The sequence below is a fragment of the Roseateles paludis genome (assembly GCF_039872745.1).
GTDB lineage: Bacteria > Pseudomonadota > Gammaproteobacteria > Burkholderiales > Burkholderiaceae_C > Pelomonas > Pelomonas paludis.
This window is the reverse complement of record NZ_JBDPZD010000002.1, coordinates 701,780-812,819: the sequence shown is the minus strand read 5'-3', so window position 1 is coordinate 812,819 and position 111,040 is coordinate 701,780. Positions and strand designations below refer to the sequence as shown.

Sequence of the window (111,040 nt, the reverse complement as noted above, 5' to 3'; positions counted from 1 at the left end):
CGGCCCGGATCGACAGATGCCTGCCGGCGTGCACCTTCTGCATGACGCGAACCAACCCCTCGGCGACCGGCTGCAAGGGCGTGCGCAGACCGCCCGAGCCCTGGGCCGCTGCGGCGCGCGCACGTGCCAGGTGCCAGTCGATATGCCGGCGTGCCACCTGCACCTGGTCCAGCACCAGGGCGGGCAGCTCGGCGCGCGCCGTGTCAGAGGCACTCGCCTGCGTGGCGCCCTGGCCAAGGATGGTGAGCGGTGTCTTCAGCGCATGCGCGAGATTGCCCGCCTGAGCCCGGGCGCGCTCCAGCGTCGAGGCCTGGCGATCGAGCAGGGCGTTGAGGTCGTCCACCAGCGGCTGGACCTCGCTCGGGTAGCGACCTTCGAGGCGCTGCGTCTGCCCGTCCCGCAGCGCCGCCAGCGCCAAGCGCAGCCGGCCCAGCGGCGCCAGCCCCAGCGTGACCTGCAGCGCCGCCCCGGTGCACAGCAACAGCAGCAGGATCAGCAGCGCACCGGCCAGCGCCTTGTCAAACCGTTCGGCGGCGCGCGCCAGCGGGTCGGTGCTGGCGGCCACCATCACACGCCAGGGGCCGGCGGCGCCATCGGCCTGCAAGCTGCGCTCGATGAGCAGCAGCGGCTCGCCGCGCTGGCTCACCACCTGATGGACATGCAGCTCCCCTTGGCCCGGCATGTCCTGCGGCGCGGCCAGGTCTTCATCCCAGAGCGACCGTGAGCGCAGCAGGCCGGGCTTGCCATCGGCGCCGGCACCGTCGACCTGCCAGTACAGGCCCGAGTGCGGCCGCGTCCAGCGCGGGTCGGAGAGCTTTGCAGCGTCGACGCTGGGCAGCCCCTGCGGGTCCACCTCCAGCCGGGCCAGCACCTGGTCCAGGTCGGCCGTCAGCCGCTCGATGAACTGCTGCCGCACATGCTCGCGGAACAAGGCCGACAGCAGCAGGCCTGAGGCCACCAGCGTCAGGCCCGCCGTCAGCAGCGTCACCACCAGCAAACGGCGGCGCAGCGAGCGGAGCTTGAGAGCGGCCATGTCAGCGCAAAGCGATGGCGATCACGCGGCCGGCACCAGCCGGTAGCCCATGCCGCGCACGGTCTCGATCAGGTCGGCCCCAAGCTTGCGCCGCAGCCGGGCCACAAACACCTCCACGGTGTTGGAGTCGCGGTCAAAGTCCTGCGCGTACAGGTGCTCAACCAGCTCGCTGCGCGAGACCACCTCGCCCGCGCGATGCATCAGGTAGGCCAGCAGCCGGTACTCGTGGGCCGTGAGGTTGACGGTGACGCCCTTGAGCGTGACCGTGCCGGTGCGCGTGTCCAGCGTGATGTCGCCCTGCTGGAGCAGCGGCGACGCCAGGCCGTGCGAGCGGCGCACCAGGGCACGCAGGCGGGCGAGCAGCTCCTCGGTGTGGAACGGCTTGGCCAGGTAGTCGTCGGCGCCTGCGTCGATGCCGGCCACCTTCTCGTGCCAGCTGTCGCGCGCGGTCAGGATCAACACCGGCATGCCCAGCCCCTGGGCCCGCCAGCGCTGCAGCACCGACAGGCCGTCCAGCAAGGGCAGGCCCAGGTCCAGCACCACGGCGTCGTAGGGCTCGGTGGCGCCGAGGTGCAGGGCCGAGGGGCCGTCTGCCGCCTCGTCGATGGCGTAGCCCGACTGCTCCAGCAACTGCCGCAGCTGCGACCGCAGCACGGCCTCGTCCTCGACCAGCAACACCCTCATGGCCGCGGCTCCGGACTGGCGGCCGACGCCGCCTTGCCTTCAAGCGTGGGCGCGTGCCGAGCCCGGCTTCTGAGCACGGCGGCCGTCTTGGCGTCCACGTCCAGGCGCAGCAGCCGGCCACCGCTCTGCAGCAGCTTGAGCTCATAGACCCAGCGGCCAGCCTCGCGTTCCAGCTCCACCTCCAGGACCTCGCCCGGGTGGCTGCGCTGCACCTTGTCCAGCACCTCCTGCAGGGGCAGCACCTCGCCGGCCTTGAGTGCCGCACGTGCCCGGTCGTGATCGCGGTCGTGGTCGCGCCGGTCGTCCGCCTGGGCGTGCAGGGCCACGCCGGCGCCCACGCAAAGTGCAGCAACGTAGGGCAGGGCGCAGGACCAGCAGGGTGCCTTCATGGTGCAAGTGTCGGGCGGCCAAGCTGAACGGCGGATGAACGAGGGGTTCAGCAAAGGTTCAAGCACGGCTTTCGATGATGGCACCGTCAACCCCAAGGAAGACCATGCCCATCAAGCTCACCCTCACCCTTTTGCTCACCGCAGCCGCGCTGGCGGCACCGGCGCACGCCCAGAGCACCACGCCGGCCCAGCTGCTGGCGGGCTACGAAGCAGCGGCCGGCGCCCCGGCCCGGGCCGAGCGCGGGCAGGCCTTCTTCACCAGCCGCCAGGGGGGCGAGTGGTCCTGCGCGTCCTGCCACGGCCAGCGCCCCACCAGCGCGGGGCGGCATGCCGTGACGGCGAAGTCCATCGACGCCCTGGCCCCCGCCTTCAACCCCAAGGCCTTCACCGACGAGCGCCGCGTGGAGAAATGGTTTCGCCGCAATTGCAAAGACGTGGCCCAGCGCGAATGCACGCCCGGCGAGAAGGCCGACGTGCTGGCCTGGCTGCAGACCCTGCGTTGAACGAAGGAGATGCTCATGAAACTCACCACCCCTTTCTCCCGGACAGCACTAGCCCTGTTGGCGCTCTCGTTGAGCCTGGCCTGCCAGGCCGATGACCACGAGGGCCGGTCCCGCGTCGTCTGGCCCAAGGCCTATGTCCAGGAGTGCGCGGCCTGCCACGTGGCCTATGCGCCGCGGCTGCTGCCGGCGGCGTCCTGGGCGCGGCTGATGGGCGGGCTCGATCGGCACTACGGCACCGACGCCTCGCTGGACCCGCAGGACCTCCAGCAACTGAGCCGCTGGCTGCAGGACAACGCCGACCGGCGGCAGTCAGCAGCGCCGCCCGAAGACCGCATCACCCGCAGCGCCAGGTTCGAGCGCAAGCACCGCCAGATCGAGCCGGCAACCTGGCGTCTGCCCAGCGTCCGCTCGGCCGCCAACTGCATGGCTTGCCACACCCGGGCCGACCAGGGCCAGTACAGCGAACACGCGCTGCGCATGCCCGATGGCCTCAGTGCCCGCCAGCGCGCGGCCTGGGGCGACTGAAGCCGATTCAAGGAGCACCTCATGACGACCACTACCCCTTCCATCTCTGCCACGCCGGACGGTGCTGGCACGGCCCGGCCCACCCAGCCGGTGCGTCCCGCGCGCTTGATGATCGACGCGCCCATGCGGGCCTTCCATTGGCTCTTTGCGCTGAGCTTTGCGGGCGCCTGGCTCACGGCCGAGTCCGAGCGCTGGCGCGACGTGCACGTGACCCTGGGCTGTGCCTTCGGCGGCCTGCTGCTGTTCCGCCTGGTCTATGGCCTCATCGGCCCGCGTCAGGCGCGCCTGTCCCTGCTGTGGCACCGTGTGGCGGGGCTGGGCGACTGGCTGCGCAACGCCCGCGCCGGGCGTGTGGACCTGCCCCGCGCTGCCACGCTGGGCATGGGCGCGGCGATGCTGCTCTTGCTGGTGGTGGCGGCACCGCTGGTGCTGTCAGGCTATGCCGGCTATGTCGAATGGCTGGGGCTGGAAGACGCCATGGAAGAGGTCCACGAGCTCTTTGCCAACTCGGCGCTGGCCCTGGTGATGGCCCACCTCGGGCTCATCCTGCTGCTGTCGATCCGGCACCGCCGCAACCTAGCCACGCCGATGCTGACCGGCCGCTTGCCTGGCCCGGGCCCCGACCTGGTCAAGGCCAACCGCCGCTGGCTGGCCATGCTGGTGCTGGCGACCTACTTGGGCTTCATCGGCTGGCAGACCATGCAGGGTGATGCGGGCGGCGCCATCGCAACGCAGGGCGAGCGGCGCGGCCACCACCATGATGACGACGACTGAGCTTCAGCGCCGTTGCCGCAGCAGCCTGACCGTGGCGGTGCACCAGGCCCAGCTCGCCACGGCGAGCGCGGCGATCAGCGCCAGCAGCGCTGCCGACGCCGCGCTGAACTTGAACAGCGCGGCGACCTGCCCAACCCCGAGCGCCAGCGCGAGCAGCACGCCCGTGCCCAGCACGATCCACCGGAAGGCGGCATTCACGGCGCGCGGCGCAGCGCCGCGGGCTGCCCAGGACCGGTTGGCCTGGATCAGGCCCAGATTGCCCAGCACCAGCACGGCAAAGGCCACCGTGCGCCCCGCATCGTCACTGCCACCCTGCTGCACGCCGAGCAGGTAGCCGGCCAGCACGGTCGCCAGCAGGCCGACGCCTTGTGCCAGCCCGAGCTGCACCAGGGCCGCGTCGAACAGCCGGGCCTGCGGCGGGCGCGGTGGCTGGTGCATGGCGCCGGGCTCCAGGGCCTCGGCCTCGAAGACGATGGAGCAGGCGGGGTCGATGACGAGCTGCAGGAACAGGATGTGCGCGGGCATCAGGATCAGCGGCCAGCCCATCAGCAGCGGTGCCAGGGCCAGGCCGATGATGGGCAGGTGCGCGGCCAGCACAAAGGTGATGGCCTTGCGCAGGTTGGCAAAGACGCGGCGGCCGTAGCGGATGGTGGTCACCAGCGAGCCGAAGTCGTCGTTCAGCAGCACCAGGTCGGCCGCCTCGCGTGCCACGTCGGTGCCGCGCCCGCCCATGGCCACACCGATGTGCGCCGCCTTGAGCGCCGGGGCGTCGTTCACGCCATCGCCCGTCATCGCCACCACGTCACCCCGCGCCCGGAACGCCTGCACCAGGCGCAGCTTCTGCTCGGGCCGCACGCGACAGAACACCTGGGTGTCGCGCAGGCGCTCCGCGAGGGCTGCATCGTCCAGCGTGTCCAGCTCCGTCCCGCTGAGGGGGCCGCCCTGCACCTGCAGCCCGGCCTGCCGGGCGATGGCCAGTGCGGTGGCGGGATGGTCGCCGGTGATCATGGCAACGCGGATGCCGGCGGCGCGGCATTCGGCGATGGCGGCAGGTACGTCGGCCCGCACCGGGTCTTCCAGCGCGACCAGGCCGACGAACTCGAAGTCGAAGTCGTGCTGGATGGGGGGCAGGGCCTTGGCCGCGAACACGGCGCGCGCCACGCCCAGCACGCGCAGGCCATCGGCCGCCAGGGCGGCCACCTGCTCCGCGATGTGCTGCCGCTGTGACGCGGGCAGGTGGCAGAGGTCGACGATGGCCTCCGGCGCGCCCTTGGCGGCCACCAGCAGCTCGCGCTGGTCGGGCGAGCGCCAGACCCGCGACATCGCCAGCAGCTCGCGCGACAGCGGGTAGTCGGACACCAGGGTCCAGTCGGCATGCAGGTGCTCAGAGCCCTGCAGCCAGCGCTGGCCGGCAGCGCCGATGGCCGCCTCCATCGGGTCAAAGGCACGCCGGTGGCTGGACAGCACCGCGTACTCCAGCACCGGATGGAAGGCATGCGCCATCGCGTCAACGGCCTGGTCCGCCAGCTCAAAGCTGGCACCGTCCACCCACAGGCGGCGCACCTCCATCTGGTTGCGCGTCAGCGTGCCGGTCTTGTCCACGCAGAGCACGGTGGTTGCGCCCAGCAGCTCGACGGCCGGGATGCGGCGCGTCAGCACCTGTTCACGCGCCAGGCGCCAGGCACCCAGGCCGAGGAAGATGGTCAGCACCACCGGCAGCTCCTCGGGCAGGATGGCCATGGCCAGCGTGAGGCCGGCCAGCAGGCCGGTCAGCCAGTCACCACGGCTGAGCGCCCAGCCCAGGGCCAGCACGAGGGCGATCGAGGCGCCGGCCAGCGCCAGGCGCTGGACGATGCGCCCGGTCTCGCGCTGGATGGGCGTCTCGTCCATGGCGATGCTGCCCAGCGATGCGCCGATGCGGCCCAGCGCGCTGCGCGGGCCGGTTGCCACCACGCAGCCTTGCGCGGTGCCCTGCGTCACCAGCGAGCCTGAATAGCAGCGCTGGTCCGCAGTTGCAGCCTCGGTGTCGTTGGCCGCGCGGGCCTGCTTCAACACCGGCTGGGACTCGCCCGTCAGCAGCGACTCATCCACCGTCAGGTAGCTGGCCTCCAGCAGCTCGATGTCGGCCGGCACGCGGTCGCCCTCGGCCAGCAAGACGAGGTCGCCCGCCACCAGGGTCTTGCCCGGCACGCGCACCGGCTTGCCATCGCGCATCACCAGCGCGCGCGGGCTGGAGAGGTCGCGCAGCGCCTCCAGCGCCGCCTGGCTGCGGCGCTTCTGCACAAAGGTCATCACGATGACCACCAGCACAAAGCCGAGCAGCATCAAGGCTTCATTGCGGTCGCCCAGCGCCAGGTAGATGGCGCCGCAGGCCACGAGCAGCAGGAACATCGGCTCGCGCAAGACTTCCCACAGCAGCAGCGCGGCGCCCGATTGGGCGGCGGCCGGCAGCTCGTTCGGGCCATCGCGGCGCAGCCGGGCCTCGGCCTCAGGCGTGCTCAGCCCGCTGCGCTTGTCCATCGTGGCTCAGCCCTGCGCTGCGGACGGGACCTTCTCATGGTCGCCGTCGGGGCGGCGCCAGGGGTCCACATGGGTCATCAGGTTCAGCACCCGGTGGCGTTGCATCACGCGGCGGCGGGCTTCGACCGCGATGTCATGCCCGGCTTCGACGCTGAGCGTGGCGTCCACCTCGATGTGCGCATCCACCACCACCATGTCGCCCATCTTGCGCGTGCGCAGGTCGTGCACGCCCTGGATGCCGGGCGTCTCTGCCAAGGTCTGGCGGATGGCGGCCACTTCGTCATCGTCCACCGCGCGGTCCATCAGGTCGTGCAGGGCATCCCAGCCAAACCCCCAGCCCATGCGCGTCACCATGAAGCCCACGATGGCCGCTGCGATGGGGTCGAGGATGGGGTAGCCAGCGAGGTTGCCGATGATGCCCAGCCCCACCACCAGCGACGACGCGGCATCCGAGCGCGCGTGCCAGGCATTGGCCACCAGCATGCTGGACTTGACCCGCTTGGCCACCGCCAGCATGTAGCGGAACAGCAGCTCCTTGGCCGTCAGGGCGCCCAGCGCCACCCACAGCGCGGCCATGTGCACCTGCGGGATTGCCTCCGGCTGCTCCAGCTTGACCACCGCCGACCACAGCATGCCCAGGCCCACGCCGAGCAGCAGCAGCCCGAGCACCAGCGAGGCCGCCGTCTCGTAGCGGCGATGCCCGTAGGGGTGGTCCTCGTCGGCGTCCTTCTGGCTATGGTGGTTGGCCAGCAGCACCACGAAGTCGGCAACCAGGTCCGACAGCGAATGCACACCATCCGCGATCAGGCCCTGCGACTTGGTCAGCACACCGGCCAGGATCTGCACGCTGGTCAGCACCAGGTTCACCAGCACGCTGACCCAGGTGCTGCGCGAGGCCGCCGCCGCACGCTCCGCAGGCGTGTGATCGCTGTCTTCTGAATCTTCGGGGTACTGCATCTGGTCGATGGCCATGCTTGCTCCGTGACCAGGCGGCACGGCTCGCACAAAAGCCACAGGATAGTGCGGCCAACATCCACTTGGGCGCAGCCTTTTGGGCGCCTTGGGGTGCGCACGCTAGCAGGGTTAGCGCCAATGCTTTCGGCCCAACATCGGGACCATTTCCCTTTGCATGGCGCGTCATACTCGCTCCAAGCCAGCGCACATCCTGAGGGCTCGGTTCAAAGTGCAACGACCAAGACAACCTGCCACACGAGAACGTCCAATCGAAGGGCTGCCGAGGATCGCGCGGCAACTCCGGTATGTCGTTGGCCGACGTCGCTTTCTGGCTTGCGATGTTCGTTGCCTCCGGCAAGTTCTGTAGTTGATGAGCGTCCTTGTTTGCGCGTCTAGGCATTCGGAAAATGTTGTGCGGATCGTTAATGATCCTTCTACAACACGTTAGACGTCGCACCACTCGCCAAATGGCGCCCAACTCATTCTGAGAATAGGAGCATTCAAGGTGACAGAAGTAACGCAACCAGCGGCGATCCCCACGCAGCGGCCGCGCATTCCAATCATTGCATTGGTCGTCCTGATTCTGTTGTGGATGGCTCCTCCTGTCGTCGCCCGGGTATTGCTAGGCTCTTGGGACGAAGCGGGAAAGCTGGGCGATTCATTCGGGCCGGCAACCTCCCTCTTTTCAGGTATCGCTCTTATCGGCGTGGCATACACAGCGTGGAAGCAGCACACAGACGCGACGCTCACCGAAATGAGAAACACGCAACAGCAAGCGCTGGCGACAAGTCAAATTTATCAGCTAGCTCTTGCTACTCATCTCCAAAGCACAAGAGCAATTATCGCTGAACATCGGCTTGCAATCACCCAACTAAATCCCGCTATTACAGAGGTTCCAGTAGCAGAAACTCAACTACACGCACTGATTGATAGCATCAGAGTGACAGCAGCATCTAACCCTGCGCTGCGAAAGAACCAAGATGAGCTGATCGAACGGCTCTCGGAACTCATTACCCTTCAGCAGGAACTAAAAGAAATACGAAACAAACTTCGGAGCAACAACGGGGAGGCAAAGGCTTCATGAGTGCCATGGCAACGAATATTCGTGCGGCCCTGATAAAGGCCGAGCTTGACACGATGGTTGTTGGTCAAATAGAAGCCAAGGAGCGGCTCAGTCTTTTGCTATCGATGCACTTGTCTTGGAATGCTAGCAAATATCCGTTGCTTGCGCCCCCAAACGGTCTAATCGTCGGCCCAACTGGATCGGGTAAGACATTCTCAATACAAGTGGCTAGCAATTTTCTAAACATTCCATTCCTGGTTGTTGACTCAACCACACTTGTGCCGTCTGGCGCGCGCAACGGCAATACAGTGGAATGGGTCAACGAGCGCCTCGACGAGTTAATATCTGAGAGTCGTTACGCCGCGACACAGGAATATGCTGATTCGACATCGCCTAGCCCTTCCAACCTGCCAAAAAAGGCGATTGTTTTCTTCGATGAGTTTGACAAACTTGCCATCCGTCCGGATGATCCGAATCGCCAATGGAAGAGCGATGTCCAGAGAATGCTACTCAAGTTTGTTGAAGGTCAGTACGGATCTCAGCCAGGAGCAGTCACTAGGGGTCTCTTGGTACTTGTCGGAGGAGCATTTGTAGGCATTGACGGTCCGGAAAACATACGCAAGCGGCGTCCCGAGGTTGCTAGCCTTCTTCGTTCTGCCCCTAAGAAGACACTCGTCGCAGACGACGTTGTAAACTTTGGTTTTATGCCAGAGATGGTCGCCAGATTGCCGGCAATCATCCAGTATGAATTGCTTGCTGAAGATGCGCTTCTCAGGATTCTCCAGCACGAACAGACCTCCCCTTTGCTCGTATGGAAGGCGCATTTTGAACAACTCGGAAAGCAACTGGTATTTTCAGATGGTTTCATGCAAGCTGTTGCTCGACGAGCAGCCGCAGTTCAAATGGGTGCTCGAGCACTTCAGCAAATTGTCTTTCCTGCACTTTCTAGAAAGGCCTATGCGTTTGAAGACGCGTGCGAAGCAATCATAGAAGTCACGGAAGCCGTTCTCGACTACAAGGACTAATTCTATGCCAACAAATCTCAACATTCCCTCTTGGGACGCCCAAGATAAGCAAGGCGCATTCCCATACCAGGTTCGAAATATAAACAGCTTCTCGCTAACAGCATACTTTCCACCGATTGCTGACTGGGAGAATCAGAAACTCAGAACACTGCTGCATGATCGTTTGCATGACGACGCCAGTCGCCTGTTGAGATCGGCCGAGTTCTTTTCAGAGGACCGTCTTGAGCAGAGAACTGGAACAGACTATTTTTCGGTTCAATACGATGATGACATTTATGATTTTCACGTTCAGTGCTACAACAATCGTATTGTTCTTGAGAAACGCGGCGTGTTGCTGAAGACTTTTCATCATTGGTATCACGCAGCCGTTCCGGGTGCAAAGAATCTCTTTGAGTCGATGCTCTCGCTAATGAGTACAGAACTCCGTCGAAATCAATCTGTGACGAATGTCGCCTACAATTTTGGCTTTGTGTGTCACGACTTCTCCGATGGCGGTCGTTCTCTAAAGAACTTTCAAGTTCTAAACCGGCTAATCACGCTAGTTCCGGGGCCGGGAGGCGAAATTGCGGCAATGAGTGATGACCCGAAGGAGATAAGTAGACTGGACTACAAGGCAAACTGTTGGGATGTTGATGGAGACTCTCGGCGGCGCCTTACCTATGCTGCAAAGGCCCCCGCCAATCGAAACTATTCTGGACTTTGGTTCGACTTCGGCTACGGCCACGACACATATACGGATCCCGAGACTGGATTCAGGCAGGCAGGTGAGCCCGTCTTACTCTTGGACGAACATGAGCGCGTCTATTCGTTCATGTGGCATCGAGCCGTCGGCGGCTTCATGCGGTCCGTGCTAAATAGAATCACCTTTGACACCACGGCTTCATACATTCCATAACCGTGCTACTGTCTTGGTTCGTATAAGAGGCGACGACTACCCGTCTCTCAAGCTGACCCGCTACGGCAGGCTTACAGCGCCTACCTCTGCGTGCAGCTTGGCTCGAGCCTTGATCGAGGGCTTTCCGGCTGCGAAATCGACCTCGCGAAGGGCCGCAGCAGGGCCTATAGATGCCAGCTGCGATGCCTTGCGCGAACGGCAGCGATCAGCTCAATTGCTGCACCGCCGGCAGACCGCTTGGGCGCTCCCGGTTGGAGTACAACAGCTGGCCAGGCCATCGGAGCTTGACTCCCTCACCCCACCCGCATCGGAATCGTCACCGGCCCATCATTGACCAGCGTAACCTGCATGTCCGCCCCAAACTCGCCCTGACCCACGACTGGGTGCAGCCGGCGGGCGGAGGCCAGCACGTAGTCGTAAAGCCGCCGCCCTTGCTCGGCGGGCGCGGCGGCGCTGAAGCTGGGGCGGTTGCCGCCGGCCGTGTCGGCCGCCAAGGTGAACTGGCTGACGATGAGCAGGCCGCCGTTGATGTCTTGCACGCTGCGGTTCATCTTGCCGCTACCTCCCACGTCCAGGTCGCTGAAGATGCGGAGCTTGAGCCACTTGGCGAGCATCTTGTCGGCCGTGGCTTCGGTGTCGGTGGGCTCGGCGCAGACGAGCACGAGCAGGCCGGGGCCGATCTCGCCGGTGGTGCGGCCGGCCACTTCGACGCGGGCCATGGATACGCGTTGCAGAACGGCAATCATGAAAAGCCTCGTTGAGTTGGTGTCGCACTGGCTCGACTCAGCGGCACCCGTGGAACCGGCTTTGCCGGGCCACTGGGTGCGCCCCCTTGAGGGGGCTGGCGAAGCCAGTAGGGGTGGACTAAATGCTGTCTTTCGGGTCGTCGAAGTGGGCTTCGACGTCGGTGGGCAGCAGCTGGATGCTGGCGCGCAGACCCGGCACCGCTTGCATCAGGCCCTTCTCGACAGCGGAGCGCAGCTCGGCGGCTTGGCCCAGGCTCCAAGCGGCGGGCAGGTGCATGTGCAGGTCCACAAAGTGGCGCTGGCCGGCCACGCGGCTGACGATGTGATCAAAGCGCACGGGGGTGGATTCGCGGAAGCTGCTGAGCACGCTTTCCACGCGGCCGAGGGTCTCGGGGTCGAGGGCTTCGTCCATCAGGCCGCGGGTGGATTCGCGCATCAGGTGCACGCCCTCGCGGAGGATGTTGAGCGCCACCATGCCGGCGAGCAGAGGGTCCAGCCACAGCCAGCCGGTGCTCATCACGCCGATCAGGCCGGCCACGACGCCGGCCGAGGTCCAGACGTCGGTGAAGAGGTGGCGCGCATCGGCCTCCAGCGCGAGCGAGCGCACCTCACGCGCCTTGCGCAGCATGGCAAAGGCCAAGGCGCCATTGATGGCGGAGCTGACCACGGCCAGCGCCACGCCCAGGCCTATAGATTCGAGCGGCTGCGGGTGGCGCCAGCGGTCCAGCGCGCCCCAGAAGATGCCCAGCGCAGCGGCAATGATGAGGATGCCCTCGAAGCCGCTGGAGAAGTACTCGGCCTTGTGGTGGCCGTAGGGGTGCTCGGCGTCGGGCGGCTGCTGGGCCCAGGTGACCATGGCCAGCGCAAACAGCGCCCCGGCCAGGTTGACCAGCGACTCCAGCGCATCGGCCGCGAGGCTGACCGAATCGGTGAACCACCAGGCTGCCGACTTGAGCGCAATCGTCACCAGCGCGGTGGCGACCGAGAGCTTGAGATAGCTGCTGGCTTGCATGCCGCCATTTTCACAGCGTGATCACGAAGCTGGCGCCGCCCTCCAACGGGCGCAGGTGGCGCAGCCGCCCGCCCATGCCATGCACCAGCTGCCGCGCCACCGTGAGCCCGATGCCGCGCCCGCCCTCGCTGGCGCTGAAGAAGGGCAGGAAGATCTGCTGCTCCATGCCCGCCGGCACGCCGGGGCCGTTGTCCTGCACGCTGATGCGCAGCCGGCTGCTGCGCGTCAGCCGCGCCTCCACGCGCAGCTCGGGCGCGGCCAGGCCTTGCGTGGCGCGCTCGGCATTGCTGATGAGGTTGAGCAGGGCTTGCTCCAGCTGGGCGGGGTCGGCCCGCACCAACAGGGTGGGCGGCTGCACGGCAAAGCGGGCCTGGCCGCCGCGTGCTACCCAGGCGGGCGCCACGGCCAGCTGCAGGCGCGCCCACACGGCCTGCAGCTCCACCACCTCCAGCTGCGGCGGCGGGGCCTCGCTGAGGCGGCGGAAGTCGGTCACAAAGCGGCGCAGCCCAGCGGCACGGCGGGTGATGGTGTCGAGCGCGAGCTGGCGCTCCTCGCGGTCGTCCAGCTCGCTGGCGGACTGGGCGAGGCTGGCGATGGGGGTGAGCGAATTCATGATCTCGTGCGTCAGCACCTGCACGAGCTGGCGCCAGGCCTCCAGGCGCTCGGCCTCCAGTGCGGATTCGAGCGGCAGCAGCACGAGCAGGGTCAGGGCCTGGCCGTCGAACTGCAGGGTCTGCAGCGCCAGGCTCCAGCGCTCGGGGCCGCGCTCGGTGTCGATGACCAACTGCCCAGCCTGTTGGCCTTGCGCACGGGCCAGCAGCTGCTGGCGCAGGGCCTCGGGCGAGTTGGCAGCGCCGGGGGCCAGCAGGCGGCGTGCGCGCTGCGACAGCGGTGTGAGCTGGTCCGGCCCGCTCAGCAGCCAGGCGGCGGCGGGCAGGTGGTCGAGCAGGGTTTGCAGGCGCAGCAGCTCGGTCGCGTCGGGCGGTGGGGCGGGGGGTTCGGCCTGCTGTCTGGGCAGCCGCAGCTGCCGCAGCTTGGGTAGCCACAGCAGCAGGCCAGCCGTGGCGGCGATGACGGCGGCGCTGAGGGCGCGGGTACCGCCTTGCGCGGCCAGCCAGCCGGCGGCCATCAACAGCGCGGCGCCGATGAGGGCGGGCCAGAGCGAGGGCTTGCGGGGGTCAGAGCCCATGCTTTTCCAGCCGGCGGTAGAGCGCGGCGCGCGACAGGCCCAGCTGGCGCGCGGCCTCGCTGAGGTTGCCCTCGGCGGCGTGCACGGCGCTGATGAGGGCGGCGCGCTCCTGCGCGGCCAGTGAGCGTGTGGCGGGGGTTTGGGCGGTGACGGGAGTCGCAAGCGGTTCCGAAGCGGGCACACCGCGCAGCGCCTCCTGGCAGGTGGCCACCAGGCGCGCGTTGTCCCAGGGCTTGGTGACGAAGTCGAAGGCCCCGAGCTTGATGGCCTGCACGGCCAGGGGCAGGTCGGCATAGGCCGTCATGGCCAGCACCACGGGCGGCTGGGGCAGGGCCAGCACCTCGCGCAGCAGGCGCAGGCCTTGCTGGCCGTCGGTGTGGCCGGGGCCAAAGTTCAGGTCCAGCAGCAGCAGGGCGGGCTGCCATTGCTGCAGGGTGGGCAGCAGCTCGGCCGGGCGGCTCAGGCAGCGCACCGGCCCCACGCGGCGCTGCAGCAGCAACTGCGCGCTGAGGCCGATGTCGGCATCGTCGTCCAGCACGAGCAAGCGGGGGGGCGCCATCTCCATGGGTCGCATCTTCGCCGCTGCCTGCCTGACCCGCAGCCCGGGTGTTCGGAAGCGGACAGGGCCCTGGCGCGCCGCGTGCCGGGCGGCGAAGCTGGCGGCCATGTTGTCCTCTGCCACTGCATCTCTTTCTGGCGCCGCCATGGACCGCCCCTTGCCGGCGCGCGGCCGCTGGGCGGGGTGGTCGCGGCGGTGGCTGGGGCTGCTGCTGGCAAGCCTGCTGCTGCTGGGCGGCGCCTGGGCGCTGCGCCAGGCCTGGCCGGCGCTGCCGGTGGTGCAGCAGCCGCAGCTGGCCACGGTGCGGCAGGGTGAGTTCCGCGACGAGCTGGTGCTGCGCGCGCGCGCCGAGCCGCTGCGCCTGGTGCAGATCGACGCGCAAGAGGCGGGCCGCGTCGAGGCCGTGCTGGTGCAGGACGGCGCCTTGGTGCAAGCCGGCCAGCCGCTCTACCGGCTGCACAGCCGCGAGCAAGAGACCCTGCTGATGCAACGCGCCGCCGAGGTGGCGCAGCAGCAAGCCAATGCCGCCTTGCAGCGCAGCGCCTGGGCCAGCAGCCAGGCGCAGAACCGGCGCGAGCTGGCCCAGCTGCGCGCGCAGGCCGAAGAGGCCAATGCCCAATGGCGGCGCCAGCGCGAGCTGGCGGCGGCGGGCTTTGTGTCGGCCGCCGGGCTGGAGCAGGCCGAGCGCCAAGCCACGCTGGCCGCCCAGCTGCTGGCCCAGGCGCGCGAGGACCAGCAGCTGGAGCAGCGCACGCGCAGCCAGTCCCTGGCCGAGATGGACCGGGCCGTGGCCGGCCTGCAGCAAGGCCTGCGCCTCTTGCAGGCCTCGCGCGACCAATGGACGGCCCGCGCGCCCATGGCCGGCCGGCTCAGCGGCTTTGCGCTGCAGCCGGGCCAGAGCCTGCGCCCGGGCGAGCACGTGGCCCGCATCCATGACCCTGCCGCTGGTTTGCAGCTGGCGGCCGAGGTCGATGAGTTCTACCTGCCGCGCCTCACGGGCCAGCTGCCGGCTTTCAGCGAGGCGGGCAGATGGACGCTGACGCAGACCCTGCCGCAGGTGCAGGGCGGCAAGGCGCGCGCGATCTTCCAGGCCGAGGGCACTGCCCCTGTGCTGCGGCCGGGCCAGACCGTGGAGCTGCGCCTGCAACTGGGCGAGGCCCGCCCCGCGCTGCTGCTGCCCGAAGGCCCCGGCGTGCAAGACCCCGTCTACGTGCTGCAGGGCCAGGAGCTGCAGCGCCGGCCCGTGCAACTGGGCCGCCGCGCCGCCGGCCTGGTTGAAGTGGTCGCCGGCCTGCAAGCCGGTGACCAGGTCTTGATCTCTGCCACCCCCCATACCGAAGCGAAGCTGAGGCTCCCATGATCGAACTCCAATCCGTCACCAAGCGCCACGTGGTGGGCGACGTCGAGACCCTGGCGCTCAACGACGTCAGCCTGCACATCGAGGCGGGCGAGTACGTGGCCATCACCGGCCCCTCGGGCTGCGGCAAGACGACGCTGCTCAGCCTGCTGGGCCTGCTGGACCGGCCCAGCACCGGCCGCGTGCTGCTGCAGGGCGAGGACATGGCCACGCGCAGCCAGGCCCAACTGGCGGCGCTGCGGGCGGGGCGCATCGGCTTTGTGTTCCAGAGCTTCAACCTGGTGGACGAGCTGAGCGTGGCCGACAACGTGGCCCTGGCGCTGCGCTACGGGCCGCTCGGCGCCGCCGCGCAACGCGAGCGCGTGGCCGAGGTGCTGGAGCAGCTGGGCATGGCCCACCGCGCCAAGCATCACCCTCGCCAGCTCAGCGGCGGGCAGCAGCAGCGCGTGGCCATTGCGCGCGCCATCGCGGCACGCCCCGCGCTGCTGCTGGCCGACGAACCCACCGGCAATCTCGACAGCGCCCACGGCGCCGAGGTGATGCGCCTGCTGGGCGAGCTCAACAACAGTGGCACCACGCTCGTGATGGTGACGCACAGCGCCGAGCAAGCGGCGCGCGCCGGCCGCACCTTGCGCTTGCTGGATGGGCGTGTGCTCGTGGATGCGATGGTGGATGCATGAACACGGCACTGCTGCTCGACGCCGCCCGCGCGCTGCGCCGCCCCTGGGGCCAATGGATCGCGCCGGCCGTGCTGGCCCTGGCTTTGGCTGCTGCCTTGCTGGTGGCTTGGCTGGCGCAGACACTGGCCAGCCCCGACCCCAGCATCCCCGAGCCCGAGCGCATCGTGCTGCTCGACTTCAAGGGCAACCCGCCGGGCCAGCCCACGCCGTGGTTCACCGCCTCGCCGGTGTTCTTTGGGCCGGCGCTCAAGCGCATGCAGGTGCCGCTACAGAACATCGCGCGGGTCAGCGAAGAGAGCTTCCTGCTGCGCAACCGCGCAGGCCTGCCGCAGCGCGCCACGCTCTTGGTGGCCGACCCAGCGCTGGTGCCGCTTTTCGGCATGAAGGCCCTGCACGGCGACGTGGCCGCCACCTTGCAACGGCGTGATGCCGTCGCCATCACCGAGCGTCTCGCGCAGCAGCTCTGGGGTGACCTGCCGCCCGCGCAAGCTCTGGGCCGCAGCCTGCCCCTGCTGGATGGCCGCGCCTTTGTGGTGGGCGCCGTGCTGCCCACGCCCGACCCGCGCAGCCCGCTGCCGATGCTGGAGCTGCTGGCTGGCTATGACAGCCAGGCCAACAGCCGCACGCCCGAGCAGCAGGAGTGGCCGTTCATGATCAATGGGCGGGTGTTTGCGCGCCTGGCGCCGGGCGCCACGGCCGATCAGGTGGGCCCCTGGATGCGCGCCGCCGCGCTGGCCAACCCCGCCATCTCGCAGCTGCCGCCCGAATGGACCCGGGGCCGCGAGGCGGCTTTCTTCCGGGGCTTGCCTTTGCTGCAACTGCCCTTTGCGGGCGAGGCCGGCGAGCTGCGTTGGCAGCGTGTGCAGGCCCTGGGCGCCGCAGCGGCCTTGCTCTTGCTGCTGGCCGCCATCAACGGCGCCAACCTGCGCGCGGCCGAGCTGCTGCGCCGCCAGGCCGAGACGGCGCTGCGCCGCAGCGTGGGCGCACGGCGGCGCGACCTGGTGCTGCTGTGGCTGGCCGAGGCGCTGGGCCCAGCCCTGCTGGCCGCTGGCGCGGCCGTGCTGCTGAGCTGGTGGCTGGCCCCGTGGCTGGCGCAGTGGTTGGGCGTGTGGCTGCCGGATCTGCCGCCCTGGCCGCTGCTGGCCGCCACCGTGGGCGTGAGCGTGCTGCTGAGCGTGCTGCAGATGCTGCTGCCCGCCCCGCTGGCGCTGCGCCAGACGCCGGCGCGCGCGCTGCAAGCCCGCACGGCTGGCGAGGGGCCTTGGGGCCGCCGCCTGCGCCAGGGTTTGCTGAGCCTGCAACTGCTGGGTGCGCTGCTGTTGGTGGCCTTGAGTGGCGTGCTGATGCAGCAGCACACGCACTTGCTGCGGGCCGACCGCGGCTATGAGCCCGAGCACCGTCTGGTGCTGGACGGCTTGGCCGATGGCGAGCCGCCGACCGCGCTGATCGAGGCCCTGACCCACCTGCCCCAGGTGCGCGACTGGGCCTGGGGTGACTCGCTGCCCACGGGCGTGGGGCCCAAGGACTACCTGTCGGGCTTCGTCGGCCCCTCAGGCCAGCAGCACACGCTGCGCAGCAATGCCGTGGCGCCGCGCTTCTTCCGCGTCTGGGGCATGCGCGTGCTGGCGGGCGACCCGCTCACCGGCGCGCAGGGCGATGCCCGCGTGGTGCTCGATGCCCAGGCCGCGCGCCTGCTGGGCTTTGCCTCGCCGGCCGCCGCCGTGGGCCAGTGGGTGCGTGGGGGAGGTGCCTTCATGCAGGCAGGCACTGATGCCTACCGCGTGGCGGCCGTGGTGGACGACCTGCGCTTCGAGGCCGGGCAACTGCCCGCGCAGCCCAAGCTCTTTGTGCTGCGCGACGAGGCCTTTGGGCTCTTGACCCTGCACGCCAGCGACGATGCCGCACTGGAGGCAGCGGTGCTGCAAACCTGGCAGCGCCTCAGCCCCGACCGCCTGCTGCAGGTGGACCTGGCCAGCCGCCAGCGCGCTGCGGCTTGCGCCGAGGAGCAGCGGCTCACCGGCCTGCTGCTGGTGGTGGCGGCGCTGGCCTTGGCCGTGGCTGCGATGGGCACGCAGGCCTTGATGACCGACACCCTGCGCCGCCGCCGCCGCGAGATCGTGCTGCTGCGTTTGCACGGCGCACCGAGTGGCGCCATCGCGCACGCGTTGCTGCGCGAGTTCCTGCCGCCGCTGGGCGTGGCGGCCGTGCTGGCGCTGCCGTTGGCGGCCTGGCTGGGCTGGCACTACCTGGCCGGCTATGCCGACCGGGTCGCGCTGCTGCCGGGCTTGGGCGTGCCGCTGTTGGCCGCGCTGGCGGTGATCCTGCCGGTGCTGTTGCTCACGCTGGCGCAGCAGCTGCGCACGGCGCTGAGCATCCAGCCGGTGGAGGCGCTCGAGTGATCAGGCCTCGGGCGGCAGGAAGCGCGCCGCCAGCCCTGCGCGGCCCGGGTAGTAGCGGAAGAAGGGCCGCGCCTCGTCGAGGGCAGCAGCCACGGCCGGGTGGGCCAGCAGGCGCTCGAAGTAGGCGGCCAGATGTTGGTGCTGCGCGGGCAGCGGCACGTAGGTGAAGGCGTAGAAGAGCGCGGGCGCGGCGGCGCAGTCAGCGAGGCTGAAGCCCGCATCGGTCAGCCATTCGCGGCCCGCAAGGCGCTCGTCGATCAGGCCGTAGGCGAGGGTCAGCGCGTCGGTGGCGCGCGCGAGGCCGAGCGGGTCCTTCTGGCCCTCGGGGCGCAGCAGGTCATCGGTGCATTTCTGCATCGGCGTCATCACGTATTGGTCCAGCAGGCGGTCCCACAGGCGCACGTCGAGCGCGGCGGCGGCGTCGTCAGGGATCAGGCGGCGCCCGGGCGCGGCGTGGTGCAGCTGCAGGTGCTCAATGATGATGCTGGACTCCACCACCGTGCGCCCCGCGTCCTCCAGCACCGGCATCTTGCCCACCGGCCACAGCGCCAGAAAGGCCGCGCGCTCGGCTGAGTCGCCCAGGTTGAGCAGGCGCTTGTCGAGCGTGACGCCCAGCGCGTCGGCGGCGATGCCCACCTTCTGGCAGTAGGAGGACAGCGGGTGGTAGTGCAGGATGGGCATGGCGGGCCTCCGAAGCGGGCGAGGCAGTATCGGGGCTAAAAAAAGCCGGGCCAGGTGTTGCCTGGCCCGGCTTTACTCGCGAGCGATCAGTAGCGGGGTGACTTGCCGGTGAAGCTCGGGTCGTACTTCTTCATCTCGGCCGTGTCGTTGCGGGTGCGGATGCCGCAGGACTTGTACTGCTCATTCAGCGTGCGCAGGGCCTCGCGGTCGAGCGTGACGCCGAGGCCGGGCGTGCGCGGCACGGTGACGCTGCCGTTCACGAACTTGACGCGACCCTCGGCGGCGACTTCCTCTTCCTGCCAGGGGTAGTGGGTGTCGCAGGCGTAGCTGAGGTTGGGCACCGCAGCGGCCAGGTGGGTCATCGCGATCAGGCTGGGGGCGAGATGCGAGTTGGAGTGCATGGACACGCCCAGGCCGAAGGTGTCGCAGATGCGCGCGAGCGTTTGCGTGGCGCGCAGGCCGCCCCAGTAGTGGTGGTCAGACAGCACCACTTGCACGGGGCCACGGCCGGGGTAGCGGACAGACTGCTTCAGCTCTTCGAACGAGGTGACGACCATGTTGGTGGCCAGCGGCAGCGTGGTGTGCTTGGCCAGCTCGTTCATGCCGTCGAGCGTGGGCGTCGGGTCCTCGTAGTACTCGAGCAGGCTGTTCAGCGCGGGGGCGTGCTTGATGGAGGTCTCGAGCGTCCAGTTGGCATTGGGGTCGAGGCGCAGCGGCACGCCGGGGAAGGCTTTGGCCAGCGCGGCCATGCAGGCCACTTCGTGCGCGGGGTCGAACACGCCGCCCTTGAGCTTGATGGAGCCAAAGCCGTAGAGCTCGCGCATGCGGCGGGCCTGGGCCACGATCTGCTCGGGGCTGATGCCTTCGCCCCAAGCGTCGGGCGCATAGGGCTTCTCGATGTGCTCGGCGTACTTGAAGAACAAGTAGGCGCTGTAGGGCACGCTGTCGCGCACTGCACCGCCCAGCACGTCGCACACCGGGGCGCCGAGGCGCTGGCCGATGAGGTCGAGCATCGCGCCTTCAAATGCCGCCATCACCTTGGCAGCGTTCTTGGCGCCGTGGGAGCCGGGGGCGAGGTTCATCTCGAAGCCGGCGCTCTTGGTGGCCTTGACGCCGTGCTTGACGCGCTCGTCCATGCCATTGAGGTCGAACGGCGAGAAGCCTTCGATCAGCTCGCGGGCCGTCTCCAGCGCCTTGAGCATGCCTTCGTCGCCATAGGTCTCGGCGATGCCGACGAGGCCGTCATTGGTCTCCAGCTCCACGATGGAACGCAGTGCGTAGGGCTCGTGGATGCCGACGGCGTTGAGCAGCGGCGGGTCGCGGAAGGCGATGGGGGTGACGCGCATCTGCGTGATGCGCCATTCGTTCAGAGCTTTCATGCGGGCGTCGAGAAGCGGTAGAGGATGTGATGAGCCTGGACTTCACCAGGCCGCACCACGGCGGAGGGCCAACCGGGGTGGTTGGGGCTGTCGGGCCAGTACTGCGGCTCGATGGCAAAACCAGCGAAGGCGGGGAAGGCGCGGCCTGTGCGGCCGCGGCTGCCGGTGAGGTGACGGCCGGTGTAGTACTGCAGGCCCGGCAGGCTGGTGCCGATGTCGAGCTGGACGCGGCCATCGCCCGAGCGCATCTGCGCGCCGGAGCCGATGAAGCAGTGGTCGAAGCCTGCACCGTCGGCGCCCAGCGCCGGCGTCCATTCGCGCAGGTCGAAGCGCGTGCCGTTGACGGCGGTGGGCTCACCGCTCGGCAGGCCGGCCCAGTCCACGGGCAGCACGCGCAGCGCTTCCAGGCGCACGCGGTGGGCGTCGATGCGCTCCTCGGTGCCGTCGAGGTTGAAGTAGCTGTGGTTGGTGAGGTTGACGGGGCAGGGCTTGGAGCAGCGTGCGGTCCAGCTCAAGCGCACTTCGCCGGGGCCGGTGATGCGGTAGCTGAGTTCCACGTCCAGCGCGCCGGGGAAGCCTTGGTCGCCATCGGGCGAGTGCAGCTTGAGGCGCAGCTCGCGGCTGTCGGCATAGAGCAGCGTCCAGTCGCGCAGGTGGTAGCCCGGGCTGCCACCGTGCAGCAGGTTGGGGCCCTCGTTGGACGGCAGCTTGACCTCCTGGCCATCCAGCACATAGCGGCTGCCGGCGATGCGGTTGGCGTAGCGGCCCACCATGCAGCCGAGGAAGCTTTTCTCGGTGGCGTAGGCCGCCACGTCGGCATGCCCCAGCATCAGCTCGCGGCCGTTGAACTTGGCGCTGAGCCAGGTGGCACCGAAAGGGGTGAAGCTGGCGGTCAGACCACAGTCGTCTGACAAGGTGTAGGTCGAAGACATCGGCAGAAGAACGGCAGAAGAACAGCAGCGGTAGGCGCGCGTTCAGGCGCGTGGCCGTGAAGAACGCATGAACCGCCGGTCGGTGACGTTAGGGCAACGCCGAAATAGCCGTGCCCTAGGGTTGCGCCCATTGACCGCAGCGCTGAATCGGGAAATGATAGCGCTACCTTTTCGATCTGTCATGTGCGTTGATCCGGATAGAGGTATCACCGGATTGGGCACGTCCACGGAAAGCCGGTAGCAGCCCTCAGTGGTGCGTCCCTGCCTCGCAAGATGGCTGCCGTCGGCGCTGTGGCCCGCCGTTCACCCTTGTTCAAAGCCGCCTCGGGCGGCCCTTTTGCCGTGATTCAAAACCCCATCCTCCCCGGCTTCAATCCTGACCCGTCCATCTGCCGTGTGGGCGACGACGTCTACATCGCCACGTCCACCTTCGAGTGGTACCCGGGCGTGCAGATCCACCACTCGCGCGACCTCGTCAACTGGACGCTGATCGCGCACCCGCTGGATCGTGCCTCGCAGCTCGACATGCGCGGCGAGGGTGACTCCTGCGGCATCTGGGCGCCTTGCTTGTCGTATGCCGATGGGCTTTTCTGGCTGGTCTACACCGACGTGAAGCGCTTTGATGGCGCCTTCAAGGACGCGCACAACTACATCGTCACCGCGCCCAGCATCGAGGGCCCCTGGAGCGACCCGGCCTACGTCAACAGCTCGGGCTTCGACCCCAGCCTCTTCCACGACACCGACGGCCGCAAGTGGTTCGTCAACATGCAGTGGAACCACCGCACCGAGAGCGTGGGCGGCAACCCCAAGAGCCCGGCCTTCGATGGCATCCTGCTGCAGGAGTGGGACGCCAAGACCAAGAAGCTCGTCGGCCCCATCAAGAACATCTACCCCGGCACTGACCTCGGCCTCGTCGAGGGCCCGCACCTCTTCAAGCGCGGCGAGTACTACTACCTGACCACCGCCGAAGGCGGCACCGGCTACAACCACGCCGTGACCATGGCGCGCAGCAAGGCCGTGGACGGGCCGTATGAGACCCATCCCAACAAGCACCTGATCACCAGCCGCTTCAGCCCCGACGCGCCGCTGCAGCGTGCCGGCCACGGCCAGATGGTCGAGATGCCCGACGGCTCGGTCTATCACACCCATTTGTGCGGCCGCCCGCTCAAGACCTCCAAGGGCCCGCGCTGCCCGCTGGGCCGCGAGACCGCGCTGCAGCGCTGCGTCTGGAAGGACGACGGCTGGCTCTACCTGGCCCAGGGTGGCCAGACCCCAGCCGTCGAGGTGGAGGCTGCCGCCACGCGCCTGCCGTGCGGCCCGGTGCGCCGCAACTTCAAGGGCGAGACCCAGCTGCCCATCGAGTTCCAGTGGCTGCGCACCCCCTACCCCGAGCGCCTCTTCAAGCTCACGGGCTCGGCCCTGCAGCTGACGGGCCGCGAGTCGCTCGGCAGCTGGTACGAGCAGAGCCTGGTCGCGCGACGCCAGGAGGACTTCAACTTCCGCGCCGAGACGCGCGTGCGCTTCGACCCCGACACCTACCAGCAGGCGGCCGGCCTCACGCACTACTACAACCGCCACAAGCTGCACTACCTGGCCGTCACGCTCGACGAGAAGCTCGGCCGCGTGCTGACCATCATGAGCTGCAACGGCGACTACCCCGACAGCCGCCTGACCTGGCCCGTCAAGGTGCCGGTGCAGGTGCCCGAGGAAGTGGGCCTGGCGGCCGAGGTCAAGGGCGAGTACCTGCAGTTCTATTACGACGTCGGCCAGGGCTGGACGGCCATCGGCCCGGTGCTCGACGCCAGCGTGATCTCCGACGAAGGCGGCCGTGGCGAGCATGGCTCCTTCACCGGCGCCTTCATCGGTATGCTGGCCTTTGACACGTCCGGCCGTGCACGCACGGCCGATTTCAGCCACTTCGACTACATCCCGGGTTGATGCCATGCGCCTGTCTCGCCCCCGACGCCAGCTGCTCGCGCTGGCCGCTCTGTGCATGAGCGGCCTGGCGTCGGCGGCGGACAAGTTCGTTGCCCTGACCTTTGACGACGGGCCCGACACGGTGCAAACCGCGCGCGTGCTCGACCGGCTCAAGGCGCACGGCGCTGCAGCCACCTTCTTTGTGCTGGGCGAGCGTCTGACGCCTGCCCACCGCAGCGTGGTGGAGCGCATCAAGGCCGAGGGCCACGAGATCGGTGTGCACGGCTTTGATCACAAGGCCCTGGACAAGCTCTCGGCCCCCGAGGCCAAGGCCGAGACGGCCCGCGCCTACGCTGCCGTGGCCCAGGGCACAGGGACGAAGCCAGCCTGGTACCGCGCCACCTTCCTGTCGGTCAGCCCCACGCTGATGGCGGCCATCGATCTGCCCTTTGCCGGCGGCATTGCCGCCTTCGACTGGCCGGGCACCGATGCCGTCACCGCGCAGCAGCGCGCGCAGAAGGTGCTGCAAAGCCCCGACCTGCGCAACGGCGCCATCATCCTGCTGCACGACGTGCAACCGGAGCCGCATCCGTCGGCCGAGCTGCTGGACATCCTGATCCCGGCACTCAAGGCCCAGGGCTATGGCTTCCTGACCGTGACCGAGCTGTTCAAGCGGCGCGGTGTGCAGCCGGCGCTGCGCAAGCAGTGGCTGGTGGCCGAGTAGCAGCCGACGATCTCAGAAACCTGGAATGAAAACGGGGCGCCTCAGGCGCCCCGTTTCGCTTGGCTGATATGAGCGCTTACTGGTAGCGACTACCGGTGGTGACCAGGGGCCGCGCATCGGTGCGGAAGGGCCGGGCCGGCAGGCCGCTGCCATCGTAGAGATTGCTCTCAGACGGGTTGTTGACCCAGCCGAAGCGCACGGCGTCAGGGGCCGTCAGCTCGGGGTGCGAGACGATGACGCGGCCGTTCTCCAGGCGGGCCTGTGCAGGCTTGAAGGGGCCGTCGCCCTGGGCCAGCGCAAAGCCGTTGAGGCTGGCGCCATGCACCTGCAGGTCGCGGCGGTCGAAGTCCAGCACCATCTCCTTGCCCTTGGGCGTGGCCTTGACCAAGCGCGGGCCGCTGGCGTTGGCCGGGTCGGTCAGCCAGCGGGCCAGGCGCTCACCCACAGCGCGCTTGTTGCGTGGGTGGATGTCGTTGGCGTTGCCGACGTCTGTGGCGATGGCCATGCCGGTGTGCGGCAGGCTGAGCGTGGCGGTCTGCGCGTCACGCAACTCGGCCCAGGGGGCGTTGTTGACGTTGTTGTCAGCCATCGGCAGGAAGGCCGCGAGTTGCACCCACAGGAAGGGCATCTCGGGCTGCGCGAAGTGCGCGCGCCAGTCACGGATCATGGTCGGGAAGTCGTCGCGGTAGCGCTCGGCGCGGCCGACATTGCTCTCGCCCTGGTACCAGATCACGCCAGCCACCGGCAGGCCGCGCAGCGGCTCGACCATGGCATTGAAGGCGAGGGTGGGCGCGTCATTGGCCGAGGGCTGGGTGGCGACCTTGGCCTGCACCACGCGGGCCGCCCAGGTGCCGGCCAGCGCCACGTTGCCCGCTGCCGTTTCGAGCCGCATGAGGGCCGGGTCTCCGTAGAAGCCGCCGCCACCGCCGTAGTCCGTCACCCGGACGGCGATGACGTTGCGGCCTTCCTTCAGCAGGCCGGCGGGCACCGCATGCAGGCGGGCGCGGTCGTGCTGGCAGAAGCCGCCGACACGCTGGCCGTTCACGTAGCTGTCGTCGCAGTCGTCGATGTTGCCCAGGCTGAGCGTGGCGGCGCCTTGGGCTTGCGCGGCGGTGAGGGTGATCTCGCGGCGGTACCAGACGATGCCGTCCAGGTCGGCCAAGCCCTGCTTCTCCCAGACGTCGGGTGCCCTGAGCGTGGGCCAGCGGCTGTGGTCGTAGCCGGGCTCAGCCATCTTGGGGTCGTCGCCGGACTTGTAGTCCAGGCCCGGCTGCCAGGCGCCGACGCGCTTTTCAATCACGGCGTTCTTGTCGCCGGCATAGCTGGCATTGCTGGCGGGCAGGGAGCGCACAAAGCCGGCCAGGTCCTCGCGGGCCAGGGCGGTGGGCCGGCTCATCCAGGTTTCGATGTGACTGCCGCCCCAGGAGATGTCGAGCAGGCCGATGGGCACGACCGGCTGCTTGTGGCTGGCCTGGTGGGCCTGCAGGGTGCGGGCGAAGTACCAGCCGATGGCCGAGAAGTTGCCCGTCTGCCCAGCGCGGCCAACGACCCAGGGCGCAGCCGGCAACACCGACTGCGGCGCGACATTGGCCGTCAGCGGCACGCGCATGTGGCGGATGGACGGGGCATCGACGTTGCGAATTTCTTCGTCAGCACCGTCCGAGTACTTGAGCGGCCACTCCATGTTGGACTGGCCGGCGCACAGCCAGACATCGCCTACCCAGACGTCTGACAACTTGAGCTTGGACTTGCCGGCCTGGACCTCCAGCGCGTGCGGCCCGCCAGCGCCACGGCTGGGCAGGGTGGCCGACCAGCGGCCCGAGGCGTCGGCCTTGACCGTCAGCTTCTTGCCGGCCCACTGGATGGTGACGGCTTGGGCGGCATCGGCCTCGCCTTGCAGGACGGCAGGGCGGTCGCGCTGCAGCACCATGTGCTCGCCATAGGGCGGTAGCAGGGCGAGGTCTTTGGCGGCGGCGGCCTGGGCGAGCAGCAAGCCCAGCAACAGGGCCGGGACGGGGCGGAGGGAGGACAGCGGCGAGGACATCAGGGGTTGACTCTCAAGGGCGGGCGGATACGGGGCGGGGCGTCGGACTGACGGCGGATCAGCTCGAAGCCGACCTGTGAATGGGCATAGGTCTCGGGCTGGCCGTTGCGGCGTGCGCGCACCTGGCGCACCAGGGCTTCGACGGCGGCGCGCGCCATCTCGGCCACGGGCTGGTGGATGGTGCTGAGCTCGGGCCAGATGGTGGTGGCGATGGCGGTGTCGTCAAAGCCCACCACGGTGAGGTCGCCGGGGACGTCGAGCCCCTGGCGGTGCGCCACCGCCACGGCGGCAGCGGCCATGTCGTCATTGGCGGCAAAGATGGCGGTGGGGCGGGGGTCGAGTGCGAGCAGGCTCTCGGTGGCATCGAGCCCCGAGCGGTAGCTGAAGAGGCCGGTGGCCACGAGGGCGTTGTCCTGCGGCAGATCGGCAGCGGCGATGGCGGCGCGGTAACCGATCAGGCGCGGCGCGCTGACCGACTGGGCCGGGTTGCCGTTGATGAAGCCGATGCGCCGGTGCCCCAGCGCGATCAGGTGGCGTGTCATCTCGAAGGCGGCGCGGTAGTCGTCCACGCCGATGGTGTGGAACTCGCCGTCGGCACGCGCGCTGGCGATCAGCGCGGTGGGGATGTCCATCTCGCGCAGCAGATCCAGCAGGTCCGGTGAGTCGCACAGCGGTGGCGGCAGGATCATGCCGTCGATACCGCTGCTGACCAGCGTGCGCACGTCCGCCAGGTCGGCGTCACTCAGCTCGCACTTCTCGACCACCAGTTGCACGTGGCTGCGGCTGGCTTGGTCCAGCAGGCCGACAAAGACCTCGGACATGAACACCGCGCTGGCCTGTCGGCACAGCACGCCCAGCCGCACCTGCTCGGAGCCCGCCAAGCGCTGCGCAGCCGCATTGGGCCGGTAGTTGAGCGCGGCGATGGCTTCATTCACGCGCGCGCGGGTGGATTCACGGACACCGTCGGCGCCATTGATCACCCGGGAGACCGTCATGGGCGATACGCCGGCATGGCGGGCGACGACTTCGATGGTCGGTGCGGAACTCTTCTGCGCCATGAAAAGGGGAACTCAGGAGGCGGTGGCAGGAAAACGCCGGGGCGACGTGACAGCGTCGAATTGTGAGCGTTAACTTTTTTGCCGCCGCGCTAGGGTGAACCCGGTGGTCTGGGCCTGGCGTCGCCTGTGTCCAGGGGACAACAAAGCTTCGTATAAACACGGGGCAACCCGCTTGACGTCGTCTGATGACTGACCTTAGATTGCGAATGTTCGCGCTAACATTTTGAATGTTAATGAACAACATCACCTGTCGTCAGTTGACATCGGCGACGGGTCCTGAGGCGACTAGGAGACATCAAACATGAGCAGCACCCCCCAAGGGCGGACGCAGGCCGCCCGCCATCTCGCGCGCAACGCCCTGCGCGTGACCCTGCTGGCCACCCTCGTGAGCCAGGCCTATGCACAGCAAGCCGCCGCGCCCGCGCAGCAACTCGACACCGTCGTGGTCACGGGTATCCGGGCCTCGCTGTTGAGCTCGGCCACTGACAAGAAAAACGCCATCGAGTTCGTCGACACGATCAATGCCGAGGACATGGGCAAGTTCCCGGACCAGAACATTGCCGAGGCCATCAGCCGCATCCCCGGCCTGACCGTTTCGCGTGAAATTTCCGGTGAAGGCCTGCAGGTTCAGATTCGCGGTCTGGGCACCAGCTTCACCCGCATCCTGATGAACGGGTCACCGATTGCCTCCGCCTCCACGGGCCGCACCGATGCCCAGAGCGCCAACCGTGAAGTCGACATGGACTTCCTGCCGGGCGAGCTCTTCAACAAGGTCACCGTGTCCAAGAGCCCGACGGCGTCGATGCTAGAAGGCGGTGCTGCCGGCATCGTGGACATGCGCAGCGTGCGGCCGTTCGACAAGCGCGGCTTCCGCAGTGCCTTCCAGATGGTGGGTACCAAGAACGCGCCCGCCAAGAGCTGGGGCTCGCGTGGCTCGGCCATCGTGAGCAACACCTGGGACAACCAGTTCGGCGCCCTGGTCGGCCTCTCCTGGGCCAACAACAAGGTCAACACCTCGGGCTTCGAGACCATCGGCTGGACCAATGCCGGCCTGTCGGCCACCCAAAGCTCCAGCGCCACGCGCAACAGCACGGGCGGCGGCAACTGGACCATTCCGGGCAATGTGCCCGCCAACGCCGGCAGCGGCCTGGTGACCAACGACGTCATCAACGAAGCCTTCCTGCTGGCCAAGAACCCTGGCGCCAGCATCACCCAGATCGACAACGGCTTGATCCCCCGCCTGGGCCGCCGCATGGCGTCCGAGGGCACGCGGGACCGCCTCAATGCCGTGGTCAGCCTGGAAGCCCGCCCCAATGACGACCTCGAGCTCTACCTCGACGTCATGGCTGGCAAGAAGAAGAACAAGATCGAGCGCTCGGACATGAACTGGGTGGGCCGCTTCGGTGCCATGGTGCCGTTGAACCTCCAGTTCGACCGCAGCGACTGCGGCAACGGCTGCGTGGTCACCAAGGGCACGTTCACCAACGCCCAGTGGTTCCTGGAATATCGCCCGTACACCGAGACGACGATCTTCCAGAGCTTCAACCCCGGCCTCGTCTACCAGATCAGCGACAACCTCAAGGTTGACGCCCAGATCAACTCGACACGCAGCGACTTCCATCGCGAGTCGCCCACCGTGCTGCTCATCACCCCCGGCAGCTCGGGCGTCACGGTCGAGTACGACAACACCACTGGCACCCCGGTCATCAACACCAACATCAGCCTGAACGACCCCACCAAGTTCCAGTGGAACGGTGGCCGTCTGAACATGCAGGACGAAAAGCGCTGGGTGCGCACCGAAGGTGGCCGCTTCAACTTCACCTACGGCGACAAGAACTTCATGGTCAAGGCCGGCGCGGCCTACGACGACGTCCTGCGCCGCATCACCAGCCTGAACGGCGATGCCTACTGGGAGAACCTGGCCTGCCGCCGCAACCTGAACGTCTTCTTGCCGGCACCCAACACCACCAACGGCGCTGGCTCGGGCTGCAATGGCACCGGCACGGCGGGCGCGGCTGCTGCGTCCTACCCCGGCTACGGCACGGGCCTGACGGCCGGCGCCAGCCCGGCGTCCCTGCAGTTCCAGGGCCCGCTGATCCCGAACGGCTCGCTGCAGAACTACCTGCATGCCGACCCGCGCGGCTTCATTGGTCTCAACTGGGACAAGTTCCGCGCCGACAGCGGCTATGACCAGGCCTACGCCAACACCCAGGTCTCGACCGGTAGCACCAATACCGGCACCAACCCCGGCTTCATCCAGGAGAAGGTCACGTCCTTCTACGTGGAGACCGCCGGCCGCACCAGCCTGCTTGGCAACCGCTTTGCCTACAACCTGGGCCTGCGCCATGCGCGCACTGAGCAGGCCTTCGGCACGCTCATCAGCACCGCCGACCCGCGCAATGCGCAGCTGAACCTGGGCGATGGTGGCCGCTTCCCGAACCTCATCACCGAAGAGCTGACCCCCACCGCCTACAGCAACAACCTGCCCTCGGGCACCCTGGCCTACAACCTGCGTGACGACGTGCTGCTGCGTCTCTCGGGCTCCAAGACCATGACCCGCCCGAACCCGCAGGACCTGCGCCGCACGCAGCTGCAGTTCAGCGACCCGTCGGCCGCCCAGGCCACGCTCACCAACTCCGACCTCAAGCCCTACATCTCCAAGAACTGGGACCTGGGCCTGGAGTGGTACACCGGCCGCGAAGGCTATCTGGCCGCCGCGTTCTTCAAGAAGGACATCACGGCCTTCACCTCGACGCAGAACATCACCTACAAGTTCGGCGACCTGGCGCAGTGGAACTGGACCTACGCACAGCTGACCCAACAGCAGCGTGATGCCATCGCCGTGCGCTCCGGCTTGGCCGCAGGCCTGACCTCGCTGAATGCAGCCCAGACGGCGGCCGTCAACGCGCAGGACGTGCTGGTGTCGCAGCAGGTCAACTCCGACGCCTTGCTCAAGGTGAACGGCATGGAGCTGTCCTGGGTCCAGCCGCTGACCTTCCTGCCGGTGCAGGGCTTTGGCTTCACGGCCAACTACACCAAGGTCAAGCAGCGCGCCACCAACAACAGCGGCTTCATCGCGCTGGGCGTGCCTCCGCACACCTACAACCTGACCGCCTACTACGACGCCAAGGGCATCTCCTTCCGCGTGGCCCAGACCTTCACCAAGGGCTCGCAAGGCTCGACCCCGGGTCAGAACGGCATTGGCGCGGCGGCGATCTTCGGGACCGACTACAAGCAAGTGGACGTGTCCTCCCGCGTTGACCTGAGCCGCTTCCTGGGTTGGAAGACCGATGTGTCGATGAGCTTCGACGTCAACAACGTCACCAAGAGCATCCAGCGCGCCTACTTCCAGTTCGAGAACGCTCCTTTCACGATCTACGACCCGGGTCGCACCTACGCCGTGGGTCTGCGCGTCAAGTACTGATCCTCGACTGCTCTCCCCGGGCCTATCGCTGGATCTATCGCTGGATCTATCGCTGGGCCCTCCTGCTTGGCGCCCCTTCTCACCGAGGGGCGCCCTTTTTTTGGCCCTCGGCTACAGTGCCACGGCCCATTTTTGAAGCGACGCCACGATGCTGCACGGCCCCCAGATTCCCTTCCAGCCCAATGCCCTCATGCCTGACGGACGCGTCACCGTGCTGGACCCGCGCGGCGCTGGCTTGCGCCTCTTCCAGGGCACCGTCGAGCAGCTCTACACAGGCTGCCGCTGGGCCGAGGGGCCGGTGTGGTTTGGCGATGGCCGCTTCCTGCTCTGGAGCGACATCCCCGCCAATCGCATCCTGCGTTGGGACGAGACCAATGGCGTGGTCAGCGAGTACCGCAACCCCTCCAACCACGCCAATGGCCACACCCGTGATCACTTGGGCCGGCTCCTCAGCTGCGAGCACCTGACGCGCCGCATCACCCGCACCGAGTGGGACGGCCGCATCACCGTGCTGGCCGACCGCTACCAGGGCAAGCGCCTCAACTCCCCCAACGACATCGTCTGCCAGCGCGACGGCACGATCTGGTTCACCGACCCGGCGTTCGGCATCAGTGGCTGGTTCGAGGGCGAGCCCGCCCAGCCTGAGCTGCCCGAAAGCTTTTACCGCCTGAGCCCGGACGGCGAGCTGCGCTGCATGGACGACAGCCTGGTCGCACCAAACGGCTTGGCCTTCTCGCCCGACGAGAAGCTGCTCTATGTGATCGACAGCCGCAGCATGCCTCACCGGCAATTGCTGGCCTACGACGTGGACGGCGCCCAGATCAAGAACCGGCGCGTGCTCTACACCGCCGACGATGGCGGCCAGCTCGACGGCTTCCGGCTCGACACCGCCGGCAACCTCTGGTGCGGCTACGGCGGCAGCGAGGCCACCAACGGCGTGCGCGTGCTGGCCCCAGACGGCACGCCACTGCTGCACATCCAACTGCCCGAGCGCTGCGCCAACCTGTGCTTTGGCGGCGCGCGCAAGAATCGCCTCTTCATGGCCAGCAGCCACAGCCTTTACGCGCTGCACGTCAACGCCCAGGGGGCGCTGTGATTGCGCGCCGCAGTGTGCTGGCCGCCGGCGCGCTGCCTTTGTTGGCGGGCCGGGCCCAGGCCGCAGACCTGCTGCCTCAACCAGGCTTGCGCAATCTCTTCGCCGAGGTCCTCGGCAAGACCGACGCAGAACTCGACCAGCGCATCGGCGCGGCCTACCAGCATCTCTTCCAGGGTGGGCCCGAGCAGCGCATCGTCTTCGACGTCGCGCCCGACATGGCCTACTGCGCCGACATCAACAACCAGGACGTGCGCTCCGAAGGCATGTCCTATGCGCTGATGCTGGCCGTGCAGCTCAACCAGCAGGCGGTGTTCAACCGCCTGTGGCGCTGGGCCACGCGCTTCATGCGCCACGCAGAGGGTGAGCGACGCGGCTACTTCGCGTGGTCCTGCGCGTTTGACGGCAAGCACCTCGACCCCGGCAGCGCCAGCGACGGCGAAGCCTGGATCGCCATGGCCTTGCTGATGGCTGAGGCCCGCTGGGGCAATGGCGAGGGCGAGCTGCACTACGGCGACCAAGCCCAGGCCCTGCTGGCCGAGATGCTGCGCAAGCCGCGCACCGCGCGCGTCACGCCCATCTACGACCCACAGGAAAAGCAGATCGTTTTTGCCCCCACGCCCGAGGCTTCGGGCTTCACCGACCCGTCCTACCACCTGCCGGCCTTCACCGAGATTTGGGCGCAGCGCGCTGCCGACGCGGCCGACCGCCGCATCTGGCGCGAGGTCACGGACACCAGCCGGCGTTTCTTCAAGCGGGCCGCGCACCCGCGCACGGGGCTGATGCCCGAGTACGCCTTCTTCGATGGCAGGCCCTACACGCCCACCAACCACGGCCCCGGCAAGGCGGACTTCCGCTACGACGCCTGGCGCATCCTGGCCAATGTGGCCATCGACCACCAATGGTGGCGGGCGGATGCCGAGTGGCAGATGGCGCAAAGCCAGCGGGTGGTCGGGTTCCTGTCGGCCAACCCCAAGGGTAGCCTGTTCACGCTGGAGGGCAAGGCGCTCGACGAGGGGCGTTCACTCGGGCTTGTAGCGATGCTGGCGGTGGCCGGGCAGGGCTGCCCGGATGCGCGCCAGGCCAAGATCTGGCTCAAGCGCCTGTGGGACGCACCAATGCCCACCGGCCGCTACCGCTACTACGACGGGCTGCTGGCCCTCTTGGGCCTGCTGCAGGCCGGCGGGCGCTTCAGGCCCTGGGGCGCTGCGGTTTAACGGCGCCCTGGGGGCTACTCAGCCGTCTTGCAGTTCGGCTTGCACACCACTTCGTTGCGTCCCAGGACGCGCAGCGACTGCAGGCTGGACGGCGGGCGGTGTTTGCCGCACTTGAAGCACGACCGCGTGTGGCCACTGCCCAAAAAGGGCGAGCCCCCCACTTTGGAGGTGTAACGCAGGCCGCCCTCCCGGACTGCGGTAACGGTGTCTTTGCTCATGTTCTGGACCGGAACTGGAACCAGTCCATTGACGCACAAGGCCTGTGACAGCGCTAGCGCGCTTGCCCCGAGCCTGCGTTGCTTCGGCGCCGAAATTCAGGGCTTCCCCTGCCCCAGGCTTGAGGGGCCGGGATCTGGCGGGTAGGCGCTCTCACAATCTCACCCATGGCCAAGCTTTTCTTCCGCTACGCGGCGATGAACGCCGGCAAGTCCACGGCCTTGCTACAGGTGGCGCACAACTACGAGGAACGCGGGCACCGCGTGCTCATTTACACCGCCCGGGTGGATGACCGTTTCGGCGAGGGCTTTGTCACCTCCCGGCTCGGCCCCCAGCGTCAGGCGGCGACCTTTGACGACACGACCGATTTCCGGGCCGAAGCCGCCCGCTCGCCCGGGGTCGCCTGCATCCTGGTGGACGAAGCGCAGTTCATGACGCCGGCCCAAGTGCAGACCCTGCACGAGCTGGCCCATCTGCAGAACATTCCGGCCATCTGCTACGGCTTGCGCACCGACTTCCGGGGCGAGCTCTTCCCAGGCTCGGCCACGCTGCTGGCCCTGGCCGACGAGATGGACGAGATGAAGACCATCTGCGACTGCGGGCGCAAGGCGACCATGAACATGCGCGTGGACGCGCAGAACCGCAAGGTGACTGAGGGCGCCCAGGTCGAGATCGGCGGCAACAGCCGCTACCGCTCGGTCTGTGGCCGCTGCTTCCGCAGCAGCTGAAGCCCCGGGCCCCAAAAAGACCGGCGGGGCCGAGGCCCCGCCGTCCGTGTCCCGTGCCCGTCAGGGCTGGCGTTTTATTTCTTGGCGGCGAGCTGGGCTTCCAGCTCCTTGCAAGAGGGCGCGCAGACGGGCTGTGACTTGCCAAGCAGCTTCTTGGACTTGAGCATGGCCCGGGGGCGGTGCTTGCCACACAGGAAGCACGACATCGTGGCAGCGCCGAAGGAAGAGGTGGCAGCGAAGGGCGAACCCGGAGCTTTGGAGCGGTAACGCAGACCATCCGCTTCGATGGTGGTCTTGGTGGTTTCTTTGGCCACGCTGGTCCTGTCGAAGAGTTGTGGGGAGGGCGGCAGGGGCAGTGCCGCGAGCACGGTATTTTCCCACGATGTGGCAGGTCCCCCGCCCTAGGGCTTTCAGCGACCCTGAAATCCGGGTGTTCGCTGGGCTTTCCAGGCGTCGGCGCCCTCGGCGAGATCCTCGGATTGCAGCGACCGTGCGATGTCTGCGGCCAGTGGCTGGCTGTCGAGTTGGCGCCGGGCCAGGGCGTTGAGGTGCTGCTTCATGGGCAGCAGGGCCAGGGGCGCAAAGCCGGCCAGGCGTTCGCTCAGGGCCTCGCAGTGGGTGGCGGGCGTGTCGCTCAGATCGGTGAGGAAACCGCAGGCCAGCATCTGGGCAGCCGAGAAGGGCTCCGCCGCCAGCAGCAGGCGCTTGGCCGCCTGCAAACCCAGCCGCTGCACGCAGCGCTGCATGGCGCCGCCGTAGTAGTGCAGGCCCAGGCGCACGGCTGGGACGAACATCTCGCAGGCCGGGCTGCCGATGCGGAAGTCGCAGGCCAGGGCCAGGTCGGTGCCGCCACCATAGACACCGCCCTCCAGGCAGCAGAGGGTGATGGTGCGGGTGCGCTCCAGCCGGTCCGCCAGGGCCTCGAACTGGGCACCTGGGTCCACCTGCCCTGACAGCTCCCGCAGGTCGAAGCCGGCGCAGAAGCTGCGCCCAACCGCCTGCAGCACCAGCACGCGGACCTGTGCCGCCTGCTCGACCGTGTCGAGGTGCGCCTGCAGCACGGCCAGGTCAGCCAGGCTGAGCCGGTTGGCGGCCTCCGGGCGGTGCAGGGTGATCCGGGCGATGGCGCCGGTCAGGTCGAGCTGTGGGGGCAGGCTGGGCAGGGCAGGGGGCGGCATCCGTCAGGGGGCTTCAGCGGGGCTTGCGGCGGATGGTGCGGCCAGCGCGCTCATAGGCCTGGTTGATCTGGGCGTAGGCGGCTTCGCGTTCGCTCTGGATCAGGTCCCTCAGGCAGCCGCTGAGGCCCTGGCGCAGGCTGGCGTCCTGGTGCAGCAGGATCTCGGCGACCAGGCCCCAGTCGATGTCCAGGTCAGCCACCCAGAGCGGCGCGTCGGGCGGCACCGTGGCAAGCATGGCGGCCTGGGCCAGCGGGGCGTCGTCGGCCTCGACCAGGCCGACCTGGGCCGGCCAGCGGCCTAGCAAGGGCGACTCCAGACGCTGCGGTGGCCAAATTGCGAACAGCCAGGCCGCAGCGCGGTTTTCAACCAAGGGGCCCTGGGCGGTCTGAACGACCTCGGCCGAGACCTCGGCGATCTTGCGCAGCCGGCCGGTCCAGGCGCGGGGTTGCCAGCGGGCCAGCAGGCGTGGGTCGCTGGCAGGCCTCAGGGCCGGCGGGCGGGCTTGCTCGGCGGCGCGGGTCAGGCTGGCTTGGATCTCGGCCCAGGCGGGCTGAGGCGGCGGCGGGCTGGCCGGCAGCTCCACGTCCTGCACGTCCTGCATGGCGTAGCCCCGATCACGCAGGCGCTGCAGGCGTTCGGCGCTGAGCGATGGTGTCAGGCTGGCCAGGCCGGTGACGAGGGGCGCCTCGTCCGGCGCCTTCACGGGCGCACGCCAGCCGTCGAGAAATCGCGTCGGATCGGCTTGGGGCTCGGAGTCGCGCATTCGTCAATTGTGCGGCGTAAGCTCGCCATTTCTGCTTCAAAGTCGATGCGCCATGGCCCTCTCACGTCGCAACCTTGCCCTCCGCGTTGTCGCTTCACTGGCGGCCGTGCTGGTCTCCGGCTGTTCGCAGCTGGCGCCTGCAGAAGGCCTTGCCCCTGCCAAGCCCAAGCTGATGGTGCTGCTGGTGGTGGACGGCCTGCCCATGCGCCAGATCACCCAGGTCCGCGATCAATTGGCGTCGGACGGCTTTGCGCGCTTCCTGGACCGTGGGCAGTGGTTCTCGGAGGCGCACTATGGCCACGGCCACACCGTCACTGCAGCGGGCCACGCCGTGATGCTGACCGGGGCCTACCCGCAGCGCACCGGCATCATCAGCAACGAGTGGCGAGACCTCAAGACCGGCGAGCAGGTCTACTGCACGCAAGACCCGGCGCACACCTACATCGACAGCCCAACGCCACGGCTGGCCGGCACCAGCCCGCGCAATCTCAAGGTCGAGACCCTGGGCGACGTGCTGCGCCGCCTCGACCCCGAGGCCAAGGTGATTGGCATCTCCGGCAAGGATCGTGGCGCCATCCTGCCCGCCGGCCACAAGGGCACGGCCTATATGTACATGGCCGAAACCGGGCGCTTTGCGTCCAGCACCTATTACATGGCCCAGCACCCGGCCTGGGTCACCGCTTTCAATGCTGGCAAGCCGGCCGATGCCTTCTTCAAGAAGACCTGGGCGCCGCTACTGCCCGAGGCGGCCTACGCGCGTTCGGTGCCTGATGGCCAGACCTGGCAGGTCGCCACGGGCAATGGTAATCGGCTGCCGGCCGTCGTGGGCGACCAGATGGACGCACCGGGCCCGCGCTTCTACGGCAACCTGTTGGCCAGCCCCTTTGGTGATGAGCTGACCCTGGCCTTTGCCCGCGCGGCCATCGAAGCCGAGCGCCTGGGCCAGCGCGGCCACACCGACATCCTGTCGGTCAGCCTCTCCAGCCATGACTACGTCAACCACGCGATGGGCCCCGAGTCGCGCCTCTCGCATGACCACCTGCTGCACCTGGACCGACATCTGCAGCGCTTTTTCGAATACCTCGACCGCACCATCGGCCGCGATGCCTATGTGATGGCGCTGACGGCAGATCATGGCTTTGCGGACACCCCAGAGTGGGCGCAGAGCCAAGGGCGCCAGGCCGGGCGGCTGGCGGCGGGGCCTGCGCTGGCCAGCGTCAATGCGGCGCTCCTGCAGCGCTTTGGCGTGCCCAAGCTGGCACGCGATTTCTCGGCCTCCGGCCTGCTGCTGGACGACGCGAGCATTGCATCGCGTGGCTTGCCGCGTGCCGACGTTGAGCGCCTGGCCAAGGAGGAGTTGCTGAAGCTGCCTGGCGTGCTGGCGGTGTTTGATGAGCAGCAGATGCGCTCCGGCGACGCGGACAAAACGCCGTACCTGGCGGCGATGCGCAAGAGCTGGGACCCTGAGCGGGCGCCAGGCTTGCAGTACGTGATGCAGCCGGGATGGTTCCTCAGCTCTCGCCCTGGCGGCAGCACCCATGGCTCGCCGCATGTCTACGACACCCATGTGCCCCTGCTGTTCTGGGGGCGCGGCATCAGTGCCTTGGGAGCGCGCCCAGAGCGCGTCGAAATCGCGGACCTCGCGCCGACGCTGGCTGGCCTGCTGGCACTGCCGGCGCCCGCTCAGGCCCAGGGGCGCAACCTGCAGCTTCGATAGACCGCGCCGGGCTGGGGGTGGCCGCTCAGGCCGCGCCTTCGTCCGGTGCCGGAGCGGCCGACATGCGCGCCATCCAGGCCTTGCGGACCAGGTGTGGCACCAGCAGATGCAGTGGCATGCGGATCAGGTGTGACCGCAGGTAGAGCGCCCTGCGCGCGCAGCGGGACAGCAGGGTGTCGCAGTCCGGGTGCTGAGGGCGCAGTGCCAGGGCCAAGAGACTCTGCATGACCTGACGGCGCGGCCAGTGCGGCTGGAAGGCTTTCAAGGGCTCGGTCAGGTCAGCGGGCGGCACGATGCCGAGCAGTTGCTGGCGCTGCGTCAGCAGCACGCTCAGGGGTTCGCCCAGGGACAACTCTTCGGCCCGGGCGACGAGCGTTGGCCAGAAGGATGGGTCTCGCCCAAAGTCGAGCAGCAGTTCGTGCAGGTCGAGCAGGTCGCGCATGCCGTGGTCGAACTCGCCTTCCTGGTAGAGGTGGACGGCGCTGTGAAGCACCATGTCCTCGGGGGCGAGCACATGAAAGCCGCTGTCGCCCAAAGGCCGCGCACGGGCCAGCAGCGAACGGCCATCCACCTTGAAGCGGGACGTGGGCGGGCTGATGGTGTGATGCAGGTCCAGCACCGTGCCGCGCTGCACATGCTCCAGCGGCGGGATCTCGTGCATCCATTGCCGGTAGTAGCGCTGGTTGTAGGCGTCGCGCTCCTGGCTGATCCAGCCGCCGCCCAGCAAGGCGCTCTCCGCCTGTTCCAGCGAGCCTTCTGCGACCATTAAGTCGATGTCTGAGAACACCCGCCCGCGGGCCGCCGGCAACTCCGCTGCCAGATAGGCCGCACCCTTGAGCAAGACGATCGGGCCTGGCACGCCCTTCATCGAACGGCGCACCTGGTCCAGCTCGAACAGCACATCCTGCCGATGCCGATGCACGACGCGCAAAGCGCCTTGCAGAAAGTCGCGCTGCGGCGATGGCACGGCATCCAGCCCCCCCGGCATCTCGCTGAGCTTTAGAGCCAAGCGCGCCGTGAGACGGCCCCGGCGTGCCTGGCCCATGGCTGCTTCCCAGGCCCGGTCTTGCCAATCAGGCCGCTGCTCGGGCCGGGCCCAGAACGGGGTCAGGAGATCAGCCACCGGTGATCTCCCCCGCCCGGCCGGCAGCGATGGCATCGAAGACGCCGATGGCGTCGTCCAACTGGCTGTAGCTGAACTCGAAACACTCGCAGCCCTCGACCAGCCGCCCCAGCGCCTCAAAGCCGACCCGGCCGAGCAGGGTGTAGTTGAAGGCATTGGTGGCCAGGGTCATCAGGGTCTGGGCCCGGCCCACCGGTTGCAGGCGAGCCGGTGCCTTGGCCACGTAGCGCGGCACCACCACCCAGCGTGGTTGGGCTGGTTCCAGCATGCGCGCCACGTGTTCGCGTGGGGCTCTGACATGCGTGACCGAGCCCTTGGTGGTGCCATGGGTCGTGGGGGTGAACACGGCACCCGGTGCGAACGCGCGGATGATCTCGATGGAGGCGTTTTTGAGGCTGATCGGCCGCGCAGCAGGCGAGATCCGGCCATCTTGCAACGACACCAAGGCCACCTCGTCGGACAGCAGCCGCCACCCCCGATGCACAAGGGCCGCGCACAGCGTGCTCTTGCCTGACCCTGGCGGTGCGGGCAGCACCACCGCCATCCCGTCGCGCTCGATGACGGCGGAGTGCAGCATCAGGTAGTGGTGGGCGCGCGTGGACACGCACCAATTCATCGCCCACTCCAGCTGCGGGTAGGCGTGCCCCAACGGCAGAGGCTCAAAAGGGTAGAAGCCGTCGGTGCTGAAACGCACCTGGGGGCGCCACCAGCGATGCAGGCCAGCGCCCGGCTCCATCTTCAAGGAGAAGTCGGCAAACGCGTCGGCGGGTGCGAGCGGGTAGTCCGCATACATCAGCCGCAGGCCGTTGGCGATCAGGTCCAGCGGCGACTGGATCCGGTAGCGGAACGCCCCGCAATGGATGACGAGATCACCGGACCGCAGCTGGTGGGCCAGCGCCTGCTGACCAAGGGACGCGACGGTGTTCACGGCGCCGATTCCACCAGACCCAGCGAGTTCAGAAAGCTCAAGGCGTCGTGGATTTGGGGCTGAAGTGTTGGGCGGTGCGGATTCCCGAGATCCTCGAACACTTGCTGTTCGATCTCTTCGCCCGTCTGGCAGCCACTCTCCAGCGCCATCAGGGTGCCGGCAAGCACCGGGTCTGCGATCAAGGTCTGAGACGATCCCTCGTCAAAGACACACCAGGCTCCGTCAAAGTGGAGCCAATGGAGCGATGTTTGCCGGCTGAGGCGCCACTGCATCACGCGAAACAGCCCGGGCGGGCGATCAAGGCGCTCGGCGCAGCCTTAGGCCGTCTGCGTGGAAATGCGCTTGAAGAGCGCCAAGGCACTAGCGCGCTTGTTTGTGTCACCCCAGAACGACTGCACGTCCGTGTGGCTGTACGGAAAGCACTTGCCGGACAACGGCGCGCCGTAGAAGTTCAGACCGTTCAAATAGGCGCAGATGTAGCCGGCTTCATCACTGCCGGATGCGTTCACCAGCACCCAGATCAGGCTCCTGTTGGTGTAGGTCGAGTTGCAATTCGAGAGCAGCGTGCCGCACTTGGTCGTATAGCCACAGTTCCAAGTCTTGACCGGCACCATGGCGTTGTTGGCTGACCAATAGCTGAGCGCCTTGCCGCAGGCAGGAATCTTGGTGACATTGGTCGCGAACGAATGAGCGGCAGATTGCACGCCCGAAACCGTGCAATTCGTCTCCTTGGCGCCGCCCACGCTGCTGGGGCAGGTCAAGACTGTCGTGCCGGACGGAATCGTGGCCAGCGCGCCGATGGGCTGCAAAGCCGCCACGGCGGCGCCCGTTGAGGCAGCGCCCTTCAGCAGCAGACGACGACGGTTCAGGTCCTTCACAGTCGATGCGGCAGGAATGGCCTCGAGGGGCTGACCCGGTGCAGAGCTATCGGAACTGGTTTCTAGATTGTTCATGGATTCCGCCTCGCCTCACTGAGAGGCCAATGCAACTCGCGCCATCAAAGCTAGGCGTCTTTTCTGGGATGCGTGCACAACTCCAGGCGGGACGCGTGCCCAGTCAGTGACAAACACTGCCACAGGCCCACGGGCCTAGGACTGACTTTGATGGCACGCCTATTTGAACTCAACTTTGTGACGAACGTCGTTCCGAGCACCCCCGGCTCAGGGGTGCTCGGCGGCCCTCAGGCGGAGCGTCGGCTGAGCCAGGCGAGCGGGGAGGCGTCGGGCACCGGCCGGGCTGACCGAGATTCCAGCGCATGGGTGGTCGTCGCCGAGCGATATTCCTCGGGGTAGGCCTCCAGGCTCGCCTCCATGCCGAAGCAGGTGCCCAGGTCGGCGGGGTCGGGCTGGGCGCGCGCCGTGCTTTCGCGGCGGAAAAAGCGGAGCTTTGGTGTGAATCGCATGGCCGACCTCGACTTCAGTGGGACCGCATATATCGCATGCGGTGGGCATGGCTGAAGTGTGCAGTGGGACCCCGAAAACCGTCCCTTGAACTGTTAGGAAATATTGCCTCTTGCGCGCAATCTGCACAGGATGAAATGGCCGTTTCCCCTATGAGGAATGGGCGGCGCGAGGTGCGGGCACTCATTCATGGGGCCGTTGTGCGTTTGCAAATCTTTTCTACGCGTCCCTATGGCGTGGGATGAGTAGAGCGGCCTGGATTGTCTAATCTGTCACACCTGTTTTGAACCCGCGCCTGTGTGCGGCGTCCGCATGAATGCAGTCTTTTTGCGATGGTTGGCCAGCGGCACCATCGCCAGTGTTTTCCTGTTCAGTATCTGGCTCGCCTATTCGGCTCAAACCGCACCCTTGGCGTCGAATCTGGTGGCGGCAGCGCCTGCCGCGTCCGCCGTGCGCCGCTAGCGGCCCCTCCCGCGGCTTTTTCGGCCGGGCGCTGGTAAGAACGCGTCAACCCAGCTACAAGCAAGCCTCTCGTCCATTGGAGATGCGGCGTGCGAGTGGTCGTGTTGGGTGCGGGGATTCTTGGGGTGTCGACCGCCTGGTTTCTAGCGCAGGCGGGGCATGCCGTGGTGGTGGTGGATCGCCAGGATGCGCCGGCCCTCGAGACGAGTTTTGCCAACGGGGCGCAGATTTCGGTCAGCTTCTGCGAGCCCTGGGCCAGTCCGACGGCGCCTTGGAAGGTCGCCAAATGGTTGCTGCGGGCCGATGCACCGCTGCTCTTTCGCCCGCAACTGGATTGGCGGCAATGGGAGTGGGGCCTGCGTTTCCTGGGCGAGTGCTCAGCCACGGCCTTTGAGCGCAATGTGCGCCAGTTGGTGGCATTGGGGCGCTATTCGCAGCAGACGCTGCAGCAACTGGTGGCGCAAACCGGCATCGAGTACGACCGCCTGGCGTGCGGGATCCTGCATTTCTGCTCCAGCCAGAAGGAGCTTGATCAAGGCGCACACGCGGCGGCCTTGATGCGCCGGTATGGCGTGGATCGCCAGGTACTGGATCGCCGCCAGGTGCTGGCCATCGAGCCAGCGCTGGCGGGTTTTGCAGGCCTGGCCGGGGGCACGTTCACGCCCAGCGACGAGTCGGGCGATGCCTGTCGCTTCACGCAGGCCTTGGCGCAGCGCTGTGAGGCCCTGGGCGTGCAGTTCCGATTTGGCTGCGAGGTGCTGGGGCTGGAGCGGGACGGCGAGCGCGTCGCCGCTGTTCGGGTGCGGCACCGGGCGGGGCCCGAGGCTACGCGGCTGACGGCGGACGCCTTTGTGGCCGCACTGGGTGCGTACACGCCGGCCCTGCTGCGGCCCTTGGGCGAGCGCTTGCAGATCTACCCGGCGAAAGGCTATTCGGCCACCTTGCGGCTGCTGGCGCCGGAGCGGGCCAGCGTGGTGAGCCTGCTGGATGACAGCCACAAACTCGCCATTTCGCGCTTGGGGGATCGCATCCGCGTGGCGGGCACGGCCGAGCTGAACGGCTACGACACCAGCCTCGACACGCACACGGCGCATGTGCGCTGCCAGGCTCTGCTACGCCGCTATGAGGCCTTGTTTCCTGGCGTCGCCGATTGCAGCGAGCCGAACTTCTGGACGGGTCTGCGGCCGAGCACGCCGTCCAACAGGCCCTACATCGGCCGCAGCCGGGTGGCGCGGAACCTATGGCTCAACAGCGGCCACGGCACGCTGGGTTGGACGCACGGCGCAGGCTCGGGGCGTGCGCTCGCGGAGCTGATGTCGGGTCGCCAGCCGGAGCTGGCGTTCGACTTCTACGGCGGCGTTGTCAGAGGCTCTTGAGCAGCGCGGCCACCTGGGGCTGCATGGGGAACTGGGGGCCCAGCTTGGCCAGGGCCTCAAGTTCCTGCCGGGCGGCGTCCTTCTTGCCAGCGGCGATCAGCACTTGGGCCAAGGTGACCTTGTAGGCCGGTTGGTCTGGCGTGTCGCTGATCAACTGGCGTTGCAGGTTGATGGCCTTGTCGTACTGCTTGTCGGTGGCGAGCACGGTGGCATAGGTGTCGCGCAGCGGCGCATAGGAGGGCTTGAGCTTGAGCCCGCGCTCGGCCAGTTCAGCGGCACCCGCCTTGCCCGTCTTGGCGCGCAGCCAGGCGACGTTGTTGATGAAGGGCAGGCTGTCCGGGTTGCGCTTCAGGAAGTTTTCGTAGCGGCCGAGCGCGCCTTCTAAGTCGCCCTGGGCCAGCAGCACATCGGCCACGCCGCCGGCAAAGGCGTTGTCGGCAGGGTGGGCGTTCAGCCACTGCGTCTCGAAAGCCAGGGCCTCGTCGCGCTTCTTCATGCTGAGCAGCATGGAGAACAGGCGCACCGGGGCGTCTTGCGGGTCGGTGGTGGCCACGGCCTTCTTGAGCAGGCCGAGTGCCAGCTCGGGATGCTGGCGCCGCAGTTCGATGTCGGCTTCGGCGATGTAGGCGAAGCCTTCGTTGGGGCGGTCCTTCTGGCGCTGGCGCATCTGGGCCTGGGCTTGGTCGAGGCGGCCCTGACGGACGGCGATCTGGATGGACAGCCGCTGCGCGATGACGGAGTTGGGTTCGGCGTCCAGCGCCCGCTTGATCTCGCGCTCGGCCCCGGGGATGTCCTGCTCCATGAAGCGGATCTGCGCCAGGCCGAGATAGCCTGACGCCTTGTTCGGGGCCAGCGAAGTGAGCTTGGAATAGGACTTGAGCGCCTGACTCTTGTCATTGCTCGCAAGCTGGGTGCGGGCCAGACGCTCCAGCAGATCGGGGCTGTTGGGCAGCGCCGCAGCGGCTTCCTGCGCAGCTTGCGCGGCGCCGGCGGTGTCGTTGAGCATCAGGCGGTGGTCGATCAAGGCCACGCGCAGCGCCGGCTCGTTGGGCTCCAGCCGGACGCCTTCGGTCAGCACGGTGGTGATGCGTTCGGGTTCAGCCTTGGACCCAAACAGCAATTCGGCCAGCGCCAGGCGCGCCATGGCCGATTGCGACTGCTGACCCACGAAGGCCTCCAGGCGCTTGATGGCGTCCTCGACGCGGCCATCGCGTTGGTCCAGTGCCGCCAGCCCGAGCACGGCCGGCAGGTACTTGGGGTCAGCTTTGCTGGCCGCCTCGAAGGAGGCGCGTGCCTGCTTGAAGTCCTTTTGCGCCAGTTGCACGCGGCCACGCAGGTTGAAGGGCTCGGGGCTGTTGGGCGTCTTGGCCTGGAGCTTGTCGATGGCGGCCATCGCGGCGGGCAGATCACGGCGGCGCAGCTGGGCGTTGACGAGCAGCATGTCGTAGGCGCTGCCGGTATCCTTTGCGGCCAACTCGCGCAACTGGGCCACGGCAGCATCGACCTTGGCCTTGTTCGAGTCGCCGTCACGCACCAGTGTCGACAGCGCCAGCGCCGCCTGCAGGCGCGGGTCTTCCGGGCGCAACTTGGAGGCCTGCGCAAAGGCGTTGTCTGCCACAGCGAAGTTGCCTTGAGCCATCTGGGCCCGGCCATAGATCAGCAGGGTGTCGGCATCGACCTTGCCGGAATCGATGACCGCCTTGAGCGTGTCAAGCGCGCGGGCCGGCTGGCGTGCCTGCAACTGCAGATTGGCGTATTGACGACGCAGGCTCCGGTCCTCCGGCAACTGCTTGAGGGCCTGCCCCAACATGTTCTCGGCGTCCGGGATCTGGCCCAGTTGCTGGTAAGCCCCCGCCAGCAAGCGCAGCAGCGGCACGTAATTGGGCATCACCTTGAGCAGCGGCTGGCCGAGTTCGCGCGCCTTGGCGGCATCGCCCTTGGCCAGCGCCAGCTGTGCCTGCAGGAAGTGGCCCTGCGGGCGCTTGGTCATCTTTTCGGGCATGGACTCGACCAATTTGGTCGCGTCATCGATGCGGTTCTTGGCCAGGGCCTCGCGCAGCAGCAGGCTGCGGGCCTCGTAGACATTGGGGTCCAGTTGCAGGATGCGTTGCAGCAGGTCGATGACCTCCTCGTTCCGCCCCAGGCTGGCGAGGATTTCGGCCTTGAGTTGCAGCGCCTTGACGCTCTTGGCCTCCCGCGCGAGCAGCTCGTCCAGCAGGCTCAGCGCCTCGTCACGCGACCCGGCTGCGGCACGGACGCGAGCATTGACCAGCACCGATGTCTCCGTCCCCGGTGCAGATTGCTGCGCCTTGGTGGCGGCCGCCTTGGCCTCCAGCAAATTGCCTTGCTGCAGGTAGGCCATCGCCAGCGAGCCCTGCAACTTGGCCGTGGCCTCGGGCTCGGCCAAGCTTCGGTCGGCCAACTCGCCAATCAACTTTTTCCCCTGGCCGCTCTCCAGCAAGGCCTGCGCCAACAGCGGCGCCACCTGGCTTGGCGATGCCCCCAGGTCCTGCGCGCGACGCAATTCGATCTCCGCGCCCGCCAGGTCGCCGGCGTCCAGCAGCGCCTTGCCCAGAAGTTGCCGGGCCTGCGCGTTGTCAGGGCTGCGCTGCAACAGGTTCTTCAGCTCGATCGACGCGCCGCCCGGGTCGTTGGCCTGCATGCGTTGAGCGGCTGCGGCCAGGAGTTCTTCGTCGCTACGGCCGCTGCAGGCGGCGAGGGCCGCACAAACCATCCAAGATATGAGGCGCGTCTTCATGGGGGCTCCGGAAATTCGCGGCGATTGTGGCCCAGTGAATGCGCCGGGCTCGCGCAATCTCGGGCTTCCTGCGCAGTGCTTGGCATGTCGCTCAGGACAGGGACAGCGCACTGTCAGTTCGGCCAGGGGCGATCGGGTGGCGAGGCCCCGTCAATGACCCAGATCAACGATGTGATCTGTATGGACATACAGCTATTTCGGGCGCACACTCAATGCCCCATTGATCGTTCCCAGACCTCACGCCGCCCCGCCATGAGCACCGTTGCCGACCTCCCCCTCCAAGACATCAGCCATGAAGTGCTGATCGAGAAATACGCCAAAGACGGCGAGCGGTCCGCCGACGAACTGCGACGCCGCGTGGCGCGCGCGCTGGCCGAGGCCGAGAAGCCGGCCGAGCGCACCCGCTGGGCAGCGGCCTTCCAGGAGGCGCTGGAGCGCGGCTTTGTGCCCGCTGGCCGCATCATGTCTGCGGCAGGCACCGACCTCTCCGCCACGCTCATCAACTGTTTCGTCCAGCCGGTGGGCGATTCCATCGCCACTGCCGAGGACGGTGTGCCTGGCATCTACACGGCGCTGACCGAAGCCGCCGAGACCATGCGCCGGGGTGGCGGCGTGGGCTATGACTTCTCCCGCATCCGGCCCGCCGGCGCCTGGGTGGCCGCCACGCGCAGCCATGCCTCGGGGCCGGTCAGCTATATGCGGGTGTTTGACCGCAGTTGCGAGACCGTCGAGAGCGCCGGCAGCCGGCGCGGCGCGCAGATGGGCGTGCTGCGCATCGACCACCCCGACATCGAGGCCTTCATCCACGCCAAGGACGAAGGCGACCTGCGCAACTTCAACATCTCCGTCGGCGTGACGGACGCCTTCATGCAGGCGGTGGTCGACGACACGGCCGTGGACCTCGTCCACCGTGCCACGCCCAGCCCCGGGCAGATCGAGGCTGGCGCCTACCAGCGGGGCGATGGGCAATGGGTCTACCGCCGCGTGCAGGCCCGCAACCTGTGGGACCAGATCATGCGGTCCACCTACGACCACGCCGAGCCTGGCGTGCTCTTCCTGGACCGCATCAACGCCGACAACAACCTCCACTACTGCGAGACCATCTCGGCCACCAACCCCTGCGCCGAGCAACCGCTGCCGCCCTATGGCTGCTGCTGCCTGGGCTCCATCGACCTGACGCGCTTTGTGCGCGAGCCCTTCAGCCCGGCGCCGCAGTTTGACGAAGCCGGCTTTGCTGAGGTCGTGGCCGTGGCCACGCGCATGCTGGACAACGTGCTTGACGTCACCCCCTGGCCGCTGCCGGCCCAAGCGCGCGAGGCCGCCAACAAGCGCCGCGTGGGCCTCGGGTTCACGGGCCTGGGCGATGCGCTCGTCATGCTCAACCTGCGCTACGACTCTCCCGAAGCCCGCGCCATGGCCAGCCGCATCAGCGAGGTGATGCGCGACGCGGCCTACAGCGCCTCCAGCGACCTGGCCAAGGAGCGCGGCAGCTTCCCGCTTTTCAACGCCGATCTGTATCTGTCCGGCGGCAGCTTCGCCTCGCGCCTGCCCCAATCGCTCAAGGACAAGATCCGCGCCCAGGGCCTGCGCAATTCGCACCTGCTGTCCATCGCCCCCACCGGCACCATCAGCCTCGCGTTTGCCGACAACGCCTCCAACGGCATCGAGCCTGCCTTCTCCTGGAGCTACACGCGCAAGAAGCGGCTCGGCCAGGCCGAGGGCGGCGGCTTCAAGGAGTACGCGGTCGAGGACCACGCCTGGCGGCTTTACCGGCATCTGTTCGGCGCCGACGCACCGCTGTCCAGCGCCTTCGTCACCGCGCTCGAGCTCTCGGCGGCCGACCACGCCGCCATGGTCGCCGCCGTCGCGCCGTTCATCGACACCTCGATCAGCAAGACCGTCAACGTCCCGGCCGACTACCCCTACGAGGACTTCCAGGACCTTTACACCCAGGCCTGGCGCTCCAAGCTCAAGGGCCTGGCCACCTACCGGCCCAATAGCGTGCTGGGCTCGGTGCTCTCCGTCACGCCCGAGGTCAAACAGCCGGAGCCCTTGCGGCCGCTGCTTGATGGTGCCAACCAGCGCCTTAAAGTGGAGCGCCTGCCGCAGACTGTGGTTGCCTCGCTGCGCTGGCCCAGCCGGCCCGACATGCCTGGCGGCAACCCGGCCTGGAGCTACATGATCCGCCACCCCCATGGCGACTTTGCGCTCTTCGTGGGCGAGTTGCCCCTCGACGGCCCCGAAGCCGGCCTCTTTGGTCGCAACCTGCCCTTCGAGGTCTGGATCAACGGCGCCGAGCAGCCGCGTGGCCTGGCGGCACTGGCCAAGACCCTTTCCATGGACCTGCGCACCAACGACGCTGCCTGGCTGCGCCTCAAGCTCGACGCTCTCGCCACCGTGCAGGAGGAGCGCGCTTTCGAGATGCCCATGCCGCCCAGCGGTGACACGCGCCTCTTCCCCGGCGTTGTGGCCGCCACGGCCGCCGTCATCCGCTGGCGTTGCGAGCAGCTTGGCGCGCTGCAGGAGGGCGGCCCCACACCGGTGGTGGACGCCATGTTCAGCCGCGCCGAGCCGCGCACCGGCATCTCCGGCACCCTGGCCTGGGCCGTGGACGTGGACAACCCCGCCACCAATGAGCAGTTCACCTTGACGCTCAAGGAAGTCGTGCTGCCCACCCCCGGATTGGAAGGTTCGGGCGGCAGCGTCACCCGGCCCTGCGCGATGGGCTTCTCGGGCAACTACCCCAAGGCCCTGGACGGCATGGCCAGATTGCTCAGCCTCGACATGCGCGTGCTCGACCCGGCCTGGATCGGCATGAAGCTGCGCAAGCTGCTCAACGTCGGTGAGCCGCTCGGCCACTTCATGGCGCCCGTGCCCAGCTTGAGCGGCGAGCGCCGCCAGCAAGTCTGGCCGTCCACCGTGGCCTATGTGGCGCGGCTCATCATCCACCGCTACGCCATGCTCGGCATCCTCGATGAAGCGGGCATGCCGCTGGCCGACATGGGGCTGCTGCAGTCACCGGCGGCGCCCAAGCTCGTGCCCGAGGGCGGCGCGCTGCAGGTGCAAGCCGGCAAGCCCTGCCCAGAATGTGGCAACGCCACCATGATCCACAAGGACGGCTGCGACTTCTGCACCGCCTGCGGTTACGTGGGGCAGTGCGGCTGAAAGCGCGGCTCGGCGTCTGCTGAGCAGACGGCAGCGATGCCATGCATGGCGCGCCGCGCGATGCGGCCCGCGCTCAGCCCGCCGTGCGGAAGCGCTGCACCAGGTCGCGCAGGCGTGTGGTCTGGCCGCTCAGGCTTTGGGCGGCGGCGGCCACTTCTTCCACCAGCGCAGCGTTTTGCGAGGTGGTGGTGTCGATGGTGCGCACCGATTCATTGACCTTGACGATGCCCTCGCGCTGCAGCGAAGCGGCGCTGGTGATCTCGGCCACCAGCACGCGCACGCGGTCCACGCTGTCCAGCAGCTTGCCCATGGTGCTGTTCATGCCGTCGGCCTGACGCAGGCCGTCGTCCACCCGTTCGGCGGACTCCGCGATCAGCGTGCGCACCTCAGCCGCCGCCGTGGTCACGCGCTGCGCCAAAGCGCGCACCTCGGAGGCCACCACGGCAAAGCCACGGCCTTGCTCGCCGGCCCGCGCGGCCTCGACCGCAGCGTTCAGCGCCAGGATGTTGGTCTGGAAGGCGATGCCATCGATCACGCCGATGATCTCGGAGATGCGGCGCGAGGACTCGCTGATGCGTGACATGGTCTGCAGCACGCTGCTCATCGCCGTGCTGCCGCCGCGTGCCACGTCGGCGGTCTCGTCAGTGAGCTTGTGCGCGGTGTGCGCATTGCTCGCCGTCTCGCTGACCATGCTGGTCAGGTTCTGCAGGGTGGACGAGGTGGACTGCACCGACGCCGCTTGCGCCTCGGTGCGGTTCGACAGGTCCATATTGCCCTGGCTGATTTCCTGCGAGGCCACGTCAATGGACAGTGCCGACTCGCGCACCGACGCCACCATCGACGCCAACTGCCCTGTCATGCTCTGCAGGGCGCGCAGCAGTTCGGCCGCCTCGTCGTCGCCCTTCGCGGTAATGTGGATGTCCAGGTCGCCCTCGGCCACGGACTGCGCCACTTCCACCGCCTTGCGCAGTGGGCGGGTGACCGAACGCGTCATGGCGGCCGCAAAGGCGCCGCCGCCCAGCACGACGAGCAACAGCAAGGCGCCCAGAGCCAGCAGGCGCTGGCGGTTGGCACGGGCAATCGCTTCACGCGCGTGGGCGGCGCGTTCGCGCTGCAAGTCAGCAAGCTTGCTGAGCTCTGCTGCCCAGCGCTTTTCCACCGCGCTGAACTGTTCGTTCAGCAGCTTGGCGGCCTGATCTCCAGCCATGGCCATCGTGAACTTGATGGCGTCTTCCACCAGCGGCGCCGCATCTTTGCGCAGCTGTGTGATGTTGGCCAGCGTGGCACGCTCAGCGTCTGACAGTGGCAGAGCACTGAATTCGTTTTCGCTGCTTTGGATGGCCTTGCCGGCGGCGCGATACGCCGCCACATCGGCGTTGATCGCAGCGCCATCCGTTTGCAAGCCGGCGCTGCGGATGGAGGACACCATCACCAGTTCGGCCTCGCGCATCGCCGATACCAGATTGATCCGTTGAGCTGACTCTTCGGCGCTGTCATGCGTGGCTGCTTGGCCTTGCAGACCGATGAAAGTGGCAGCCGCAAACGCCGCCACGGCCGCTGCCAGCACGGCACCAAAGCCGATGCCCAAGCGTGTGCCAATCCGGTATTGAAGGAGCATGAAAATCTACCTCGTGCGCAAGCTGTTGGTGCGCCGAGGGCCAGTCACGGCCCTCGGCGTCGCCACATCAGTCTTACTTCGTGATGGCCACGCCAACGAACAGGTCGGACCCGGGCAATCGCTTGACGAACATCGAGCGTTCTTCCAGCTTCTTGGTCTCGGGGTTGATGAACTGGTAGTCCACCCAGCCTTCGCCCTTGGTCGCGGTGGCCACCATTTCCTTGACGAACTCCTTGCCGTTCGGGTCCTTGATTTCGAGCGTGTTCTTGCCGATCAAACGCTCGTTCAGCGACGAGGCCAGCACCAGGCCTTTCATGTCGTTCAGGATCACGTTCATGCCCTTGACCTTCCAGTCGGGGCCGGTATTGAAGTCCTTGGTGGCCTGCTCCACGCCCACCTTTTTGGCATGGTTGATCGCCGCGTTGACTTGAGCCGAGCTTCAGCGCGGCTGGCGCCACTGGCCCAACTCGACGCCACCATGAAGGCGGTCAGCAACAAGGCCAGGACGCGGGCAAAAAGCGAGCATTCATTTCGGTCTCCTCAGTACGGACAAGGGATGTAACCACTCTGAAACTTCAATATCCCACGCGGTGCAATCTTGGTGCGTCGACTTGTGCCGACTGGGGCGTCTAGCCAAGGGCTGGGGGCACGCCAGCGTGAGGAAGTTCACGCGCCGTTGCGGTTGGCAGTCGGGTTTGTTGCCCGCCCGGCGGCTGCTCCCGGCGGGCGTGCAGGATTTCATTCGCCGGCGCGTTGCAAGCCCCGGCGGCAACCACTCGGGCACCCGCCGCGCCCTACCATCGCTTCGACGTAATTGCTGGATTCAAAGGGCCCTTCAGGCATGCTGTCCCGTCCCCAACCCCTGGTGCATCGGCGCGTCTATTCCCAGGCGCCGCAGGCCGTCTACGCCGCCTTTGCCGATGCTGAATGCCTGGCGCATTGGTGGGGCCCCGACGGCTTTCGCAATCACTTCCACGTGTGCGACTTCCGCGAGGGCGGCGAGTGGCGCTTCGACATGGAAGCGCCCACGGGCCAGGTCTATCCCAACGCCAGCCGCTTCCTGCGCCTGCGCCCGGCCGAGGAGCTGGTCATCCGCCACGAGTCGGTGCCGCGCTTCACGCTCACCGTGAATCTGGAGGCCCTCCCCAAGGGCACGCTGGTGACCTGGTCCCAGCAGTTTGATGACAGCGATACCGCCGCCGCGCTCAAGCCCATGTGCGAGCCTGCCAACGAGCAGAACCTCGACCGGCTCGCCGCCGTGCTTGCCAAGTCGCATGAACTGAAGTCGCACGCTTGAAGCATGCCGCCACGGCGGCGGTCTTGAACGCTACTTGCCCTGCAGCGCTTCCACCACGCCCCAGAACGCGGGCTTTGGTGTGTAGTCGTCGTTGAACAGCAGCGGCCAGTTGCTGAAGGGGTTGCCAATGTGGTTCATCCACGACTCGCCGTCCACCAGGCCCCAGAAGGTGATGCCGGTTCGCTGCGCAGGTGGCACCGCCGCGAGGTAGGCCTTGACGATGGCCTTGTAGCGCAGCTTCTGCGCCTCGGCGACGGCGTCGGTCAGCGTCTTGTCGGTGCCGTACAGGTTGGTGTACATGTCCAGCTCCGAGATGCGCACCTTGAGCCCACGCATCGCCACCGCCTTGAAGGCGGCCTGGATCTGCTCGATGGGCGGGTACTCGGTCGTGATGTTGGTGTGCATCTGGAAACCGATGCCGTCCAGCGGCACGCCCCGCGCCTGGAAGTCGTCGATCATGGCCAGCATGAACTTCAGCTTGGCGTCCGACGCCTCCATGTTGTATTCGTTGTAGTACAGCTCGGCCTTGGGGTCGGCCGCGCGCGCGGCGCGGAAGGCGTTCTCGACATAGGCCTTGCCGAGCTTCTTGTAGAAGATCGTTTCTCGCCATCCGTGCGACGTGCTTTCGTCCAAGGCCTCGTTCACCACGTCCCAGCTTTGCACGCTGCCCGCAAAGTGCTGGCAGATCTGGGTGACGTGGTCGTCCATCATGGCCTTCCAGTCGCCGGTGTAGTTCACCATCCAGGCGGGCACTTGCGTGTCCCAGTGCCAGATCAAGGTGTGGCCATGCATGTGCATGCCGTGGTCCCGCGCATAGGCGGTCAGCGCGTCGGCGTCGGTGTAGAAGAAGCGCTTCTCCTCCGGATGGAGGTAGCTCATCTTCATGATCACGCCGGCCACGAGGCTGTTGAAGTGCTTGTTGATCGTGGGCAGCTGCGCAGCCAGCTTGAAGATGCTGCGCTCCTCGTCGGCAGCCGCCACTTCCATGCCGATCGGGAAGTCGGTCAGGTCCTTCAGCGCCGGGATGACCGTGGGGGTCGTCGGTGCTGGTGCCGGGGCAGGCGCTGGAGCGGGTGCCGGCGCTGGCGAGGGGCTTGGCGCCGAGCTTCCGCCCCCTCCGCAGCCGGTGAGTGCCAGCGCGAGTGAGCCCTGGACGATCTGACGTCGTTGCATGCAATCTCCCTGAAAAAACGATGGCAGCGGCAGGCTGCCCCAATTCACTTCAGCGCGGGGGTGCTCCAGGGCATCCAGCGCTGGCGGTCAACGGCGAACTTGCCGTCGGTGCGCACGATATCCGTCTTTGCGGGCGTGCCTTTCAAGAAGCGGTCCACAAAAGCCAGCACCTCCGGCGACTGCTCGGCCGGCAGGCGGCAGTGGTCCGGGTGGCTGAACTGGGAGGCCCCCATCCCGTCCGCCACGCCCAGCGCCACCCAGGCCTCGCGGGCGGCCAGCGCACTCACCCAGGCACTCTGGTTGCCCAGCCACTCCATCGCCGTGTTCTCGATCACCAGCAGGCCGCGCGGCGCCACCAGGGCCAGCACCTGATGGTGGTCATAGGGCAAGCGCGCAGCCGCCTCGCTGAACTCGCCAAAGCTGGACCGGAACCACACGTTCTCCGTCACGATCTGGCGCAGGGTCTGCACGTTCTGCCCCGCCACCTTCTGCGCGTCCGACACACGCCACGCCGCCGAGCCCCCCGAGCCGCTTTCCTGCGGGATAGTCAGCGCGATGCGCTCGTCCAAAGCGCCGGCCATGAGGGCGCCCTTGCCATTGCGCGAGCAACCCGTCACCCCCAGGTGCCGCGCGTCAATCGCGGGTGCCGCGCCTTGCGCCAGCGCATCCACCAGCCGGCTCACGCCCCAGGCCCAGGCCACCAGCGCGCCCGTGCCTTGTGCCTCGGGGTGCAACTCAAAGAACTTGCCCTTGTTGCGCGAGCTGCCGTTCTGCTGGTCCGCGATGTCGTTGTTCGGGAAGTCGATGACCGCCACCCCGCGCGCCAGCAGCTCCGCGTTGTTCAGGAAGGAGCGCCCGATGCCGATCACGGCCGGGTAGGGCGCTTGGCCGGTGCTGGGCAACTGCACGTTGGCGTTGAAGCTGATGCTGCGCCCGCCCGTGCTCACCGTCACCGTCAGCGTCTTGCCGTCCAGCTTGCCGCTCACGCTGCCGGGCACGGGCGCAGGCTTCTCGCCCAGTTCATAGGCCTGCAGTTGCCGGCTCACCTCGTGGCGCCGGCAGGCCCAGTCGGCCTTGCGGGTGAGCCGCTGGCCATCGGCCATCACAAACGGGTCGGGCAGCGCGGCGGTGGCGGGCAGGGCAGCCAGCGCCGGCAGCGCCGGGTCCCGGCAAGCAGCGCCGCTGTGTTCGACGGCCCCAAGCATCGCCATCGCTGACGCGGAGGCGGCAGGAGCGGCGGCCGGGTTCGGGCCCCCAGCCGAACTGCAAGCCGACAGCGCCGCAACGGCGAGCAGGGTGAGGGCACATCCAGCGAGGCTGGCGCGGGCGGCGAAAGGCGTAGGCATGCGACGTCCAATGCAAGTGGGGTGGCGAGGCCCCATGCAATTCCGCCGGGGGCGTCGCAGTCTATGTCTGGCTCAGCGCAAGCGATCGAGCAGCCAGTGCGCCACCGCCTCCACCATCTGCGGCGGCATGTAGTCTTCCTGGGGCTCGCCGGGCTTGGCCGCAGGCACCGGGTCCAGGCGTTGCATCGAATGGTTCATGCCCGGCACCACCAGCACGAGGGCATTGGCATGCTGGTTCAAGGCCCGGGTGGCCATGGGGGCGCTGACATCGGCCGCGACGATGGTGTCCGTGCCGCCATACACGGCCAGCACCGGGCTGCCGGACCGGATCAGGTCTTGCGCCAGCGGCGCGTCGTACATGGACAGCAGCATCGGGTTGTCCAGGCTTTGGATGGCGCCCCGAGCGCCCTCCGGCGGCATGCCCGCTGCCACAAAGGCGGCAACGGCGGCCTCGCGCAGGCGGTCGATCTCCGGCGCGGGCAGGCGCTGGGTGCGGCCCTCCAGCCATGTCAAGGTTGCCGTAACCACCGGGCGCGCCGTGTCCGCCGGCATGCCCGACTGCGTCAGCGACTTTTGCATGCCGTCGCCAAAGACCTCGCCCCGCGCGCCGATGGGCGCCTGCAGCATGACGATCCCGGCAACGTCTCGCACCGTGGCGGCCGCCAGCGGCAAGGCAGCGGCGCCCTGGCTGTGGCCCAGCAGCGCGATGCGATGCCCGTCAACATCGGCCCGCGACCGCAGGAAGCTCACGCCCGCCGCGATGTCGCGCGAGACCAGCGGCAACGATTCATCAAAAGCGCCGGTGGACTCCCCAAAGCCCCGCTTGTCATAGCTCAGCGTGGCGACGCCCGCCGCATGCAGGCGGCTGCGCAAGGCCACATAGCCGCCCCGCCCCCACTTGCCCGCGCCAACCGCCAGCAACACCACGGGCCAGCGCTTGCCGGGGGTGGCCGCCGGCAACTCCAGCGTTGCCGCCAGCCGCACGCCGGGCTCCGACTCGTAGGACGCCGCCAGCGTTTGCACCGCCGAGGCCGGGCCGCCGCAAAGCAGTGCGCCAAGGCAGATCGCCAGGAGCCAGGGACGTCGGGCGGCAAGGGTGGGCCATGGGTTGAGCATCAGGTCTCTTTCGCAGGTCGAGGAGTGGCGGCTGGAGGAGGGGCCTGCGCTTGACGGGCAGGCCGTTTGCCAGTGTCGCCCGGAGCCGCCCGCCATTGCCCGATCCCCGTCGTTTGTGGGGGGTGCGGGAACAAGATTGAACCTTTTCCCGTCCACCGTGGACTCACGGTGCACACGTTCGCTGTCATCCCCCAAGACCTCCCTGCCCATGTTCTCGTGGCCCTCGTCCAAACGCCGCCCGATGCCAGGCGCTGCTGCGCCTATGGGGGGGTCTGCGGCGTCTGTGGCGTCCGCAGCCGGCCCGGCCGCCGAGGCCCTGGAGCTGGCCCTGCTCGACGGCGTGCGGGCCGGCCGGCGGCGCGAGTTTGACGAGCTCTACCGCCTCTACCACCCCCGGCTCTGGCGCTTTTTGCAGCCCATGCTCAAGCAGCCCGAGCTGGTCGAAGAAGCCCTCAACGACACCCTGATGGTCGTCTGGCAACGCGCCGCCAGCTTTGACGGGCGCAGCAAGCTCTCGACCTGGATCTTCGGCATTGCCTACCGGCGCGGGCTCAAGGCCCTGGCGCGGCTGGACTTGCCCGTTGAGCCCGACCCGGCCGACGACCCCGCCGACGACCGCCCCGGCCCCGAGGCCGAGCTGGCGCTGGCGCAACTGCAGGCCAGCACCCGCGAAGCCCTGGCCAGCCTCTCGCCCGAGCACCGCGCCGTGGTCGTGCTCTGCTACTTCCACGACATGGCCTACGACGACATCGCCGCCATCGTCGGCTGCCCACCCGCCACCGTCAAAACGCGCATGTTCTACGCCCGCCGTCGCTTGCGCGACCTGCTTTCGACTGAATCCTCGCGCCACCCCGGCCCAGGAGATTTGCCATGAGTGTTGTTGTCTCCATTGAAGCCGACGAGCACGGCCGCATCCAGGCCCTGCTGCCCTGGTATGCCCGCGGCCAGCTCAGCCGCGACGAGCGCGACGAAGTCCGCGACCACCTCGACGCCTGCCCCGCCTGCCGTGCCGAGCTGGACCTCGAAGCCCCGCTGCGCGCCGTGCTGGCCAGCCAAGCCGTGGTGCCCCCGCCCGACCCTGCCGCCAGCCTCGCGCGCCTGCACGCCCAGATCGACCGGCATCAGACCGCGCATCTGGATGCACAGAGACCCACGCCCACCCGCTTCCGCTGGATGCCCTTGGCCCTGGGCCTGCAAACAGTCGCCCTCGCCAGCGTGGTGGGCCTGTGGGTGAGCGAGCGCCCGGCGCCGGCTGAGACTGCCTCGCCCTACGTCGGCTTGTCAGCGCCAGCCCCTGCCGCCCCGGCGGGCGACGCCCTCGTCATCTTCCGCCCCGACACCACCGAGGCCGCGCTGCGCAGCCTGCTGCAAGCCCAGCAAGCGCGCATCGTCTCCGGCCCCACCAAGGCCGGCGCCTACCTGCTGCAAGTCCAGCCCCAAGGCCTGGCCGGCCTGCAGGCCTCGCCCCTGGTCCAGATGGCCGCGCCGCTGCGGGCCCAGCAGCCTTGAAGTCACGCAGCCCTTTCAAGCCGCTGTGGCTGCAGTGGTGCGCCAGCACCCTGCTGGGCCTGTGCCTGCTGCTGGCTTGGGCGCACCCCGCCCACGCTGCCACCGAGCCAACGCCCGACGACGACCGCCTCGTGCTCGTCATGCTCCAGCTGCCGCGCGCCCACTTCCGGCCCGAGGGCAGCTACGCCAGCAGCTACGGCGCCAGCGTCGGCCGCCAGGCCCGGCTGCAGGTGGCGCAAGCGCTGGCGCAGGACTTCAAGCTCCAGCTCCGCAGCGAGTGGCCCATGCCCGCCCTGGCGATCGACTGCTTTGTGATGCAACTGCCCGCCGCCGACTCGCGCAGCGCCGCTGATGTCGCCCAGGCCGTCTCGGCCGACAAGCGCGTCGCCTGGGCCCAGCTCTCGCAGCAGTTCCAGGGCCTCGCCACCTCGCCTGAGCCCAGCGCCGCACAAGAACCCCTCTACGCCGCCCAGCCCGCCGCCGGCCAATGGCATTTGGCCGCACTGCACCGCGTCAGCACCGGGCGCGGCGTGCGCATCGCCATCATCGACAGCGGCGTCGACCAGCAGCACCCCGACCTGCAAGGCCAGCTCGAGCGCGCCACCAGCTTTGTGGACGACCTGCCCCCGCCGCCCGAGCTTCACGGCACGGCGGTGGCCGGCATCATCGCGGCGCGCGCCGACAACCACCTCGGCATTGCTGGCGTTGCCCCCGAGGCTCGGTTGCTCGCCCTGCGCGCCTGCCGCCAGGCAAGCGGTGACCAAACCCTGTGCAGCACCCTCAGCCTCGCCAAGGCCCTGCACGCCGCCATCGACGACGGCGCCCAGATCCTCAACCTCAGCTGGGGTGGCCCGCCCGACAAGCTGCTCGGCCTGCTGCTTGACCAGGCCATGGCGCGCGGCGCCGCCGTGGTCGCCGCCCAGCCTGGGCGCCCCGGCCAGTTCCCGGCCGCCCACCCGGGCGTGTTGACCGTCTCCACCACCGCCGCCGCCACCGTCACCAGCTCCGCAGGCGACACCGTCTCCGCCCCCGGCCGCGACGTGCCCAGCACCGTGCCCGGCGGCGGCTGGGCCTTGGTCAACGGCTCGTCCTACGCCGCGCCCCACGTGGCCGGCCTGCTTGCCCTCTTGCAGGCCGTGGACGGCCAACGCTGGCGCCCCGGCACCGCGCGCCAAAGCCTCGTGCTCGATGCCCAGGGCCGCGTCGATGCCTGCGCCAGCCTCGCCAAACGCCTCCCCGCATCCGCTGCGGTCAAGCTCGAAACAAGGGACAACGGCTGCGAGCCTGCCCGGCACACTGCGCGCTGATGCGCCGCTCGCTCCGCTTCCTGTTGGCCCTGGCTCTTGTGCTGCCGCTCGGCTTCCCGCTTGGCGCACGCGCCGACATCGGTGCCAGCCTCATGCTCCAGTCCGACGCCCGCGAGCGCGGCCTTTCCTACAGCGCCGGCCGCCCCTCGGCCGCCCTCAGCCTCAGCTGGGACGGAGACAGCGCCAGCTACGCCGGTGCCGCTCTGTCCCGCGCACGCTTCGCCACACAGCCGCCGGGCACCTACCGCAGTAGCCCCTGGCTCCAGGTCTACGGCGGCCACCTGTTCAAGCTCTCCCCTGAGATCGACCTCGACCTCGGCCTGCGCGGCCACCAGTTCGCCAGCATCAGCCGCTACAACTTTGCTGAAGCCTATGTGGGCCTGCAGACCGAGCAATGGCTGCTGCGCCTCTCCCACGCCCCCAACTACTACGGCGGCCACCAGGCCACCTGGTACCTCGAAGCCCAGCGCCGCGGCCCCGTGCAAGGCGCGCTCTGGTGGGTGCTCCACGCCGGCCTGCTCAAGGCTCAAGGCCAGGGCTATGTCGTGCAAAGCAACAGCCAACGCTGGGACGCGCGTGCTGGGCTCAGCTGGTCACCGCAGCCGGGGCTTGAGGTGCAGCTTGCCGCTGTTGCAGCCGGCCAGGGTGGGCCCACCACATGGACCGGCGACGAGGCGCGAAGGACGGTGGTGTTGGGGGTGACGTGGGCGCATTGAGGTAGGCCGCTACGTACACTGGTCCGCAATGCTTGGCCTGCTCCCAATTGAAAAGCTCATCCCCAAGAATCTTCGAGGGCCCTTGCTCGCATTTGGTAGTGCGGCATCAATGTTCTTCGATCCCGCAAGGCTACGTTGGTGGGAGTGGGTGCTGTTTCCCTTGGGTGTGGTCGCCGGAATATGGGTGAGCTGGGACTACTACCAGACCCACCGCCATCTACTGCCTGGTGCCGACCAGAACGATGAATAGCGTCGGCCTCGGTCGGTTGTTCGGTTCGGGTGCTCCCGGCAACGGCCAGGAGCGGTCGTCGCCAGTGATCCTGTATCGGGTGGGCTAGGCCATGATCGGTGCGAACCGCCGAATCCAGCTTCCATACAGCGCCGAATCGATACGGCAGGTGCTAGCCTGGGGCGCAACGCCGGACACGGCGCCACATTCGCACCAGCAGATTGCCGAGTGGTGTGACGCGTTTTGGCGCCAGTACATGGATATCGACGCGCCAGCGGAGATCGAGCGGCTTATGCCCATCCTTGCCGATGTGGAGACGCAGTGGGATCTCCACCTTGCCTGCACCTACTCAGCCGAGGAACTTCGAACGCGCTCGTTCGATAGTGAACGAATGCCGCCGGCATGGTTCGAGGACTGGCTGAAGCAGGCAGGCCAATGACGGGTGCGAACCTTCAGTTGTAGGGCGGGTAGAGCCGCAAGCGAAACCCGCCGCGAGCGCTGCGCGAATTTTGGGAGCGTGCAGCCAAAGCCGCCGAGCCGCATAGCCGATTTGTCCGAGGTGAGATTCTCAGAAATGACTAACGATTGGTATCGGCAGGCCGAGTGGACACCGGATGCTGCCCTTGAGTTCGAGAGACGCCTGGCGCGTTCGCGCGGTCAACGCAAGGAATACTTGCGCATTCAGGCTCTGACACTCGCAGATTCGAGTAGCCCAGAGGACGCGCGCGCTGCGATCACATTGGCCAGGAGGCAGCTTGACGGCGCCGAAACAGGTATCCACGCGGCTCAGATGCACGCGACCATGGCAAAGGCGGCAGCGACTCTAGGCGACAACAACGGCGCGATCGAAGCGTACCGGTGCGCTGTGGACCTTGAAGCAAAGCGTCCCAACGTTCGCGGCTATCACTACATCGACTACGCCTGGTTCGCATCGGTCCGAGGCCTGTCATTCCTTTTCGATGAAGTGCTCACGGCGATCGAACGGAACTGGGAAAAGCAGGACCTCATGTTTCCGTTCAACCGGTACCGATACTTTGGATCGTTGGCGTTGATAGCGGCCAGCCAAGGCGACGAAACAGCGGCTCAGCAAATGGCGCGACAGGCAATGGCATCGGTGGCCAAGGAGAAAGGCCCACTTCCTGGATTTCCGCTTGCCGGGCGCGTAGGACGAGGCCGAGATGAGGTGCGCGAGCGCCTCGAACGTCTGGCGGGCCAAGAGGTAGGGCGAGGTGAGCCCTAGGTGAAACCCGCCGCGAGGGTCGGCGAGGGTCAACGACCCGCCCTACGAGACTGTCCGTGAAGAGGCAGCATGTGGCGCCACCCGGTGATATGGTGAACGCCATAGATCCACATGTAACTCGTCAGAAGGCTCGCACTGGTGAGCGAAACCCCCATCCTCGCTGTTGTTCCGACACCGTTTCCGGCGGACGAGGCCACCCAAGTTTCGTCCGTGACCTTCTCATCTTCCGGGCTGTCCGTAGCGGTCTCTTCCCCTCAATGGGCTGCGAAAGTCGAGTTCGCACAGACCTATGGGTTCCGTGTGCTCGATGAATTGGACCTCGCTGAGTTTTGGTCGCAATGTTCTTTGCGAAATGGCTGGTTCTTTGAGGTGGAAGCCAAAGGTTGGAAAGATCTTGAGCTGACTCGCGCGGCGTTTCAATCTGGCCGTCAGAACTGGGTTCGCGAGTACCTGGTTGTTGGCTTCAATGAGTGCGTCTCTGTGCTGACCAAGGAGGATCCTGTGGTCGTGGCGGACAGTTGTAGGGCAGGTTGAGCCCTCGTTGAAACCTGCCGCGAGGGTCTGCGCGGGTCAACGATCCGCCCTAAGAAACTGTTGGCCTCACGCGCCGGCGGAAGGCGTCCCGTTCGGCATCAGTCGCGACGGCCAACCGATGCGCACCAGCAGTCCGTCCGGCCCGCACACCCCGACTTCGTAGAGGCCCCACTCGCGGTGACGCAACACGCCCCCGGGGCGAATGATCAGGTCGTCCACCCGCGCGGCAATGGCCTCCACCTCCGGCGTGCGGATGAATACGCCGAAGGGGTTGTGCTCTGTGGGAACCTGCCAGGGCCCGCTCCCGGCCTGCGTGAGGTGCACTTCGCAGCCCCAGCCCGTCATGATCAAGTACTGGGCGTCGCCGCCAGTGCGCTCGAAACCCAAGCGCTCCCAGAACGGCAGCGCGGTTGCCAAATCGTTGCTGGGCACGATGGCGAACGCGCCGACGGTGACAGAAGCAGACATGTGGGACTCCGGTTGGCAGTGGTTTGTCTCGGGTGAGCGTGCTCTACGAGGCGCGGAGGACGGCCGACTCCGTGAATGCGTCGGCGGGATGAAGCAGTTCGAGCGCGACCTCCTCAAGCGTGACATCCGCAGCGCTGCCGAAAACCGTCGTGGCACTGATGAAGGACAAGCGGCCGAGCCGTGTCTGGATGATCAAGGGCACAGCTGGCCCGGCCAACGGCTCGTGGCCGCTGTCCGTCGGGCCGGGGTAGGCCAGCACTTCACGCAGCAGGTGCTCCAACTGCGGGTCCGCCGTCATCTGGATCTGGCGCCGCAGCATCGCCACGTAGTGCAGCCGCCATGTGCCCAGGTTCAGCACACGGGGTGCCAACCCGCCGGGATGCAGCACCAGGCGGATCACGTTGATCGGTGGCCGCAGCAGGGCGGCATCGACGCCTTCGTACAGCGCCGGGACGGCGGCGTTCGACCGGACGATGTTCCAGTGCCGGTCGATCAGGTAGGCGGGAAACGGCTTGTGCCGTGCCAGCGTCAGGTCAACGATGGCGCGGATGCCGTCGAACGCGGGGTCGTCAAAGGCTCCGGCCTCAAACACCGGCGCAAAGCCGGCCGACACCAACAGGGCATTGCGCTCACGCAGCGGAATGTCGAGTTCCTCCGCCAAGCGCAGGATCAGGTCGCGCCCAGGCTGAGCACGGCCCGTCTCGACAAAACTCAGGTGGCGTGAGGACACGCCCGCCTGCAGGGCCAGGGCCAATTGGCTCAGGGCGCGCCGCTCGCGCCACCCGCGCAGTAGCTCGCCAATGCTGGCAACGGCAGTCTGAAATCGCGTGTCCATCACGCATTTTCATCTGGGGGAACGCGGGGCCCGCAGCCTCTCGGCCGCTTACCTGCAGGTAATCGACGCGCCGCCTTCGTCCCCGCACAGTGGCGGCGCCGTCAGCAAATCGCCAACGCACCCCAACACCTCCATGAAAGGGCCTCAGGCTCATGCGCGCCTATCGACTTCAAGACCTTGGCTCACCGAGCGCACTGCGCCGGCAAGAGGAAGACCCGCCGCAACCAGGCCACGGCCAAGCACTCGTCAAGGTGCACGCACGGTCCATCAACTTCCGCGACCTGCTGATCCAGCAGCAGCGCTACGCCGTTCCCGCGCGGCCCAGCGTGGTGCCCTTGTCAGACGGTGCTGGCGAAGTGGTCGAGGTGGGCCCCGGGGTGACGGGGCTGCGTGTGGGCGACCGCGTCACCGCCTGCTACTTCCCCAAGTGGCAGGCCGGCAGCCTGGAGATGCCCATGGCGCTCGATCAATTCGGCTGCACGCGCGACGGCATGCTGGCTGACTACGTGGTCGCCGAGGCTGCTGCGCTGGTGCCCGCCCCCGAGCACTTGAGCTTTGAGCAGGCCTGCACGCTGCCCTGTGCGGCCCTCACGGCCTGGAGCGCGCTGACCGGCGGGCGACCCATCGCGCCGGGCCAGACCGTGCTGACCATTGGTACCGGTGGCGTCGCGCTGTTTGCCGTTCAGTTCGCCAAGCTGTTCGGTGCCCGGGTTGTCGCCCTCACGTCCGGTGCCCACAAGGCGGCGCGCTTGCGCACGCTCGGCGCGGACGAGGTCATTGATCGGCAACTGCACCCCCAATGGGCGTCAGAAGTACGCCGCCTGACCCATGGGGCCGGCGTTGACCACGTCGTCGAGACCGGCGCCATCGACAGCTTGCCGCAGTCCCTGGCCGCCTGCGCGGCCAATGCCGAAGTCGCCTTGGTCGCCGCGCTGGGGCAGGGCAGCCTGGACGCATCAGCACTACGCGGCCTGGTGACCATACGCAGGGTCTTTGTGGGCAGCCGCGCGGCCTACGAGGCTATGCACCGCGCCATCACCCAGCACCGCCTGGAGCCCGTGATCGACCGCGCGTTTGCGTTCGATGAAGCCCACCTGGCCTACCAGCACTTTGCCGAGCAGCGCCATGTGGGCAAGGTCGTCATCGCCGACCGCTGAGCCCTCCCGCCCACCTGTGGGCACCGACCGCGCACCACGCATCAACACACCAGGAGCCAACCCACATGATCGACGCGCAACTGCTGGCAGAGCGCTATGCCGCCCTCTGGAACGAGACCGACCCTGCAACGCGCCGCGCCACCATCGAGGCTCTGTGGCGGCCCGATGGGCACCACTTCGTCAACGCCACGCATGCCCAGGGCTTTGATGCCCTGGAGCAGCGCGTTCGCGGGTCCCACGAGAAGAACGTGCGTGACGCCGGGCACAGCTTCCGCCTCGCCGGCCTGGCCAGGCAGCTCCTCGGCGTCGTCACCTTCAACTGGCAGATGGTCCAGCCCGCCACCAGCGCGGTGCTCGCCACCGGCCTGGAGTTCCTCGAGATCGACGATGGCGGACGCATCGTTCGGGATTGGCAGTTCATCGTTGGGTAGGGGCTGGGCATCGTCCGTGTGCCAATTGCTGCGGTGGCCACTAAGCCACGTGGTACCTGGAGGCCCAGCAACGCGGCCCAGTGCAACGCAAGCTCTGGTGGGTGCTGCACGCCGGCCTGCACAAGGCCCAAGGCCAGGGCTATGTCGTGCAAAGCAACAGCCAACGCTGGGACGCCCGCGTCGGCCTCAACTGGTCACCCCAAGTGGGGCTGGAGGTGCAACTCGCGGCTGTTGCGGCGGGGCCTGGTGGGCCAACAACGAGGAAGAGGGATGAAGGGAGACCGACCGCGGGGGGGACGTGGGCGCGTGGTGGGATGCGGCGAATCGCGTCTTGGCATGTTTGCTGGCATTGGCTGCCAGAAGCGGCCGGTCAATAGCGGCGGGCATGGGCGCAGAAGACTGGCTACTTACAACCCAGCCCCCGTGCTCAAATGTTGGGCGCAAGTCGCTAATGGTCGGCATAAGAGGCGTTAGGCGGCACAAGGCGCGTATCAACCATGCGAATCATCGAATTGTTCTCGAAACGCCAGGCAATGCTCCGCGGAGAGGCACCTGATGTGTTCGTGTACGACAAGCTTCCCCAGGAACTTCGCGTCCAGATCGTTCACATCCTGCGGGACTACCTCGGAAACGAGGACGACATCCACCGCGACGAGAACATGGTGTCAGGTGCATACGAGTTCATCGTCGATTCGCTCTGCCGTGAGTACGGGCTATTCAAGCTTCCAAGCGCTAAGGACTACGGCAAGCGCGATTACATGTCCGAACTCTTCAACTTCGTTCTCAATGAGAAGAATGTGGAGCGCGTCCTGGATGCCGTAGAGCTGGCATGTCGAGTTATTGACGTCCACTCTCGGGAATGGCGGTACCGGCACCGCCAAGACGCTGACGAAGAGGCAACTGCCGGACTAGAGGAACTAAACGTTCGCTTTCAGCGCCAGGGATTTGGCTATCGCTTTGAAGGCGGTGATGTTGTCCGCATCGACTCGGAGCTTGTTCACGCTGAAATCGTCAAGCCTGCCCTGACGCTTCTTCATGCCGCTCGGTACCAAGGTGCTGAAGCAGAGTTTCATCATGCACACGAGCACTACAGACATGGGCGCATGAAGGAGGCGTTGGCCGACTGCCTAAAGTCCTTGGAAAGCGTCATGAAGTCAATAGCGGATGCGCGGAACTGGAAGCGCGATCAGGGAGCTACCGCCAAGCCCCTCATCGATCTGATGTTCGAAAGGCAGCTGATACCAACCTTCTGGACACAGCACTTTTCAGCCTTGCGCGCGATGCTAGAGAGCGGGGTTCCAACCGCACGCAATCGGCTTGGCGGTCACGGACAAGGAAGTGCCGTTGTTGATGTGCCGCCGCACTATGTCGCGTTTGCTCTTCATCAAACCGCCGCCGCGATCGTCTTTCTTGCCACGGCGGAAGCAGAATTGGCCTAGTGGCGACTTTGTTCCCTTTTCCAGTGGGCGCCCACGGCACATCTCGCATGCCCACAGTCGCTGTTCATGTCAAACGTTGAGTAAATGCCTGGCTCTGCTGGATGCTTTGAGTCAAGAGTCGGCTCAGGCTTGATCCAGTCATGCAGGCCAAGTGCGCCGCGCATCAGTATTTTTGCCCCTTTGAACCTCCCCCCCTCTCCCCGGTACTCACCCTGAGTGCGGGCCACCCTTTGGCGCCCGCGATGCCTGGAGAGGACCGCGATGCGCTTCAACGCAAAGGGACACACGAAGAGAACGGCGCTGCCGTGGTTGGCGTTGAGCCTGGCCACCGTGGCGCTTCTCGCCGCCTGCGGCGGCGGGGGCAGTGGTGAGGGGCTGGACGCGAATGGCCGGCCGCTGAGCGAGGGGGAGGACCCTTCGGGGCCGCTGTTGCCCAACTTCCGCTCGATCCAGTCTCACGTGTTCACGCCGCGCTGCACGGGCTGCCATGCGGGCGCCACGGCGCCGCGTGGGCTGCGGCTGGATGCGACCAACAGCTATGCGCTGCTGGTGGGCGTCTCGGCGGGCGAGGTGCCGGCGCTCAAGCGCGTGGCGGCGGGGGACCCGGACAACAGCTACCTCATCCAGAAGCTCGAAGGCCACGCCAGCGTGGGCGCGCGCATGCCGCTGGGTGGGCCTTACCTCGACGACGCCAGCGTCAATGTGATCCGGCAGTGGATCAAGAACGGAGCGGTGCAATGAGCAGCTTCTCTCGTCAGATCCTCCGTGGCCTGCTGGCCGTGGCCTTGCTGGCGCCCTGGCTAGCCCAGGCCGAGCCTTACCTGGCCGTGCGCTATGGCGTGAAGTGCGTCAACTGCCACATCAACCCCACGGGCGGCGGCCTGCGAAGCGCGGCGGGGCATGCCTTCCTGAAGGGCGCGATTGCGTCCAATAGCGCGCCGGAGCCGCTGTCGGATTGGTCGGGCAACCTGTTTGACGACCGCCTGCGCCTTGGGGGCGACCTGCGCACCTCGTCGGTCTCGACCGACGTGCCGGGCAAGGGCTCCACGCGCGTGGGCGGCACCGAGCAGGCGCGCCTCTATGCCGACCTGCAACTGGTCAAGGACTACCTGGGTGTCTACCTGGACCAGCAGGTGGCGCCGGGCAAGGCGCTGCGGCAAGAGGGCTATGTGCGCGTCTCGACGCCCGGCCTGGGCTGGTATGCCAAGGCAGGCCAGTTCTACCTGCCCTTTGGCTGGCGGCTGCAGGACAGCCTGGCCTTTGTGCGCCAGCTCAGCGGCGTGAGCATGACGGTGCCCGACAAGGGCGTTGAGATTGGCATGGAGCGTGATGAGTGGTCGGCGCAGATCGCGTCCACCAGTGGGGCTGGCAACGGCAGGCAGCTGACCGGCCAGGTCACCTGGCTGCAAAGCTGGGGCCGGGTAGGCGCTGCGCTGGCGCGCGTGAACGGCACGGGCGGCGACCGCCAGGCTTGGGGGCTGTTTGCCGGCACCACCACGGGCCCGGTGGCCTGGCTGGGGGAGGTGGACTTGGTCAGTGACAGCGGCTACCCCGAGGGCACGCGCAAGCAGGTGGCCACGCTGCTGGAGGCCAACTGGCTGGTGCAGCAAGGCCACAACCTCAAGCTCACCAGCGAATACCTCGACCCCGACCGCAAGGTGGCCAATGACTACAAGAGCCGGCTGAGCCTGGTCTACGAGTACACGCCGATCGCTTTCATGCAACTGCGCGCGGGGTGGCGCAAGTTCGGTGGCATCCCGCAGAACGCGCTGGACAACCGACGGCAGCTGTTCGCCGAACTGCACGCCATGTTCTGACCATGACCAGCCTGCGCGTCCTTCAGGTCTGCGGCCTGCAGGACGCGCAGCTGCGTGCGCCGCAGCAGCTGCTGGCGGACTGGGCCACCACGCCGCTGATCGCCGAGGCTGCGCAGGCAGCAGGGGTGGATGTGGCCGTGCTGCAGCAGCACCGCGAGCAGTGCCGCGTCGAGCGGGCGGGCATTGGCTACCACTTCCTGCCCTTGCTGAACCCATCGGGCGAGGGCCTGAGCCCGGCCTGCCTGCAACTGCTGGCGGCCTTGCGCCCGCAGGTGCTGCACCTGCATGGCCTGGGCTTTGGCGCGCTGGCCCGGGCGCTGGCCCAGGCCTGCCCGGGCGTGCCCCTCGTCATCCAGCACCACGCCGAGCGCGTGGCCACGCGGCCCTGGCTGTGGTGGCGGCAGCGGCAAACGCTGGCGCTGGCGCGCGGCTTCATGGTGTGCGCGCCCGAGCAGGCGCAGGCCTTTGCGCGGCGGCGTGCGCTGGGGCGGGCGTGCCGGGTGTACGAGGTGGTGGAGTCGTCCTGCCACTTTGAGCCGCGTGACCGCGCTGCGGCTCAGGCGCGCACGGGTTTGCGCGGCGAGCCCTGTGTGCTCTGGCTCGGTCACCTCAATGCCAACAAGGACCCGTTGACCGTGCTCGATGGCATCGAGCGCGCGAGCGAACGCATGCCGGACCTGCCGGGCCTGCAGCTGTGGATGTGCTTTGGCGAGGCGCCGCTGCTGGCCGAGGTCAAGGCGCGCATTGCCGGCTCGTCGCTGCTCGGGCGCGTGCACCTGCTGGGCCGCGTGCCGCATGCCGAGGTGGAGTGGCTGCTCTCGGCGGCTGACATCCTCGTCCAAGGCAGCCACCACGAGGGCAGTGGCTACGCGGTCATCGAGGCCCTGGCCTGCGGCGCCGCGCCGGTGGTGACGCGCATCCCTAGCTTCCGCGCCCTGGTGGGCGATTGCCCGGCCGCGCAGCTCTGGCCCACGGGCGATGCGGCGGCGCTGGCCGATGCGCTGGTGGCAGCGGCGGCCTGGTCGCATGAGGACCGGCGCCACTCGGTGCGGGCGCGGTTTGACGCAGCTCTCTCGCCCCAGCAACTGGGCCGGCAATTGCGCTCGGCTTATGAAGACTTGTTGAACGCATGAGCACGGCTTTGGACACATCAGGCGCGGGGCGTGCGGTGTCGCTGCACGTGGCCTCGACGGCGCTGAGCCAGGGCATCCGCCTGGTCAGCAGCATCGTGCTCGCGCACTGGGTCAGCCCGGCCGAGTTTGGCGTGTGGGGTCTGGCGATGGCGATTTTTGGGTTGCTGCATTTGCTGCGCGACCTGGGCCTCACGACCGTGCTGCAGCGCGATGCCGTGCTGGCGCAGCAGCAGCTGTCGGCCTGCCTGGGCGTGCTGGCGGTGTCGGGCGCCGTGGCGGCGCTGTTGCTCGTGGTGGCGGCCGCGCCGCTGGCCACGCTGCTGGGCCGGCCCGCGCTGGCACCTGTGCTCTGGGTGCTGGCCCCGGCGTTGCTGGTGGCGGGCCTGGGCAGTGTGCTCGCGGCGGTGCAGACCCGCCAGTTGGCCGCGCGGCCGTTGGCCTGGGTCAGCCGGGTGGGCGATGTGGTGCAGCCCGCGCTGGCCTTGCTGCTCTGCACCCAGGGCTTTGGGGCGCTGGGCCTGGCCGGTGCCGAGCTGGGCTGCGGCCTGGCTTGCACGGCCCTGGCCTGGCAACTGCGCACCCGGCACTGGGCCTGGGTGCCACGTCTTGCCGGCGCGCGTGCGGTCTTGCGGGCGGGCTTGCCGGCGCAGGCTGGTGCCTTGTTCAACCATGCGCAGGTGGTGTGGCCGCAGTGGTGCCTGGGCCTGTGGGGCACGGCGGTGGCGCAGGGCCTTTACTTGCGGGCGCAGACGTTGACGCAGTGGCTGCCCGCGCTGGTGATGCCGGCCATCGGCTTTGCCGCGCTGCCCGTGCTGGCCGAGCGCCACCACCGGGGCGAGCGACTGGGCCCGACGGCCTGGCAGGCGATTGCCGTGCTGCTGCTTTTGAGCCTGCCGCTCTTGGGCTTGCTGGTGTGGTCAGCGCCCGCCTGGCTGGGCTGGTTGCTGGGCGCTGCGTGGCTGCCGGTGCTGCCGCTGTTGGCGCCCCTGGCGCTCACCGCAGGCTTGCAGGTGGTGGTGATGCCGGTGCCAGCGGTGCTCACGGCGCTGGGCCAGGCCGGTGTGGCCAGCCGCTTGCTGGCGCAGGGCTTGGTGCTGCGCGTGGGTTTGGGCTTGCTGGCGGTGCTGCCTGCGCACCCAGACACGGCGCTGCGCCTGGCCTGGGCGCTGGCCCTTGCGGCGGGCCTCGCGGCGGCCTTGCAGCTCTGGGCCTTGTGGCGCGCGCTGGCGCCTGAGCGCCTTCCGCTTCCGCCCCTTCAGCCCTCCCGGCGCTTCATCACGATCAGGAAATGATCACCCAGCGTGCGCACGCCCGGCCAGCCGGCAATCCAGCGGTCCAGCCGCCACAGGCGCTCGTGCCAGCGGGGGTGGCGGTCCTTCAGCCAGGTCAGGTAGGGCGGCGGCACCAGGATGCACAGCCCGCGCTGCGTGACGAGTTCGAACTGCGATTCAAACGCCGCATAGAACTCGCGCGGCGTGTAGTAGCGCGTCCAGATGGTGTGGCCGTTCATGCCCACGGGCACGGTGTCGCGCGCAAAGCGCACCTTGAGCCGGGCCCAGCGGCCTTGGCGCGCGTAGTGCCACACCTCCCAGGGGCAGTAGCGGCCGATGACGGTGAACACGAGCTGCCCGCCCGGCCGCAGCAGGCGCGCGCACTCGCTGGCCACGGCCTGCAGCTCGGGCACGCAGTTGAGCGGGCCGAGGTTGGAGTAGATGCCCTCAAACTGCCCGTTGCCCGGCAGCTTGCGCAGCTCGTGGGCGCCCAGGGTCAGCGCGTGCACGCGCTCGCTCAACCCCAAGTCCCGGGCGCGTTGCCGCGTGCGCGCCACCATGCCGGGCGACCAATCGGTGGCCGTCACCGTGTGGCCTTGCTCGGCCAGGTGCACGGCGTCCAGCCCGGTGCCGCAGCCCAGGTCGATCAAACGGCTGCCGGGCGCAAAGCTGCGGGCCAGCCAGGCCCACATCTCGTCGCGCATGTCCTGGATGGCGGCGTTGTTGCCGCGCGGGCCGTCGTAGTCGGGGGCCACGCTGTCAAAGGCTTGCTGGGTGGCTTGCAGGCGGGTGTGAAGTTCGTGGGTCATGGGGGTGCAGCGTGAAGCTGGCCTTGGTGGTGCCGGGTGGGGTGGATGCCTCGGGCGAGCGGCGGGTGATCCCGGCCGTGCTCTCGCTGGTGCGGCGCCTGGCGCGGCGCCACGAGGTGCATGTGTTCTCGCTCTTTCACCAGCGCGAGGCGGGCCGCTGGCCGCTGCTGGGTGCCGAGGTGCACAACCCCGGCGGCAGCAGCAACTTGGTGTGCGAGTGGCGCGCGCTGCAGGCCATGCGGGCCGAGCACCGGCGTGCGCCGTTTGACGTGATTCAGTCGCTCTGGGGCGGGCCCTGCGGCGTGGCTGCTGTGTGGGCGGGGCGCGTGCTGCACCGGCCGGTGGCTGTGCATCTGGCCGGGGGCGAGCTGGCTGCTGTGCCCGACATTGGCTGGGGAGCCGCCCTGAGCCCCTGGGGCCGCTGGCGCGAGCGCTGGGTGCTGCGCCAGGCCCAGGCGGTGACGGCAGCCAGCCAGCCCATGCTGGCGCTGGCCGCAGCCGTGGGCGTGCAGGCGATGCGTTTGCCGCTGGGGGCCGATGCCGACGTGTGGCCCATCACTGCACCGCGCCCGCGCAAGGCCAACGCACCGCTGCGCCTGGTGCAGGTGGCCAGCCTCAACCGCGTGAAGGACCAGCCTTGTTTGCTGCGCGCCCTGGCCCTGCTGCGCGAGCAAGGTGTGGACGCCGTGCTGGACCTGGCGGGCGCCGACACCCTGGGTGGCGAGGTGCAGCGCTTGGCTGCGCAGTTGGGGTTGGCAGGCGCCGTGCGCTTCCATGGCGAGCTGACGCAAGCCCAGCTGCGCCCCCTGGTGCTGGTAGCCGACCTGCACGTGATCACGTCCCGCCACGAGGCCGGCCCGCTGGCCGTGCTGGAGGCGGCGCTGTGCGGTGTGCCGAGCGTGGGCACGGCCGTGGGCCACTTGCAGGAATGGGCGCCGCACGCCGCGCGCGTGGTGCCGCCGGGCGATGCCCTGGGCTTGGCCGGTGTGCTCGCTGAGCTGGCGCGGGACGACGTGCAGCGCCTGGCCTTGGCTGCACGAGCGCAGGCGATTGCGCGCGCTGAGGATGCTGACGACACGGCGCGGCGTTTTGAGCAGCTTCATGAGCAACTTCATCAGCGGCTGGCCTCGGGCTGGTAGTCGAGCGCGCGATGCACGGCATACAAAGTTTGCGCACGCGGGGCCTGGCCACGCACCACGTCGAGCGCTTTGCGCCAGCGGCTCTGCTGCGTCCAGGCGCTGCCGCGCAGGGCGGGCTGGGCGGCCACCAGGGCTTGGGTCACGGCACGCTCGCGGCGTGGTGGCGCGAGGCGCTCTCGCGCGCACAGCCACAGCTCGCGCGGGGTACGGCACCAGGCCAGGCCGGGCAGGGCCACGACGGAGAGGCGCGACAGCGAGGCCTGGCCCAGCGTCTCATGCGCGGCCTGCTGGCGCAGGAGCACGGGGCAGGCGCGGCGTGCGGCATCGAGGGCCGGGCTGGCTATCGCATCCTCCAAGCCAGGCTGGTAGCGCTGCGCCAGCGCCAGCACGGGCCATGCCCACCAAGCCGCGGCGCCGGTGTTGTCGGGCGCCAGGGCCTCGTCCCACTCGGCGCGGGTGAGCCGTGGCGCGAGGCGGGCGATGTCGATCAGCTGGATCAAGCGGACCGAGCGCGTGCACAGGTTGCCGGCCGTGTGCAGCAGCAGGTGGCGCATCAGCGCGGCGTGGCTGGGGTAGGGCAGCACACCGGTGCCGGCTGGCCGCCAGAGTGCGGCGGTGATGTCCACCTCGGCCACGGGCAGGCGCTCGTGGATGCGGGTGTGCAGATCGAGCTTGAGCGGGTTGTCGGTGTGCTCGGCAAAGTGCGGTTCGGGCAAGGCCTGCAGCGGCCGGTAGTGCCGGTGCTTCCAGCTCGTGGCCTCGGGCACAAAGCCGAGCGGTTGCACCAGGGCGTCCAGCGCTTCAACATCGCCGGGCGTGCAGAGCAGGTCGATGTCGCCCATGGGGCGCTCTCCCGGGGCGTGAACCCTGAGCTCGAGCAAGGCCGCGCCCTTGAGCGCCAGCACGGGCAGGCCGTGGGCGCGCGCGGCTGCGTCGAGCGCCGCGAGCTTGGCGCGCACCTGGGCCTCGCGGGCCTGGCAGTGCCCGTCCTGGCTCGTCAAGAACTCATGCCACTCAGCGGGCCCGCGCCACACCAGCCGTTGCGCGAGCAGGCCCGAGATGCCATGCACAAAAGCCATGGCCATGGCCACGCGCCAGTCCAGCAGCGTCCAGTCAGGTGCCGTGCTGCTCGCGCTGCGCAGCTCCAGCGCCAGGCGCTCGGTGGTGCGCTGCAGGCTGGTGGCCAAGGCATTCATCTTCAACACGCGTTCACTCCCTCACGATGACTCGACGCCAGATTGCCGACCCCTTTGACGAAGACATCCCGCTGTCCCTCACACGCCGCTGCGTGGTGCTGGGCCAGGTGGTGGAGTTCCGCACCCACGATGCCGCCTGGCTGGCCTTGGTGGATGCGGCCTACGGTGGCCTGCCGGGGGCCGTGATGCAGCCCGAGGCGCCCGCCTTGCGGTTGGACCTGTTCGTGTCTGACGCGGCCCCCACCTGGCCGCTTGACGCCGCCCCGCCCGCCCCGCAGATGCTGGGCGGCGCCGGGGTGCGCGGCGCGCTGCTGGATGCCAACCACGCAGCCCTGGCGGTGCTGGACACCGGCCGTGCCGTGGTGCGCCTGAGCCGTGCGTTGCTGGTCCACAGCTACCACGCGCGCTATGAGTTTTTGGAGTTCGCCGTCTATGTGCTGGCCCAGCACGCCAGCCGCATGCTGCCGCTGCACGCAGGCTGCGTGGCGCTGGGCGACGCGGCGGCCTTGATCGTGGGCGACAGCGGCGCCGGCAAGTCCACGCTGAGCCTGCTGGCGCTGGCCGAGGGCCTGCAGTTCCTGACCGAGGACAGCTGCTTTGTGGACCCGGTGAGCCTGCGCGTGGCGGGCGTGCCCAACTTCTTGCACCTGCGCTTTGATGCGCTGGACTGGCTGCATGACGCTGGGTGGCGTGAGCGGGTGCAGGCGTCCGCCGTCATCCACCGCCGCAGCGGCGTGGCCAAGTGGGAGCTGGACATGCGCGGCGGCTGGGCGCCGTTGGCTACTGGGTTGCCGGTGCTGCGGCATCTGGTGTTTGCCAGCAGCAGGCCAGCCGGAGAGCAGCCGCTGCTGCGGAGCCTGGGGACTGATGAGGTGTTGGCGCGCCTGCGCGACACCCAGCCCTATGGCGCCCGGCATGCGGGCTGGGCGGCCTTTGAGCACACGCTGGCCGGCGTGCAGGGTTGGGAGCTGAGGCGCGGGGCGCATGCGCGGCAGGGGGCACAGGCGCTGGCGGCGCTGTTCAAGCTTCCAGCGCCGCGCTGAGCTCTTGCGGCTGCAAGGTGTCCAGCAACGCTTCCCAGCGCCGCGCCACGTCGGCCCGCTCTGCGGGGCTGCGTGCGTCCACCTCGGCGTGCAGCAGCGCGCGCACCTGGCGGTAGGTGGTGGTGTCGAAAGCGCCCTGGAACATCATGGCCAGGTCGGCGCTGTCGTCCCAGTGCGTCTTGCCTTGCAGCTGGCTGCGCACCTCCTCGTAGAAGGGCGTGCCGGGCAGCGGGTAGGCCACGCTCACGCCCACGTCGTCAGGGCGGGTCTGCTCAATCAGGCGGCGCGTCTCCAGCAGCTCGGGCAAGCCCTCGCCCAGGTAGCCGAGCTGGATGAAGAAGCCCACGCGGATGCCCTCGGCCCCGAGCAACTGGCGGGCCTCGCGGATCTCGCGCACCGTGGTGCCTTTGCGCATGGCGTCCAGCACCTTCTGGCTGCCGCTCTCGGCACCCAGCCAGACCTCGCTGCACCCAGCCTCGCGCAGGGCGCGCGCCATGGCGGGGCTGATGAGGTCGGCGCGGGTCTGGATGGTGAAGGGCAGGCCGCCGCCCTGGCGTTGCAGCTCGTCGGCAAAGCGCTGCACCCAGTCGACGCGAAAGCCAAAGATGTCGTCGGCGAACCAGATGTGGTCGGGGCGCAGCTGCAGCTTCAGCGCCACCATCTCGCGCGCCACGGCGGCCGCGCGGCGCTGCTGGTAGCGCTGGCCCCAGATGGGCTTGGCACACCAGCTGCATCTGAAGGAGCAGCCCTTGGAGCCGGCCATGTTGAGGCTGAAGCGGCCATGGACGCGCAGCCACATCTGGCGGTAGCGCTCGACGTCGATGAGGTCCCAGGCCGCGGCCAGGTCGGTGCCGCCGCCTGCCTGGCCGGGCAGTCGGATGACAGTGTTGCTGGCGCAAGAGCTAGGGGCCGGCAGCGTGGCCGGATGGATCACCCCGGGCAGCGTGGGCATGGGCGCATGCGGGCGCCGCAGCAAATGCTCGACCACGGCGGGCAAGGCCTCCAGCCCCTCGCCGCGCAGGGCGGCGTCGGCCCCGGCCTGCACATAGGGCGCCGGCGCATCGCTCACGTCCGAGCCCGCCACCAGCACGCGGGCCCCGGTGGCCTTGGCCAGTTGGATCATCTGGCACGCGGCATCCCGCATGCGCGCCAGGCACATCTTGCTGAGGTAGTTGTAGTTGTCCTCATAGAGGACGAGCACGGCCGGGGCGGCCTCGGCCAGGGCCCGCGCAAAGTCGTCCACGCCCTCGGCCAGCATGGCGTCAAACAGCGCCGGCGCGTGGCCGTGTTGCCTCAGCAGGGTGGCCACCTCCAGGGTGGCCAAGGGCGGGTAGGGCTTGGCGCGCTCGAACTGCTTGGGGTCGAAGCGCAGGAAATACGAATGGGCGACCAGAACCGACGGCATGCACGCTCCCGCAAGGGCGCCGCATGAAGCGCAGGCGCTCGCGGAGTGAGTCCCGAGTCGCTGTGAAAAGGTTCACGCACGGCCGTCAGAGCGCGTTTCTTGAACCGCTTCAAGGCCAGCCTGCCTCTCGGCGCGCAAGCTAGGCGCCATGGCCATCCCGCTGCACATTCCGCTCCACGTTGTTTCGGCTGAACCACCGCCGCTGGCGCCTGGCCCCTGGGCCTGGTCGCGGCTGTTGACGGCGCCGCACCGCCTCGCCTTCTTCACCGGCGGCGTGGGGCTGGCCGTGGCGGCGTTGTGGTGGTTGGCCTGCCTGGCACTGCCGGTGCCCTGGGCCGTGGCGCGGCCGGTGGCGCATGGGCTGGTGATGGCGCTGTGCTTCATGCCGCCTTTCATGGTGGGCTTCATGTTCACCGCCGGGCCGCGCTGGCTGGGGGTCGAGGGCCCTGATGCGCGGGCCTTGCTGGCTCCGATGCTGATCTGGGTGGCGGGTTGGGTGCTGGCCCTGGTGGGCTTCCATGTCGCGGCCTGGCTGGCGGCTCTGGGCCTGGCGCTGGCGGCGTTGGCCTGGGCGCGTTGGCTGGGGCGCTTTTTGGGCCTGGTGCTGCACAGCGAGGTGCCGGACCAATTGCACGCCCGTGCGGTGGCCGCTGCCTGTGTGCTGGGTTTGCTGGCCTTGCTGCTGGCGGCAGTGGGCGTGGGGCTGGGCTCGCCTGCCTGGGCCCGGATGGCGGTGCAACTGGCGCTCTGGGGCTTTGTGGCGCCGGTGTTTGCTGTCGTGTCGCACCGGATGATTCCGTTCTTCACGGCAGCGGTGCTGCCGCAGCTGGAAGCCTGGCGGCCGAACAGCCTGCTGGCGCTGATGCTGGGCAGCCTGGCCGTGGCCGGGGTGGTCGAGATCACCGCCGCGCTGGCCTGGCCGCCCGTGGTGCTGTTGGGTGCCGCCACGCTGTTGGTGCTGGCGGGCGCCGCGCTGCTGGCCTTGGCCCTGCGCTGGGGTCTGGTGGGCAGCCTGCGCGGCGTGCATCTGCGCCTGCTGGCGATGCTGCACGGTGGCTTCGTGTGGCTGGGTGTGGCGCTGCTGCTGGAGGGGTTGTCAGTCGGGCTGCAGGCGCTGGGTCAGGCAGGCTTGGGGCTGGCACCCTTGCATGCGCTGACGGTGGGCTATCTGGGCTGCACCCTGGTCGCCATGGCCACGCGCGTGGCCAGCGGGCACAGCGGCCGGCCGCTCGCGGTGGATGGCCCGGCCTGGGCCTTCTACCTGCTGCTGCAAGCCACGGCCGTGCTGCGCCTGGCGGCGGTGTGGGACGGGCGCTTGCTACTGCTGGCCGCGCTGGGCTGGGCCGTGGTGGCGGCCGCCTGGGCGTTGCGCTACGGGCGCTGGCTGGGGCAGCCTCGGGCGGACGGTCGGCCGGGTTGATCGCCGCCGGGTAGGGCGCTGAAAGGTGTCTTGAGCGGCGCACTAGGATGGGCGCCGCTCGCCACCTTTCGGGGACCCCACCCATGCGCCCTTGCCCGCCTCCCACCTTGACGCTGCTGGCTTGCGCCCTAGTTGCCCAGGCAGCCGTGGCACAGCAGCCCCCAGCGCCCAACAGCCTGCAGCGGGTCGAGGTCAGTGGCCGCAAGGCGGCGGTGTCGCCCTGGTTCCGGGCCGAGAGCCAGCATCTGGTCGTCTACTCCGACACCTCGGAGGACGAAGTCGCTCAGTTGCTGGACCAGCTGGAGAAGCTTGATCACCTGCTGCGTATCTACGCACTGCCGCTTGATGCGGGCACCGGCCCCGAGGCCAAGCTGACGCTCTACTTCCACAGTCAGCCGGCCGATGTGCGCCGCCTGCACGAGGCTCCGGTCGAGGAACCCATTGGCCTCTATGCCAGCTGTTCCGCTGGTGCGCAGGGTTTTGTCGCGCATCTGGACCGCATCCCGCCGCTCACAGACGCCCAACTTGACAAGGCCGCGCTCGACCCCACGCTGTCCGCCGCCTTTGAGGCCTATGCGCGGCACTTCCTCTACCGTCACACCGACATCCGCACCCCGGCCTGGTTCATCGAGGGCTTTGCGCAGTACTTCTCCAGCGTCAGGTTCACGGGCCAGCAGATGGTGGTGGGCCGCACACCCACCCAGGTTGGCCGCTACCTGCATTTTCTTGAGCAGGGGCGGCGCTACAGCCTGAGCTACGAGGACGTGCTCAAGGGTCGCCTTGACGGCAACTCGCGCAACTACGGCGGTGAGGCCGGCGTGCGGCTGGAGTTCGAGGCCAAGTCCTGGCTGCTGACGCACTACCTGCTGGCCGATGCTGACCGCCGCAAGCGCCTGAGCCAGTACCTCGGCCTCGTTGGGCGCGGGCTGTCCGAGACGGCCGTCTTCACGCGCCTCTTCGGTGTCGCTGCCAAGGACATTGACAACCTGCTCTGGCGCTACGGGATCAAGGGTGTGCAGGCCATGCGTGTGGCGCCGGACGGTCTGCCCAAGGCCCAGGTGCGCCTGCGCACCTTGTCGGAGGCCACAGGCGCCGCGCTGCTGATGTCGGCGCGGCTCAAGACCTGCCCCAGCCGCCCCCGGGGCGAAGCCTTGCTCCAGCAGGCCAGCGCGCTGGCCGCCCAATACCCAGCCGACGAGCTCGTCCGCCTGACCCTGAGCCGCGCCCAGATCGATTGGGGTGAGCCGCAGCAGGCCTTGCCCCTGCTCGGCAAGGTGCTCGCTGCCGATGACACCCAAGCCGAGGCCCATCACCTGCTCGGCCTTGCCCACCTGCGCCTGGCGCAGGCCAGCAGCGGCGATGCCAAGCGCGCCCACCTGCAAGACGCTCAAGCCGCGCTGCGGCGCGCCTTGAGCCTGAACCCCGCCGCGCCCGAGGCTGCACTTGCGGCCCTGCTCGCCGCCATGACGGCCTCTGACGACCCAAGCGCCCCGGCCCTCGATACCGCGCTGGCAGCCTGGCGCGGTGCGCGGGACATCGGGGCTCTGGCTGGCGCCACCGCCCAGGCCCAGGCCCATGCCGGCCAGGGCGACGACGCCCACCGCATGCTCGGCGTCCTCGCGCAGGACCTACGCGCCCCCGACCTCGCCACCTGGGCGCGCCAGTGGCAGGCCAAGCTCGAAGCCGGCGTCAGCCGCGCCGCCCTGCTGGCTGAACTGCGCCGAACACCGCTGCCCGGTGCGGCCCAGCGCGAGTGGACGGTCGACAAGGCCAGCGCGATGCAGGCCGTCGAGCGCGGCTTTGGCCTTGAGGCGGCCGACAGCTTCATCAAGCAGCAGGCCCAGCAGCAAGACGCCTTGCCCCCCGCTCCGCCGCCACCGCCGGCGCCAGGCCGTTGAGCATCACATCGGTCCGGGCAGCCCGTCTGTCCGCGCCTTTGGTCGGTTCGTCGCAAGTGGCGTGCAAGGGCAGGGCAGGGCGCCCACACTGCAGTCACTGATTCACCACTGACGAGGAGCCCACCATGACCACCGCCGAACAACTCCAGCAACTGGCCGACCTTCATGCCCGTGGCGCCTTGAGCGACGACGAGTTCAGCCGTGCAAAGGCGCAGGTGATTGCCGGTACCGCCCCCGCTTCGGGCTACGCCAGCCGGGCCGCCGTGAGCGCCGCCAATGGCCTGCAGCGCATCCGTAGCGAGTCTTGGCTCGGCGGCGTCTGCGCCGGCATCGGCCGCGTCACCGGGCTGGACGCCTGGGTCTGGCGCATGATCTTCACGCTCAGCGTGCTGCTGGCCGGCACCGGCGTGCTGCTCTATGTGCTGCTGTGGGTCTTTGTGCCGGCAGCGCCTGAAGTGCAGCGCAGCCCGATGCTGACGCACAGCCACTGAAAGACTTCAGAGCCCCCAGGCGAGGGCATCCCGCTCGTCGATGAGCAGGGTGCTCTCCGCCGTCACGAAGGCCGTGCCCCTGATCGTGGGCAGGATGCGGTCGCCGGCTCGCTCGTAGTGGCCCTCGAACACGCTGCCCGTGATGCTGGCCTGGTGCCAGGTTTCGCCCGGCGCCAGCTTGCCGCTTGCAGCCAGGCAGGCCAGCTTGGCGCTGGTACCCGTGCCGCAAGGTGAGCGGTCATAGGCGCCGCCGGGGCAGAGCACGAAGTTGCGGGCGTCATGCACCGGGTCTGGCCCGATCAGTTCAATGTGGTCAATCTCCGCGCCACCTTCGCCGCGCAGGCCTTGGGCATGCAGCGCGTCCTTCAGCGTCTGCGCAAAGACGGTGAGGGCGCCGGCGTTGGCATGCTCCAGCACCTGGCCGTGGTCGCTGCACAGGTAGAACCAATTGCCGCCCCAGGCGATGTCGCCGGTCACGACCTGGCCGCCCGGCAGCGCCACCGGCACATCGGCCGCCAGTTGCCAGGCCAGCACATTGCGCACGCTGACCGAGCCGTCCTCATGCAGCGTGGCGCGCACCGTGCCCACCGGCGTCTCGATGCCATGTTCGCCCGGGCCAATGCGCCCCAGGTGCGCCAGGGTGACCACCAATCCAATCGTTCCGTGGCCACACATGCCAATGGCGCCCACGTTGTTGAAGAAGATCACGCCCGCCGCGTTGGCCGGGTCCTGCGGGGGCAGCAGCAGCGCGCCCACGATCACCTCATGACCACGCGGCTCCAGGATGATGGCGCGGCGCCAGCGGTCGTGCTGCGTGACCAGGCGCTCACGCTGCTCGGCCAGCGAGCCGGGTCCAAGATCAGGGAAGCCCGCCAACACCACGCGCGTGGGCTCGCCGCCGGTGTGGGAGTCGATGACGGTGATGCGGTGCATGGGGGGATGTTGCCTCTGGCGATGGCTGAGGTCGGGCGGGCGTGCGTCACCAGCAGGGGAAAGCACCGCTCTCGCTGCGGCGATATTCATTTCGCGAGGGTTTCGTTGGCCCTCAAAGTCTCGCGCCAGTCCTCAGCAGTTTGCCGCAACGAAGTCTTCAGGTCCGCGTCAAGTTCGGAAGCCTGGAACATGAAAGCCATGCGCTCATTGACGAGCGCCGCCAGCTCTTCGTTTCTGTTGATGCGACTGATGCTGTCTGCCAGCCCGTGATTGAAGGCGACGAACAGCGCGGCCAGACTTGCAAGAACCAGGGACTGATCCTCATTGGCGCGGACGGGCGGCATCATGTCGTCCAGCCACCCTAGCATCACTGCTTTGCCCTGACTGATCAGCTTGGCCTGTGCGGTGTAGCCGTGCAGGAGACCGCATCGCGCCGCGTACAAGTCAACGCCGCGGAGGGTGTACTCGGGGCCAGACAGTGTTAGGTAACGGTCCGCCCAAGAGATGAAGTCGTCTCGGGTCGTGTCCAGCTTGTCGCGCGGGCGCTCGATTCCAGATGCAACGTCGATGGCGCTCATCAGCAACTGTGCTCCAGCCACCATTCGCTTGTTCTCGAGGCAGAACTTGATGTCGGAGGTGATGTGCTCGACAAAGACCGCGTGATACAGCCGTAGGTCAAGCCAGCCGTCTGGATTGAGTTTCTCTGCCATGAATGCTCACAGTTGAACAAGGGAAACCAATGTCACGCTCTGTCGTGTGGTGTGCGGATTGGCATTTCAACCATTTCGGGAAGCTGCTGCTCATGAACTACCGCTCCTCGCCGCAGCCTCCACCTGCGTTCGGGCGGGCGCCCTGACCTGCATCAACTGGGTTGCGCGTCGGCAGCTCGGACGGAGATTGTCGGTGTAGCACGTTTGCTATACATTCGGGCGATGCGCTCCGCCACCTTTCCCCCCATCCGCGTTGAGCCCGACGTTCGGGCCGAAGTCGAAGCCGTTTTGCGTGAAGGCGAGTCCCTCACCCAGTTCATCGAGGAGGCGGTTGTTGCCGCTGCGGCGTGGCGTCGCACGCAAGCCGAGTTTGTCAACCGAGGCGAAGCGGCGATAGCGCGTTGGAAGGAAGAAGGCGGCGGCCGCAAGGTTGACGAGGTGCTCGCCGGATTGCAGGGGCGCCTTGACGACGCCAAACGTCGAGCAGCCAAGCGCACCGGCCGGTGAAGTCCCGCTACAGCGTCACGCTGTTCGACGAGGCAGTGGCAGACCTTCAGCGCCTGGAGGACTTCGCCATCGAGCGTGAGCTCGCGAGTGACGCGCCTGATTGGACGATCCCTCAGCGGGCGCTCGACGCGATTGCTGAGGGGATGCGGCTGCTGTCCTGGTCGCCCTTCACCTGCCGGAAGGCGGAACTGGGCAATGGCCGTACGCGGGAGTTGGTCGTTCCGTTTGGCAGCGCGGGTTATGTCGTGCTGTTCGAAATTGTCGGCAACGACGTCGTCGTGGGCGCCGTTCGACACCAACGTGAAGAGGACTACCGCTAGTGACTCAAGACCTCGCACCCAACTCACCCACCATGATCCTCGCCCGCGCCCCGCTCGGCATGCACTGGCCGACGCTCGACCCTTTTCTCTTCTGCGCCCACCATGACGACCACTACCCCAAGGGCGATGGCCGCTTCGGGCCGGCGGCGTCGCTCGCCGGGCGGCAGATGGGGAGTGACTTCAGCGGGCTCAATGGCTGGAGCATGTACCACGGGCAGCAGGTGCCGGGCTTTCCGGCGCATCCGCATCGGGGCTTCGAGACGGTGACCCTGGTGCGGACCGGCCGCATCGATCACTCGGACTCGCTGGGCGCCGCCGCGCGCTTTGGCGGGGGCGACGTGCAGTGGCTGACGGCGGGCAGCGGCATCGTGCATGCCGAGATGTTCCCGCTGCTGCTAGAGGATGCGGAGAACCCGTTGGAGCTGTTCCAGATCTGGCTCAACCTGCCGGCGCGCAGCAAGATGTGCGCGCCTTACTTCTCCATGTTCTGGGCCGACACGATCCCGCGCGGACGTTTCGGACCCGAGGGCGGGCCGGGTACGGAAGTCGTCGTCGTCGCCGGGCAGCTTCCGGGCCTGGACGGTCTGACGCCGCTGGCGCCCCCGCCCGACTCCTGGGCCAGCCAGGAAGGGGCGGATGTGGGCATCTTCACCCTCAAGCTTGACCCGGGCGCGCAGTTCACCCTGCCGCCGGCTGCCGGGCCGCAGACCCTGCGGGTGGCTTACTTCTTTGCCGGTGATGCGCTGACGGCGGCCGGCCAGGCGGTGGCCGAACCCTCGGCGCTGCAAGTGGAGGCGAGCCAGCCGTTGCTGCTCACCAACCCCGGCCAACAGCCGGCCGAGCTGCTGGTGCTGCAGGGCCGGCCGATTGGCGAGCCGGTGGCGCGGCATGGGCCCTTTGTGATGAACACCGAGGCCGAGATCCGCACCGCGTTTGCCGACTACCAGCGCACCCGCTTTGGCGGCTGGCCCTGGGACAGCGAGGGGCCGGTGCACGGGAGCGATGCCACCCGCTTTGCCCGGCACCCCGGTGGTGCCGAGGAGCGGCGGGGCTGAGGCGCCTGCCAAGCTGAGCCCTTCGGTCCTACCGCCACTGGCGCCGATCCGGTCCCACTCGTCGCCACAGGCGGTCGCTCGTCGCGGCGTTGCTTGTGCTGACACGCCGTGTCGATACCATCCGCCGCCAATCGTCGTGCCGCTGTCATCGTCAGGCCGACCCCCGACATCCAGACCCTGAGTGAGGCCCATCATCGACCCGCAACTCGTCAACCAACTCCGCATCGACAAGGATCTCCGCGAGGACGCGGACCAGGGCGTGCCCAAGTGGGTGTGGGCAGGCGTGGGCGTGCTGGCCCTGGGGCTGGCCGCCGCTGGCGCCTGGTGGTGGCAGAGCCACCGCCCCGTGCCGGTGCAAACCGTGATGGCCACCGCCAGCAATGCCGGCCGCGCCGGTAGCGCGGTGCTGCAGGCCACCGGCTACGTGACGGCCAAGCGCCAGGCCACCGTGGCGACACAGATCACTGGCACCCTGACCCAAGTGCTGATCGAGGAGGGCGACGTGGTCAAGCCCGGCCAGATCATGGCCCGGCTGGACGACACGGCGCTGCGCGCCTCGCTCAACGCCGCCCAGGCCCAGACCGAGGTGACCGCCGCCAACGTCAACCAGCTGCAGGCGCAATTGGCCCAGGTCGAGGCCGATGCCAAGCGCACCGCCGAGCTGGCCGGGCAGGGCGTGGTCACCAAGCAGGTGGCCGAGCAGTCACGCACCAGCGTGGCTACGCTGAAAGCCCAGTTGGAGTCAGCCCGCAAGCAGGCCGAGGCCAGCAAGGCCCAGCTGGCACAGGCCAAGGTCAACTTCGACTTCACCGTGGTGCGCGCGCCCTTTGGCGGCGTCATCACGGCCAAGGCCGCCCAGGTGGGCGAAATCATCTCGCCGCTGTCGGCCGGCGGCGGCTTCACGCGCACCGGCGTGGGCACCATCGTGGACATGGATTCGCTCGAAATCGAGGTGGACGTCAACGAGTCCTACATCGCCCAGGTGCAGCCCAATATGCCGGTTGAATCGGTGTTGCAGGCCTACCCGGACTGGCGCATCCCCTCGCACGTGATCGCCGTCATCCCCACGGCCGACCGTGGCAAGGCCACCGTCAAGGTGCGCGTGGGCCTGGACCAGAAGGACGCTCGCATCGTGCCGAACATGGGCGTGCGCGTGGCCTTCCTGCAAAAGCAGGACAAGGCCACCAAGGACGCCAACAAGGCTGACGCCCCCAAGCCTCCGGTGGGTGTGCTGCTGGCGCCCACGGCCATCGTCGAGCGCGGGGGCGACAAGGTGGTCTTCCTCGTGCAGGACGGCCGTGCCGTGCAGCGCAGCGTCACCACCGCCCCGCAAGCCATCGATGGCAAGACCCTGGTCACCCAAGGCCTCAAGGCCGGTGACTCCGTCATCGCCACCCCGCCCGAAACCCTGCGAGACGGCATGGCCGTCGTCGTTGGCCCCAGCAACTGAACACCCCAGCCCGTACCTCCTAGGAGCGCCCCCGATGAGCAACCTGATCGAAATCCGCAGCCTCTCCAAGGCCTACCAGCGCGGCAAGCAGACAGTGGAAGTGCTGCACCAGCTGGACCTCGACGTGCCGGCCGGCGACTTCCTGGCGCTGATGGGCCCCTCGGGCTCGGGCAAGACCACGCTGCTCAACCTGCTGGGCGGGCTGGATAAGCCCACCGGCGGCAGCATCAATGTTGGCGGCCAGCGCATCGACCAGCTCAGCGCCGCTGCGCTCGCCAAGTGGCGCGCCTCGCAGGTGGGCTACATCTTTCAGTTCTACAACCTGATGCCCATGCTGTCGGCGCAGCGCAATGTGGAGCTGCCCCTGCTGCTGACCAAGCTCTCGGCGGCCGAGCGCAAGAAGCGTGCGGCCATCGCGCTGGCCTTGGTGGGCCTGGCAGACCGCGCCAGCCACAAGCCGACCGAGCTCTCGGGTGGCCAGCAGCAGCGCGTGTCCATCGCCCGCGCCATCGTGTCTGACCCGGCCCTGCTGGTCTGCGACGAACCCACCGGCGACCTGGACCGCCAATCCGCCGAGGAAGTGCTGGCCCTGCTGGAGCTGCTCAACCGCGAGCACGGCAAGACCATCCTGATGGTGACCCACGACCCCAAGGCCGCCACGCATGCCAAGCGCGTGCTGCACCTGGACAAGGGCGCCTTGGTCAGTGATTCGGCTGTTGCACACGCCTGAGGAGGCGCACCGCCATGAAATTCCTCCACCTCATCTGGGCAGCGCTGTTCCGGCGCAAGACCCGCACGATGCTCACGCTCGTGTCCATCATCACGGCCTTCCTGCTGTTTGGCCTGCTGGATGCCGTGCGCACTTCCTTCACGCAAGCTGGCCAAAGCGCCAATGGCGCCCAGCGCCTGCAGACCCAGGCCAAGCTGTCCTTCATCCAGCTGCTGCCCAAGGCCCTGCAAAGCCAGATCGAGGCCCTGCCGGGCGTGGAGAAGGTCGCTCACTCCAACTGGTTTGGTGGCGCCTACCAGGACGCGCGCAACCAGGTCTTTACCTTCGCCGTGTCCGAGAACTACCTCGACCTCTTCCCCGAGATCGAGATCACGGCCGCTGAGCGCAAGGCCTTTGACGAGACCCGCACTGGGGTCGTCGTCGGCGAAGCGCTGATGAAGCGCTATGGCTGGAAGGTGGGCGACCGCCTGCCCCTGCAGTCGCAGATCTTCCCGGACAAGACCGGCAGCAAGGACTGGGCCTTCGACATCGTGGGCGTGCTGCGTGCCAAGGACAAGAAGAGCGGTGGCTTCTTCGACCAGCAGGTGCTGCTGCACTGGAAGTACTTCGACGAGACCACGCCCTACAACCAGGGCCAGGTGGGCTGGTATGTGTCGCGCCTGAAGGACGTGAACCAGGCCGATGTGGTGGCCAAGAGCATCGATGCGCTGTCCAGCAACTCCGACCACGAGACCCGCACGCAAAGCGAGCAGGCCGCCACGGCCAACTGGCTCAAGCAACTGGCCGACATCGGGCTCATCGTCGGCTCCATCATGGGCGCGGTCTTCTTCACGCTGATGCTGCTGGCCGGCAACACCATGATGCAGGCGGTGCGCGAGCGCACGGCCGAGCTGGCGGTGCTCAAGACCATCGGCTTCACCGACCTGGGCGTGCTGGCCACCGTGCTGGCCGAATCCATCCTGCTGTTGGTGCTGGGCGGCGTCGTCGGCCTGGGGCTGGCCACGCTGATCATTCCCATCGTGTCCGCCGGTAGCGGCGGCATGCTGAACCTGCCGTCACCGGGCCTCTCGAACTGGCTGCTCGGCGGCGCGCTGATGCTCGGCATCGGCACCCTGGTGGGCGCATTGCCCGCCTGGAGCGCCATGCGTCTCAACATCGTCGACGCGCTGCGCCGATAAGGAGGACAACATGCTCATCAACCTCCTTCTCATCGTTCTCGTGCTCGTCAGCGTGGGCGTCTTCGTGATGCTGCCGCCGCTGGGCGCGCTGGTGCTGCTGGTCGTCATCGGCTTGTGGCTCGGCCTTACCCGCCGTGGCCGCCAGGCCGTGGTGGTGACCGGCGTGGGTCTCAGCACGCTGGCGCAACGGCGCGGCTCGTCGGCCGTCATCGTGGTCGGCATTGCCGGCGTGGTGGGCGTGCTGGTGGCCCTGCTGGCCATGGCTGAAGGCTACACCCAGACCCTGCGCCAGACCGGCGGCGAAGACACCGTGATCATCATGCGCGGTGGCTCGGCGTCCGAGGTCTCGTCGGTGCTGGGTCAGGAAGAGATCGTCCAGATTCAGCAAGCCGCCGCCATTGCGCGAGACGCCAAGGGCGAGCCCCTGGCCACCGCCGAAGGCGTGTTCGCCGTGACCCTGCCCCTGGCGGGTGGCAAGGGCGAGGACGACACCGGCAGCGTGCAGATCCGCGGCATCAGCGCCAAGACCTTCGAGGTGCGTACCCAGGCCAAGATCATCGAGGGCCGCATGCCCACGCCGGGCCTGCGCGAGCTGGTCGCCGGCAAGGGCGCGGCACGGCAGTTTGAGGGCCTGGTGCCAGGCCGCGAAGTCAAGCTCGGCACCCAGCCCTGGACCGTGGTGGGCGTCTTCAGCTCGGGCGACGCGATGGAGTCCGAGATCTGGGGCGATGCCGCCACACTGGCCGATGCCTACCGGCGCGGCAGCAGCCGCAACTCCATCACCGCGCGGCTCACGAGCGCCAAGGCCATCGAGAGCCTCAAGAGCGAGCTGGCGGCCAACCCGCAGCTCAAGATCGATGTGATGACCACGGTCGAGTTCTTCGCCAAGCAGTCCGAGCGCATGGCCCAGGTCATCACCGTGGTGGGCATCACCATTGGCACCATCATGGCCATTGGCGCCACCTTCGGCGCGCTCAACACCATGTTTGCCGCCGTGGCCGCCCGGGCCCGCGAGATCGCCACGCTCCGCGCCATCGGCTTCCAGGGCGCCCCGGTGGTGGTGGCCGTGATGATCGAGACCCTGCTGCTGGCCCTGCTTGGGGGCCTGCTCGGTGCCTTGATTGCCTGGCTGCTGTTCAACGGCAAGGGCGCCTCCACCATGGCCGCCGGCTCGGTGGGCAAGCTCAGCTTCGAGCTGCTCGTCTCGCCCGCGCTCATCTGGACGGGGGTCAAGTGGTCGCTCGCCATCGGCTTCATCGGCGGCCTCTTCCCCGCCGTGCGCGCCGCGCGCATGCCGGTGACGGAGGCGCTACGGGAAGCCTGAATCCAGCGCTTTGGCTGGATCGTTCAGACGGGGCCTGCGGGCCCCGTTTTTATGGGGCGTCGAAGGCAAACATTCACCTCGGGTCCACGCAGGGACCTCGCAATAATCCGCGCGCCATCAAACTCGGAGGAGACAAGCATGCAAAGCCCGTTGAGACGCGCCGTACAAGGCGCGCTGCTGGCCACCACACTCGCGCTGGCGGCGCCACTCGTGCACGCAGCGGAGAGTGCGCCACTGCCACCCCCTGAGACCTTCTTCAAGCATCCTGCGGCGCTGAGCGTCAAGCTCTCACCGTCGGGGCGCTACGTCGCGCTCACGGCGGTCAAGGACGAGAAGCGCGTGATGCTGCTGGCCGTGGACCTGGAGTCCAAGGAGCCGGCCAAGGTGCTGGTGTACTACGCCAAGCAGGACGTACTCAACTTTGGCTGGATCAACGATCAGAGGCTGTACTTCCAAATCGGAAAAATCGAGCCGAGTGCTTGGCGCACCCACACGCCTGGACTGTTTGCAGTGGCGCTCGATGGCAAGGATCCCATCGAGCTGATCGACAGTGTTGTGGGTAAAGCGAACTCAGCCGGCAGTCAGCAGTCCGGAGCGTTGAATCGCAGCTATTCGCTGCTCAGCGTTCCGCGCGACCTGGATCAGGTCAAGCCGAACGAGGTGGTGGTTGAGAAGTGGCACTGGGGCATTGAGCACACGGAGCCGCAATGGCTCGACACGGTCTCAGGACTCGTTCGACCGATGACCATGCCAGCTCCGCCGGCACACGCCCAGTCATGGTGGTTCGACAGTCGAGGCGAACCGCGGTTGGTCCTGACCTTTGAGAACAGTGAAAGTGCTGTTGAGGGGACCTACCATTGGTTGGCGCCCGGTGCCAAAGTCTGGAAGGAGTTGGGGCGTATCAACTTCTTGAAGCCAGCCTTCGAGCCAGTGGGCGTCACTGATGACGGGCAGCTCTATGTCACGGAGCGACGAGGCCCCGGACAAGAGTCTGTACTCACGACATTCGATTTCGCCGCCGGTCGTCCGGCGGAAAAACCTGTTGTCCAAGTGCCTGGCTTCGACTTTGCAGGGCATCTGATCCATGGGGCGCCTGGTCAAGGTGTTCTAGGTGTGCAGGTCGAAGCGGACTCGGGCGTCACCGTTTGGCTCGATGAAGGCATGAAGCGCTTCCAGGCGGAGGTGGATGCCAAGTTCCGTAGCACGGTCAATCGCATCAGCTGCAGCCGTTGCGGCCAGCCTGACATGGTGGCCCTGGTCTATTCGCAATCTGACCGCGACCCTGGCCGCTACTTGCTCTACCGCGCCGCCACCAAGCGCTGGGAGGTGGTGATGCCGGTGATGCCCGGCGTCCAGCCCAAGCAGATGGCCAGCGTGGACTTCCAGCGCATCAAGGCGCGTGATGGCCGCGACCTCCCCGTTTGGATCACGATGCCCCAGGGCGTCGAGCCCGGCAAACCAGCGCCCGCCGTGGTGCTGCCCCACGGCGGCCCGTGGATGCGCGGTGGCTACTGGCGTTGGGAGCCGATGGCGCAGTTCCTCGCCTCACGCGGCTACCTCGTCGTCGAGCCCGAGTTCCGTGGCAGCGAGGGCTATGGCCGTGCGCACCTGGAGGCTGGCTTCAAGCAGTGGGGCCTGGCCATGCAAGACGACCTTGTTGACGCGCTGCAATGGGCTCGCAAGCAAGGCCTCGCCAACGACAAGGCCTGCGTGATGGGTGCCAGCTACGGCGGCTACGCCACGCTGATGGGCCTGGTGCGCCACCCCGACGTGTTCCGCTGTGGCGTGGCCTGGGTGGCAGTGGCTGACCTACCGCTGTTCCTGGAGGGCTCTTTTGGGGTGCTTGATGACATCAGCCGCTGGGCTCGCAGGAACGCCTTGCCCGAGCGCATCGGCGACCCCAAGAAGGACGCCGCCGCGCTTGCCGAGGTCTCCCCGGCGGCCCAGGCCGCCCGCATCAAGGCCCCGCTGCTGCTGGCCATGGGCGAAGAGGACGTGCGCGTCCCGCCAGAGCACGGCCGCCGCCTGCGCGACGCCATGACCAAGGCCGGCAATGCGCCCGAGTACGTCGAGTACAAGAATGAGGGCCATGGCTGGCAAGGCGTCGCGACGCGGGTGGACTTTGCCAAGCGCGTCGAGGCCTTCCTGGCCAAGCAGCTGAAGTAGGCCTAGGGTTCCCGACTAAGCCTCAGCCCGATTTGGGCTTGCTTGCCGCCTTGGCTTTGCTGCCCGCCTTGGCCTTGCCATCGGCCTTGGCGAGCTTGGCGGCCTCGGCGTCCGTGAACTCGCGCGGCGAGCGGGGCGCGGCCCGGCCGGCGCGGGCCTGGTGGATCAGGCCGCGCAATTCGTCGGCCCGGCCAGCGTCTGTGCCGGGTGTGGGGGCCGGCTTGGGCGCCGGCGGCTTCTTGGTCGTCACTTGCGGCCCTTGCGCAGCGTGGCAATGCCGCTGAGCCACATCTTGGCTTGGGCCTCGGTGGACTCATCCCCACTTTGCTGGGCCTGGCGCGCGGCGCGCAGCGGGGCCGACTTGGCGCCCAGCTTGCCCAGCCGGAGGGTCTCGGGGGTCATCTCGTCGGTGAAGGCGCGGTAGCTGCCGAACTTGGCGCTGTCGAACACGCCCAGGTCACGGATCACGGCCTTGGTGCCGCCAAACCAGGTCTGCTGGAACCAGTGCTTGCTCTTGGGGTCGTACCAGCTGAGGTAGCCGCCGGGCAGGATGGTGCGCGGCGCCTTGATGGCGCCGGTGTAGCTGTAGCGCGTGCCACTGGCGGCAACGGGGTCGAAGTAGCGCGGGGTGTAGAAGTCCGACACCATCACGCCGTTGACGGTGTAGGCGTAGGCGTCGTCCTCGCTCGGGTCACAGACCTCGACCAGGAACTGCACGCGCCCTTGCTTGGGCTTGGGCGACGTGCCCGCCACCAGGCGCTTGCCAAAGGGGTCGGCAATCATCTCCAGCGTCTCGTGCGAGGCTGTGAGGGACCACGAGTCGCCCACTTCAACCAGCGCATAGGGCTGGCCGTTTTGGTCCTGGTGGTAGCCGGCGGCGCCCTTCACGTCAGCCACGACGATGACGGGCCAGTAGCCCAGGGGCACGTCCTCGATGCGCGCAAAGGCGCTGACCGAGGCGCTCACGCCCCAGATAGGCCCGAAGTCCCGCGTGGCCTGCTTTTGCAGCGCGGCGGCGACGCGGGTGAGGGCGGCGGCATCGATGAGCCCGGGCTTTTCAACCGTCAGGGCCAGTTGGTGGGTGAGCATGTGAGATCTCCCGTGATGACATGGAACTTTGATGCTAGGCCGGGCGATGTATCGGGGCAGCCCCTAGGAGTGCTGGCATCAATACCCAACCGTCAGCAGGTCCAACCCAGGCCGGCGACACTGGCCGCCCGACCCTGAGCGGAGTCCCAGCGCGATGTCCTCCACCTTGCTCATCACAGGCGCCACCGGCTTCATTGGCCGGGCGCTGGTGGCTCGCCACCTGCGCGAGGGTGGGCAGGTCATTGCCCTCTCGCGCGATGCGGCGCGTGCGCAGCAACTGCTGGGGCAGCAGGTGCGGATGCTGAGCCGGCTGGACGATCTGCCCGACAGCGCCCGCATCGATGCCTGCGTCCACCTGGCCGGCGCGCGTGTGTTGGGGCCGCCATGGTCGGCCGCGCGCCGCGCGTTGCTGGTGCAAAGCCGGCATGGCGTGGCCATGGCCTTGCAGGCCTTGCTGAAGCGCTTGCACGAGCGACCCAAGGTGCTGGTGGCCGCCTCCGCCATTGGCTACTACGGCAACCCGGCGTTGGCGCCCGCCGCAGCGCTGGACGAGCGCGGGCCGCCACAGCCGGGGCAGTTCCAGTCAGACCTCTGCGCCGGCATCGAGCGCGACGCCCTGGCCGCTGAAGGCCTGGGCCTGCGCGTGGTGTGCCTGCGCCTTGGCGTGGTGCTGGGGCAGGGTGGCGGCGCCTACCCCGCCCAGGCCCTGGCTGCGCGCCTGGGGCTGGGAGCCGTGCTGGGCAGTGGGCAGCAAGCCCTGGCCTGGCTGCATCTCGACGACGCGGTGGGCCTGGTGCAGCACGCGCTGGCCACGCCCGCGCTGCGCGGCCCCGTCAACGCCGTGGCGCCCGAGGTTTGCAGCCAAGCCGAATTCACGCGTGCGCTGGCGGCTTCATTCGGTCGCCGGGCCTGGCTGCGCGTGCCAGCCGCCGCGCTGCGCCTCAGCATGGGGGAGATGTCTGAGCTACTGCTGGGCGGCGTGCCCCTGGCACCGGCGGCGGCGCTGCAATCGGGCTATCGCTTCCGATACCCACAACTTGAAGGGGCGCTGGCCGCACTGGCAGCAGGCGCAGAGCCGGCGCCGGGATAATCCGGCCCGATGAAAGTGCTCGATCTCTGCTGCTCCAGTGGCCACCCCTTCGAGGGCTGGTTCGCCTCCGAGAGCGACTTCCAGCAGCAGAACGAGCGCGGCTTGATCGAATGCCCGATGTGCGGCGACGTCACCGCCACCCGCCGCCCCTCGGCCCCCCGGCTCAACCTCTCCGGCGCGCGCGAACCTCGCGACACCCGTGAAAGCAAAGACAACCGAGACGCCCGCGACGACGAGCCCGCCGCCAGCAACCGCCCCACGCCGGCCCCGGCCATCGCCGCCGAGCTGCAGGCCGCCTACCTCGGCGCCGTGCGCGCCCTGATGGCCCGCACCGAAGACGTCGGCCCCCGCTTCGCCGAAGAAGCCCGCCGCATCCACTACGGCGAAACGCCCGACCGCGGCATCCGCGGCCAGGTCACCGCCGAAGAGCGCGAGGCCCTGCAGGACGAAGGCATCGAGACCTTCTCGCTGCCGGTGCCGAAGGCGATGGAAGGGCCGTTGCAGTAGCGGTTGGTGCCGCCAAGGCGCCCCACGCTGGCGGCCGTCGGGGTGCGTGGATACAATTCAAGTATCTATTCATTTTCTGGCTCAATCCTGTGAACTCTGCGGCCAACCAATGGGGCGAGCGTGCGCGTGCCATGCTGCGACGCGGCCCTGCTACGGCCAATGAAATGGCGAATTCCCTGGGAGTAAGCCAGCCAACACTCTCGCGGGCATTGCGCACCCTGGGTGATGATCTGCTGTCCATCGGGTCCGCAAGATCTATTCAATATGCTATTCAAGATGCCGCTCGCCAGGCCCTGCTTGCTCCGGTCTACCGGGTGTCGGCTGATGGGCAGGTGAGCGAGCTGGGTACCCTGTTGCCCGTCTGCCCCGAGGGCTTTGTGATGCAGCAAAGCGATGGCGCGCGCTTGCACACCCCCGGCCTGCCTTGGTGGCTGTTCGACATGCGCCCCCAGGGCTACCTCGGCCGCGCCTTCAACCAGCGCTACGGCGCCCAGCTCGGGCTGCCCGCCCGGCTTGATGACTGGGACGACAGCCACGTGCTGCGCGCCTTGCTGCTGCGGGGTGGCGACCTGCCCGGCAACCTCCTCATCGGCCATGCCGCGCGCGACGTCTTCGTCAACACCACACCGCCCCAGCCGGTGCCTGAGCGCGGCAAGGCCCAGGCCTATGCCGAGCTTGCCGCCGCCGCCGCGCGCGGCGAAGTGCCGGGCTCCTCCGCCGGCGGTGAGCAACCCAAGTTCACCGCCTATGCTGAGACTGCCGATGGCCCCGCCCATGTACTCGTCAAGTTCAGCGCTCAGACCGACAGCCCCGTCAGCCAACGCTGGCGCGACCTGCTCGCCGCCGAGCATCTGGCGCTGGAGGTGCTGCACGCCCACGCCGTGCCCGCCTCGCGTTCTGCGCTGTACGACCACCAGGGCCAGCGCTTCTTGGAGGTCTGCCGCTTTGACCGCGTTGGCACCAGCGGCCGTCGCGCGTTGTTCTCACTCGCCGCCCTGGATGCCGAGTTCGTCGGCAGCGGCCAAACCTGGCCCCGCGTCACCCAGGCCCTGGCCCGCGTGGGCGTCGTCACCCCCGAGGCCTTGGCCCAGGCCGAGCTGCTCTGGGCCTTCGGCGTCCTGATCGGCAATACCGACATGCACGGTGGCAACCTGTCCTTCATGTCCGAGCCCGGCCGCCCGTGCGAGATCGCCCCCGCCTACGACATGACCTGCATGGCCTTCGCCCCCACCGCCGCTGGCGACCTGAGCCCCCGGCCTCTGAGCCTGCACATCACCAGCGACGTCCCCGCCACCGCCTGGCACCAGGCCCTGCCCATGGCTCAGGACTTCGTCGCACGGCTGCAGGGGAGCACCGTACTGAGCGACGCCTTTGCCCCCTGCGCCCAGGCGCTGGCGGCGCATGTGGCTGAGGCGGGGGAGAGGATTGGGCGGTTGGGGGTGTGAGCCATGGCGCGGGGCTGCAGCTTGTTCTGCAGGTGCCACCTCAGTCGGGGGCCACGCCTCACCCCTTACCAAATCCCGCCCGGACGGCTTGCGGTCCGTTTGATTTGGATGTTGGGGGCTGTATACATTGACAGTCAGTAGGCCCAGGATCAGAATCGCCGCAGGGGTGGACTGTTCGCGACCGAGCATCCAATCCCGAGGGCACTCGCAATGCCCGCTGCCGCCCGCGAAGCGGCTTAAAGTGAAGAGAGCCAAGGAGTCTGGTGCGAACCTCGGTTCGCGCACCGCGAGGATGGATGTCCTCAGAACGGCGTAGTGCGCATCAGACCAACCAAAGCCGACTGAGCTGGATCGCTCGAAGCCATCCTAGGTAGGTGACGAGCAAGCGCCCGGCAAAGGCGCTCTACAAATGAGCCAACCTTCAACAAGTTGGCGGCGCCGCCAGCGCAAACAGGGCTCACGCCATGTTCAAGCTGACGTTGCAGTACGGGAAGTTGAAGATCACCATGACCTTCCCGGTCACGGTGCTCATCACTCTCCTGATCTTGCTGCTATAGGAGTACGGGGTGAGGCGCAAGCCTCGCCCCCGAAACCGAGCGTCAACGAAATACCGTCCGAAGGCCGCTCCACTGACTGAAATACTCAGTCAGAAGCCGCCCGCTGCTTTTGCTCCAGCCATGCCATGCGCCAGAAGGAATTGGATGCGGGCGCGGATTGGGTTCATACGCTACTACCCGGCCATTGCTGGTAATAGTCGAAGGATGATCGACTATCCGAGGCCCTCGGTTGCGACGGGACTCGGATCATGCAAGACAGGCGGCGCTCTTGCGCGCCCAGTATCAGGTGGTAGGCCGTGCATCTACCGAACCCCCTAGGATGGGTGGCAGAAGCGCCACCAGTTACCCGGAAAGTTACCCGGTCGGTGCGTCGCGTGACTGCCTGGCCGGTAGGTCGATCAGCGCCGCCGCAGTGCTTCCCGCTGCTCCCGTAGCGCCTCGTTCAGCACGCGCGCCAGTTCGCGCAGGGTCTCCCGGTGCCCGCCCTTGAAACCGTTGCGCGACGTGCGGGCCTTGCCCTCAGCGCTTCGCGGGCCGGTGGACTTCTCCCACGGGCGCCATGAGCGGATCAGTGCCGCCTGCCGCGCTCGTCGCTCCGGTGTCCAGCCATTCGCCATGCTGCTGCTCCAATAGTTCGGTCGGCGCGGCCTCCGGGTTCACCGCGTGCGCGGGCGCTTCCCCTGGGGCTGGCGCCGCGCCGTTGTTCACCTGCTGCTGCCCGCCGTTGTTGATGTTGGCCTGCCGTGCGATGACGACGGGCGGGTTCTTGATCGTCGCCAGCGTCTCCAGCGTCATGCGGCACTGGTTCTGCGCCTTCAGCGCCATGCGCAAGTAGGCTTCCCATTGCTTCAGATAGTCCTGGCTGTTGGCCCGCCGCGCCAGACTCATGAAGATGGCCTGCAGCGCGTGCGCCTGGCCGAACAGCATGGCCTCGGCCCGCTTCATGTCGCCGGCCCAAACCTTCTCCACGTCGTCGGAGAGCTGGCCCATCAAGGCGCCGATATCGTCCTCATCGACCCCGATGGGCTTGGCGTACTGGGCGACGACGGCCGCAGCGTTCACACTGGGCCGCAGCGCCAGCTTTGCCAGCGCCTCGGATTTCTCGGGGTCGGGCGCCTCTGCGGGCCTTGCCTCCATCTTCCCTGCCGCTTTCCCGGCCGGCTTCTTCGTCGCCATCGTTCACCTCTCGGTTTGAAAGCCGGGGCAGCGCTGCAGCAGCCCGGCCAGGTCTCGGCTCAGCTCGGCCGAATGAAGCCCGGCGTGCCGATGGTTGCGGCAACGGCCCGGCCGGTAGTGCCTGCAGTCAGTGCAGCTCACACGGTCGTCGTCGCCCGCCATGTCGCGGCGAGTCAGCCGGTCGGCCAGCGCCTCGGCTTCATCAGCGGGCCAGCCCCAGCGCTGCAGCCTTGCACGCCGGGCGAGAAAGCGCCCCTTGTCCGCGTGACCCCAGCCGCCCGAATCGGGAAGCGCTGCGGTTGTCTCGCACGGCACAGAAATTCCGGCGCCCCCCCCCTCCCGGCCCACTGCCAAAACTGACGAAACCGGGTTTTGTCGGTTTTGACAGTGCGGCGGGAAGGGGGGCGCGGAGTTTTCGTCCTGCTCCGCGTGGTCGAGTGCCCCCAGCCGGGCCAGCCACTTACCCACGGCGCGCCCCATCGGTCAGGCTATAGGTCGTGGTCGGCCGGCCACCGTCCGCACCCGTGGTGATGATCGATTCCGCCAGCCACCCATGCGCCGCCAGCAGGTCGAGTGCATCGGCCACCGTGGTGCGGTCGGCCAGGCCCGCCCACTGGTTGCGGTACACGTCGCGTGCCGTGAAGGGGTCGGGCAGGTCGCCGGCCCGCGCCTTGCCCAGAATCGCATGCGCGCCACGCACAGCCACGCGCCGGCCGCTGGCGTGCAGGCGCCGTGCGTGCGACTCGAAGTAGTCGGCCAGCGCCAGGGCGCGCATCGTCGGCGCCAGCCCCACAGGCCCCTTGCCGCCATCCACCACATGCAGCGCGAGCGCCAGGGCGGGGATGTGATGCCGGAATTTCGACAGCGCCCCTTCCAGGCTGCCCAGGTCGGCGCCGCGCAGCCTGGCTTCCAGGTCGCCGCGCCACTCGGCGAAGGCTTCGCGGGCATCGTCGGCAAAGCGCAGGAACGGCAGCCCCTGCGGTGCGCCATCGAAGCCGGTTTGCACCTCGGCGTGCAGCTCCTTGTGCGTGATGCCGTCCAGTCGGTCGAAGGCTTCCCATGCCTTGCGCTTGGCGTCGTTGTCGGGCCAGCGGTCAACGTCGCGCCAGGCGCCGGGCGAATCCGGCCAGGCGATCAGGAATCGCTCGATCATCCCGTCGTCAGCCGCCCCGCGCCGGGCCTGCAACATCAGTTCAGCCAACGGGCCGGGCTGGATGCCGCCGATCATCGACAGCCGCGCGTCCTCTATCGTCACCGTGCCGCGCCCGATGCGGTCGAAGTGGTAACTGCCGCCGCTCCATGCCTGCAGGTAGAACGCCCGCGCCGTCGCCGATTCCTCGCGCGCCAGGTTCAGGAACATCCCGCGCATCTCGTCGCGCACCGACAGCACGCCGCCCGGATTGCTGACGAAGATTTCGCCCAGCTTCTCATAGGTGGCATCGGCCACCACGTAGCGCCTGCGGATCGGCTCGGCGTCCTCGGCTTCGCGCTTCAGCAGGTCGGACACGTCAGCCTGCGCGTTCTTCTTCAGCGCCGCCCGCGCCGCCTGCTTGCCTGCCTCGGCGCGCAGCTCGCGCAGCGGCTTGGCATCCGTGAAGTCGTCCAGTGCCCTGCGGTAGTCCTCGGCCGCGCGTGCTTCCAGTCGATCCATTGGCGCCAGGGCCTGCGCCATCGCGGGCGACTTCATGATGCCGGGCCGGCCCACGATCAGCGCCCACAGGTTGCCCTTCTCGATCCAGTCGGTTCGCGCCTGCGGTCGGATGCCGACATGCCGCGCCACCAGCGATGCCGCCGCCACGATCAACGGCACAGCCACGAAGTCGGGCGGGCAGTTCATGCGCTGCGACACGTCAGCCACCCACGGCCGGAAAGCCTCGGGCAGCGCCGCCAGCGGGAAGGCTTCCACCGGCAGCAGCTCGTCAGGCAAGGGCTTGGGGGCTGCAGGCTCAGACATCAGCACGTCAGGCCGCGCCGGGGCGTAGCCGCTTGCCGCGATGGCGATTGCCGTTTTGCGCATGCGCGCCAGGTCTTGCACCGCGCTCATACCGCCGCCCCTTCGATGGTGACGGCGCCGCGCTGCGCCCACACGTCGCACCAGTCGGTGCCGTCGTCGCTCGGGGTCACCACCTCACAGCCAATGCCGGCCGAAAACGCGCGCGCGCGCAAGGCGTCGGCGGACTCCCGCCCAGCGCGGTCGTTGTCCGCGAAGATCGCCAGCCGCTGCACGCTCCCCGGCCACTGCCACGCCGCCAGGTTGCCCGCCGAGTAGGCGGCCACCGTAGGCAGCCCCGATGCCAGCCAGGCAGCCAGGGCGGTTTCGATGCCTTCAGCAATGCCGATCACGCCGCGCTGCGGCTCGTGCAGCGGAATGCAGGCGCCGGCCAGCGGCCCCGCCGTCGCGGTCAGCTTCTTCACGGTCGGCACGTCGGCCTTCCGTCCGTCCGCTGTCAGATAGGTGCGATGCAGCGCGACGATTCGGCCATCAGGCGCCACCAGGGGCGCCACCATCGCCGGGTGCGTGCCGATCTTCTTGTCGCCATCCCAGCAGGGCAGCGCACGATGCAGGCGCAGGCACGCCGGCAAAGGCCACACTCCCGCGAATCCGCGCCGCTTCAGGTACAGCGTCACCGGGTCGCCAGCCACCAGCGGCACGCACTGCGCCCACAGGCGCGCGATGCGCCCAGCGTTCTCGGCCCACTGCTGGCGCTGCTCGGCTTCGCGCTCAGCCGCAGCCTCGGCGACATGCTTTGCCAGCTCGGCGCGCTGCTGGCGCGTCATCGGTTGATCGCGGTTGGCTTGCCAGGTCTCCGAAACGCCAGCCCGGTTGCAGCCATAGACGCCGCCGCGCAGGTCGGCGAACAGCTTGCACCAGCCGGCCGAATCGCCGCGCTTGTCCGACGTGGCGAAGCGCTGCAGCCGGCCGGGCTCGATCACATCGGGCGCATGGCCCAGCGCGGCCAGGATCGCCACCTTGAAGGCTTGCACGGGGTCATGCATGGCTCACCCCCAGCGCCTTTGCCAGCACGCGGCAGAAGCCCCGCAGCGTGGCGCCGTAGAGCATGGACACGATCACCGCCAGCTCGTCGGGGTCGGCTTGGCAGGCATTCAGTCGGGCCAGGTAGTCATGCGCCTTGCGCTCGCCTTCGATCACCCGCAGCGCTTGCCCGGCAAGGGGCGCGCCGTGAGAATCTGGGCTCTGGCTTCTGACTTGTTCACCGACTTGGCCGACGTTCGCAGCGTCGGCCTTGTCACTTGTGGGCGTGACTCGCCCGGCCCCTCGGGCCTTCGATGTGCGCGACATGGTGGCGCCTCACTGCGCCGCCGCGCTGGCACCGGCCGCGCGCTTGGCTCGTGCTGCAGCGCTGGCCTTCCTGGCCTTCGCTGTCACCTGCTCGGCGCCCTGAGCGTCAGCCTCGCCCTTGCTGGCGAATGCCTGCCAGAAGGCCACCACGTCAGGCAGGCGCCAGCGGGTGCAGCGGGGTTGCCGAACGGCAGGCGCCGGGGCGCGCCCGGTGCGCACCTCTTCGTGCCACCATGAAACCGACATGCCGCCAGCAGCGGCACACGTCGGGGCGTCGATCAAGGCCACGCCGGCAAGGGCGGGCGGGATCGGGGGAAGGTCGGTCTTTGCGGTCACTGTTGGCCTCATGCGTTGTTGCATGGGGTCATTCCAGCGCCAGCGCGCAAGTAGGTGGCCTAACTCGGGAAGCGCAATTCCGACTTAGGTTTTCTGAGCCTCAACGTGACCGGCTCTCTATCGCGTCCGGAATCTGACGCAGAGCTGCCCGGATTGAGTCATCGGCCACTGGAGCGCCTATCTCTTCCGTTGCCCCCGCGATTGCTACGGCAGCGCCGCGACTTGCCGGGTCGATCCCGGCCCTCCGGCACAAAGCTCCGATGATGGTCAGCATCGTCCGGCGCTCTCGCGTCTTGAGGGGTTTGTCTGCGGCAGGCCGGGCGCCGCGACGCACCTCGTCTAGCTGCTGCTCCAGGTGCGCGATATGCAGGCGCTGTCTCCGCACCTCGGCACGCAGCGCAGCCTCATCCGTCAATGGCTCTGCGGCGAGTCGCTCAACGTGAGCAAGCCGAAACTGCGCGCGGTCTTGCGCCACGTCTGACGCCACCACCCAAGGGTCTGCAGCTTCCTGCAATGACTCTTCAACGTCCGCGATGATGTCGCTGCGTTCGTGCCCATGCACGCTCAACCAGTCCACCAGGTCATGCAGATGGACGAAGGTGCGCCCGGGGATTAGGCGCGAATCGGCCAGCGTTCGACCTCTGACCTCAACCTTCAGATGGCCGGCCTCAGCAGACCGCACCAGCGCCGCCAGCACCTGGGCGCGCAGCGGGTCAAGCGCAGCACGGATCAAGGGGTCATCTTGATGGTCGTGCGATTCCTCATCGTCATCCGCCATCGGCAAGCCTTCCGCCGGTACACCAGGCGCACTGCCGGCGTTCCACATGTCCAACGCCGACAGCAGCGCGGCATCCTCCAGGCTGAAATGCCATATCCCGAAATCCGGCAGCATGATGTAGTCCCCGGCCCCGTAGTCGGGCTCCGGGGGCGGCGGCTGCCACTGTTTCTCGCCGGCCGCAGGCGCGCCGCTTGTTTCGTCATCAGGCATTCACACCCCTTCGTGTGCCCTTGTGAGAAGGCCGCGCCAGGCCGGCAAGGGAACCGGCTCTTCGGGGATCAGCCTAGGCGCGACGGAACTAGTCTAGGGCTGCGCTGTCTTGGCCTTCCGGCCACGCTTCGGCGCGACCAACCCAGGCACGCGCGTCTTGAACACCTGAAAAGCAGAGTCGCGCTCAGCCGCGCAGCGCCGCCGGTACTGCTCATTCCATGCCCGTTGCCCTGCAGCCGATGCCAGGAAGGCTTCACGCTCAAGCGCGCGCCGTGCGTCGATCACCCGTTGCTCATGGTGACTCGGGCCGCCGATCAGCTCACACCGCAGCGCCCACCAGTCACCATTGACCCACAACCGCATCGGCCCCTTCAGACCGGGCGGGCGCGCTCGGCGCAGACTGAACCTCAGCCGCCCCGCCTTCCACTCCTCCCGGGCCGCGCCGGTCGCCGGCCACTCCGTAGCGGCCGGTATCACGCCCTCGGCTTCAAGCTGCGCGCGCGTGCCCTCGAACTCCCAGAACCCCAAGCCGTGGGGGCGCAGGCTCACCATCAGCTCGCGCTCGGCCTGGGGTTCCTGCGCCGCTGCGGCGCTATGCTCAGTCTCAGCCATGTTCGGACCTCCTTTGTCCGGGTGTGGCGAGGGGCTTGGCGTGTGTCCGCACGTCCAGGCCCCGCCTTGATGCCGGCACCCGGCCGGCGCGGTTTCTCAGGTTTTCTCAGGCAGCGCGGCCGGGCATCTTCACCACCTCGGCGCCCTTGCGCAGCCTGTCCAGGTAGTCGGCCCACTTCGTCATCAAGTCGCGCCGCTGCTCAAGGTACAGAGTGCGGTTGTAGGCCCGGCCCAGCGCGTCCGGCACCCGGTGCGCCAATTGCGCTTCGATCACCTCGGGCGCGATGCCCAGCCGCTCGGCAGCGATGGTGCGCGCCGTGGCGCGGAAGCCGTGGCCTGTCACTTCATCGCTGCCAAAGCCCATCCGGCGCAGCGCCGACAACACCCCGTTGTCCGACAGCGGCCGGTCCGGGGTAAGCGGGTTCGGGAAGACGTAGCGGCCGGCGCCGGTCAGCGGCTGCAGCTCGCGCAGGATGGCGACAGCCTGGGGCGCCAGCGGCACCACATGATCCGGCCCGGTCAGCTTCGCCTTCAGCCGGCCCTTCATGCGAGCGGCCGGAATCGTCCACAGTGCGCCGTCCAGATCGAATTCGACCCATTCGGCCTTGCGCAGCTCGCCGGGACGAAGGAACACCAGCGGGGCCAGCGCCAGCGCAGCGCGCACAACCGGCGTGCCGTGGTAGCCATCGATTGCGCGCAGCAGTTCGCCCAGCTTGGCAGGGTCAGTCACTGCGGCGCGATGCTCTGGCACTGGCAGCAGGATTGCGCCCTTCAGGTCGCGGGTCGGATCGCTTTCGCAGTGCCCATGCTGCACCCCATACCGGAACACTGCGCCGGCCGCCTTCAGCGCCCGATAGGCCGTCTCCACCGCGCCGCGCGCCTCGATGCGGCGGGCATGCTTCAGCAGCTCGGGGGCGGTCAGGCTCGCCAGGGGCTGCGCACCGATGTAGGGGAACAGGTCATTCACCAGCAGCGCCAGCACCTTGACTGCGTGCCCTGCGGACCAGCTCTGCGCCATGTAGGCGTGCCACTCCCGGGCCACCTGCTCGAACGTACCCGGGCCGGGCAGGCCAGCAGCAGCCAGGCGCGCGGCTTCGGCCTTCGCCACCTGGGCGGCCTTGTCGGCCTTGCGGGCGTCGCTCGGATCGGTGCCGGCAGCCACCAGGGCGCGGGCGTCGCGCGCCTTCTCCCGGGCCTTCGTCAGCGGCACCTCGGGATATGTGCCCAGGCTCAGCATGCCCTCGCGGCCATCCATCCAGTACCGCAGCCGCCACCAGCCGGCGCCGGTCGGCCGGGCGTCCAGCACCAGCCCGCCGCCGTCGCTGATCTTGCGGGCCTTGCCGGCCACCGCCGCAGCCTTCAGCGCCGCCTTGATCGCCTTGTCGGAGAGGATTTCGGTTGCAGCCATACCGGGTAACCTTTCACCGCTTGGGGCCACATGAGGCCCGTTACCCGGTATGTTACCCGGGTAGCTGGCGGACACAAGCCACGTTACCCGGCCCCATGCGGACAAAGAAAAAGCGCTAAGTCCTTGTCAGACATAGCGTTTTGGTTGTTTCTGGCCCTTTGTGGGGGCTTATGTGGTAGGCCGTGCAGGACTTGAACCTGCGACCAAAGGATTCCGGTTTGTGCCCATTTCTGGACTCCCTGGACTATGCCTTCGCCATGGGCGGTGAAGCCGGTAGGCGGGCGCCGTCTAGTCTCTACACCTTCCCCTTGCGGGGCTTGGCTCGGCGTTGCCTTGTGCCCGGGAGGGCCGTCAGGTTTCGCCGACTTTGACGCCATTCACGCGGGTGCTTTCGCGGCCCGGTGCACAACTTTCGCTATGAGTCCTCTGCTCTAACCAACTGAGCTAACGGCCCTGAGAAAGGGCGGCATTGTCACTCAGCCAGCCGGGTCGGCCGGCTTGGCAGGGGTGCCGGGTGTTGTGCGCTGGGCGGTTGATTTTTACGGGTCCGTAGACACTTGGCATTGCGCTTGCTACTGTCCCAGGCATGGGCGCGGCGCCGGGCTTGCAGGGGCGGGCGGGGCTGGGCCTGGTTGGAGGAGGCTTGCCATGACAGCAGGGTCTAGCTCGACACCCGATTCGCCGGGGCATCCGCACCCGCGCCATATCCGGCTCACCTCGCACTCGGGCGGCTTTGGGGCGCTGCCGATTGTTTGGGGGGCGGAGACGGCGCGTGAGCGCGGGCCGGTGGTGGGCACCACGACCTCGCGCGCGCACCGCAATGTGATCGGCACGCACAGCGGCAGCTACAGCGTCTACCGCGCGCTGGCGGTGGCGGCGGGGGCCTTGAAGCGGGAGCACAAGGCGGACCTCACCAATACGGCGCCCACCAACACCATCGGCCCCTACCCGCAGTGGAGCGACCCGGCCAAGATCGTCAGCATCGACCCCTGGGGGGCCGAGGTGGCGCGCGAGTACGAGGCGGAGTTGGCGGCGGGCTATGACATCCGCCCGACGCTGGCGGTGACGCAGGCGCATGTGATGCTGCCCGAGGTGATCGAGGCGCTGCAAAAGGGCCGCCTGAAGGCCGATGGCCAACTGCTCACGGCCAATGGCGCGGCCATGGTGACCAAGGTGGCGGTGGAGCCGGTGTGGTACCTGCCGGGCGTGGCCAAGCGCTTTGGCTGCACCGAGGCCGAGCTGCGCCGCGTGCTGTTTGAAGAGACCGGCGGCATGTACCCCGAGCTGGTCACGCGCTCGGACCTGGAAGTGTTTTTGCCGCCCATCGGTGGCCAGACGGTCTACATCTTTGGCAACCCGCGCGACCTGGCCGACCCGAACGTGGAGCTGACGGCGCGCGTGCACGACGAGTGCAATGGCTCGGACGTGTTCGGCTCCGACATCTGCACCTGCCGGCCGTATCTCACGCACGCCATCGAGGAATGCATTGCCGCTGCCCAGCCCAAGGACAAAGGCGGCCGGGGCGGGGTGGGGCTGGTGGCCTACTCGCGCAAGGAGGGCCGCGCGCTGGGCGAGGTGACCAAGTTCCTGGTCTACAACGCCCGCAAACGCCAGGTGGGCGGTGACACGGCCGACCAATACTTCGCCCGCACCGAGTGCGTGGCGGGCGTGCAGGACATGCGCTTCCAGGAGCTGATGCCCGACGTGCTGCACTGGCTGGGCATCCGCAAGATCCACCGCCTGGTGTCGATGAGCAATATGAAGTACGACGCCATCACCGGCTCTGGCATCGAGGTGGGCGAGCGCATCAACATCCCCGACGAGCTGATCCCTGCCGATGCGCGCGTGGAGATGGACGCCAAGATGGCGGCTGGCTACTTCACGCCCGGTGCGGTGCCTGATGCCGACGAGTTGAAGAAGGCCAAGGGCAGGGCCTTGAAATGATGATGGCCGAAGCTCCGACTGACCACGGCGCGGCCCTGGAGGCCGTGCACCTGCTGCGCAGCACGACGGCGGTGCGCGATCGTGCGCAGCAACTGCTGGCCCGGGCGCGAGCCGGTGCATCCGCCTGCTTTGAGGTGGTGGACGCGCAACTGGCCGTGGCCGCTGCAGAGGTGGCGCAGCAAACGCGCCAGCGCTACCCGGACGGGCGCATCCCGTATCACAGCCGCTGGCGGCACTTCGAGGCTGGCGGCGTGGACCGGCTGGCGCTGCTGGATGCGCGGCTGGGCACCGTGGACGCAGCCACGCGCGCGCGGGCCTTGATCGACCTGGTCGTCGTCAGCGTGCTGCTGGATGCGGGCGCAGGGCCTGTGTGGCGCTACCGCGAAGTGAGTGGGCAGACCTTCACGCGGTCCGAGGGCCTGGGAGTCGCGAGCTTTCATGCCTTTTTGGACGGCGCTTTTTCAAGCGACCCTGCGCGGCCGCTGCAGGCCAACGCGGCAGGGCTGATGGCAATCAGCGCGCAGGACCTGGGCCGCGCCTTCCAGGTGCACGAGGCCAACCCGCTGGTGGGCCTGGAGTCACGCGCTGCGCTGCTGCGCCGCCTGGGCGAGGTGCTGGCCGCCAGCCCCACGCGCTGGGGCACGGCCGGCCGGCCCGGTGGCATGTTTGACGTGTTGCGTGGCCCTGAGGTGGCGGCGCACGACATCCTCGTCCACCTGCTGGACGGGCTCTCGGACATCTGGCCCGCACGGCACAGCCTGGGCGGCCAGGCGCTGGGTGACTGCTGGCCGCACGCGGCCATGCAGGGCGAGGGTTTGAGCGCCGGCTGGGTGCCTTTCCACAAGCTCTCGCAGTGGCTCACCTACTCGCTGCTGGAGCCTTTTGAGTGGGCGGGCGTCACCGTCACCGGGCTCGACGCCCTGACCGGCTTGCCCGAGTACCGCAACGGCGGCCTGCTGCTCGACACCGGCGTGCTGCGCCCGCGCGTGCCTGACTGGCAGCGCCGCCGCTGGCAGGCGGGGGATGACTTCATCGTCGAGTGGCGCGCGCTGACCGTGGCCCTGCTGGACGAGCTGGCGCCCCTGGTGCGCGCCGAGCTGGGCCTCAGCGCCGCACAGCTGCCCCTGGCCTGCGTGCTGGAAGGCGGCACCTGGGCCGCAGGCCGCGCCGTGGCCCTGCGCCAGCGCCCGGGCGGCCTGCCGCCGCTGAACATCGAGAGTGACGGCACCGTGTTTTGAACCTCCAGGAGGAACACCCCATGAGCAATGTCCACGTCATCAGCCACCCCCTGGTGCAACACAAGCTGACCCTGATGCGCCGCAAGGACGCCAGCACCAACAGCTTCCGCCGCTTGTTGAATGAGCTGGCCATGTTGATGACCTACGAGGTCACGCGTGACATGCCCACCCAGCCCATCGAGATCGAGACGCCGCTGGAGACCACCACGGGCACGGTCATCGACGGCAAGAAGCTGGTGTTCGTGTCCATCCTGCGCGCGGGCAACGGCATCTTGGAGGGCATGCTCAGCGTAGTGCCGGGTGCGCGCGTGGGGCATATCGGCCTCTACCGCGACCCCAAGACCCTGACGGCCGTCGAGTACTACTTCAAGATGCCTTCCGACATGCACGAGCGCGATGCCATCGTGGTGGACCCCATGCTGGCCACCGGCAATTCGGCCATCGCCGCGATCGACCGGCTCAAGGAAGTGCGCCCGCGCTCCATCAAGTTCGTCTGCCTGTTGACCTGCCCCGAAGGCCTGGCCGCGCTGCAGGCCGCGCACCCCGACGTGCCCATCTACACCGCAGCCATCGACCGCCAGCTCAATGACCACGGCTACATCCTGCCGGGCCTGGGCGACGCGGGCGACCGCATCTTTGGGACACAGTAGCGGGCATGCTGGACCTTCTCATCACCCACGCCACGCTGCCCGATGGGCGGCATGACATGTCCATCGCCGTGCAGGGCGGGCGCATCGTTGAAGTCAGCCCTGGTCTCGTGGCCTCGGCGCACGAGGTCATCGACGCTGCCGGCCAGCTGCTGAGCCCGCCGTTTTGCGACCCGCACTTCCACATGGACGCGACGCTCAGCTACGGCCTGCCGCGCGTCAACCAGAGCGGCACGCTGCTGGAGGGCATTGCGCTGTGGGGTGAGCTCAAGCCCCTGCTGACCGAGGAGGCCTTGGTCGAGCGCGCGCTGGCCTATTGCGACTGGGCCGTGGCCAAAGGCCTGCTCGCCATCCGCAGCCATGTGGACACCAGCGATGCGAGCCTGCTGCCCGTGCGCGCCATGCTGGAAGTGAAGCGCCGCGTGGCGCCGTACCTCGACCTGCAACTCGTCGCCTTCCCTCAGGACGGTGTCTTGCGCACGCCCGGTGGGCTGGACAACCTGAACCGCGCGCTTGATCTGGGCGTGGACGTGGTGGGCGGCATCCCGCACTTCGAGCGCACCATGCAGGACGGCGCCGCCAGCGTGAAGCTGCTGTGCGAGCTGGCCGCCGCGCGCGGCTTGATGGTGGACATGCACTGCGACGAGAGCGACGACCCGCTCTCCCGCCACATCGAGACCCTGGCTTACGAGGCCCAGCGCCTGGGCCTGCGAGGGCGCGTCAATGGCTCGCACCTCACCTCCATGCACAGCATGGACAACTACTACGTCAGCAAGCTGATCCCGCTCATCGCCGAGGCGGGTGTCAGCGCCGTGGCCAACCCTTTGATCAACATCACCCTGCAAGGTCGGCACGACAGCTACCCCAAGCGCCGCGGCATGACCCGCGTGCCCGAGCTGCTGGCCGCGGGCGTGACCGTGGCCTTTGGGCACGACTGCGTGATGGACCCCTGGTACTCGCTCGGCAGCGGCGACATGCTCGAAGTCGCCCACATGGGCCTGCACGTCGCGCAGATGACCAGCCAGGCCGGCATGCGCCAGTGCTTCGAAGCCGTCACGACGAACGCGGCGCGTGTGATGCAACTGCCCGACTACGGCATCGAGGCCGGCAAGGCCGCGAGCTTTGTGCTGCTGCAGGCCCGCGACCCCATCGAAGCCCTGCGCCTGCGGCCCGCGCGGCTCAAGGTGTGGCGGCGGGGTGTGCTGCTGGCTGAGTCGGCGCCCGTGGTGAGTGAGCTGAACCTGCCGGGCCGGCCGGCGCTGACGAGCTTTCAGCGCTAAGAAATCAGCGTTGGATCAACGTTGACTTAGCGCCTGCCCCACCATCCGCGAGGTGATGTCCACGATCTGGATCATGCGGTCGTAGGCCATGCGCGTGGGGCCGATCACGCCCAGCGTGCCCACCACCTGGCCGTCCACCTCGTAGGGCGCGCTGACGATGGACAGCTCCTCGTAGGGCACCACCTGGCTCTCGCCGCCGATGTAGATGCGCACGCCCTCGGCGCGGCTCGACACGTCGAGCAAGCGCATCAGCTGGGTCTTTTCCTCGAAGAGGTCAAACAGCTTGCGCAGGCCGCCCACGTCGTGGCTGAAGTCCTGCACCGTCAGCAAGTTGCGCTCGCCGCTGACGACCACGCGCTCCTGCTCCTGAGCCATGGCCTCGGTGCCCACCTGCACGGCGGCGCTCATCAAGGTGGCGATCTCGCTGCGCAGTGCGTCCACCTCGCTGCGCAGGCGCTCGCGCACAGCCTCCAGCGTGAGGCCGGCGTAGTGGGCATTGAGCCGGTTGGCCGCCTCGGCCAGCTCGGGCTGCGACACGTCTTGCGCGGTGAAGATCACGCGGTTCTGCACGTCGCCATCGGGCGCCACCATGATGACCAGCACCCGCCGCTCCGCGAGCCGCAGGAACTCGATGTGGTGGAACACGCTGGGCTTGCGCGGCGCCGTGACCACGCCCACAAAGCTGGACAGGCTGGACAGCAGCTGCGCGGCGTTGGTGATCACGCGCTGCGGCTGGTCGGGTTGCAGCTCGATGCCGGTCAGGTTCTGGCCCTGGACCGTCAGCATGGTGTCCACAAACAACCGGTAGCCGCGTGCCGTGGGAATGCGGCCGGCACTGGTGTGCGGGCTGGCAATCAGGCCCAGCTCCTCCAGGTCTGCCATCACATTGCGGATGGTGGCCGGGCTCAGCTCCAGCCCCGAGGCCTTGGACAAGGTGCGCGAGCCCACGGGCTGGCCGTCGGCGATATACCTTTCGACCAGGGTCTTGAGCAGGGAACGGGAGCGCTCGTCGAGCATGGGCTGAATTGTAGGAAGACTGGCGCAGTGTGTGCCCCGGGCAAGCCCAGCCCCGGGGCGCTGCACTGCCTTCCGCCGACCGGGAGCTGACATCAAGCCGTGGTGTAATTTCCTCTATGGCGGACCGCTTCAAGCATGTGGCCCTGGTGGGCAAAACCCAAGCCCACGGATTTCGGCCCGTGCTGGAGGAAGTGGCGCAGTTTCTGCTGGGGCTCGGGCTGGAAGTCAGCGTCGAGGCGGCCACCGCAGAAGCCAACGGCCTGACGGGCTATGACGCCCTCCCGCCCGAGGCCCTGGGCCGCGATTGCGATGTGGCCGTGGTGGTGGGCGGTGACGGCACCATGCTCGGCTTTGCGCGGCAGATGGCGTCCTACGGCATCCCGCTGGTGGGCATCAACCAGGGCCGGCTCGGCTTCATCACCGACATCTCCAAGGAGCGCTACCGCGAGGTGCTGCCGCCCATCCTGGCCGGCACCTACGAGGTCGAGTCGCGCGGCATGCTCGAAGGCCAGGTGCTGCGCGGCGGCGAGGCCATCTACACCGGCCTGGCGCTCAACGACGTGGTTGTCAGCCGGGGCGGCAACTCGGGCATGGTCGAGCTGCGCATCCATGTGGGCGACGAGCGCGTGGCCAATATGCGGGCGGACGGCGTGATCGTCTCCACCCCCACGGGCTCCACGGCCTACGCGCTCTCGGCCGGCGGGCCCATCCTGCATCCCAGCATTGCCGGCTGGGTGCTGGTGCCGATTGCCTCGCACACCCTGACCAACCGCCCCATCGTGCTGCCCGACGCCGGGCCCGTGCGCATGGAGATCGTCTCGGGCCGCGACACCTCGGTCAATTTCGACATGCAGCGCCTGGCCAGCCTGCTGGTGGGCGACGAGATCGTGGTGCGCCGCAGTGCCCACTCGGTCAAGTTCCTGCACCCCAAAGGCTGGAGCTACTACGCGACCCTGCGTAAGAAGCTGCGCTGGTACGAGGGCTGACATGCTGCATCGCCTCAGTCTCAAAGACTTCGTCATCGTCCCCAGCCTTGAGCTCGACTTCGAGCCCGGCTTTGCCGTGCTGACCGGCGAGACCGGCGCGGGCAAGTCCATCCTGATCGATGCGCTGCAACTGGTGCTGGGCGGCCGGGGCGACGCCGGTGTGGTGCGCGAGGGCGCGGCGCGGGCTGACATCTCGGCCGAGTTCGACACGCCCGAGCACCTTGCGCCCTGGCTGGACGAAGCCGGCTTCGAGCCCCAGCCCACGCTGCTGCTGCGCCGCGTGATCGACGCCCAAGGCCGCAGCCGCGCCTGGGTCAATGGCAGCGCGGCCACGTTGGCGCAGCTGCGCGAGCTGGCCGATGCCCTGCTCGATATCCACGGCCAGCACGCCTGGCAGGGCCTGACCCGGCCCGCCTCCGTGCGCGAGCTGCTGGACGGCTTTGCCGGCTTCGACCCCAAGGCCCTGCGCTGCGCGCATGCCGCCTGGAAGGACGCTGCCGAGCGCCTGCAGCGCGCCGAGGCCGATCAAGCGCAGTCGCTGCGCGAGCGCGAACGCCTGGCCTGGCAGATCGGCGAGCTGGAGACCCTGGCGCCGCAGGACGGCGAGTGGGACGAGCTCAACGCCGAGCACCAGCGCCTGTCGCACGGCCAGGCCTTGCTGGACGCTGCAGGCCGTGCGCTGCAGCAGCTGGACGAAGCCGAGGTCAGCGCCCAGTCGCTAGCCGCCCAGGCGCTGGACGAGCTGGAGCGCGTGCTCGACCACGACACCCGCCTGCTGCCCGCCGTGCAGGCGCTGCGCGATGTGCAGGCCCAGCTGGCCGACGCCAGCCACACGCTCTCGGCCTATTTGCACAAGGCCGACCTCGACCCGGCCCGCCTCGCCGAGCTGGACGAGCGCGTGTCCGCCTGGCTGCAACTGGCGCGCCGCTACCGCCGCCCGCCGCCAGAGCTGCCCGCCTTGCTGGCGCAGTGGCGGGCCGAGCTGGCCGCGCACGATGCGCAGTCCGACCCCGCCCAGCTGCAAGCTCAGCTGGCCCAGGCGCGCAAGGCCTTTGACACCGAGGCTGCCGCCGCCTCACGCGCCCGTGCCGCCGCCGCGCCGCGTCTGGCGCAGGCCGTCACTGCCGGCATGCAGCAGCTGGGCATGGCCGGTGGCAGCTTCGAGATTGCCTTGAACCCCGAAGCCGAGCCCCAGTCATGGGGCCTGGAGAGCGCCGAGTTCCTGGTGGCTGGCCACGCCGGCAGCACGCCGCGCCCGTTGTCCAAGGTGGCCTCGGGTGGCGAGCTGTCGCGCCTGGCGCTGGCCATCGCCGTCACCACCACGCAGTCCGCCGCGCAGGGCCCGCAGACCCTGATCTTTGACGAGATCGACGTCGGCATCGGCGGCGCCGTAGCCGAGACCGTGGGCCGCCTGATGAAGCAGCTCGGTGCACGGCCCGGGCAGCAGGTGCTGGCCGTCACCCACCTGCCGCAGGTGGCGGCTTGTGCCGACCATCACCTCGTCGTCACCAAGCAGCTGGAAGGCAGCGCCACGGTCAGCCAGGTGCGTGCGGTGTTGGGCGAGGCCCGTGTTACCGAGATTGCCCGCATGCTGGGCGGCGAGCGCCTCTCGTCCACCAGCCGTGCCCACGCCGAAGAAATGCTGGCCAGTCAGGCCTCCACCCCCTCGCCCAAGCTGTCGCCCTCGGGCTCGAAGCCATGAACCTCCTCGACCCTGATTCCGACGTCGGCAACGACGTCATCCTCGTCACCGGCATGGCCGGGGGCGGCAAGTCCGTGGCCATGCACGCGCTGGAGGACGCCGGCTACTTCTGCGTGGACAACCTGCCCGCCGAGCTGCTGCTGGACTTCCTGCAGGTCGAGCAGGCGCGCGGCGAGCGCCGTGTGGCCATTGCGGTGGACGTGCGCTCGGCCGGCTCGCTGCCCCTGGTGCTGCCCATCTTCAAGCAGTTGCGCGCAGCCGGGGTGTCGATCCGCTCCATCTTCCTCGACGCCGACACCGAGACCCTGCTGCGCCGCTTCTCCGAGACGCGCCGGCCCCACCCGCTGCGCGAGGACCGCGAGACCACCGCCTTCGGGCCGCTCGACGGCGAGGCCGAAGACCGCCACCGCATCCTGCTCGACGCCATCAAGCTCGAGCGCGAAATGCTGGCCGCGCTGCGTGTCGAGTCCACCGTCATCGACACCTCACAGCTGCGCCCGGCTCAGCTGCGCGCCTGGGTGGCCGACATCGTCTCGCAAGCCGGCGGCCGGCCCAAGCTGACCCTGGTGTTCGAGTCCTTCGCCTTCAAGCACGGCGTGCCCAGCGATGCGGACTTCGTCTTCGACGTGCGCATCCTGCCCAACCCCTATTACGACCGCGACCTGCGCCCGCTCACGGGCCGTGACGCGCCGGTGGCGCAGTTCCTGGCCAACCAGC

Annotated in this window: 104 protein-coding genes (2 of these 104 cut by a window edge); 57 read left to right on the top strand and 47 right to left on the bottom strand. The window is 68.2% G+C overall.

Annotation, left to right across the window (positions count from 1 at the left end; all coding sequences use genetic code 11):
• The 3 genes in view from ABDJ85_RS09730 to ABDJ85_RS09720 are tightly spaced (at most 21 nt apart) and all read right to left on the bottom strand, a layout consistent with a single transcriptional unit that may run on beyond the window.
• Positions 1-1,033 carry the 5' portion of a sensor histidine kinase gene (locus ABDJ85_RS09730; RefSeq protein ID WP_347704559.1) on the bottom strand. The gene continues 347 nt to the left of window position 1, outside the view, so 1,033 of the gene's 1,380 nt are visible here — the first part of the coding sequence; it begins with the start codon at positions 1,031-1,033; its stop codon lies beyond the left edge, outside the window.
• 21 nt (positions 1,034-1,054) lie between these two features.
• Entirely contained in the window at positions 1,055-1,717 is a 663-nt protein-coding gene (locus ABDJ85_RS09725; protein ID WP_347704558.1) for a response regulator, read from the bottom strand.
• Positions 1,714-2,106: a PepSY domain-containing protein gene (locus ABDJ85_RS09720; protein WP_347704557.1), complete on the bottom strand. Its 393-nt coding sequence runs from the start codon at positions 2,104-2,106 to the stop codon at positions 1,714-1,716. Before ABDJ85_RS09720 ends, ABDJ85_RS09725 begins: the two co-directional genes overlap by 4 nt.
• Positions 2,107-2,210: 104 nt before the next feature.
• On the opposite strand from ABDJ85_RS09720, the gene ABDJ85_RS09715 reads away from it, so the two are divergent.
• Genes ABDJ85_RS09715 through ABDJ85_RS09705 form a run of 3 tightly spaced genes read left to right on the top strand, consistent with a single transcriptional unit; the run spans position 2,211 to position 3,908 of the window.
• The gene (locus ABDJ85_RS09715) at positions 2,211-2,609 is read left to right on the top strand and encodes a DUF1924 domain-containing protein (RefSeq protein ID WP_347704556.1); all 399 of its coding nucleotides are present in this window, start codon (positions 2,211-2,213) and stop codon (positions 2,607-2,609) included.
• Positions 2,610-2,618: 9 nt separating this feature from the next.
• Positions 2,619-3,134, top strand: a complete 516-nt coding sequence (locus tag ABDJ85_RS09710; RefSeq protein ID WP_430765528.1) for a diheme cytochrome c — start codon at positions 2,619-2,621, stop codon at positions 3,132-3,134.
• Positions 3,135-3,155: 21 nt separating this feature from the next.
• The gene (locus tag ABDJ85_RS09705) at positions 3,156-3,908 is read left to right on the top strand and encodes a cytochrome b/b6 domain-containing protein (protein WP_347704554.1); all 753 of its coding nucleotides are present in this window, start codon (positions 3,156-3,158) and stop codon (positions 3,906-3,908) included.
• Between the two features lie 3 nt (positions 3,909-3,911).
• Here ABDJ85_RS09705 and ABDJ85_RS09700 read toward each other — a convergent pair whose 3' ends face one another.
• Together ABDJ85_RS09700 and ABDJ85_RS09695 are read right to left on the bottom strand one after the other, a co-directional pair.
• Positions 3,912-6,428, bottom strand: coding sequence for a cation-translocating P-type ATPase (locus tag ABDJ85_RS09700; RefSeq protein ID WP_347704553.1), 2,517 nt, complete (start codon positions 6,426-6,428; stop codon positions 3,912-3,914).
• 6 nt (positions 6,429-6,434) lie between these two features.
• Positions 6,435-7,400 carry a cation diffusion facilitator family transporter gene (locus tag ABDJ85_RS09695; protein ID WP_430765527.1) on the bottom strand — a complete coding sequence of 322 codons (966 nt, stop codon included), beginning with the start codon at positions 7,398-7,400 and terminating at the stop codon, positions 6,435-6,437.
• A gap of 487 nt (positions 7,401-7,887) precedes the next feature.
• Between ABDJ85_RS09695 and ABDJ85_RS09690 the strand changes: the two genes are divergently transcribed.
• From ABDJ85_RS09690 to ABDJ85_RS09680, 3 genes are read left to right on the top strand one after another with little or no spacing between them, the layout of a single operon-like run.
• Positions 7,888-8,466, top strand: a complete 579-nt coding sequence (locus ABDJ85_RS09690; protein WP_347704552.1) for a hypothetical protein — start codon at positions 7,888-7,890, stop codon at positions 8,464-8,466.
• A complete protein-coding gene (locus ABDJ85_RS09685) occupies positions 8,463-9,470 on the top strand; it encodes an AAA family ATPase (RefSeq protein ID WP_347704551.1) in 1,008 nt (335 codons plus the stop codon). The genes ABDJ85_RS09690 and ABDJ85_RS09685 overlap by 4 nt, the downstream gene beginning before the upstream one ends.
• A 4-nt stretch (positions 9,471-9,474) precedes the next feature.
• Entirely contained in the window at positions 9,475-10,365 is an 891-nt protein-coding gene (locus tag ABDJ85_RS09680; RefSeq protein WP_347704550.1) for a hypothetical protein, read from the top strand.
• 293 nt (positions 10,366-10,658) lie between these two features.
• Here the strand turns inward: ABDJ85_RS09680 and dtd are convergent, their stop codons facing one another.
• From dtd to ABDJ85_RS09660, 4 genes are all read right to left on the bottom strand, one after another.
• Positions 10,659-11,111: a D-aminoacyl-tRNA deacylase gene (gene dtd, locus ABDJ85_RS09675; RefSeq protein WP_347704549.1), complete on the bottom strand. Its 453-nt coding sequence runs from the start codon at positions 11,109-11,111 to the stop codon at positions 10,659-10,661.
• A 118-nt stretch (positions 11,112-11,229) separates the two neighbouring features.
• Positions 11,230-12,123 (bottom strand): cation diffusion facilitator family transporter, encoded by an 894-nt coding sequence (locus tag ABDJ85_RS09670; protein ID WP_347704548.1) that lies wholly within the window; start codon positions 12,121-12,123, stop codon positions 11,230-11,232.
• 10 nt (positions 12,124-12,133) lie between these two features.
• Entirely contained in the window at positions 12,134-13,312 is a 1,179-nt protein-coding gene (locus ABDJ85_RS09665) for a sensor histidine kinase (protein ID WP_347704547.1), read from the bottom strand.
• Positions 13,302-13,877 carry a response regulator gene (locus ABDJ85_RS09660; protein WP_347704546.1) on the bottom strand — a complete coding sequence of 192 codons (576 nt, stop codon included), beginning with the start codon at positions 13,875-13,877 and terminating at the stop codon, positions 13,302-13,304. Before ABDJ85_RS09660 ends, ABDJ85_RS09665 begins: the two co-directional genes overlap by 11 nt.
• Positions 13,878-14,016: 139 nt before the next feature.
• On the opposite strand from ABDJ85_RS09660, the gene ABDJ85_RS09655 reads away from it, so the two are divergent.
• From ABDJ85_RS09655 to ABDJ85_RS09645, 3 genes are read left to right on the top strand one after another with little or no spacing between them, the layout of a single operon-like run.
• A complete protein-coding gene (locus ABDJ85_RS09655; RefSeq protein ID WP_347704545.1) occupies positions 14,017-15,231 on the top strand; it encodes an efflux RND transporter periplasmic adaptor subunit in 1,215 nt (404 codons plus the stop codon).
• Positions 15,228-15,908 carry an ABC transporter ATP-binding protein gene (locus ABDJ85_RS09650; protein WP_347704544.1) on the top strand — a complete coding sequence of 227 codons (681 nt, stop codon included), beginning with the start codon at positions 15,228-15,230 and terminating at the stop codon, positions 15,906-15,908. The genes ABDJ85_RS09655 and ABDJ85_RS09650 overlap by 4 nt, the downstream gene beginning before the upstream one ends.
• The gene (locus ABDJ85_RS09645; RefSeq protein ID WP_347704543.1) at positions 15,905-18,307 is read left to right on the top strand and encodes an FtsX-like permease family protein; all 2,403 of its coding nucleotides are present in this window, start codon (positions 15,905-15,907) and stop codon (positions 18,305-18,307) included. The genes ABDJ85_RS09650 and ABDJ85_RS09645 overlap by 4 nt, the downstream gene beginning before the upstream one ends.
• Here ABDJ85_RS09645 and ABDJ85_RS09640 read toward each other — a convergent pair whose 3' ends face one another.
• The 3 genes from ABDJ85_RS09640 to ABDJ85_RS09630 form a co-directional block, all read right to left on the bottom strand.
• Positions 18,308-18,988 carry a glutathione S-transferase family protein gene (locus tag ABDJ85_RS09640; protein WP_347704542.1) on the bottom strand — a complete coding sequence of 227 codons (681 nt, stop codon included), beginning with the start codon at positions 18,986-18,988 and terminating at the stop codon, positions 18,308-18,310.
• Positions 18,989-19,074: 86 nt separating this feature from the next.
• Positions 19,075-20,367, bottom strand: a complete 1,293-nt coding sequence (locus tag ABDJ85_RS09635; protein WP_347704541.1) for a glucarate dehydratase family protein — start codon at positions 20,365-20,367, stop codon at positions 19,075-19,077.
• The gene (locus ABDJ85_RS09630) at positions 20,364-21,299 is read right to left on the bottom strand and encodes an aldose epimerase family protein (RefSeq protein WP_347704540.1); all 936 of its coding nucleotides are present in this window, start codon (positions 21,297-21,299) and stop codon (positions 20,364-20,366) included. Before ABDJ85_RS09630 ends, ABDJ85_RS09635 begins: the two co-directional genes overlap by 4 nt.
• Positions 21,300-21,608: 309 nt before the next feature.
• Between ABDJ85_RS09630 and ABDJ85_RS09625 the strand changes: the two genes are divergently transcribed.
• Both ABDJ85_RS09625 and ABDJ85_RS09620 read left to right on the top strand, forming a co-directional pair.
• Positions 21,609-23,237, top strand: a complete 1,629-nt coding sequence (locus ABDJ85_RS09625; RefSeq protein WP_347704539.1) for a glycoside hydrolase family 43 protein — start codon at positions 21,609-21,611, stop codon at positions 23,235-23,237.
• Between the two features lie 4 nt (positions 23,238-23,241).
• Positions 23,242-23,940: a polysaccharide deacetylase family protein gene (locus ABDJ85_RS09620; protein ID WP_347704538.1), complete on the top strand. Its 699-nt coding sequence runs from the start codon at positions 23,242-23,244 to the stop codon at positions 23,938-23,940.
• 76 nt (positions 23,941-24,016) lie between these two features.
• On the opposite strand, the gene ABDJ85_RS09615 is transcribed toward ABDJ85_RS09620, so the two are convergent.
• Positions 24,017-25,984, bottom strand: coding sequence for a sialate O-acetylesterase (locus ABDJ85_RS09615; RefSeq protein ID WP_347704537.1), 1,968 nt, complete (start codon positions 25,982-25,984; stop codon positions 24,017-24,019).
• Positions 25,984-27,042, bottom strand: coding sequence for a LacI family DNA-binding transcriptional regulator (locus ABDJ85_RS09610; RefSeq protein ID WP_347704536.1), 1,059 nt, complete (start codon positions 27,040-27,042; stop codon positions 25,984-25,986). The genes ABDJ85_RS09615 and ABDJ85_RS09610 overlap by 1 nt, the downstream gene beginning before the upstream one ends.
• 301 nt (positions 27,043-27,343) lie before the next feature.
• Here ABDJ85_RS09610 and ABDJ85_RS09605 point away from each other — a divergent pair, with 301 nt between their 5' ends.
• From ABDJ85_RS09605 to ABDJ85_RS09595, 3 genes are all read left to right on the top strand, one after another.
• Complete coding sequence (locus ABDJ85_RS09605) at positions 27,344-30,466, top strand: TonB-dependent receptor (protein WP_347704535.1); 3,123 nt, start codon at positions 27,344-27,346, stop codon at positions 30,464-30,466.
• 190 nt (positions 30,467-30,656) lie between these two features.
• Entirely contained in the window at positions 30,657-31,562 is a 906-nt protein-coding gene (locus tag ABDJ85_RS09600) for an SMP-30/gluconolactonase/LRE family protein (RefSeq protein WP_347704534.1), read from the top strand.
• A complete protein-coding gene (locus ABDJ85_RS09595; RefSeq protein ID WP_347704533.1) occupies positions 31,559-32,776 on the top strand; it encodes a family 8 glycosyl hydrolase in 1,218 nt (405 codons plus the stop codon). The genes ABDJ85_RS09600 and ABDJ85_RS09595 overlap by 4 nt, the downstream gene beginning before the upstream one ends.
• A gap of 14 nt (positions 32,777-32,790) precedes the next feature.
• Here the strand turns inward: ABDJ85_RS09595 and ABDJ85_RS09590 are convergent, their stop codons facing one another.
• Positions 32,791-32,994, bottom strand: a complete 204-nt coding sequence (locus ABDJ85_RS09590) for a hypothetical protein (protein ID WP_347704532.1) — start codon at positions 32,992-32,994, stop codon at positions 32,791-32,793.
• Between the two features lie 165 nt (positions 32,995-33,159).
• On the opposite strand from ABDJ85_RS09590, the gene ABDJ85_RS09585 reads away from it, so the two are divergent.
• Positions 33,160-33,720, top strand: coding sequence for a thymidine kinase (locus ABDJ85_RS09585; protein ID WP_347704531.1), 561 nt, complete (start codon positions 33,160-33,162; stop codon positions 33,718-33,720).
• Positions 33,721-33,794: 74 nt separating this feature from the next.
• Here the strand turns inward: ABDJ85_RS09585 and ABDJ85_RS09580 are convergent, their stop codons facing one another.
• From ABDJ85_RS09580 to ABDJ85_RS09570, 3 genes are all read right to left on the bottom strand, one after another.
• Positions 33,795-34,034, bottom strand: a complete 240-nt coding sequence (locus tag ABDJ85_RS09580) for a hypothetical protein (RefSeq protein WP_347704530.1) — start codon at positions 34,032-34,034, stop codon at positions 33,795-33,797.
• Positions 34,035-34,130: 96 nt separating this feature from the next.
• Complete coding sequence (locus tag ABDJ85_RS09575) at positions 34,131-34,898, bottom strand: enoyl-CoA hydratase/isomerase family protein (protein WP_347704529.1); 768 nt, start codon at positions 34,896-34,898, stop codon at positions 34,131-34,133.
• Positions 34,899-34,911: 13 nt separating this feature from the next.
• The gene (locus tag ABDJ85_RS09570) at positions 34,912-35,661 is read right to left on the bottom strand and encodes a hypothetical protein (RefSeq protein ID WP_347704528.1); all 750 of its coding nucleotides are present in this window, start codon (positions 35,659-35,661) and stop codon (positions 34,912-34,914) included.
• Positions 35,662-35,713: 52 nt separating this feature from the next.
• Between ABDJ85_RS09570 and ABDJ85_RS09565 the strand changes: the two genes are divergently transcribed.
• Positions 35,714-37,378: an alkaline phosphatase family protein gene (locus ABDJ85_RS09565; RefSeq protein ID WP_347704527.1), complete on the top strand. Its 1,665-nt coding sequence runs from the start codon at positions 35,714-35,716 to the stop codon at positions 37,376-37,378.
• Between the two features lie 25 nt (positions 37,379-37,403).
• Here the strand turns inward: ABDJ85_RS09565 and ABDJ85_RS09560 are convergent, their stop codons facing one another.
• From ABDJ85_RS09560 to ABDJ85_RS09540, 5 genes are all read right to left on the bottom strand, one after another.
• On the bottom strand, positions 37,404-38,501 hold the full coding sequence (locus ABDJ85_RS09560; RefSeq protein ID WP_347704526.1) for a nucleotidyltransferase domain-containing protein: 1,098 nt from the start codon (positions 38,499-38,501) through the stop codon (positions 37,404-37,406).
• Positions 38,494-39,429, bottom strand: a complete 936-nt coding sequence (locus ABDJ85_RS09555) for an HprK-related kinase A (RefSeq protein WP_347704525.1) — start codon at positions 39,427-39,429, stop codon at positions 38,494-38,496. The genes ABDJ85_RS09560 and ABDJ85_RS09555 overlap by 8 nt, the downstream gene beginning before the upstream one ends.
• Positions 39,426-39,611: a hypothetical protein gene (locus ABDJ85_RS09550; protein ID WP_347704524.1), complete on the bottom strand. Its 186-nt coding sequence runs from the start codon at positions 39,609-39,611 to the stop codon at positions 39,426-39,428. The genes ABDJ85_RS09555 and ABDJ85_RS09550 overlap by 4 nt, the downstream gene beginning before the upstream one ends.
• Before the next feature lie 135 nt (positions 39,612-39,746).
• Positions 39,747-40,382 (bottom strand): hypothetical protein, encoded by a 636-nt coding sequence (locus ABDJ85_RS09545; protein ID WP_347704523.1) that lies wholly within the window; start codon positions 40,380-40,382, stop codon positions 39,747-39,749.
• A gap of 227 nt (positions 40,383-40,609) precedes the next feature.
• Positions 40,610-40,831: a hypothetical protein gene (locus ABDJ85_RS09540; RefSeq protein ID WP_347704522.1), complete on the bottom strand. Its 222-nt coding sequence runs from the start codon at positions 40,829-40,831 to the stop codon at positions 40,610-40,612.
• 310 nt (positions 40,832-41,141) lie between these two features.
• Here ABDJ85_RS09540 and ABDJ85_RS09535 point away from each other — a divergent pair, with 310 nt between their 5' ends.
• Together ABDJ85_RS09535 and ABDJ85_RS09530 are read left to right on the top strand one after the other, a co-directional pair.
• Entirely contained in the window at positions 41,142-41,291 is a 150-nt protein-coding gene (locus ABDJ85_RS09535; protein WP_347704521.1) for a hypothetical protein, read from the top strand.
• Between the two features lie 89 nt (positions 41,292-41,380).
• The gene (locus ABDJ85_RS09530) at positions 41,381-42,667 is read left to right on the top strand and encodes a D-amino acid dehydrogenase (protein WP_347704520.1); all 1,287 of its coding nucleotides are present in this window, start codon (positions 41,381-41,383) and stop codon (positions 42,665-42,667) included.
• On the opposite strand, the gene prsT is transcribed toward ABDJ85_RS09530, so the two are convergent.
• Positions 42,654-45,425, bottom strand: coding sequence for an XrtA/PEP-CTERM system TPR-repeat protein PrsT (prsT, locus tag ABDJ85_RS09525; protein WP_347704519.1), 2,772 nt, complete (start codon positions 45,423-45,425; stop codon positions 42,654-42,656). The genes ABDJ85_RS09530 and prsT overlap by 14 nt on opposite strands.
• A 252-nt stretch (positions 45,426-45,677) precedes the next feature.
• Here prsT and ABDJ85_RS09520 point away from each other — a divergent pair, with 252 nt between their 5' ends.
• Complete coding sequence (locus ABDJ85_RS09520) at positions 45,678-48,590, top strand: adenosylcobalamin-dependent ribonucleoside-diphosphate reductase (protein ID WP_347704518.1); 2,913 nt, start codon at positions 45,678-45,680, stop codon at positions 48,588-48,590.
• A 73-nt stretch (positions 48,591-48,663) separates the two neighbouring features.
• On the opposite strand, the gene ABDJ85_RS09515 is transcribed toward ABDJ85_RS09520, so the two are convergent.
• Positions 48,664-50,208 carry a methyl-accepting chemotaxis protein gene (locus ABDJ85_RS09515; RefSeq protein WP_347704517.1) on the bottom strand — a complete coding sequence of 515 codons (1,545 nt, stop codon included), beginning with the start codon at positions 50,206-50,208 and terminating at the stop codon, positions 48,664-48,666.
• 73 nt (positions 50,209-50,281) lie between these two features.
• Positions 50,282-50,599 (bottom strand): cache domain-containing protein, encoded by a 318-nt coding sequence (locus tag ABDJ85_RS09510; RefSeq protein ID WP_347704516.1) that lies wholly within the window; start codon positions 50,597-50,599, stop codon positions 50,282-50,284.
• Between the two features lie 450 nt (positions 50,600-51,049).
• Here ABDJ85_RS09510 and ABDJ85_RS09505 point away from each other — a divergent pair, with 450 nt between their 5' ends.
• Positions 51,050-51,505, top strand: a complete 456-nt coding sequence (locus ABDJ85_RS09505; RefSeq protein ID WP_347704515.1) for an SRPBCC domain-containing protein — start codon at positions 51,050-51,052, stop codon at positions 51,503-51,505.
• Between the two features lie 30 nt (positions 51,506-51,535).
• Here ABDJ85_RS09505 and ABDJ85_RS09500 read toward each other — a convergent pair whose 3' ends face one another.
• From ABDJ85_RS09500 to ABDJ85_RS09490, 3 genes are all read right to left on the bottom strand, one after another.
• On the bottom strand, positions 51,536-52,678 hold the full coding sequence (locus tag ABDJ85_RS09500; protein ID WP_347704514.1) for an endo-1,4-beta-xylanase: 1,143 nt from the start codon (positions 52,676-52,678) through the stop codon (positions 51,536-51,538).
• A 44-nt stretch (positions 52,679-52,722) separates the two neighbouring features.
• Positions 52,723-53,889, bottom strand: a complete 1,167-nt coding sequence (locus ABDJ85_RS09495) for a glucuronyl esterase domain-containing protein (RefSeq protein ID WP_347704513.1) — start codon at positions 53,887-53,889, stop codon at positions 52,723-52,725.
• A gap of 207 nt (positions 53,890-54,096) precedes the next feature.
• A complete protein-coding gene (locus ABDJ85_RS09490) occupies positions 54,097-55,140 on the bottom strand; it encodes an alpha/beta hydrolase (protein ID WP_347704512.1) in 1,044 nt (347 codons plus the stop codon).
• Positions 55,141-55,423: 283 nt separating this feature from the next.
• Between ABDJ85_RS09490 and ABDJ85_RS09485 the strand changes: the two genes are divergently transcribed.
• The 7 genes from ABDJ85_RS09485 to ABDJ85_RS09455 all read left to right on the top strand — a co-directional run bounded on the left by ABDJ85_RS09485 (position 55,424) and on the right by ABDJ85_RS09455 (position 60,675).
• Positions 55,424-56,014 (top strand): RNA polymerase sigma factor, encoded by a 591-nt coding sequence (locus ABDJ85_RS09485; RefSeq protein ID WP_347704511.1) that lies wholly within the window; start codon positions 55,424-55,426, stop codon positions 56,012-56,014.
• Positions 56,011-56,649, top strand: a complete 639-nt coding sequence (locus ABDJ85_RS09480; RefSeq protein WP_347704510.1) for a zf-HC2 domain-containing protein — start codon at positions 56,011-56,013, stop codon at positions 56,647-56,649. The genes ABDJ85_RS09485 and ABDJ85_RS09480 overlap by 4 nt, the downstream gene beginning before the upstream one ends.
• Positions 56,646-57,956, top strand: coding sequence for a S8 family peptidase (locus ABDJ85_RS09475; RefSeq protein WP_347704509.1), 1,311 nt, complete (start codon positions 56,646-56,648; stop codon positions 57,954-57,956). Before ABDJ85_RS09480 ends, ABDJ85_RS09475 begins: the two co-directional genes overlap by 4 nt.
• Positions 57,956-58,672, top strand: a complete 717-nt coding sequence (locus ABDJ85_RS09470; protein ID WP_347704508.1) for a TorF family putative porin — start codon at positions 57,956-57,958, stop codon at positions 58,670-58,672. Before ABDJ85_RS09475 ends, ABDJ85_RS09470 begins: the two co-directional genes overlap by 1 nt.
• Before the next feature lie 485 nt (positions 58,673-59,157).
• Positions 59,158-59,340, top strand: a complete 183-nt coding sequence (locus ABDJ85_RS09465) for a hypothetical protein (protein ID WP_347704507.1) — start codon at positions 59,158-59,160, stop codon at positions 59,338-59,340.
• Between the two features lie 135 nt (positions 59,341-59,475).
• A complete protein-coding gene (locus ABDJ85_RS09460; protein ID WP_347704506.1) occupies positions 59,476-60,141 on the top strand; it encodes a hypothetical protein in 666 nt (221 codons plus the stop codon).
• Between the two features lie 138 nt (positions 60,142-60,279).
• Positions 60,280-60,675, top strand: a complete 396-nt coding sequence (locus ABDJ85_RS09455) for a hypothetical protein (RefSeq protein WP_347704505.1) — start codon at positions 60,280-60,282, stop codon at positions 60,673-60,675.
• A 66-nt stretch (positions 60,676-60,741) separates the two neighbouring features.
• On the opposite strand, the gene ABDJ85_RS09450 is transcribed toward ABDJ85_RS09455, so the two are convergent.
• On the bottom strand, positions 60,742-61,143 hold the full coding sequence (locus tag ABDJ85_RS09450; protein ID WP_347704504.1) for a VOC family protein: 402 nt from the start codon (positions 61,141-61,143) through the stop codon (positions 60,742-60,744).
• A 43-nt stretch (positions 61,144-61,186) separates the two neighbouring features.
• Positions 61,187-61,978, bottom strand: coding sequence for a helix-turn-helix domain-containing protein (locus tag ABDJ85_RS09445; protein WP_347704503.1), 792 nt, complete (start codon positions 61,976-61,978; stop codon positions 61,187-61,189).
• A 152-nt stretch (positions 61,979-62,130) separates the two neighbouring features.
• On the opposite strand from ABDJ85_RS09445, the gene ABDJ85_RS09440 reads away from it, so the two are divergent.
• The 7 genes from ABDJ85_RS09440 (at position 62,131) to ABDJ85_RS09410 (ending at position 69,247) form a co-directional block, all read left to right on the top strand.
• Complete coding sequence (locus ABDJ85_RS09440) at positions 62,131-63,135, top strand: zinc-dependent alcohol dehydrogenase family protein (protein ID WP_347704502.1); 1,005 nt, start codon at positions 62,131-62,133, stop codon at positions 63,133-63,135.
• Positions 63,136-63,200: 65 nt separating this feature from the next.
• Positions 63,201-63,566 (top strand): hypothetical protein, encoded by a 366-nt coding sequence (locus tag ABDJ85_RS09435; RefSeq protein WP_347704501.1) that lies wholly within the window; start codon positions 63,201-63,203, stop codon positions 63,564-63,566.
• A gap of 497 nt (positions 63,567-64,063) precedes the next feature.
• Positions 64,064-65,005 carry an abortive infection family protein gene (locus ABDJ85_RS09430; RefSeq protein WP_347704500.1) on the top strand — a complete coding sequence of 314 codons (942 nt, stop codon included), beginning with the start codon at positions 64,064-64,066 and terminating at the stop codon, positions 65,003-65,005.
• 261 nt (positions 65,006-65,266) lie between these two features.
• On the top strand, positions 65,267-65,746 hold the full coding sequence (locus tag ABDJ85_RS09425) for a hypothetical protein (RefSeq protein WP_347704499.1): 480 nt from the start codon (positions 65,267-65,269) through the stop codon (positions 65,744-65,746).
• A complete protein-coding gene (locus ABDJ85_RS09420; protein ID WP_347704498.1) occupies positions 65,743-66,822 on the top strand; it encodes a hypothetical protein in 1,080 nt (359 codons plus the stop codon). Before ABDJ85_RS09425 ends, ABDJ85_RS09420 begins: the two co-directional genes overlap by 4 nt.
• Positions 66,823-66,824: 2 nt before the next feature.
• The gene (locus ABDJ85_RS09415; RefSeq protein WP_347704497.1) at positions 66,825-67,955 is read left to right on the top strand and encodes a glycosyltransferase family 4 protein; all 1,131 of its coding nucleotides are present in this window, start codon (positions 66,825-66,827) and stop codon (positions 67,953-67,955) included.
• Positions 67,952-69,247: an oligosaccharide flippase family protein gene (locus ABDJ85_RS09410; RefSeq protein ID WP_347704496.1), complete on the top strand. Its 1,296-nt coding sequence runs from the start codon at positions 67,952-67,954 to the stop codon at positions 69,245-69,247. The genes ABDJ85_RS09415 and ABDJ85_RS09410 overlap by 4 nt, the downstream gene beginning before the upstream one ends.
• Here ABDJ85_RS09410 and ABDJ85_RS09405 read toward each other — a convergent pair.
• Complete coding sequence (locus ABDJ85_RS09405; protein ID WP_347704495.1) at positions 69,211-70,035, bottom strand: class I SAM-dependent methyltransferase; 825 nt, start codon at positions 70,033-70,035, stop codon at positions 69,211-69,213. The genes ABDJ85_RS09410 and ABDJ85_RS09405 overlap by 37 nt on opposite strands.
• Positions 70,036-70,046: 11 nt before the next feature.
• On the opposite strand from ABDJ85_RS09405, the gene ABDJ85_RS09400 reads away from it, so the two are divergent.
• Positions 70,047-71,174 (top strand): glycosyltransferase family 4 protein, encoded by a 1,128-nt coding sequence (locus tag ABDJ85_RS09400; protein ID WP_347704494.1) that lies wholly within the window; start codon positions 70,047-70,049, stop codon positions 71,172-71,174.
• On the opposite strand, the gene ABDJ85_RS09395 is transcribed toward ABDJ85_RS09400, so the two are convergent.
• On the bottom strand, positions 71,150-72,370 hold the full coding sequence (locus ABDJ85_RS09395; RefSeq protein WP_347704881.1) for a nucleotidyltransferase family protein: 1,221 nt from the start codon (positions 72,368-72,370) through the stop codon (positions 71,150-71,152). The two genes, ABDJ85_RS09400 and ABDJ85_RS09395, sit on opposite strands and share 25 nt — an antisense overlap.
• 26 nt (positions 72,371-72,396) lie before the next feature.
• Here ABDJ85_RS09395 and ABDJ85_RS09390 point away from each other — a divergent pair, with 26 nt between their 5' ends.
• On the top strand, positions 72,397-73,413 hold the full coding sequence (locus tag ABDJ85_RS09390; protein WP_347704493.1) for a phosphoenolpyruvate carboxykinase (ATP): 1,017 nt from the start codon (positions 72,397-72,399) through the stop codon (positions 73,411-73,413).
• On the opposite strand, the gene ABDJ85_RS09385 is transcribed toward ABDJ85_RS09390, so the two are convergent.
• Positions 73,391-74,818: a B12-binding domain-containing radical SAM protein gene (locus tag ABDJ85_RS09385; protein WP_347704492.1), complete on the bottom strand. Its 1,428-nt coding sequence runs from the start codon at positions 74,816-74,818 to the stop codon at positions 73,391-73,393. The two genes, ABDJ85_RS09390 and ABDJ85_RS09385, sit on opposite strands and share 23 nt — an antisense overlap.
• A gap of 148 nt (positions 74,819-74,966) precedes the next feature.
• Here ABDJ85_RS09385 and ABDJ85_RS09380 point away from each other — a divergent pair, with 148 nt between their 5' ends.
• The 3 genes from ABDJ85_RS09380 to ABDJ85_RS09370 all read left to right on the top strand — a co-directional run bounded on the left by ABDJ85_RS09380 (position 74,967) and on the right by ABDJ85_RS09370 (position 78,627).
• Positions 74,967-76,238 (top strand): NnrS family protein, encoded by a 1,272-nt coding sequence (locus ABDJ85_RS09380; RefSeq protein ID WP_347704491.1) that lies wholly within the window; start codon positions 74,967-74,969, stop codon positions 76,236-76,238.
• Positions 76,239-76,384: 146 nt separating this feature from the next.
• Positions 76,385-78,136: a hypothetical protein gene (locus ABDJ85_RS09375; RefSeq protein WP_347704490.1), complete on the top strand. Its 1,752-nt coding sequence runs from the start codon at positions 76,385-76,387 to the stop codon at positions 78,134-78,136.
• 125 nt (positions 78,137-78,261) lie between these two features.
• Positions 78,262-78,627 (top strand): PspC domain-containing protein, encoded by a 366-nt coding sequence (locus tag ABDJ85_RS09370; RefSeq protein WP_347704489.1) that lies wholly within the window; start codon positions 78,262-78,264, stop codon positions 78,625-78,627.
• Positions 78,628-78,633: 6 nt separating this feature from the next.
• On the opposite strand, the gene ABDJ85_RS09365 is transcribed toward ABDJ85_RS09370, so the two are convergent.
• Both ABDJ85_RS09365 and ABDJ85_RS09360 read right to left on the bottom strand, forming a co-directional pair.
• The gene (locus ABDJ85_RS09365; RefSeq protein WP_347704488.1) at positions 78,634-79,560 is read right to left on the bottom strand and encodes a 4-hydroxyproline epimerase; all 927 of its coding nucleotides are present in this window, start codon (positions 79,558-79,560) and stop codon (positions 78,634-78,636) included.
• Between the two features lie 86 nt (positions 79,561-79,646).
• A complete protein-coding gene (locus tag ABDJ85_RS09360) occupies positions 79,647-80,270 on the bottom strand; it encodes a hypothetical protein (RefSeq protein ID WP_347704487.1) in 624 nt (207 codons plus the stop codon).
• A 222-nt stretch (positions 80,271-80,492) separates the two neighbouring features.
• Here ABDJ85_RS09360 and ABDJ85_RS09355 point away from each other — a divergent pair, with 222 nt between their 5' ends.
• The 8 genes from ABDJ85_RS09355 (at position 80,493) to ABDJ85_RS09320 (ending at position 89,000) form a co-directional block, all read left to right on the top strand.
• Complete coding sequence (locus tag ABDJ85_RS09355) at positions 80,493-80,777, top strand: YlcI/YnfO family protein (protein ID WP_347704486.1); 285 nt, start codon at positions 80,493-80,495, stop codon at positions 80,775-80,777.
• Complete coding sequence (locus ABDJ85_RS09350) at positions 80,774-81,097, top strand: type II toxin-antitoxin system RelE/ParE family toxin (RefSeq protein ID WP_347704485.1); 324 nt, start codon at positions 80,774-80,776, stop codon at positions 81,095-81,097. The genes ABDJ85_RS09355 and ABDJ85_RS09350 overlap by 4 nt, the downstream gene beginning before the upstream one ends.
• A 32-nt stretch (positions 81,098-81,129) precedes the next feature.
• Positions 81,130-82,152, top strand: coding sequence for a pirin family protein (locus tag ABDJ85_RS09345; RefSeq protein ID WP_347704880.1), 1,023 nt, complete (start codon positions 81,130-81,132; stop codon positions 82,150-82,152).
• Between the two features lie 181 nt (positions 82,153-82,333).
• The gene (locus ABDJ85_RS09340) at positions 82,334-83,602 is read left to right on the top strand and encodes an efflux RND transporter periplasmic adaptor subunit (protein WP_347704484.1); all 1,269 of its coding nucleotides are present in this window, start codon (positions 82,334-82,336) and stop codon (positions 83,600-83,602) included.
• 34 nt (positions 83,603-83,636) lie between these two features.
• On the top strand, positions 83,637-84,332 hold the full coding sequence (locus ABDJ85_RS09335) for an ABC transporter ATP-binding protein (protein ID WP_347704483.1): 696 nt from the start codon (positions 83,637-83,639) through the stop codon (positions 84,330-84,332).
• A gap of 14 nt (positions 84,333-84,346) precedes the next feature.
• Positions 84,347-85,510: an ABC transporter permease gene (locus tag ABDJ85_RS09330; RefSeq protein ID WP_347704482.1), complete on the top strand. Its 1,164-nt coding sequence runs from the start codon at positions 84,347-84,349 to the stop codon at positions 85,508-85,510.
• 10 nt (positions 85,511-85,520) lie between these two features.
• Positions 85,521-86,834, top strand: a complete 1,314-nt coding sequence (locus ABDJ85_RS09325; RefSeq protein ID WP_347704481.1) for an ABC transporter permease — start codon at positions 85,521-85,523, stop codon at positions 86,832-86,834.
• Positions 86,835-86,972: 138 nt separating this feature from the next.
• On the top strand, positions 86,973-89,000 hold the full coding sequence (locus ABDJ85_RS09320) for an alpha/beta hydrolase family protein (RefSeq protein WP_347704480.1): 2,028 nt from the start codon (positions 86,973-86,975) through the stop codon (positions 88,998-89,000).
• A gap of 22 nt (positions 89,001-89,022) precedes the next feature.
• On the opposite strand, the gene ABDJ85_RS09315 is transcribed toward ABDJ85_RS09320, so the two are convergent.
• Positions 89,023-89,250, bottom strand: coding sequence for a hypothetical protein (locus tag ABDJ85_RS09315; RefSeq protein WP_347704479.1), 228 nt, complete (start codon positions 89,248-89,250; stop codon positions 89,023-89,025).
• Positions 89,247-90,089: a hypothetical protein gene (locus tag ABDJ85_RS09310; RefSeq protein ID WP_347704478.1), complete on the bottom strand. Its 843-nt coding sequence runs from the start codon at positions 90,087-90,089 to the stop codon at positions 89,247-89,249. Before ABDJ85_RS09310 ends, ABDJ85_RS09315 begins: the two co-directional genes overlap by 4 nt.
• A 154-nt stretch (positions 90,090-90,243) precedes the next feature.
• On the opposite strand from ABDJ85_RS09310, the gene ABDJ85_RS09305 reads away from it, so the two are divergent.
• The 3 genes from ABDJ85_RS09305 to yjjJ all read left to right on the top strand — a co-directional run bounded on the left by ABDJ85_RS09305 (position 90,244) and on the right by yjjJ (position 93,131).
• Positions 90,244-91,179 (top strand): TIGR01777 family oxidoreductase, encoded by a 936-nt coding sequence (locus tag ABDJ85_RS09305; RefSeq protein WP_347704477.1) that lies wholly within the window; start codon positions 90,244-90,246, stop codon positions 91,177-91,179.
• 9 nt (positions 91,180-91,188) lie between these two features.
• Complete coding sequence (locus ABDJ85_RS09300) at positions 91,189-91,686, top strand: DUF1178 family protein (protein ID WP_347704476.1); 498 nt, start codon at positions 91,189-91,191, stop codon at positions 91,684-91,686.
• A gap of 131 nt (positions 91,687-91,817) precedes the next feature.
• A complete protein-coding gene (yjjJ, locus tag ABDJ85_RS09295) occupies positions 91,818-93,131 on the top strand; it encodes a type II toxin-antitoxin system HipA family toxin YjjJ (protein WP_347704879.1) in 1,314 nt (437 codons plus the stop codon).
• Positions 93,132-94,207: 1,076 nt separating this feature from the next.
• Here yjjJ and ABDJ85_RS09290 read toward each other — a convergent pair.
• The 8 genes from ABDJ85_RS09290 to ABDJ85_RS09255 form a co-directional block, all read right to left on the bottom strand.
• Positions 94,208-94,864 (bottom strand): hypothetical protein, encoded by a 657-nt coding sequence (locus ABDJ85_RS09290; RefSeq protein WP_347704475.1) that lies wholly within the window; start codon positions 94,862-94,864, stop codon positions 94,208-94,210.
• 460 nt (positions 94,865-95,324) lie between these two features.
• Positions 95,325-96,899 (bottom strand): YfjI family protein, encoded by a 1,575-nt coding sequence (locus tag ABDJ85_RS09285; RefSeq protein WP_347704474.1) that lies wholly within the window; start codon positions 96,897-96,899, stop codon positions 95,325-95,327.
• A gap of 5 nt (positions 96,900-96,904) precedes the next feature.
• The gene (locus ABDJ85_RS09280; protein WP_347704473.1) at positions 96,905-97,849 is read right to left on the bottom strand and encodes a DUF7146 domain-containing protein; all 945 of its coding nucleotides are present in this window, start codon (positions 97,847-97,849) and stop codon (positions 96,905-96,907) included.
• Between the two features lie 4 nt (positions 97,850-97,853).
• Entirely contained in the window at positions 97,854-98,015 is a 162-nt protein-coding gene (locus ABDJ85_RS09275) for a hypothetical protein (protein ID WP_347704472.1), read from the bottom strand.
• Positions 98,016-98,174: 159 nt separating this feature from the next.
• On the bottom strand, positions 98,175-98,501 hold the full coding sequence (locus ABDJ85_RS09270) for a helix-turn-helix transcriptional regulator (protein ID WP_347704471.1): 327 nt from the start codon (positions 98,499-98,501) through the stop codon (positions 98,175-98,177).
• 100 nt (positions 98,502-98,601) lie between these two features.
• The gene (locus tag ABDJ85_RS09265; protein ID WP_347704470.1) at positions 98,602-99,489 is read right to left on the bottom strand and encodes a hypothetical protein; all 888 of its coding nucleotides are present in this window, start codon (positions 99,487-99,489) and stop codon (positions 98,602-98,604) included.
• A 93-nt stretch (positions 99,490-99,582) separates the two neighbouring features.
• On the bottom strand, positions 99,583-100,101 hold the full coding sequence (locus ABDJ85_RS09260) for a hypothetical protein (RefSeq protein ID WP_343626047.1): 519 nt from the start codon (positions 100,099-100,101) through the stop codon (positions 99,583-99,585).
• A gap of 106 nt (positions 100,102-100,207) precedes the next feature.
• A complete protein-coding gene (locus tag ABDJ85_RS09255) occupies positions 100,208-101,509 on the bottom strand; it encodes a tyrosine-type recombinase/integrase (protein ID WP_347704469.1) in 1,302 nt (433 codons plus the stop codon).
• A 648-nt stretch (positions 101,510-102,157) separates the two neighbouring features.
• On the opposite strand from ABDJ85_RS09255, the gene ABDJ85_RS09250 reads away from it, so the two are divergent.
• Genes ABDJ85_RS09250 through ABDJ85_RS09235 form a run of 4 tightly spaced genes read left to right on the top strand, consistent with a single transcriptional unit; the run spans position 102,158 to position 106,618 of the window.
• Complete coding sequence (locus tag ABDJ85_RS09250) at positions 102,158-103,453, top strand: GTP cyclohydrolase II (protein WP_347704468.1); 1,296 nt, start codon at positions 102,158-102,160, stop codon at positions 103,451-103,453.
• Complete coding sequence (locus ABDJ85_RS09245) at positions 103,450-104,691, top strand: URC4/urg3 family protein (RefSeq protein ID WP_347704467.1); 1,242 nt, start codon at positions 103,450-103,452, stop codon at positions 104,689-104,691. Before ABDJ85_RS09250 ends, ABDJ85_RS09245 begins: the two co-directional genes overlap by 4 nt.
• A gap of 20 nt (positions 104,692-104,711) precedes the next feature.
• The gene (upp, locus tag ABDJ85_RS09240) at positions 104,712-105,341 is read left to right on the top strand and encodes a uracil phosphoribosyltransferase (protein ID WP_347704466.1); all 630 of its coding nucleotides are present in this window, start codon (positions 104,712-104,714) and stop codon (positions 105,339-105,341) included.
• Positions 105,342-105,346: 5 nt separating this feature from the next.
• A complete protein-coding gene (locus ABDJ85_RS09235) occupies positions 105,347-106,618 on the top strand; it encodes an amidohydrolase family protein (RefSeq protein ID WP_347704465.1) in 1,272 nt (423 codons plus the stop codon).
• A gap of 15 nt (positions 106,619-106,633) precedes the next feature.
• Here ABDJ85_RS09235 and hrcA read toward each other — a convergent pair whose 3' ends face one another.
• Positions 106,634-107,635, bottom strand: a complete 1,002-nt coding sequence (gene hrcA / locus ABDJ85_RS09230) for a heat-inducible transcriptional repressor HrcA (RefSeq protein WP_347704464.1) — start codon at positions 107,633-107,635, stop codon at positions 106,634-106,636.
• Between the two features lie 116 nt (positions 107,636-107,751).
• Here hrcA and ABDJ85_RS09225 point away from each other — a divergent pair, with 116 nt between their 5' ends.
• The 3 genes in view from ABDJ85_RS09225 to rapZ are tightly spaced (at most 1 nt apart) and all read left to right on the top strand, a layout consistent with a single transcriptional unit that may run on beyond the window.
• Entirely contained in the window at positions 107,752-108,621 is an 870-nt protein-coding gene (locus tag ABDJ85_RS09225; RefSeq protein ID WP_347704463.1) for an NAD kinase, read from the top strand.
• Position 108,622: 1 nt separating this feature from the next.
• Positions 108,623-110,323: a DNA repair protein RecN gene (gene recN / locus ABDJ85_RS09220; protein WP_347704462.1), complete on the top strand. Its 1,701-nt coding sequence runs from the start codon at positions 108,623-108,625 to the stop codon at positions 110,321-110,323.
• Positions 110,320-111,040, top strand: partial view of an RNase adapter RapZ gene (gene rapZ / locus ABDJ85_RS09215; protein ID WP_347704461.1) — the 5' portion only. The gene runs 209 nt beyond the window's last position; only the first 721 of its 930 coding nucleotides appear in the window; its start codon is at positions 110,320-110,322; the stop codon falls past the right edge of the window. Before recN ends, rapZ begins: the two co-directional genes overlap by 4 nt.

What these genes read in the sequence shown, in the direction of transcription:
- ABDJ85_RS09725 (WP_347704558.1), bottom strand. Translation starts at nt 1,717, where the DNA reads ATGAGGGTGTTGCTGGTCGAGGACGAGGCCGTGCTGCGGTCGCAGCTG.
- ABDJ85_RS09720 (WP_347704557.1), bottom strand. Translation starts at nt 2,106, where the DNA reads ATGAAGGCACCCTGCTGGTCCTGCGCCCTGCCCTACGTTGCTGCACTT.
- ABDJ85_RS09715 (WP_347704556.1), top strand. Translation starts at nt 2,211, where the DNA reads ATGCCCATCAAGCTCACCCTCACCCTTTTGCTCACCGCAGCCGCGCTG.
- ABDJ85_RS09710 (WP_430765528.1), top strand. Translation starts at nt 2,619, where the DNA reads ATGCTCATGAAACTCACCACCCCTTTCTCCCGGACAGCACTAGCCCTG.
- ABDJ85_RS09705 (WP_347704554.1), top strand. Translation starts at nt 3,156, where the DNA reads ATGACGACCACTACCCCTTCCATCTCTGCCACGCCGGACGGTGCTGGC.
- ABDJ85_RS09700 (WP_347704553.1), bottom strand. Translation starts at nt 6,428, where the DNA reads ATGGACAAGCGCAGCGGGCTGAGCACGCCTGAGGCCGAGGCCCGGCTG.
- ABDJ85_RS09695 (WP_430765527.1), bottom strand. Translation starts at nt 7,400, where the DNA reads ATGGCCATCGACCAGATGCAGTACCCCGAAGATTCAGAAGACAGCGAT.
- ABDJ85_RS09685 (WP_347704551.1), top strand. Translation starts at nt 8,463, where the DNA reads ATGAGTGCCATGGCAACGAATATTCGTGCGGCCCTGATAAAGGCCGAG.
- ABDJ85_RS09680 (WP_347704550.1), top strand. Translation starts at nt 9,475, where the DNA reads ATGCCAACAAATCTCAACATTCCCTCTTGGGACGCCCAAGATAAGCAA.
- dtd (WP_347704549.1), bottom strand. Translation starts at nt 11,111, where the DNA reads ATGATTGCCGTTCTGCAACGCGTATCCATGGCCCGCGTCGAAGTGGCC.
- ABDJ85_RS09670 (WP_347704548.1), bottom strand. Translation starts at nt 12,123, where the DNA reads ATGCAAGCCAGCAGCTATCTCAAGCTCTCGGTCGCCACCGCGCTGGTG.
- ABDJ85_RS09665 (WP_347704547.1), bottom strand. Translation starts at nt 13,312, where the DNA reads ATGGGCTCTGACCCCCGCAAGCCCTCGCTCTGGCCCGCCCTCATCGGC.
- ABDJ85_RS09660 (WP_347704546.1), bottom strand. Translation starts at nt 13,877, where the DNA reads ATGGAGATGGCGCCCCCCCGCTTGCTCGTGCTGGACGACGATGCCGAC.
- ABDJ85_RS09655 (WP_347704545.1), top strand. Translation starts at nt 14,017, where the DNA reads ATGGACCGCCCCTTGCCGGCGCGCGGCCGCTGGGCGGGGTGGTCGCGG.
- ABDJ85_RS09650 (WP_347704544.1), top strand. Translation starts at nt 15,228, where the DNA reads ATGATCGAACTCCAATCCGTCACCAAGCGCCACGTGGTGGGCGACGTC.
- ABDJ85_RS09645 (WP_347704543.1), top strand. Translation starts at nt 15,905, where the DNA reads ATGAACACGGCACTGCTGCTCGACGCCGCCCGCGCGCTGCGCCGCCCC.
- ABDJ85_RS09640 (WP_347704542.1), bottom strand. Translation starts at nt 18,988, where the DNA reads ATGCCCATCCTGCACTACCACCCGCTGTCCTCCTACTGCCAGAAGGTG.
- ABDJ85_RS09635 (WP_347704541.1), bottom strand. Translation starts at nt 20,367, where the DNA reads ATGAAAGCTCTGAACGAATGGCGCATCACGCAGATGCGCGTCACCCCC.
- ABDJ85_RS09630 (WP_347704540.1), bottom strand. Translation starts at nt 21,299, where the DNA reads ATGTCTTCGACCTACACCTTGTCAGACGACTGTGGTCTGACCGCCAGC.
- ABDJ85_RS09620 (WP_347704538.1), top strand. Translation starts at nt 23,242, where the DNA reads ATGCGCCTGTCTCGCCCCCGACGCCAGCTGCTCGCGCTGGCCGCTCTG.
- ABDJ85_RS09615 (WP_347704537.1), bottom strand. Translation starts at nt 25,984, where the DNA reads ATGTCCTCGCCGCTGTCCTCCCTCCGCCCCGTCCCGGCCCTGTTGCTG.
- ABDJ85_RS09610 (WP_347704536.1), bottom strand. Translation starts at nt 27,042, where the DNA reads ATGGCGCAGAAGAGTTCCGCACCGACCATCGAAGTCGTCGCCCGCCAT.
- ABDJ85_RS09605 (WP_347704535.1), top strand. Translation starts at nt 27,344, where the DNA reads ATGAGCAGCACCCCCCAAGGGCGGACGCAGGCCGCCCGCCATCTCGCG.
- ABDJ85_RS09600 (WP_347704534.1), top strand. Translation starts at nt 30,657, where the DNA reads ATGCCTGACGGACGCGTCACCGTGCTGGACCCGCGCGGCGCTGGCTTG.
- ABDJ85_RS09590 (WP_347704532.1), bottom strand. Translation starts at nt 32,994, where the DNA reads ATGAGCAAAGACACCGTTACCGCAGTCCGGGAGGGCGGCCTGCGTTAC.
- ABDJ85_RS09585 (WP_347704531.1), top strand. Translation starts at nt 33,160, where the DNA reads ATGGCCAAGCTTTTCTTCCGCTACGCGGCGATGAACGCCGGCAAGTCC.
- ABDJ85_RS09575 (WP_347704529.1), bottom strand. Translation starts at nt 34,898, where the DNA reads ATGCCGCCCCCTGCCCTGCCCAGCCTGCCCCCACAGCTCGACCTGACC.
- ABDJ85_RS09570 (WP_347704528.1), bottom strand. Translation starts at nt 35,661, where the DNA reads ATGCGCGACTCCGAGCCCCAAGCCGATCCGACGCGATTTCTCGACGGC.
- ABDJ85_RS09565 (WP_347704527.1), top strand. Translation starts at nt 35,714, where the DNA reads ATGGCCCTCTCACGTCGCAACCTTGCCCTCCGCGTTGTCGCTTCACTG.
- ABDJ85_RS09545 (WP_347704523.1), bottom strand. Translation starts at nt 40,382, where the DNA reads ATGAACAATCTAGAAACCAGTTCCGATAGCTCTGCACCGGGTCAGCCC.
- ABDJ85_RS09540 (WP_347704522.1), bottom strand. Translation starts at nt 40,831, where the DNA reads ATGCGATTCACACCAAAGCTCCGCTTTTTCCGCCGCGAAAGCACGGCG.
- ABDJ85_RS09535 (WP_347704521.1), top strand. Translation starts at nt 41,142, where the DNA reads ATGAATGCAGTCTTTTTGCGATGGTTGGCCAGCGGCACCATCGCCAGT.
- prsT (WP_347704519.1), bottom strand. Translation starts at nt 45,425, where the DNA reads ATGAAGACGCGCCTCATATCTTGGATGGTTTGTGCGGCCCTCGCCGCC.
- ABDJ85_RS09520 (WP_347704518.1), top strand. Translation starts at nt 45,678, where the DNA reads ATGAGCACCGTTGCCGACCTCCCCCTCCAAGACATCAGCCATGAAGTG.
- ABDJ85_RS09515 (WP_347704517.1), bottom strand. Translation starts at nt 50,208, where the DNA reads ATGCTCCTTCAATACCGGATTGGCACACGCTTGGGCATCGGCTTTGGT.
- ABDJ85_RS09505 (WP_347704515.1), top strand. Translation starts at nt 51,050, where the DNA reads ATGCTGTCCCGTCCCCAACCCCTGGTGCATCGGCGCGTCTATTCCCAG.
- ABDJ85_RS09500 (WP_347704514.1), bottom strand. Translation starts at nt 52,678, where the DNA reads ATGCAACGACGTCAGATCGTCCAGGGCTCACTCGCGCTGGCACTCACC.
- ABDJ85_RS09495 (WP_347704513.1), bottom strand. Translation starts at nt 53,889, where the DNA reads ATGGCGATGCTTGGGGCCGTCGAACACAGCGGCGCTGCTTGCCGGGAC.
- ABDJ85_RS09490 (WP_347704512.1), bottom strand. Translation starts at nt 55,140, where the DNA reads ATGCTCAACCCATGGCCCACCCTTGCCGCCCGACGTCCCTGGCTCCTG.
- ABDJ85_RS09480 (WP_347704510.1), top strand. Translation starts at nt 56,011, where the DNA reads ATGAGTGTTGTTGTCTCCATTGAAGCCGACGAGCACGGCCGCATCCAG.
- ABDJ85_RS09470 (WP_347704508.1), top strand. Translation starts at nt 57,956, where the DNA reads ATGCGCCGCTCGCTCCGCTTCCTGTTGGCCCTGGCTCTTGTGCTGCCG.
- ABDJ85_RS09465 (WP_347704507.1), top strand. Translation starts at nt 59,158, where the DNA reads ATGGATATCGACGCGCCAGCGGAGATCGAGCGGCTTATGCCCATCCTT.
- ABDJ85_RS09460 (WP_347704506.1), top strand. Translation starts at nt 59,476, where the DNA reads ATGACTAACGATTGGTATCGGCAGGCCGAGTGGACACCGGATGCTGCC.
- ABDJ85_RS09450 (WP_347704504.1), bottom strand. Translation starts at nt 61,143, where the DNA reads ATGTCTGCTTCTGTCACCGTCGGCGCGTTCGCCATCGTGCCCAGCAAC.
- ABDJ85_RS09445 (WP_347704503.1), bottom strand. Translation starts at nt 61,978, where the DNA reads ATGGACACGCGATTTCAGACTGCCGTTGCCAGCATTGGCGAGCTACTG.
- ABDJ85_RS09440 (WP_347704502.1), top strand. Translation starts at nt 62,131, where the DNA reads ATGCGCGCCTATCGACTTCAAGACCTTGGCTCACCGAGCGCACTGCGC.
- ABDJ85_RS09435 (WP_347704501.1), top strand. Translation starts at nt 63,201, where the DNA reads ATGATCGACGCGCAACTGCTGGCAGAGCGCTATGCCGCCCTCTGGAAC.
- ABDJ85_RS09430 (WP_347704500.1), top strand. Translation starts at nt 64,064, where the DNA reads ATGCGAATCATCGAATTGTTCTCGAAACGCCAGGCAATGCTCCGCGGA.
- ABDJ85_RS09425 (WP_347704499.1), top strand. Translation starts at nt 65,267, where the DNA reads ATGCGCTTCAACGCAAAGGGACACACGAAGAGAACGGCGCTGCCGTGG.
- ABDJ85_RS09420 (WP_347704498.1), top strand. Translation starts at nt 65,743, where the DNA reads ATGAGCAGCTTCTCTCGTCAGATCCTCCGTGGCCTGCTGGCCGTGGCC.
- ABDJ85_RS09415 (WP_347704497.1), top strand. Translation starts at nt 66,825, where the DNA reads ATGACCAGCCTGCGCGTCCTTCAGGTCTGCGGCCTGCAGGACGCGCAG.
- ABDJ85_RS09410 (WP_347704496.1), top strand. Translation starts at nt 67,952, where the DNA reads ATGAGCACGGCTTTGGACACATCAGGCGCGGGGCGTGCGGTGTCGCTG.
- ABDJ85_RS09405 (WP_347704495.1), bottom strand. Translation starts at nt 70,035, where the DNA reads ATGACCCACGAACTTCACACCCGCCTGCAAGCCACCCAGCAAGCCTTT.
- ABDJ85_RS09395 (WP_347704881.1), bottom strand. Translation starts at nt 72,370, where the DNA reads ATGAATGCCTTGGCCACCAGCCTGCAGCGCACCACCGAGCGCCTGGCG.
- ABDJ85_RS09390 (WP_347704493.1), top strand. Translation starts at nt 72,397, where the DNA reads ATGACTCGACGCCAGATTGCCGACCCCTTTGACGAAGACATCCCGCTG.
- ABDJ85_RS09385 (WP_347704492.1), bottom strand. Translation starts at nt 74,818, where the DNA reads ATGCCGTCGGTTCTGGTCGCCCATTCGTATTTCCTGCGCTTCGACCCC.
- ABDJ85_RS09380 (WP_347704491.1), top strand. Translation starts at nt 74,967, where the DNA reads ATGGCCATCCCGCTGCACATTCCGCTCCACGTTGTTTCGGCTGAACCA.
- ABDJ85_RS09370 (WP_347704489.1), top strand. Translation starts at nt 78,262, where the DNA reads ATGACCACCGCCGAACAACTCCAGCAACTGGCCGACCTTCATGCCCGT.
- ABDJ85_RS09365 (WP_347704488.1), bottom strand. Translation starts at nt 79,560, where the DNA reads ATGCACCGCATCACCGTCATCGACTCCCACACCGGCGGCGAGCCCACG.
- ABDJ85_RS09360 (WP_347704487.1), bottom strand. Translation starts at nt 80,270, where the DNA reads ATGGCAGAGAAACTCAATCCAGACGGCTGGCTTGACCTACGGCTGTAT.
- ABDJ85_RS09355 (WP_347704486.1), top strand. Translation starts at nt 80,493, where the DNA reads ATGCGCTCCGCCACCTTTCCCCCCATCCGCGTTGAGCCCGACGTTCGG.
- ABDJ85_RS09345 (WP_347704880.1), top strand. Translation starts at nt 81,130, where the DNA reads ATGATCCTCGCCCGCGCCCCGCTCGGCATGCACTGGCCGACGCTCGAC.
- ABDJ85_RS09335 (WP_347704483.1), top strand. Translation starts at nt 83,637, where the DNA reads ATGAGCAACCTGATCGAAATCCGCAGCCTCTCCAAGGCCTACCAGCGC.
- ABDJ85_RS09330 (WP_347704482.1), top strand. Translation starts at nt 84,347, where the DNA reads ATGAAATTCCTCCACCTCATCTGGGCAGCGCTGTTCCGGCGCAAGACC.
- ABDJ85_RS09325 (WP_347704481.1), top strand. Translation starts at nt 85,521, where the DNA reads ATGCTCATCAACCTCCTTCTCATCGTTCTCGTGCTCGTCAGCGTGGGC.
- ABDJ85_RS09320 (WP_347704480.1), top strand. Translation starts at nt 86,973, where the DNA reads ATGCAAAGCCCGTTGAGACGCGCCGTACAAGGCGCGCTGCTGGCCACC.
- ABDJ85_RS09310 (WP_347704478.1), bottom strand. Translation starts at nt 90,089, where the DNA reads ATGCTCACCCACCAACTGGCCCTGACGGTTGAAAAGCCCGGGCTCATC.
- ABDJ85_RS09305 (WP_347704477.1), top strand. Translation starts at nt 90,244, where the DNA reads ATGTCCTCCACCTTGCTCATCACAGGCGCCACCGGCTTCATTGGCCGG.
- ABDJ85_RS09300 (WP_347704476.1), top strand. Translation starts at nt 91,189, where the DNA reads ATGAAAGTGCTCGATCTCTGCTGCTCCAGTGGCCACCCCTTCGAGGGC.
- yjjJ (WP_347704879.1), top strand. Translation starts at nt 91,818, where the DNA reads ATGCTGCGACGCGGCCCTGCTACGGCCAATGAAATGGCGAATTCCCTG.
- ABDJ85_RS09290 (WP_347704475.1), bottom strand. Translation starts at nt 94,864, where the DNA reads ATGGCGACGAAGAAGCCGGCCGGGAAAGCGGCAGGGAAGATGGAGGCA.
- ABDJ85_RS09265 (WP_347704470.1), bottom strand. Translation starts at nt 99,489, where the DNA reads ATGCCTGATGACGAAACAAGCGGCGCGCCTGCGGCCGGCGAGAAACAG.
- ABDJ85_RS09260 (WP_343626047.1), bottom strand. Translation starts at nt 100,101, where the DNA reads ATGGCTGAGACTGAGCATAGCGCCGCAGCGGCGCAGGAACCCCAGGCC.
- ABDJ85_RS09255 (WP_347704469.1), bottom strand. Translation starts at nt 101,509, where the DNA reads ATGGCTGCAACCGAAATCCTCTCCGACAAGGCGATCAAGGCGGCGCTG.
- ABDJ85_RS09250 (WP_347704468.1), top strand. Translation starts at nt 102,158, where the DNA reads ATGACAGCAGGGTCTAGCTCGACACCCGATTCGCCGGGGCATCCGCAC.
- ABDJ85_RS09245 (WP_347704467.1), top strand. Translation starts at nt 103,450, where the DNA reads ATGATGATGGCCGAAGCTCCGACTGACCACGGCGCGGCCCTGGAGGCC.
- upp (WP_347704466.1), top strand. Translation starts at nt 104,712, where the DNA reads ATGAGCAATGTCCACGTCATCAGCCACCCCCTGGTGCAACACAAGCTG.
- ABDJ85_RS09235 (WP_347704465.1), top strand. Translation starts at nt 105,347, where the DNA reads ATGCTGGACCTTCTCATCACCCACGCCACGCTGCCCGATGGGCGGCAT.
- hrcA (WP_347704464.1), bottom strand. Translation starts at nt 107,635, where the DNA reads ATGCTCGACGAGCGCTCCCGTTCCCTGCTCAAGACCCTGGTCGAAAGG.
- ABDJ85_RS09225 (WP_347704463.1), top strand. Translation starts at nt 107,752, where the DNA reads ATGGCGGACCGCTTCAAGCATGTGGCCCTGGTGGGCAAAACCCAAGCC.
- recN (WP_347704462.1), top strand. Translation starts at nt 108,623, where the DNA reads ATGCTGCATCGCCTCAGTCTCAAAGACTTCGTCATCGTCCCCAGCCTT.